The organism is Aequitasia blattaphilus, assembly GCF_024721305.1.
GTDB lineage: Bacteria > Bacillota > Clostridia > Lachnospirales > Lachnospiraceae > Aequitasia > Aequitasia blattaphila.
Genome location: NZ_JAMXOD010000002.1, coordinates 1 through 115,343, shown reverse-complemented (window position 1 = coordinate 115,343; position 115,343 = coordinate 1). Strand labels below are relative to the sequence as shown.

119 protein-coding genes, 1 pseudogene and 2 riboswitches (1 of these 122 running past the window's edge) are annotated in these 115,343 nt (G+C 38.4%); of the genes and pseudogenes, 111 read left to right on the top strand and 9 right to left on the bottom strand.

Annotation, left to right across the window (positions count from 1 at the left end; all coding sequences use genetic code 11):
• Both ilvC and NHH15_RS01985 read left to right on the top strand, forming a co-directional pair.
• A protein-coding gene (gene ilvC, locus NHH15_RS01990) for a ketol-acid reductoisomerase (RefSeq protein ID WP_262064965.1) crosses the window boundary here: on the top strand, positions 1–800 show its 3' portion. It extends 220 nt beyond the left edge of the window; 800 of the gene's 1,020 nt are visible here — the last part of the coding sequence; its start codon lies off the left edge, out of view; it ends in the stop codon at positions 798–800.
• Positions 801–888: 88 nt separating this feature from the next.
• Entirely contained in the window at positions 889–1,530 is a 642-nt protein-coding gene (locus NHH15_RS01985) for a phosphoribosyltransferase (protein ID WP_262064964.1), read from the top strand.
• 75 nt (positions 1,531–1,605) lie between these two features.
• Here the strand turns inward: NHH15_RS01985 and rpsT are convergent, their stop codons facing one another.
• Complete coding sequence (gene rpsT / locus NHH15_RS01980; protein WP_262064963.1) at positions 1,606–1,869, bottom strand: 30S ribosomal protein S20; 264 nt, start codon at positions 1,867–1,869, stop codon at positions 1,606–1,608.
• A gap of 178 nt (positions 1,870–2,047) precedes the next feature.
• On the opposite strand from rpsT, the gene NHH15_RS01975 reads away from it, so the two are divergent.
• The 11 genes from NHH15_RS01975 to rpsO all read left to right on the top strand — a co-directional run bounded on the left by NHH15_RS01975 (position 2,048) and on the right by rpsO (position 14,781).
• Positions 2,048–3,970: a DNA gyrase/topoisomerase IV subunit B gene (locus tag NHH15_RS01975; protein WP_262064962.1), complete on the top strand. Its 1,923-nt coding sequence runs from the start codon at positions 2,048–2,050 to the stop codon at positions 3,968–3,970.
• A gap of 13 nt (positions 3,971–3,983) precedes the next feature.
• On the top strand, positions 3,984–6,224 hold the full coding sequence (locus tag NHH15_RS01970) for a DNA gyrase/topoisomerase IV subunit A (protein ID WP_262064961.1): 2,241 nt from the start codon (positions 3,984–3,986) through the stop codon (positions 6,222–6,224).
• 134 nt (positions 6,225–6,358) lie between these two features.
• On the top strand, positions 6,359–6,826 hold the full coding sequence (gene rimP / locus NHH15_RS01965; protein WP_262064960.1) for a ribosome maturation factor RimP: 468 nt from the start codon (positions 6,359–6,361) through the stop codon (positions 6,824–6,826).
• A 21-nt stretch (positions 6,827–6,847) separates the two neighbouring features.
• The gene (nusA, locus tag NHH15_RS01960; RefSeq protein WP_262064959.1) at positions 6,848–7,990 is read left to right on the top strand and encodes a transcription termination factor NusA; all 1,143 of its coding nucleotides are present in this window, start codon (positions 6,848–6,850) and stop codon (positions 7,988–7,990) included.
• A 6-nt stretch (positions 7,991–7,996) separates the two neighbouring features.
• On the top strand, positions 7,997–8,272 hold the full coding sequence (gene rnpM, locus NHH15_RS01955; RefSeq protein WP_262064958.1) for an RNase P modulator RnpM: 276 nt from the start codon (positions 7,997–7,999) through the stop codon (positions 8,270–8,272).
• Entirely contained in the window at positions 8,262–8,573 is a 312-nt protein-coding gene (locus tag NHH15_RS01950) for a L7Ae/L30e/S12e/Gadd45 family ribosomal protein (RefSeq protein WP_262064957.1), read from the top strand. The genes rnpM and NHH15_RS01950 overlap by 11 nt, the downstream gene beginning before the upstream one ends.
• A gap of 16 nt (positions 8,574–8,589) precedes the next feature.
• Positions 8,590–11,259: a translation initiation factor IF-2 gene (gene infB, locus NHH15_RS01945; protein WP_262064956.1), complete on the top strand. Its 2,670-nt coding sequence runs from the start codon at positions 8,590–8,592 to the stop codon at positions 11,257–11,259.
• Positions 11,260–11,273: 14 nt separating this feature from the next.
• On the top strand, positions 11,274–11,654 hold the full coding sequence (rbfA, locus tag NHH15_RS01940; RefSeq protein WP_262064955.1) for a 30S ribosome-binding factor RbfA: 381 nt from the start codon (positions 11,274–11,276) through the stop codon (positions 11,652–11,654).
• The gene (locus tag NHH15_RS01935; RefSeq protein WP_262064954.1) at positions 11,647–12,597 is read left to right on the top strand and encodes a DHH family phosphoesterase; all 951 of its coding nucleotides are present in this window, start codon (positions 11,647–11,649) and stop codon (positions 12,595–12,597) included. The genes rbfA and NHH15_RS01935 overlap by 8 nt, the downstream gene beginning before the upstream one ends.
• 15 nt (positions 12,598–12,612) lie before the next feature.
• Positions 12,613–14,409: a tRNA pseudouridine(55) synthase TruB gene (truB, locus tag NHH15_RS01930; protein ID WP_262064953.1), complete on the top strand. Its 1,797-nt coding sequence runs from the start codon at positions 12,613–12,615 to the stop codon at positions 14,407–14,409.
• 105 nt (positions 14,410–14,514) lie between these two features.
• A complete protein-coding gene (gene rpsO / locus NHH15_RS01925) occupies positions 14,515–14,781 on the top strand; it encodes a 30S ribosomal protein S15 (protein ID WP_262064952.1) in 267 nt (88 codons plus the stop codon).
• A 103-nt stretch (positions 14,782–14,884) separates the two neighbouring features.
• Here rpsO and NHH15_RS01920 read toward each other — a convergent pair whose 3' ends face one another.
• Positions 14,885–15,394, bottom strand: a complete 510-nt coding sequence (locus NHH15_RS01920; RefSeq protein WP_262064951.1) for an ECF transporter S component — start codon at positions 15,392–15,394, stop codon at positions 14,885–14,887.
• Between the two features lie 237 nt (positions 15,395–15,631).
• On the opposite strand from NHH15_RS01920, the gene NHH15_RS01915 reads away from it, so the two are divergent.
• On the top strand, positions 15,632–17,734 hold the full coding sequence (locus NHH15_RS01915) for a polyribonucleotide nucleotidyltransferase (RefSeq protein ID WP_262064950.1): 2,103 nt from the start codon (positions 15,632–15,634) through the stop codon (positions 17,732–17,734).
• Between the two features lie 196 nt (positions 17,735–17,930).
• Here the strand turns inward: NHH15_RS01915 and NHH15_RS01910 are convergent, their stop codons facing one another.
• On the bottom strand, positions 17,931–19,109 hold the full coding sequence (locus NHH15_RS01910) for a metallophosphoesterase (RefSeq protein WP_262064949.1): 1,179 nt from the start codon (positions 19,107–19,109) through the stop codon (positions 17,931–17,933).
• Positions 19,110–19,209: 100 nt separating this feature from the next.
• Between NHH15_RS01910 and NHH15_RS01905 the strand changes: the two genes are divergently transcribed.
• The 28 genes from NHH15_RS01905 to NHH15_RS01770 all read left to right on the top strand — a co-directional run bounded on the left by NHH15_RS01905 (position 19,210) and on the right by NHH15_RS01770 (position 48,932).
• Positions 19,210–20,802 carry a peptide chain release factor 3 gene (locus NHH15_RS01905; RefSeq protein WP_262064948.1) on the top strand — a complete coding sequence of 531 codons (1,593 nt, stop codon included), beginning with the start codon at positions 19,210–19,212 and terminating at the stop codon, positions 20,800–20,802.
• 65 nt (positions 20,803–20,867) lie between these two features.
• Positions 20,868–21,254 (top strand): Asp23/Gls24 family envelope stress response protein, encoded by a 387-nt coding sequence (locus NHH15_RS01900; RefSeq protein ID WP_262064947.1) that lies wholly within the window; start codon positions 20,868–20,870, stop codon positions 21,252–21,254.
• Position 21,255: 1 nt separating this feature from the next.
• Entirely contained in the window at positions 21,256–21,651 is a 396-nt protein-coding gene (gene nusB / locus NHH15_RS01895) for a transcription antitermination factor NusB (RefSeq protein WP_262064946.1), read from the top strand.
• A gap of 14 nt (positions 21,652–21,665) precedes the next feature.
• The gene (gene xseA, locus NHH15_RS01890; RefSeq protein WP_262064945.1) at positions 21,666–22,889 is read left to right on the top strand and encodes an exodeoxyribonuclease VII large subunit; all 1,224 of its coding nucleotides are present in this window, start codon (positions 21,666–21,668) and stop codon (positions 22,887–22,889) included.
• The gene (xseB, locus tag NHH15_RS01885; protein WP_262064944.1) at positions 22,870–23,082 is read left to right on the top strand and encodes an exodeoxyribonuclease VII small subunit; all 213 of its coding nucleotides are present in this window, start codon (positions 22,870–22,872) and stop codon (positions 23,080–23,082) included. Before xseA ends, xseB begins: the two co-directional genes overlap by 20 nt.
• On the top strand, positions 23,069–23,965 hold the full coding sequence (locus tag NHH15_RS01880) for a polyprenyl synthetase family protein (RefSeq protein ID WP_262064943.1): 897 nt from the start codon (positions 23,069–23,071) through the stop codon (positions 23,963–23,965). The genes xseB and NHH15_RS01880 overlap by 14 nt, the downstream gene beginning before the upstream one ends.
• Before the next feature lie 12 nt (positions 23,966–23,977).
• On the top strand, positions 23,978–25,849 hold the full coding sequence (gene dxs / locus NHH15_RS01875; RefSeq protein WP_262064942.1) for a 1-deoxy-D-xylulose-5-phosphate synthase: 1,872 nt from the start codon (positions 23,978–23,980) through the stop codon (positions 25,847–25,849).
• Positions 25,850–25,851: 2 nt separating this feature from the next.
• Complete coding sequence (locus tag NHH15_RS01870; protein ID WP_262064941.1) at positions 25,852–26,661, top strand: TlyA family RNA methyltransferase; 810 nt, start codon at positions 25,852–25,854, stop codon at positions 26,659–26,661.
• A 15-nt stretch (positions 26,662–26,676) separates the two neighbouring features.
• A complete protein-coding gene (locus NHH15_RS01865; RefSeq protein WP_262064940.1) occupies positions 26,677–27,510 on the top strand; it encodes an NAD(+)/NADH kinase in 834 nt (277 codons plus the stop codon).
• A gap of 1 nt (position 27,511) precedes the next feature.
• A complete protein-coding gene (gene argR / locus NHH15_RS01860; RefSeq protein WP_262064939.1) occupies positions 27,512–27,961 on the top strand; it encodes an arginine repressor in 450 nt (149 codons plus the stop codon).
• A 9-nt stretch (positions 27,962–27,970) separates the two neighbouring features.
• Positions 27,971–29,659, top strand: a complete 1,689-nt coding sequence (recN, locus tag NHH15_RS01855; protein WP_262064938.1) for a DNA repair protein RecN — start codon at positions 27,971–27,973, stop codon at positions 29,657–29,659.
• Complete coding sequence (gene glgA / locus NHH15_RS01850; RefSeq protein ID WP_262064937.1) at positions 29,656–31,092, top strand: glycogen synthase GlgA; 1,437 nt, start codon at positions 29,656–29,658, stop codon at positions 31,090–31,092. The genes recN and glgA overlap by 4 nt, the downstream gene beginning before the upstream one ends.
• Positions 31,079–31,729 carry a Vitamin B12 dependent methionine synthase activation subunit gene (locus NHH15_RS01845; RefSeq protein ID WP_262064936.1) on the top strand — a complete coding sequence of 217 codons (651 nt, stop codon included), beginning with the start codon at positions 31,079–31,081 and terminating at the stop codon, positions 31,727–31,729. The genes glgA and NHH15_RS01845 overlap by 14 nt, the downstream gene beginning before the upstream one ends.
• Positions 31,689–34,076 (top strand): homocysteine S-methyltransferase family protein, encoded by a 2,388-nt coding sequence (locus tag NHH15_RS01840; protein WP_262064935.1) that lies wholly within the window; start codon positions 31,689–31,691, stop codon positions 34,074–34,076. Before NHH15_RS01845 ends, NHH15_RS01840 begins: the two co-directional genes overlap by 41 nt.
• A gap of 6 nt (positions 34,077–34,082) precedes the next feature.
• Complete coding sequence (locus NHH15_RS01835; protein WP_262064934.1) at positions 34,083–35,594, top strand: 4Fe-4S dicluster domain-containing protein; 1,512 nt, start codon at positions 34,083–34,085, stop codon at positions 35,592–35,594.
• 61 nt (positions 35,595–35,655) lie between these two features.
• Positions 35,656–38,295 (top strand): alanine--tRNA ligase, encoded by a 2,640-nt coding sequence (alaS, locus tag NHH15_RS01830; RefSeq protein WP_262064933.1) that lies wholly within the window; start codon positions 35,656–35,658, stop codon positions 38,293–38,295.
• Between the two features lie 73 nt (positions 38,296–38,368).
• A riboswitch (glycine riboswitch) is annotated at positions 38,369–38,473 on the top strand.
• Between the two features lie 3 nt (positions 38,474–38,476).
• Positions 38,477–38,537: riboswitch (glycine riboswitch) on the top strand.
• 81 nt (positions 38,538–38,618) lie between these two features.
• The gene (locus tag NHH15_RS01825; protein WP_262064932.1) at positions 38,619–39,968 is read left to right on the top strand and encodes an APC family permease; all 1,350 of its coding nucleotides are present in this window, start codon (positions 38,619–38,621) and stop codon (positions 39,966–39,968) included.
• Between the two features lie 62 nt (positions 39,969–40,030).
• Positions 40,031–41,251: an MFS transporter gene (locus NHH15_RS01820; protein WP_262064931.1), complete on the top strand. Its 1,221-nt coding sequence runs from the start codon at positions 40,031–40,033 to the stop codon at positions 41,249–41,251.
• A gap of 100 nt (positions 41,252–41,351) precedes the next feature.
• A complete protein-coding gene (gene rpsU, locus NHH15_RS01815; protein WP_006864570.1) occupies positions 41,352–41,528 on the top strand; it encodes a 30S ribosomal protein S21 in 177 nt (58 codons plus the stop codon).
• Between the two features lie 69 nt (positions 41,529–41,597).
• A complete protein-coding gene (locus NHH15_RS01810; RefSeq protein WP_262064930.1) occupies positions 41,598–42,302 on the top strand; it encodes an HAD family hydrolase in 705 nt (234 codons plus the stop codon).
• An 8-nt stretch (positions 42,303–42,310) separates the two neighbouring features.
• Positions 42,311–42,883, top strand: coding sequence for a Maf family protein (locus NHH15_RS01805; protein ID WP_262064929.1), 573 nt, complete (start codon positions 42,311–42,313; stop codon positions 42,881–42,883).
• A gap of 2 nt (positions 42,884–42,885) precedes the next feature.
• Positions 42,886–43,425 carry a prolyl-tRNA synthetase associated domain-containing protein gene (locus tag NHH15_RS01800; RefSeq protein WP_262064928.1) on the top strand — a complete coding sequence of 180 codons (540 nt, stop codon included), beginning with the start codon at positions 42,886–42,888 and terminating at the stop codon, positions 43,423–43,425.
• 12 nt (positions 43,426–43,437) lie between these two features.
• Positions 43,438–44,124, top strand: coding sequence for a pentapeptide repeat-containing protein (locus NHH15_RS01795; protein ID WP_262064927.1), 687 nt, complete (start codon positions 43,438–43,440; stop codon positions 44,122–44,124).
• A gap of 48 nt (positions 44,125–44,172) precedes the next feature.
• Positions 44,173–44,997: a metallophosphoesterase gene (locus tag NHH15_RS01790; protein ID WP_262064926.1), complete on the top strand. Its 825-nt coding sequence runs from the start codon at positions 44,173–44,175 to the stop codon at positions 44,995–44,997.
• A gap of 17 nt (positions 44,998–45,014) precedes the next feature.
• On the top strand, positions 45,015–45,767 hold the full coding sequence (locus NHH15_RS01785) for a segregation and condensation protein A (protein WP_262064925.1): 753 nt from the start codon (positions 45,015–45,017) through the stop codon (positions 45,765–45,767).
• 15 nt (positions 45,768–45,782) lie between these two features.
• The gene (scpB, locus tag NHH15_RS01780; RefSeq protein ID WP_262064924.1) at positions 45,783–46,352 is read left to right on the top strand and encodes an SMC-Scp complex subunit ScpB; all 570 of its coding nucleotides are present in this window, start codon (positions 45,783–45,785) and stop codon (positions 46,350–46,352) included.
• A 9-nt stretch (positions 46,353–46,361) separates the two neighbouring features.
• Entirely contained in the window at positions 46,362–46,823 is a 462-nt protein-coding gene (locus tag NHH15_RS01775; protein ID WP_262064923.1) for a YbaK/EbsC family protein, read from the top strand.
• A gap of 120 nt (positions 46,824–46,943) precedes the next feature.
• Entirely contained in the window at positions 46,944–48,932 is a 1,989-nt protein-coding gene (locus tag NHH15_RS01770; protein ID WP_262065097.1) for a 2-isopropylmalate synthase, read from the top strand.
• Between the two features lie 31 nt (positions 48,933–48,963).
• Here the strand turns inward: NHH15_RS01770 and NHH15_RS15570 are convergent, their stop codons facing one another.
• The gene (locus tag NHH15_RS15570; RefSeq protein ID WP_316044065.1) at positions 48,964–49,194 is read right to left on the bottom strand and encodes a hypothetical protein; all 231 of its coding nucleotides are present in this window, start codon (positions 49,192–49,194) and stop codon (positions 48,964–48,966) included.
• A gap of 101 nt (positions 49,195–49,295) precedes the next feature.
• Between NHH15_RS15570 and NHH15_RS01760 the strand changes: the two genes are divergently transcribed.
• A complete protein-coding gene (locus NHH15_RS01760) occupies positions 49,296–49,643 on the top strand; it encodes a hypothetical protein (RefSeq protein WP_262064922.1) in 348 nt (115 codons plus the stop codon).
• 83 nt (positions 49,644–49,726) lie between these two features.
• On the opposite strand, the gene NHH15_RS01755 is transcribed toward NHH15_RS01760, so the two are convergent.
• Together NHH15_RS01755 and NHH15_RS01750 are read right to left on the bottom strand one after the other, a co-directional pair.
• Positions 49,727–51,082 (bottom strand): peptide MFS transporter, encoded by a 1,356-nt coding sequence (locus NHH15_RS01755; protein WP_330639110.1) that lies wholly within the window; start codon positions 51,080–51,082, stop codon positions 49,727–49,729.
• A gap of 19 nt (positions 51,083–51,101) precedes the next feature.
• Complete coding sequence (locus tag NHH15_RS01750; protein WP_262064920.1) at positions 51,102–52,895, bottom strand: aminopeptidase P family protein; 1,794 nt, start codon at positions 52,893–52,895, stop codon at positions 51,102–51,104.
• Between the two features lie 370 nt (positions 52,896–53,265).
• On the opposite strand from NHH15_RS01750, the gene NHH15_RS01745 reads away from it, so the two are divergent.
• From NHH15_RS01745 to NHH15_RS01655, 19 genes and pseudogenes are all read left to right on the top strand, one after another.
• Positions 53,266–54,702 (top strand): acyl-CoA carboxylase subunit beta, encoded by a 1,437-nt coding sequence (locus NHH15_RS01745; RefSeq protein WP_262064919.1) that lies wholly within the window; start codon positions 53,266–53,268, stop codon positions 54,700–54,702.
• 14 nt (positions 54,703–54,716) lie between these two features.
• Positions 54,717–55,493: an OadG family transporter subunit gene (locus NHH15_RS01740; RefSeq protein WP_262064918.1), complete on the top strand. Its 777-nt coding sequence runs from the start codon at positions 54,717–54,719 to the stop codon at positions 55,491–55,493.
• Complete coding sequence (locus NHH15_RS01735) at positions 55,493–55,867, top strand: biotin/lipoyl-containing protein (RefSeq protein ID WP_262064917.1); 375 nt, start codon at positions 55,493–55,495, stop codon at positions 55,865–55,867. Before NHH15_RS01740 ends, NHH15_RS01735 begins: the two co-directional genes overlap by 1 nt.
• A gap of 34 nt (positions 55,868–55,901) precedes the next feature.
• Complete coding sequence (locus NHH15_RS01730; protein WP_262064916.1) at positions 55,902–57,050, top strand: sodium ion-translocating decarboxylase subunit beta; 1,149 nt, start codon at positions 55,902–55,904, stop codon at positions 57,048–57,050.
• A gap of 24 nt (positions 57,051–57,074) precedes the next feature.
• The gene (locus tag NHH15_RS01725) at positions 57,075–58,490 is read left to right on the top strand and encodes an oxaloacetate decarboxylase subunit alpha (protein ID WP_262064915.1); all 1,416 of its coding nucleotides are present in this window, start codon (positions 57,075–57,077) and stop codon (positions 58,488–58,490) included.
• 128 nt (positions 58,491–58,618) lie between these two features.
• Positions 58,619–59,539, top strand: coding sequence for a MurR/RpiR family transcriptional regulator (locus NHH15_RS01720; protein ID WP_262064914.1), 921 nt, complete (start codon positions 58,619–58,621; stop codon positions 59,537–59,539).
• Position 59,540: 1 nt separating this feature from the next.
• Positions 59,541–60,788 (top strand): BaiN/RdsA family NAD(P)/FAD-dependent oxidoreductase, encoded by a 1,248-nt coding sequence (locus NHH15_RS01715; protein ID WP_262064913.1) that lies wholly within the window; start codon positions 59,541–59,543, stop codon positions 60,786–60,788.
• Between the two features lies 1 nt (position 60,789).
• Entirely contained in the window at positions 60,790–61,446 is a 657-nt protein-coding gene (cmk, locus tag NHH15_RS01710) for a (d)CMP kinase (protein ID WP_262064912.1), read from the top strand.
• Between the two features lie 12 nt (positions 61,447–61,458).
• Positions 61,459–62,317: pseudogene (gene ispH / locus NHH15_RS01705) on the top strand (4-hydroxy-3-methylbut-2-enyl diphosphate reductase).
• Positions 62,298–63,494, top strand: coding sequence for a 30S ribosomal protein S1 (gene rpsA / locus NHH15_RS01700; protein ID WP_262064910.1), 1,197 nt, complete (start codon positions 62,298–62,300; stop codon positions 63,492–63,494). The pseudogene ispH and the gene rpsA overlap by 20 nt, the downstream one beginning before the upstream one ends.
• Before the next feature lie 80 nt (positions 63,495–63,574).
• Positions 63,575–64,501, top strand: a complete 927-nt coding sequence (locus NHH15_RS01695) for a tRNA dihydrouridine synthase (protein ID WP_262064909.1) — start codon at positions 63,575–63,577, stop codon at positions 64,499–64,501.
• Positions 64,502–64,612: 111 nt separating this feature from the next.
• Positions 64,613–65,932, top strand: a complete 1,320-nt coding sequence (gene rsxC / locus NHH15_RS01690) for an electron transport complex subunit RsxC (RefSeq protein WP_262064908.1) — start codon at positions 64,613–64,615, stop codon at positions 65,930–65,932.
• Positions 65,933–65,974: 42 nt separating this feature from the next.
• Positions 65,975–66,901: an RnfABCDGE type electron transport complex subunit D gene (locus NHH15_RS01685; RefSeq protein ID WP_262065096.1), complete on the top strand. Its 927-nt coding sequence runs from the start codon at positions 65,975–65,977 to the stop codon at positions 66,899–66,901.
• 2 nt (positions 66,902–66,903) lie between these two features.
• Positions 66,904–67,479 carry an RnfABCDGE type electron transport complex subunit G gene (locus NHH15_RS01680; RefSeq protein WP_262064907.1) on the top strand — a complete coding sequence of 192 codons (576 nt, stop codon included), beginning with the start codon at positions 66,904–66,906 and terminating at the stop codon, positions 67,477–67,479.
• Positions 67,480–67,493: 14 nt separating this feature from the next.
• On the top strand, positions 67,494–68,243 hold the full coding sequence (rsxE, locus tag NHH15_RS01675; protein WP_262064906.1) for an electron transport complex subunit RsxE: 750 nt from the start codon (positions 67,494–67,496) through the stop codon (positions 68,241–68,243).
• 13 nt (positions 68,244–68,256) lie between these two features.
• The gene (rsxA, locus tag NHH15_RS01670; protein WP_262064905.1) at positions 68,257–68,832 is read left to right on the top strand and encodes an electron transport complex subunit RsxA; all 576 of its coding nucleotides are present in this window, start codon (positions 68,257–68,259) and stop codon (positions 68,830–68,832) included.
• 12 nt (positions 68,833–68,844) lie between these two features.
• The gene (locus NHH15_RS01665) at positions 68,845–69,645 is read left to right on the top strand and encodes an RnfABCDGE type electron transport complex subunit B (protein WP_262064904.1); all 801 of its coding nucleotides are present in this window, start codon (positions 68,845–68,847) and stop codon (positions 69,643–69,645) included.
• An 8-nt stretch (positions 69,646–69,653) separates the two neighbouring features.
• Positions 69,654–70,106 carry a DUF2752 domain-containing protein gene (locus NHH15_RS01660; RefSeq protein ID WP_262064903.1) on the top strand — a complete coding sequence of 151 codons (453 nt, stop codon included), beginning with the start codon at positions 69,654–69,656 and terminating at the stop codon, positions 70,104–70,106.
• A 28-nt stretch (positions 70,107–70,134) separates the two neighbouring features.
• The gene (locus NHH15_RS01655) at positions 70,135–70,563 is read left to right on the top strand and encodes a hypothetical protein (protein WP_262064902.1); all 429 of its coding nucleotides are present in this window, start codon (positions 70,135–70,137) and stop codon (positions 70,561–70,563) included.
• Positions 70,564–70,584: 21 nt separating this feature from the next.
• On the opposite strand, the gene NHH15_RS01650 is transcribed toward NHH15_RS01655, so the two are convergent.
• Positions 70,585–71,553, bottom strand: a complete 969-nt coding sequence (locus NHH15_RS01650) for an FAD:protein FMN transferase (RefSeq protein ID WP_262064901.1) — start codon at positions 71,551–71,553, stop codon at positions 70,585–70,587.
• Positions 71,554–71,651: 98 nt separating this feature from the next.
• Between NHH15_RS01650 and NHH15_RS01645 the strand changes: the two genes are divergently transcribed.
• The 31 genes from NHH15_RS01645 to hisIE all read left to right on the top strand — a co-directional run bounded on the left by NHH15_RS01645 (position 71,652) and on the right by hisIE (position 100,745).
• A complete protein-coding gene (locus NHH15_RS01645; RefSeq protein WP_262064900.1) occupies positions 71,652–72,032 on the top strand; it encodes a NusG domain II-containing protein in 381 nt (126 codons plus the stop codon).
• Positions 72,016–72,522, top strand: a complete 507-nt coding sequence (locus NHH15_RS01640; RefSeq protein ID WP_262064899.1) for a Gx transporter family protein — start codon at positions 72,016–72,018, stop codon at positions 72,520–72,522. Before NHH15_RS01645 ends, NHH15_RS01640 begins: the two co-directional genes overlap by 17 nt.
• A gap of 11 nt (positions 72,523–72,533) precedes the next feature.
• Positions 72,534–73,136 carry a Holliday junction branch migration protein RuvA gene (ruvA, locus tag NHH15_RS01635; RefSeq protein ID WP_262064898.1) on the top strand — a complete coding sequence of 201 codons (603 nt, stop codon included), beginning with the start codon at positions 72,534–72,536 and terminating at the stop codon, positions 73,134–73,136.
• A gap of 13 nt (positions 73,137–73,149) precedes the next feature.
• Positions 73,150–74,154, top strand: coding sequence for a Holliday junction branch migration DNA helicase RuvB (gene ruvB, locus NHH15_RS01630; RefSeq protein ID WP_262064897.1), 1,005 nt, complete (start codon positions 73,150–73,152; stop codon positions 74,152–74,154).
• A 65-nt stretch (positions 74,155–74,219) separates the two neighbouring features.
• A complete protein-coding gene (locus NHH15_RS01625) occupies positions 74,220–74,624 on the top strand; it encodes a cell division protein ZapA (protein WP_262064896.1) in 405 nt (134 codons plus the stop codon).
• Positions 74,625–74,677: 53 nt separating this feature from the next.
• On the top strand, positions 74,678–76,765 hold the full coding sequence (locus NHH15_RS01620; protein ID WP_262064895.1) for a peptidase U32 family protein: 2,088 nt from the start codon (positions 74,678–74,680) through the stop codon (positions 76,763–76,765).
• Positions 76,762–78,138 (top strand): FtsW/RodA/SpoVE family cell cycle protein, encoded by a 1,377-nt coding sequence (locus NHH15_RS01615; RefSeq protein ID WP_262064894.1) that lies wholly within the window; start codon positions 76,762–76,764, stop codon positions 78,136–78,138. Before NHH15_RS01620 ends, NHH15_RS01615 begins: the two co-directional genes overlap by 4 nt.
• Positions 78,139–78,265: 127 nt before the next feature.
• A complete protein-coding gene (locus NHH15_RS01610) occupies positions 78,266–79,597 on the top strand; it encodes a peptidoglycan D,D-transpeptidase FtsI family protein (protein WP_262065095.1) in 1,332 nt (443 codons plus the stop codon).
• Positions 79,598–79,615: 18 nt separating this feature from the next.
• Positions 79,616–79,942, top strand: a complete 327-nt coding sequence (locus tag NHH15_RS01605; RefSeq protein ID WP_262064893.1) for a hypothetical protein — start codon at positions 79,616–79,618, stop codon at positions 79,940–79,942.
• A complete protein-coding gene (locus tag NHH15_RS01600; RefSeq protein ID WP_262064892.1) occupies positions 79,939–80,829 on the top strand; it encodes a DUF2953 domain-containing protein in 891 nt (296 codons plus the stop codon). The genes NHH15_RS01605 and NHH15_RS01600 overlap by 4 nt, the downstream gene beginning before the upstream one ends.
• Positions 80,830–80,840: 11 nt before the next feature.
• Positions 80,841–81,233, top strand: coding sequence for a GerW family sporulation protein (locus tag NHH15_RS01595; RefSeq protein ID WP_262064891.1), 393 nt, complete (start codon positions 80,841–80,843; stop codon positions 81,231–81,233).
• A 95-nt stretch (positions 81,234–81,328) separates the two neighbouring features.
• A complete protein-coding gene (rpmB, locus tag NHH15_RS01590) occupies positions 81,329–81,517 on the top strand; it encodes a 50S ribosomal protein L28 (RefSeq protein WP_262064890.1) in 189 nt (62 codons plus the stop codon).
• Between the two features lie 116 nt (positions 81,518–81,633).
• Entirely contained in the window at positions 81,634–81,993 is a 360-nt protein-coding gene (locus NHH15_RS01585) for an Asp23/Gls24 family envelope stress response protein (protein WP_262064889.1), read from the top strand.
• Between the two features lie 18 nt (positions 81,994–82,011).
• Entirely contained in the window at positions 82,012–83,658 is a 1,647-nt protein-coding gene (locus tag NHH15_RS01580; protein WP_262064888.1) for a DAK2 domain-containing protein, read from the top strand.
• Between the two features lie 7 nt (positions 83,659–83,665).
• Entirely contained in the window at positions 83,666–85,666 is a 2,001-nt protein-coding gene (gene recG / locus NHH15_RS01575) for an ATP-dependent DNA helicase RecG (RefSeq protein ID WP_262065094.1), read from the top strand.
• A complete protein-coding gene (gene rsmD, locus NHH15_RS01570; protein WP_262064887.1) occupies positions 85,666–86,229 on the top strand; it encodes a 16S rRNA (guanine(966)-N(2))-methyltransferase RsmD in 564 nt (187 codons plus the stop codon). The genes recG and rsmD overlap by 1 nt, the downstream gene beginning before the upstream one ends.
• A complete protein-coding gene (coaD, locus tag NHH15_RS01565; RefSeq protein WP_262064886.1) occupies positions 86,226–86,699 on the top strand; it encodes a pantetheine-phosphate adenylyltransferase in 474 nt (157 codons plus the stop codon). The genes rsmD and coaD overlap by 4 nt, the downstream gene beginning before the upstream one ends.
• A 19-nt stretch (positions 86,700–86,718) precedes the next feature.
• Entirely contained in the window at positions 86,719–87,324 is a 606-nt protein-coding gene (locus tag NHH15_RS01560) for an ATPase (protein WP_262064885.1), read from the top strand.
• A 116-nt stretch (positions 87,325–87,440) separates the two neighbouring features.
• The gene (locus NHH15_RS01555; protein ID WP_262064884.1) at positions 87,441–88,892 is read left to right on the top strand and encodes an aminoacyl-histidine dipeptidase; all 1,452 of its coding nucleotides are present in this window, start codon (positions 87,441–87,443) and stop codon (positions 88,890–88,892) included.
• Complete coding sequence (locus tag NHH15_RS01550; RefSeq protein ID WP_262065093.1) at positions 88,888–90,240, top strand: RsmF rRNA methyltransferase first C-terminal domain-containing protein; 1,353 nt, start codon at positions 88,888–88,890, stop codon at positions 90,238–90,240. Before NHH15_RS01555 ends, NHH15_RS01550 begins: the two co-directional genes overlap by 5 nt.
• Entirely contained in the window at positions 90,233–90,904 is a 672-nt protein-coding gene (locus NHH15_RS01545) for an HAD family hydrolase (RefSeq protein WP_262064883.1), read from the top strand. The genes NHH15_RS01550 and NHH15_RS01545 overlap by 8 nt, the downstream gene beginning before the upstream one ends.
• Positions 90,901–92,784, top strand: coding sequence for a YgiQ family radical SAM protein (locus tag NHH15_RS01540; protein WP_262065092.1), 1,884 nt, complete (start codon positions 90,901–90,903; stop codon positions 92,782–92,784). Before NHH15_RS01545 ends, NHH15_RS01540 begins: the two co-directional genes overlap by 4 nt.
• Positions 92,785–92,793: 9 nt before the next feature.
• Positions 92,794–93,552: an SDR family NAD(P)-dependent oxidoreductase gene (locus tag NHH15_RS01535; protein ID WP_262064882.1), complete on the top strand. Its 759-nt coding sequence runs from the start codon at positions 92,794–92,796 to the stop codon at positions 93,550–93,552.
• A 14-nt stretch (positions 93,553–93,566) separates the two neighbouring features.
• Positions 93,567–94,142, top strand: a complete 576-nt coding sequence (locus NHH15_RS01530; RefSeq protein WP_262064881.1) for a hypothetical protein — start codon at positions 93,567–93,569, stop codon at positions 94,140–94,142.
• A gap of 9 nt (positions 94,143–94,151) precedes the next feature.
• Positions 94,152–95,156, top strand: a complete 1,005-nt coding sequence (locus NHH15_RS01525; RefSeq protein WP_262064880.1) for an RluA family pseudouridine synthase — start codon at positions 94,152–94,154, stop codon at positions 95,154–95,156.
• A complete protein-coding gene (locus NHH15_RS01520; RefSeq protein ID WP_262064879.1) occupies positions 95,114–95,647 on the top strand; it encodes a Holliday junction resolvase RecU in 534 nt (177 codons plus the stop codon). Before NHH15_RS01525 ends, NHH15_RS01520 begins: the two co-directional genes overlap by 43 nt.
• A gap of 77 nt (positions 95,648–95,724) precedes the next feature.
• Complete coding sequence (gene hisZ, locus NHH15_RS01515; RefSeq protein WP_262064878.1) at positions 95,725–96,960, top strand: ATP phosphoribosyltransferase regulatory subunit; 1,236 nt, start codon at positions 95,725–95,727, stop codon at positions 96,958–96,960.
• On the top strand, positions 96,917–97,552 hold the full coding sequence (hisG, locus tag NHH15_RS01510) for an ATP phosphoribosyltransferase (RefSeq protein WP_262064877.1): 636 nt from the start codon (positions 96,917–96,919) through the stop codon (positions 97,550–97,552). The genes hisZ and hisG overlap by 44 nt, the downstream gene beginning before the upstream one ends.
• A gap of 11 nt (positions 97,553–97,563) precedes the next feature.
• Complete coding sequence (hisD, locus tag NHH15_RS01505) at positions 97,564–98,865, top strand: histidinol dehydrogenase (RefSeq protein ID WP_262064876.1); 1,302 nt, start codon at positions 97,564–97,566, stop codon at positions 98,863–98,865.
• Positions 98,862–99,449 (top strand): imidazoleglycerol-phosphate dehydratase HisB, encoded by a 588-nt coding sequence (gene hisB, locus NHH15_RS01500; RefSeq protein WP_262064875.1) that lies wholly within the window; start codon positions 98,862–98,864, stop codon positions 99,447–99,449. The genes hisD and hisB overlap by 4 nt, the downstream gene beginning before the upstream one ends.
• A gap of 12 nt (positions 99,450–99,461) precedes the next feature.
• The gene (gene hisIE / locus NHH15_RS01495) at positions 99,462–100,745 is read left to right on the top strand and encodes a bifunctional phosphoribosyl-AMP cyclohydrolase/phosphoribosyl-ATP diphosphatase HisIE (RefSeq protein ID WP_262064874.1); all 1,284 of its coding nucleotides are present in this window, start codon (positions 99,462–99,464) and stop codon (positions 100,743–100,745) included.
• A 26-nt stretch (positions 100,746–100,771) separates the two neighbouring features.
• Here hisIE and NHH15_RS01490 read toward each other — a convergent pair whose 3' ends face one another.
• A complete protein-coding gene (locus NHH15_RS01490; protein ID WP_262064873.1) occupies positions 100,772–101,512 on the bottom strand; it encodes a LytR/AlgR family response regulator transcription factor in 741 nt (246 codons plus the stop codon).
• Positions 101,513–101,695: 183 nt separating this feature from the next.
• On the opposite strand from NHH15_RS01490, the gene NHH15_RS01485 reads away from it, so the two are divergent.
• The 18 genes from NHH15_RS01485 to rsfS all read left to right on the top strand — a co-directional run bounded on the left by NHH15_RS01485 (position 101,696) and on the right by rsfS (position 114,620).
• Positions 101,696–102,331: an ATP-binding cassette domain-containing protein gene (locus NHH15_RS01485; RefSeq protein WP_262064872.1), complete on the top strand. Its 636-nt coding sequence runs from the start codon at positions 101,696–101,698 to the stop codon at positions 102,329–102,331.
• 1 nt (position 102,332) lies between these two features.
• Positions 102,333–103,043, top strand: a complete 711-nt coding sequence (locus tag NHH15_RS01480) for a hypothetical protein (RefSeq protein ID WP_262064871.1) — start codon at positions 102,333–102,335, stop codon at positions 103,041–103,043.
• Positions 103,044–103,140: 97 nt separating this feature from the next.
• Positions 103,141–105,006, top strand: coding sequence for a TIGR03960 family B12-binding radical SAM protein (locus NHH15_RS01475; protein ID WP_262064870.1), 1,866 nt, complete (start codon positions 103,141–103,143; stop codon positions 105,004–105,006).
• Positions 104,990–105,673, top strand: coding sequence for a TIGR03936 family radical SAM-associated protein (locus NHH15_RS01470; protein ID WP_262064869.1), 684 nt, complete (start codon positions 104,990–104,992; stop codon positions 105,671–105,673). The genes NHH15_RS01475 and NHH15_RS01470 overlap by 17 nt, the downstream gene beginning before the upstream one ends.
• A complete protein-coding gene (locus tag NHH15_RS01465; protein ID WP_334303577.1) occupies positions 105,660–106,553 on the top strand; it encodes an SPL family radical SAM protein in 894 nt (297 codons plus the stop codon). Before NHH15_RS01470 ends, NHH15_RS01465 begins: the two co-directional genes overlap by 14 nt.
• A gap of 11 nt (positions 106,554–106,564) precedes the next feature.
• Positions 106,565–107,053, top strand: coding sequence for a Cys-tRNA(Pro) deacylase (ybaK, locus tag NHH15_RS01460; RefSeq protein WP_262064867.1), 489 nt, complete (start codon positions 106,565–106,567; stop codon positions 107,051–107,053).
• Positions 107,046–107,645 carry an HAD family hydrolase gene (locus tag NHH15_RS01455; RefSeq protein ID WP_262064866.1) on the top strand — a complete coding sequence of 200 codons (600 nt, stop codon included), beginning with the start codon at positions 107,046–107,048 and terminating at the stop codon, positions 107,643–107,645. Before ybaK ends, NHH15_RS01455 begins: the two co-directional genes overlap by 8 nt.
• Before the next feature lie 49 nt (positions 107,646–107,694).
• Positions 107,695–109,014 (top strand): aspartate kinase, encoded by a 1,320-nt coding sequence (locus tag NHH15_RS01450; protein ID WP_262064865.1) that lies wholly within the window; start codon positions 107,695–107,697, stop codon positions 109,012–109,014.
• A gap of 9 nt (positions 109,015–109,023) precedes the next feature.
• A complete protein-coding gene (locus NHH15_RS01445) occupies positions 109,024–109,440 on the top strand; it encodes a CBS domain-containing protein (protein WP_262064864.1) in 417 nt (138 codons plus the stop codon).
• 13 nt (positions 109,441–109,453) lie between these two features.
• Positions 109,454–110,350 carry a DMT family transporter gene (locus NHH15_RS01440; protein ID WP_262064863.1) on the top strand — a complete coding sequence of 299 codons (897 nt, stop codon included), beginning with the start codon at positions 109,454–109,456 and terminating at the stop codon, positions 110,348–110,350.
• 103 nt (positions 110,351–110,453) lie between these two features.
• A complete protein-coding gene (gene rplU, locus NHH15_RS01435; RefSeq protein WP_262064862.1) occupies positions 110,454–110,762 on the top strand; it encodes a 50S ribosomal protein L21 in 309 nt (102 codons plus the stop codon).
• Positions 110,763–110,778: 16 nt separating this feature from the next.
• Complete coding sequence (locus NHH15_RS01430) at positions 110,779–111,108, top strand: ribosomal-processing cysteine protease Prp (RefSeq protein ID WP_262064861.1); 330 nt, start codon at positions 110,779–110,781, stop codon at positions 111,106–111,108.
• A 4-nt stretch (positions 111,109–111,112) separates the two neighbouring features.
• Complete coding sequence (rpmA, locus tag NHH15_RS01425) at positions 111,113–111,397, top strand: 50S ribosomal protein L27 (protein ID WP_262064860.1); 285 nt, start codon at positions 111,113–111,115, stop codon at positions 111,395–111,397.
• A 70-nt stretch (positions 111,398–111,467) separates the two neighbouring features.
• Positions 111,468–112,751, top strand: a complete 1,284-nt coding sequence (gene obgE, locus NHH15_RS01420) for a GTPase ObgE (RefSeq protein ID WP_262064859.1) — start codon at positions 111,468–111,470, stop codon at positions 112,749–112,751.
• 10 nt (positions 112,752–112,761) lie between these two features.
• A complete protein-coding gene (gene yhbY, locus NHH15_RS01415) occupies positions 112,762–113,055 on the top strand; it encodes a ribosome assembly RNA-binding protein YhbY (protein ID WP_262064858.1) in 294 nt (97 codons plus the stop codon).
• 19 nt (positions 113,056–113,074) lie between these two features.
• Positions 113,075–113,680, top strand: a complete 606-nt coding sequence (gene nadD / locus NHH15_RS01410; protein ID WP_262064857.1) for a nicotinate-nucleotide adenylyltransferase — start codon at positions 113,075–113,077, stop codon at positions 113,678–113,680.
• A complete protein-coding gene (gene yqeK, locus NHH15_RS01405) occupies positions 113,677–114,270 on the top strand; it encodes a bis(5'-nucleosyl)-tetraphosphatase (symmetrical) YqeK (protein ID WP_262064856.1) in 594 nt (197 codons plus the stop codon). Before nadD ends, yqeK begins: the two co-directional genes overlap by 4 nt.
• A complete protein-coding gene (gene rsfS / locus NHH15_RS01400) occupies positions 114,267–114,620 on the top strand; it encodes a ribosome silencing factor (RefSeq protein ID WP_262064855.1) in 354 nt (117 codons plus the stop codon). Before yqeK ends, rsfS begins: the two co-directional genes overlap by 4 nt.
• Positions 114,621–114,687: 67 nt before the next feature.
• Here the strand turns inward: rsfS and lexA are convergent, their stop codons facing one another.
• The gene (lexA, locus tag NHH15_RS01395) at positions 114,688–115,305 is read right to left on the bottom strand and encodes a transcriptional repressor LexA (RefSeq protein ID WP_262064854.1); all 618 of its coding nucleotides are present in this window, start codon (positions 115,303–115,305) and stop codon (positions 114,688–114,690) included.
• Between the last annotated feature and the right edge of the window lie 38 nt (positions 115,306–115,343).

Sequence of the window (115,343 nt, the reverse complement as noted above, 5' to 3'; positions counted from 1 at the left end):
AAGCTGATGTTATCATGATTCTTATCAATGATGAGAAGCAATCTGCAATGTACAAAAAAGATATTGAGCCAAACTTAGAGGAAGGAAACATGTTAATGTTTGCTCATGGATTTGCAATTCACTTCGGTCAAATTGTACCACCAACAAATGTGGATGTATGTATGATTGCACCAAAAGCACCTGGACATACTGTAAGAAGCGAATATGTTGCAGGAAAAGGAACACCTTGTCTTGTGGCTGTAGAGCAAGATTATACAGGAAAAGCTTTGGATAAGGCATTGGCGTATGCCCAAGGAATTGGTGGAGCAAGAGCAGGAGTTTTGGAAACAACCTTTAGAACCGAAACGGAAACCGACCTTTTTGGAGAACAAGCAGTATTGTGTGGTGGTGTAAGTGCTTTGATGCAAGCTGGATATGAGACTTTAGTAGAAGCTGGATACGATCCAAGAAATGCATACTTTGAGTGTATTCATGAAATGAAGTTGATTGTAGATTTGATTTATGAATCAGGATTCGAAGGAATGCGCTATTCCGTATCGAATACAGCAGAGTACGGAGATTATATTACAGGACCTAAAATTATCACTGAAGATACCAAGAAAGCAATGAAGAAAGTTCTTACTGATATTCAAGATGGAACATTTGCAAAAGATTTCTTGTTGGATATGTCTAAAGCAGGTGGACAAGCACACTTTAGAGCAATGAGAAAGCTTGCAGTGGAGCATCCATCTGAAAAAGTTGGACAGGAAATCCGTAAGTTGTATAGCTGGAGTGATAAAGATAAACTTATCAATAACTAGTGCATATAGAACAAGATCATTTTTGTGGTCTTGTTCTTTTTATTGTGATAAAATAAAAGAAAACAGATAGTGGAAAGGAGTTGTCTTTATGGAAATAAGATTAGAAGATTTGTATTCACCTAAAAACTCGAAATCCAAGATCAAGATTATGAGAGGACATTTTTCAAGTACCCATGCTCACGTAAACACGTATATTGACATTTCCACGGTGACAAATCGCAGTAAAAATGCAAAAGAAACGGCAGACTTGTTGGCAGAATCCTATCGATACAGTACAAAGGTTGACACTATTGTATGCTTGGATGGAACGAGAGTGATTGGAGCCTTTCTGGCTGAGAATTTGTCAAAGGAAGGAATGAGTTCCATTAATGGGGGAGAGAATATTGCTGTTGTTACGCCGGAAACGGTTGCCAGAGGTCAGCAGGTGTTTCGGGATAACACAAAGAGAATGATTGCAGAAAAAGATGTTTTGATTTTATCTGGTACGGTCATCACAGGAGAAACAATGCTTCGCACGATTAATACGGTTCTTTATTATGGCGGAAGGGTATCGGGATTGGCGGCTGTATTTAGCGGTATTTCAAAAGTTGCAGGTATGGATATGGTTTCAGTGTTTGCTTTGAAGGATGTACCGGATTACCAGGCCTATAGTATGCATGACTGCCCCATGTGTAAAGCGGGAAGAAAGCTGGACGGAATTGTAAATAGTTATGGATACTCATTGTTATAAGTTTTTGTGCACAAAAAAAGCTATCGATGATGGATGCAGCCGTTATCCATCGAAGATAGCTTTTGGTTTTTATAATTAGTTTATAGCCGCTACGGCTTTAGATAAACGAGAAATCTTTCTGGAACATGTGTTTTTGTGATAAACACCTTTGCTCTTAGCTTTTGAAATCTCAACGATTGCATTCTTTAAAGCGGCACTTGCTGCTTCTTTATTATTTTCAATAACAGCAACGTCAACTTTTTTCACTGCTGTTTTAACCTTTGACTTGATTGCTTTGTTTCTTGCAGCCTTTGTCTGGTTTACTAAAATTCTTTTCTTCGCTGATTTGATATTAGCCAATTCCTACACCTCCACATTATTATTAAAATGTTTACCGAATCAGACACGGGCGCTCCGTTAAACATACTAACTAATTGTATATTGTATAGAGGACAATGTCAATATCTATCTTCAATTTTCTTTGAATTTGTGATAGAATACTAGCAGTATGATTTCAAAAAGGAAGGAACGATAATATATGGCGAAAGCAAGCAATTATGGTGCTGAGAGTATTTCTGTCTTAGAAGGACTGGAAGCGGTGCGAAAAAGACCGGGGATGTATATTGGAAGTGTCTCTACAAAAGGACTGAACCACTTAATCTATGAGATTGTGGATAATGCAGTAGACGAGCATCTTGCAGGATTTTGTAGTGAAATACATGTCACCCTTGAAAAAGATGGATCGGCAACCATTTCCGACAACGGAAGAGGGGTACCCGTAGGAATGCATGCAAAAGGGGTTTCGGCGGAAAGAATCGTATATACCATCCTCCATGCAGGAGGAAAATTTGATGATAATGCATATAAAACCAGTGGTGGGCTTCATGGCGTAGGTTCCTCTGTAGTAAATGCCTTGTCAACATATATGGATGTACAGGTAAAAAGAGATGGATACATTCACCATGACCGATATGAAAGAGGAAATCCGGTTATTCAGTTGGAGAATGGGTTACTTCCAACAATTGGAAAAACAAAGGAAACTGGCACCAGAGTAAATTTTCTGCCAGATGATACCATATTCGAAAAAACAAAATTCAAAGGGGAAGAAGTAAAAAGCAGGCTCCATGAAACAGCTTACCTAAACCCTACCCTTACCATTATCTATCAGGATTTGCGTGGAGAGGAGAAGGAAGAGATAACTTTTCATGAACCAGATGGAATATTAGGATTTATAAAGGATTTGAATTCGAAAAAAGAAACGATTCATGATCCAGTTTATTATAAAGGAAATGCAGAAGGAATAGAAGTGGAGGTTGCTTTCCAATACGTGAATGAGTTTCATGAAAATGTTTTGGGATTTTGCAATAACATTTACAATGCAGAGGGGGGAACCCATCTGACTGGATTTAAGACTACTTTCACAACGGTAATGAATCAATACGCCAGAGAAATAGGAGTTTTGAAAGATAAAGACCCAAACTTTACAGGAGCAGATATTCGAAATGGTATGACAGCCATCATATCCATTAAGCATCCGGATCCCAGATTTGAAGGACAAACGAAGACGAAGCTGGATAATCCTGATGCAGCCAAAGCAACCAGTAAAGTTACCAATGATGAAATTACAAGATATTTTGACCGGAATCTGGAGACACTGAAAAAGGTGCTTTCATGTGCAGAAAAGGCAGCAAAAATACGTAAAACGGAAGAAAAGGCGAAAACAAATCTTTTGACCAAACAAAGATTCTCCTTTGACAGCAATGGAAAACTTGCGAACTGTGAAAGCAGAGATCCGAAAAAATGTGAAATTTTCATTGTGGAAGGGGATTCGGCAGGAGGCTCTGCAAAAACAGCAAGAAACCGAAATTATCAGGCGATTTTACCTATCCGCGGTAAGATTTTAAATGTGGAAAAAGCCAGTATTGATAAGGTGCTTGCCAATGCAGAAATCAAGTCTATGATAAATGCTTTTGGATGTGGTTTTTCGGAAGGGTATGGGAATGACTTTGACATATCAAAACTTCGCTATGACAAAATCGTGATTATGGCGGATGCAGATGTAGATGGTGCTCATATATCAACCTTGCTTTTAACGCTGTTTTATCGGTTTATGCCAGAGTTGATTTTTGAAGGCCATGTATATGTAGCGATGCCTCCGCTTTATAAGGTTATGCCAAGCAAAGGTGAGGAAGAGTATCTTTATGATGATAAGGCTCTGGAGAAATACCGGAAAACACATACAGGCAGTTTTACTTTGCAAAGATATAAAGGGTTGGGAGAAATGGATGCAAACCAACTATGGGATACAACATTAAATCCAGATACCAGAAAGCTGAAACTGGTGGAAATAGAAGATGCAAGAATGGCATCTGGGGTAACGGAGATGTTGATGGGAAGTGAAGTTCCGCCCAGGAGAAGTTTTATCTACGAAAATGCGAAAGAAGCAGAATTAGATGTTTAAGGGAGTAAGATAAATGGATGAATCAAACATCATTCGAACGGAATATTCGGATGTTATGAAAAAATCATATATTGACTATGCAATGAGTGTTATTGTGGCAAGAGCTCTGCCGGATGTAAGAGATGGCTTAAAGCCGGTACAAAGAAGAACCCTTTATGATATGTATGAGCTTGGAATTAAATATGACAAGCCTTATCGAAAATGTGCTCGTATCGTTGGAGATACAATGGGTAAATACCATCCTCATGGAGATAGTTCGATTTACGAATCTTTAGTGGTTATGGCTCAGGATTTTAAAAAACGTATTCCTTTAGTTGACGGACATGGGAATTTTGGCTCAATCGAAGGAGATGGAGCGGCAGCTATGCGTTACACAGAAGCGCGGCTGGAAAAGATAACCCAGGAAGGTTTTTTAAAGGATTTAGATAAGGACATTGTGGACTTTATTCCCAACTTCGATGAAACAGAACGAGAACCGGAAGTTTTGCCAACAAAATTCCCGAATCTGTTGGTTAATGGTGCAGAAGGGATTGCAGTAGGTATGGCAACCAGTATTCCGCCTCATAACCTGGGAGAAGTTATAGACGGTGTTGTTGCTTATATGAAAAATGAGGAAATCAGCACCAGAGGACTTATGAAATATGTCAAAGGTCCCGATTTTCCAACAGGCGGAGTGGTTGTCAATAAAGATGAGCTTTTACAAATATATGAAACGGGACAGGGGAAGATAAAAGTCCGCGGGAAGGTTGAGATTGAAGAGGCAAAAGGTGGAAAGAAAAAGCTTGTGATTTCTGAGATTCCCTATACGATGATTGGAGCAGGAATCGGAAAGTTTTTAAATGATGTCTCCAATTTAATTGAAAAAAAGCAAACCAATGATATTGTAGATATTTCAAATCAATCTTCTAAAGAAGGAATCCGAATTGTTTTTGAGTTGAAAAAAGGTGCGGATGCAGAAAACCTAAAGAATTTGCTCTATAAAAAGACAAGATTAGAAGATACTTTTGGGGTAAATATGCTGGCGGTGGTAGATAAGAGGCCAGAAATTCTTGGTATTAAAAAGATTATTGAACATCATGTGGACTTTCAGTTTGATGTGGCCACGAGAAAATATAATACCTTGTTAAAAAAAGAGCAGGACAGGAAAGAGATTCAGGAAGGTCTGATCAAAGCAACCGATGTAATTGATTTGATTATTGAAATTTTACGGGGAAGTAAATCTGTAAAAGATGCAAAGGCATGTTTGGTATCCGGGATTACAGAGAATATTACTTTTAAATCAAGTATATCAAAGAAAATGGCAGCACTCTTACAGTTTACGGAAAGACAGGCTCAGGCAATCCTGGAGATGCGTTTGTACAAATTGATTGGACTGGAAATTGAAGCTCTTCAAAAAGAACATGAGGAAACTTTAAAGAATATACGTCATTATGAAGATGTCTTAAATAATTACGACTCAATGTCTGGGGTCATCATGGAAGAGCTGCTAGAGTTGAAGAAAGAATTTTCGACAAGACGGAGAACTGTGGTGGAAAATGCGGAAGAGGCAGTGTTTGAAGAGGCGAAAATTGAAGAGCAGGAAGTCATCTTTTTGATGGATAAATTTGGTTATGCAAAGGTGATTGATGTTTCGACTTACGAACGGAACAAAGACACGGCAGACAAAGAGAATAAATACATTTCTTACTGTATGAATACCGGGAAAATCTGTGTTTTTACAAATGAAGGCAGGATGCATCAAATCAAAGTCCTGGATCTTCCTTTTGGAAAATTTAGAGACAAAGGAATTCCCATAGATAATGTGAGTAACTACGATAGTGCCAGTGAGCGTATTGTTTACTTGTGTGATGAACGGCAATTGCTTTTAGGTAAGTTTTTGTTTGTTACGAAAGCAGGTATGGTAAAACAAGTAGAAGGAAGCGAGTTTATAGCAGGAAAACGAACGATTACAGCTACAAAACTGCAAAGTGGTGATGAATTAATATTTACCAAGGTGGTAACACAAAATTTAAATCTGGTACTTCAAACGAAGAATGGATACTTTTTACGGTTTTTAGTAGCACAGGTTTCAGAAAAGAAAAAAGGTGCTGTTGGAATCAGAGGAATCCGTCTGCAGGACAAAGATGAGGTGACGAAGGCTTACCTTTTTGAAGAAGGAATTGATACAAAAGGAAGGTATAAAGGAAAAGTCGTAAGTTTAAACCGTCTCAAACTATCAAATCGTGATACCATTGGGGTAAAACAACGGCAATAACCCTTGCTTTTTAAAGGGGAAAGTGTTATAGTATTTACAGTTACATAGGAACCCGCAAGAAGAGTGAACGAGAAGTTCACTCTTCTTTTGTGGGAAAGTACTATTAAAGGTTATATACGAAAGAAAGGAAGAACATGTCAAAAAGAGAAGTAATTGAATCAAAGACGGAAGCAATACTACTTCCTATTGTAGAAGGACACCAATTTGAACTGGTGGATGTGGAATATGTAAAAGAAGGTGGAACCTTTTATCTAAGAGCCTATATTGATAAAGAAGGCGGTATTACAGTTGAAGACTGTGAGTTGGTAAGCAGAGCCTTTTCGGAAATTTTAGATCAAGAGGATTATGTTGAAGATGCCTATATATTAGAGGTGAGTTCTCCAGGGCTTGGCCGTCCTTTAAAAAAGGAGAAAGATTATAAGAGAAGTATTGGAAAAGAAATTGAAATCCATACCTATAAAATGATTGATAAGCAGAAAGAGTTTTTTGGGATTTTAGAGTCTTATGATGATACAAGTGTAACCATAATAATGGATGATAATAAAAAAGAAGTATTTCAAAAGAGTGAAATTGCCCTGATCCGGTTGGCATTTCATTTTTAAAACGAAGGAGGAAGTAAACAGATGAATACTGAGTTATTAGAAGCGTTAACGATTTTGGAGAAAGAAAAAGATATCAGCAAAGAAACATTATTAGATGCGATAGAAAACTCCTTGATTAATGCCTGCAAAAATCATTTTGGAAAAGCAGATAATATTAAAGTTGTGATGAACAGAGATACCTATAATTATAAGGTTTTTGCAGAAAAAAAAGTTGTAGAAAAAGTGGAAGACGATTTAGAAGAAATTTCGATTGTAGATGCGGCTAAAATTGATGGGAAATTAGGTATTGGTGATATTGCCCAAATCCCTATTGAATCAAAATCCTTTGGACGTATTGCGACACAGAATGCAAAAAACCTGATTCTGCAAAAAATCCGGGAAGAAGAACGAAAAGTAGTTTACGACCAATACTTTGAAAAAGAAAAAGACATTGTAACAGGTATTGTACAAAGACAAGTTGGGAAAAATTACAGCATTGACTTAGGAAAAGCAGATGCACTGTTAACAGAAACAGAGCAGGTTAAGAGTGAGATATTTAAGCCGACAGAAAGAATAAAGCTTTATGTCGTAGAAGTGAAAAACACAACAAAAGGGCCGAAAATCTTAGTATCAAGAACACATCCAGAACTTGTTAAGAGATTATTTGAATCAGAAGTGACGGAAGTAAAAGATGGAACGGTTGAAATTAAGAGTATTGCCAGAGAAGCTGGAAGCAGAACGAAAATCGCAGTTTGGTCCAATGACCCGGATGTGGATCCTGTAGGAGCCTGTGTGGGAATGAATGGTGCCAGAGTCAATGCGATTGTAGAAGAACTTCGGGGAGAAAAAATCGATATTATTAATTGGAGTGACAATCCTGCGATTTTAATTGAAAATGCATTGAGTCCTGCAAAGGTTATTTCGGTAATGGCGGATCCGGATGAAAAAACGGCAAGTATTATTGTGCCTGATTACCAGTTGTCACTTGCGATTGGTAAAGAGGGTCAAAACGCAAGATTGGCTGCGAGATTAACTGGATTTAAGATTGATATTAAGAATGAAACACAGGCAATTGCTTCAGGTGAGCTTCCAGAAAATTACATGGAACTTGGTGAAGGTGTTTACGAAGAAGAAATGTATGAAGAGGGAGAAGACGTAGCATTTGAAGGTTTTGAAGAGGTATAAAAAGCAATGGCAGTAAAAAAGAAAATTCCCTTGCGGAAATGTGTAGGATGCGGGGAAATGAAAAGTAAAAAAGAAATGATCCGTGTCGTAAAAAATGATCAGGGTGAATTTTTCTTAGATAGTACCGGAAAGAAGAATGGCAGGGGTGCATACATTTGCCCTCAAAAGTCTTGTCTGGAAATGGCCATGAAAAACAAGGGGCTGGAACGCTCGTTTAAACAAAGTATTCCGGTAGAAATATATGAAGTATTAGAAAAGGAGTTGGAAGATATTGAAATCTGATCAGGTTTTATCCTTAATCGGATTGGCAACGAAAGCGGGAAGAGTTGCAAGCGGAGAGTTTTCGACGGAAAAAGAAGTGAAATCCGGAAGAGGAAAGCTTGTGATTGTCGCAATGGATGCTTCGGAAAATACAAAGAAGAAATTTTCCAATATGTGTGAATTTTATAAAGTTCCAATTTTCTTTTTAGCAGATAAAGTAAGCCTGGGACATTGCATGGGAAAAGAATTTCGCGCTTCCTTGGTAGTTTTAGATGAAGGATTTGCAAAAAGTATACAAAAGAAATTGGACGCTAACAATTAAATAAGGAGAATCGTATATGTCAAAAAAGAAAATTTATGAAATCGCTAAGGAACTAGATGTTCAGAGCAAAGAGGTTCTAGAGTACTTAGAAAAGAAAAATATAGAAGTCAAAAGTCATATGAGCAGTGTAGAAGAAGATGTGGAGAAAATGGTTCGCTCAAACTTCTCAAAAGAGAAGAAAACAGCAGAATCTGTTGAAGCTACAGACTCAGCAGAGCCAGCAAAGAAGAAGAACATTGTACATGTGTTCCGCCCACAAAATACCCAGAGTGGTGGAAGCAGAAGCAATAACCAAAGAACGGGACAAGGACAACAACAGCGTCCGCAAGGCCAAGGGAATCAGAGACAGAGACCCCAGGGTCAGAACTCCAATTACCAGGGAAACAGACCACAAGGCCAAAACTCCAATTACCAGGGAAACAGACCACAAGGCCAGAACTCCAATTACCAGGGAAACAGACCCCAGGGTCAGAACTCCAATTACCAGGGAAACAGACCCCAAGGTCAGAACTCCAATTACCAGGGAAACAGACCACAAGGCCAGAACTCCAATTATCAGGGAAACAGACCACAAGGCGGTGGACAAAGACCCCAAAACTCCAATTATCAGGGAAACAGACCACAAGGCGGTGGACAAAGACCCCAGAATTCCAATTATCAGGGAAACAGACCCCAAGGCGGCGGACAAAGACCGTATAATCAGGGGAACCAAGGCGGGGATAATAGAGGGAAATTCCAAAAGCCAAATGAAGGTACACCTGTAACAAGCACGGAGACTAAGAAGCCACAAAGAAATAAGGTAAAGAGTAAAGAGGATTACAAGAAGAAGGAAATGGAACGTCAAAATCAGGCTGGAAAAGGGAAAAAGGGTAAGGTTGAAAATGCTCCACAGCTTCAAAAGCCAAAGGCAAAAGAGCAAAAACCGGAAGAGACAATTAAGTCTATTACAATCCCAGAAGTTCTTACCATTAAAGAGCTTGCAGATAAAATGAAAATAGTACCTTCTGTTATTGTTAAAAAACTATTCCTGCAGGGTAAGGTTGTTACAGTAAATCAAGAAATAAGCTTTGAGACAGCAGAAGAAATTGCACTTGAATTCGAAGTTCTTTGCGAAAAAGAAGAAGTGATTGATGTAATTGAAGAACTGTTAAAAGAAGAAGACGAAGATGAGACAAAATTAGTAAAACGACCTCCTGTTGTATGTGTTATGGGACATGTTGACCATGGTAAAACTTCTCTTTTAGATGCCATTCGACACACCAATGTAATTGATCGTGAAGCAGGCGGTATTACACAGCATATCGGTGCTTACGTAGTGAAAGTAAATGGTGAGAAAATCACATTCCTGGATACACCTGGACATGAAGCTTTTACAGCTATGCGTATGCGTGGAGCTTCTTCTACAGATATTGCTATTTTGGTGGTTGCAGCAGATGATGGTGTAATGCCACAGACTGTTGAAGCGATTAATCATGCAAAGGCGGCTGAAATTGAAATCGTAGTTGCGGTCAATAAGATTGATAAGCCAGGGGCAAATATAGACAGAGTAAAACAAGAACTGGCCGAATATGAATTGATTCCAGAAGATTGGGGTGGCAGTACGATTTTCGTACCAGTATCTGCAAAATCAGGAGAAGGAATTGAAGAGCTGATGGAAATGCTGTTATTAACTTCCGAGGTGCTGGAGTTAAAGGCGAATCCAGATCGAAATGCCAGAGGTCTTGTTATAGAAGCTGAGCTTGATAAAGGAAAAGGCTCTGTTGCTACTGTTTTGGTTCAAAAAGGAACCTTGCATGTAGGAGATAACATTGCTGCAGGATCCGCTTATGGTAAGGTAAGAGCCATGATGGATGACCGTGGAAGAAGAGTAAAAGAAGCAGGTCCTTCTGTACCAGTAGAAATCCTGGGATTAAACGATGTACCAAATGCTGGAGAAGTTTTTGTAAGTACAGACAATGATAAGGAAGCAAGACATTTTGCAGAGACTTTCATATCACAAGGAAAAGAAAGATTGTTAGATGATACAAAGACAAAGGTATCTCTGGATGACTTGTTTGAACAGATAAAAGAAGGAAACTTAAAAGAGCTTGGAATCGTAGTAAAGGCAGATGTACAAGGATCAGTAGAGGCTATTAAACAAAGTCTGTTGAAGCTTTCAAACGATGAAGTTGTTGTTAAAATTATTCATGGCGGTGTTGGTGCGATTAACGAGTCCGATGTTATTTTAGCATCTGCTTCTAATGCAATTATTATTGGATTTAATGTGCGTCCAGATGCGTCTGCAAAGGAAACAGCAGATCGAGAAGGCGTAGATGTACGTTTGTATCGGGTAATCTATAATGCGATTGAAGATGTGGAAGCTGCTATGAAGGGAATGCTTGATCCAGTATTTGAGGAGAAAGTGTTAGGACATGCAGAAGTACGTCAAACCTTTAAAGCATCTGGCATTGGAACCATAGCAGGAAGTTACGTACAGGACGGTACATTTGAACGTGGCTGCCAGGTTCGTATTACGAGAGATGGCGTAGTTGTATTTGAAGGAAATTTGGCGTCATTAAAGCGTTTCAAAGATGATGTAAAAGAAGTAAGAGCAGGATATGAATGTGGTCTTGTATTTGAGAATTACAATGACATTAAAGAAGGAGATCTGGTTGAATCCTTTAAGATGGTTGAAATTCCGAGATAAGGAGCAAAAAAAACATGAGAAAGCGAAGCATAAAGAATACAAGAGTAAATGCGGAAGTACAGCACGAACTGACGAATATTATACAAAGAGGTATTAAAGACCCGAGAGTGTCTCAGTGGACTTCGGTGGTAGCGGCAGTAGTTGCACCAGATTTAAAGACAGCGAAAGCCTACGTGAGTGTATTAGGAGATGCAAAGGTGAAAGAAGATACAATCATTGGTTTAAAGAGTGCAGAAGGTTACATTCGAAGAGAGTTAGCTAAAAGCTTAAATATGAGAAATACACCGGAAATCACTTTTATTTTAGACGAGTCCATTGAATATGGAGTGGAAATGTCAAAGAAAATCGATGAGGTAAACAAAGACCTGCATTATGAGGATGAAAACGATGCTTAAAAAGGTAATGGAAGGTGTACATACCGTAGCGGTTAGTGGACATCTCAGACCAGATGGGGATTGCGTTGGATCGACTACGGCGATGTACTTATATTTGAAAAAATGTTACAAAAATGTTCAAGTTGATTTATATTTGGATGAAGTGCCGGATGTCTTTCGAGAAATAAAAGGTGTGGGTGACATTCTTCACAAGAAGAAAGATGTTGCCTACGACCTGTTTATTGCCCTGGATTGTGGTGACAAAGAACGGTTAGGGTTTGCAGAGGAAATATTTGACCGGGCAAGGAAGACTTTTTCTATTGACCATCATGTGAGCAATCGAAATTATGGAGATGAAAACTACGTACTGCCAGATGCAAGTTCTACTTGCGAGCTTTGTTATAATCTTTTTGACAAAGAAGAAATAGACAGGGATATAGCAAGGTCTATTTATCTCGGCCTTGTACATGATACAGGGGTGTTCCAGTATTCAAATGTGTCAAGATCCACATTTGAAGCAGCTGCATTCCTTATTACAAAGGATATTGACGCCCCTGCATTGATTGATGAGACGTATTATAAAAAGACATACAGCCAGAACCAAATTATGGCCAGAACACTATTGGAAAGCTTTCTTTTGCTGGATGGAAAAGTTATTGTGGGAAGCGTTTCAAAAGAAGTGCTGAAGTTTTACAATGTTACGACCAAGGATTTGGATGGAATTGTAAATCAGTTAAGAAATACCAAAGGCGTTGAGGTGGCACTTTTTATGTACGAGCTTGAAGATGGTATATATAAAGCGAGTCTTCGCTCGAATAAAGAGGTGGATGTGAATGCAATTGCTGGTTTGTACGGTGGTGGTGGACATATTCGTGCAGCTGGATTTAGCATGCCGGGAACTGCTCATGACATTGCAAATAATGTGGCGCGAGAAGTAGAAATGCAATTAAACAGAATAAGGTAAGGATGGATTGAAGAAATGCTGCATGGTATCTTAAATGTGTATAAGGAAAAAGGATATACTTCACACGATGTAGTTGCAATTCTTCGTCGTATGACAGGAGAGAAAAAGATTGGACATACCGGAACACTTGACCCAGATGCAGAGGGTGTGTTACCGGTATGTTTTGGTAAGGCTACAAAGGTGAGCGATTTGCTAACAAACAAAAGAAAAGCTTATCAGGCGACCCTTCTATTAGGAGTGACAACGGACACTCAAGATGTCACGGGAAAGGTAGTAGCCCAGCGCGAAACCACCCACGTAAATGCTGATAAAATCAGAGAGGTAATTGAAAAATATATAGGGGAGTACGAACAAGTACCACCTATGTACTCGGCCTTAAAAGTACAAGGAAAAAAGCTTTACGAGTTGGCGAGAGAAGGAAAAGAAATCGAGCGAAAAAGCAGGAAGGTTCATATATATAATCTTAAGATATTGGAGATTAATGTACCACGGGTTCGCTTTGAGGTGGAATGCTCAAAAGGAACCTACATTCGTACTTTGTGTCAGGATATCGGCGAGGATTTAGAATGTGGCGGTACCATGGAGAAATTGATTCGAACCCAGGTGGGTGAATTTCGAAGTGAGGAGTCGGTCACATTAAAAGAGGTTGAAGACGCAATCCAAAGAAACGAGATAGCGAAAATGATTTGGCCTATTGATAGAGTTTTTGAAGAATATCCAAGGATTCAAATCACTAATGAAAAGATAGAAGAACTTGCATACAACGGAGGCCGGGTTGGGGAAAAGTGGATTGCTCAAGGTGAGAATCTGGAAGAAGGGACAAGGGTTCGACTTTATAATAAAAGAGATGGATTTGTAGGGATATACAAAAAGAAGGCCAAAGAATTTGAACTCGTAAAATTGTTTTATACACCATCTAGGGAAGAACAACGTAGTGCCATTACCATTGGGAAATTTGACGGGCTCCATTTGGGACACCAGATGCTGGTCAATGAGATGGTTAAGCGAGGGAAACAGGAAAACTTAAGAAGTGTTGTATGTGTTATGGATTTTGAACCTCTGTGGAAGGAAAAAGATATAACACCTAAGCTTCTGATGACCAAAGATGAACGAGAAAGGCGATTAAAAGGGAAGGTGGATGAAGTTCTGAACTTACCCTTTGATAAGGAGTTTAGAGAGCTGACACCGGAAGAGTTTGTTCGGGAGATTATCTTTAAAAAGTTAAAAGCGAAGTATGTAGTTGTTGGTGAGGATTTTCATTTTGGATTCCAAAAGGCAGGGAATGTAGAAGTCTTAAAGAGTTTAGAGAATAAATATGGATATAAGACTGTCGTTGTGGTGAAGAAAAAATATAAAAACCATATCATCAGCAGCACTTATATAAAAGAGCTTATCACAGAAGGAAGAGTCTCTACTGCGAATAAATTATTGGGCTATTCCTATGGCTTTTCGGGTGAAGTTATGCGTGGTAACCGTATTGGAAGAACGCTGGGATTTCCGACGATTAATGTTTACCCTCATAAGTATAAGCTTTTACCGCCCTTTGGCGTTTATTTTAACAAGGTGAAGCTTGATGGGAAGTGGTATCCGGGAATTGGAAATCTAGGAGTAAAGCCTACGGTAATGGCAGACTCAGATGTATTGATTGAAAGTTTTTTGTTCTCTTATGAAGGGAATGCCTATGGGAAGCAAGTTGAAATTGAGCTGAAAAAGTTTCAAAGAGAAGAAATAAAATTTGAAAGCCTGGAGAAAATGAAGGAACGTGTTGATTTTGACATTCGAGAGGGAAAAGAATACTTTACGAATCGATAAACACGTGCTATACTGTATCAGTAATTCAGCCGGTATTCGGTAGTTGGAGACTCCGACCGCTGCTTAATATCAGGCGATTTCATAAAAAAAGAGGAGGTAATTGTAATGATTACAAAAGAGATGAAAGAAGACATTATTAAAACCTATGGAAAGACAGAAGGTGACACAGGTTCTCCGGAAGTACAGATTGCGATTCTTACTGCAAGAATTAATGATTTAACAGATCATTTCAAAACCAATCCAAAAGATCATCATTCAAGAAGAGGACTTCTTAAGATGGTTGGTCAAAGAAGAGGACTTTTAGCTTACTTAAAGAAGAAAGATATTACAAGATATCGTACTTTGATTGAACAATTAGGCTTAAGAAAATAATGGTCAGAAAAAGGAGTTGTTGAAAATATAATTCCTGAAGAAGGGGTCAACACCGCTCAATTGAGTGATGTTGACCCCTTTTAAATATGTTGGAAATTCAAAATTAAATTTTTCGAAGGAAGGGTACTTTTTTTAAGACGGGAGCCAATACAGAGGCTAAAAAGAGACCCATTGCTCCCTGCATAATGTTGGGGATAATACTGGAAAGGGCAGCACCTGTACCAAATAAGAATATTTCAAATAGGAAATAGCCAAATACGACCAAAAAAGTATTTATCAATCCTGCAATCAGTAGTGAAGGAATTGTTTTAAGATGAGTTTGATATTTACTGCAAATAAGTCCGATGAAATAAGCGGATAAGCCTTTTATTAAAAATGTGGCAGGAACAAAGACGAAGTATCCTCCCAGCAAGTCTGAAAGCATTGATCCAATACCGGCAGCTAATCCGCCGTAGATGGGCCCAAGAAATATTCCGCATAAGATCACAATGGCATCTCCGGGATGGACGTATCCGCCTGTGCCAGGGGTGGGAATGCGAATGACAGATGTTGCCACGAAAACAAGTGCAGCAAATACAGCAGAATAAGAAATTTTCTTTAGTTTTGTGTTCATAATAATCTAGTCTCCTTTTAGTGATATTGTTTTAAATCTCAGTATACACCTATCAGAGAGAAAGAGGAAGGGGAAAATAGGATTTACTTTGAAGGGTGCATATGCTATAATGTGAAAGATTATGAGCATGTTCAAAAAAGTTGCCGAGACCACTGAAAAGTACATTTGGATCAAAGTGGGTTTTTCAGTAGTTTCGGATGAGGAAATTGAATATGCATAAAAAGAAGGAGAAAATTTATGTTTAAAAAATTTGAAATGGAACTTGCAGGAAGAACTCTGCGAGTGGATGTTGACCGTGTGGGAAAACAGGCAAACGGTGCGGTTTTAATGCATTACGGAGATACGACAGTGCTTTCAACAGCAACAGCTTCAGAAAAGCCAAGAGAAGGAATTGATTTCTTTCCGTTAAGTGTTGAATACAATGAGAGACTATACTCAGTTGGAAAAATACCGGGAGGATTTAATAAGAGAGAAGGGAAGGCATCTGAAAACGCAGTCTTGACTTGCCGTGTTATTGACCGCCCTATGCGTCCTTTGTTTCCAAAAGACTATCGTAATGATGTGACTCTTGAAAACCTTGTTATGTCTGTTGATCAGGACTGTTCTCCAGAGTTAACTGCAATGCTTGGAGCAGCGATTGCAACAAGTATTTCGGATATTCCTTTTGATGGTCCTACATCAACCACACAAGTAGGGCTTGTGAACAATCAGTTTGTGTTCAATCCTACCGCTGCAGAAAAGGAAGCCTCTGATCTTTCCCTTACTGTTGCATCAACAAAAGAAAAGGTAATTATGATTGAAGCAGGAGCGAATGAAGTTCCGGAAGACCAGATGATTGAGGCGATTTATGCGGCTCATGATTTGAATCAAAAAGTAATCGCTTTTATCGAAGAAATTGTTGCAGAGTGCGGCAAAGAAAAGCATACATATGAAAGCTGTTCTATTCCAGAAGAATTATTCGCTGCAATGAAGGAAATTGTGACTCCGGCTGAGATGGAAGAAGCAGTATTTACAGATGAAAAGCAAGTAAGAGAAGATAATATTCGTGGAATTACAGATAAATTGGAAGAAGCTTTTGCAGACAATGAGGAATGGCTGGATGTTTTGTCAGAAGCAATTTACCAATACCAAAAGAAGACGGTTCGAAAAATGATTCGTGAAGATCATAAGAGACCAGATGGAAGAAGAATTGATGAAATCAGACCTCTGGCAGGAGAGATTGATTTGATTCCACGAGTACATGGTTCTGCAATGTTTACAAGAGGTCAGACACAGATTTGTACCATTACGACATTAGCTCCTTTAGCAGAGGCACAACGTCTTGATGGATTGGATCAAGCAGAGACTTCAAAGAGATATATGCACCACTACAACTTCCCATCATACTCAGTAGGTGAAACAAGACCCTCAAGAGGTCCCGGAAGAAGAGAGATTGGACATGGCGCATTGGCAGAGAAGGCTTTGCTTCCAGTACTTCCTTCCGAAGCAGAGTTTCCCTATGCAATTCGTACTGTATCAGAGACCTTTGAATCAAACGGATCTACATCACAAGCAAGTGTTTGTGCATCATCGATGTCTTTAATGGCTGCAGGTGTACCGATTAAATCAGCAGTTGCAGGGATTTCTGCAGGACTTGTAACAGGAGATACGGATGATGATTATCTCGTGTTAACGGATATTCAGGGACTGGAAGATTTCTTTGGAGACATGGACTTTAAAGTAGCTGGTACTCATAAAGGAATCACTGCAATTCAAATGGATATTAAGATTCACGGTTTAACAAGAGCGATTGTGGAAGAAGCAATCCGCACAACGAAAAAAGCGAGAACTTTTATCTTAGATGAAGTAATGAATAAGACAATTGCTGAACCAAGAGAAGAAGTAGGCGAATTTGCACCAAAAATCATTCAAATGCAGATTGATCCACAAAAAATTGGTGAGGTTGTTGGTCAAAGAGGAAAGACAATTAACGAAATCATCGAGCGTACAGGTGCGAAAATTGATATCACAGATGAGGGAATGGTTTACATCAGTGGTATTAAGAAAAGCGACATGGAAGAAGCAAAGAAGATGATTACTCTTATTGTAACAGACTTTGAGGCAGGACAAGTGTTAGAAGGTAAAGTTATCAGCATAAAAGATTTTGGTGCCTTCCTGGAATTTGCCCCAGGCAAAGAAGGAATGGTACATATTTCAAAAATCTCGAAAGAAAGAATCAAACACGTAGAAGATGTGTTAACACTTGGAGAGGTTGTGAAAGTAGTTTGCCTTGGAAAAGATAAGATGGGCAGAATTTCCTTTAGTATCAAAGATGTAGCTACAGAAGAAACACCAGAGTAAAAATAGAAGCAAGAGAACACTCGGTTGGCCACTAAGGCGTTGCAGGCGTCCACCCAAGTGTTCTCTTGCTTTTTATTTACATTAACGCCGATAATGGACAAGATATAAACACACCAAAAGAGACTCCGATGAGCGCCTGCAACGCCTCGAGTGCTCAGCGGAGTCTCTTTTGGTGTTTGTCTATATACTTATCACGCTACTGAAACCGCACAGTGACATAGGCGATCTCGGGATTGGCTCCAACGCGCATGTTGGGTCCAAACACCCCGATTCCAGAAGTCGTAATGTTCGTCATATCTCCTTTTTTCAGAAGTCCATATGCATTTTCCCACATCAATTTGATGGTAAGATTTCCGGGAAACATTTGCCCGTCGTGAGTATGACCAGCAAGGTCTAGGTCTACCCCTGCTTTTGAAAGTTCGGACAGTTGAGCGGGTTCGTGATCCATTAGAATAACGGGTTTTGAGAGATCCATGTCCTTTGTAATCTCAGAAGGAGTTTTCCGCACTGTAATTCCCCGATTGGGACGTTCTTTATCTGGCCGTCCGTAAAGGTAAAAGTCGTTCTCGATTAGAACGCCCTCATCCTTTAATAGAAGAATATTGGACTTTTCTAAAAGTTCATCCATTCGCGGATCGCTCATCTTTTTACCTTCTTGTTTAAAAGTAAATCCGGCAAGAATCTTTTCCTCGATATCATGATTGCCATAACAAGCATAGGAGCCGTATGTGCTTTTGAGCCCCTTTAATGTTTCGATAATTTTTTCGGGGTCTTCAATTGCATCGTATTCATTGTCAAAGATGTCTCCGGCAATTACTACGAGATCAACATCGGCTTCATTTATCTTGCGAACCATTTGTTCCATCATAAAATTTCCGGTGTTATAACCGAGATGGAAATCGGCCACTAAGGCGATTTTGAGGGTTTTAATATGTTCTGTTTTCTTTTCGATGGAAACATCATAGGAAACTTCTCGTATGTGTTTGGCATTCAGTACACCGTATGTGGATATGGCCAGAATGAAAATGACACAAATGGTTCCGGTAGTTACGAACAGCTTTTTTGAAGCCAGCTTTTCCTTGTCTATGGGAATTACATATTTTAGTAGAATGCGAATCAAATCAACAATTAAAATAGTAAGTATAATATAAAGAGCCATTCCAAACCATATGTTTGTGATAACCTTAAGCCATCTTACAGGGAAGAAAAACGAGGTTAAAATGCTAAGAGCAAAGAAACTGTAAATAAGAATAACCAGTGTTTTCATCCAGTTCTTTTTGAAGTGATGTGAACAAGCACCCATCCATTTTAAAAGCCATCTTATTATATATACATTGAAGAGTATATAGATGGGGGCAAGAAAGATCGCGACCATTGAGGCACCTCCAGCTTTTTTTCTTTTGCATTGTAACATAAGTGTGCTATACTGTCTATTGTTGTGTAGATTCAAAGTAGGAGATAAAATAGGTCAGATTATGAACAAAGAAGTGAAAAATGAAATCAAGAAAAGAAGAACTTTTGCAATTATATCCCATCCCGATGCTGGAAAGACAACATTAACAGAGAAATTCCTTCTCTATGGAGGTGTTATCAATCAGGCAGGAAGCGTAAAAGGAAAGGCAACCTCAAAGCATGCTGTATCAGATTGGATGGAAATTGAAAAAGAAAGAGGGATTTCGGTCACCTCTTCAGTATTGCAATTTAATTATGATGATTTTTGTATCAATATATTAGATACTCCAGGGCATCAAGACTTCTCAGAGGATACGTATCGTACGCTGATGGCGGCAGATTCGGCAGTGATGGTAATTGATGCATCAAAGGGAGTGGAAGCACAGACAAGAAAGCTTTTTAAAGTCTGCACCATGAGGAACATTCCGATTTTTACATTTATCAATAAGATGGATCGAGAGGCAATGGATACCTTTGAATTGTTAGATGATATTGAGAATGAGTTGGGAATTGCAACGTGTCCAGTGAATTGGCCGATTGGCTCTGGCAAGGGCTTTAGAGGGGTTTACGATCGAAATGAGAAAGAGGTGGAACTCTTTTTTGACACGAAAAAAGGAACAACCCAAGGGGAAATGAAGAAACTTAAGATTTCGGATCCGGAAATCAATAGCTATATAGGAGAAGATCAGTTACAAAACTTGGAAGATGATATTGAGCTGCAGGATGGTGCAGGTGCGGGATTTGACCAGGAAATGGTAAGCAATGGAAAGCTGTCGCCGGTATTTTTCGGGTCTGCTCTTACGAACTTTGGTGTGGAAACCTTTTTGAAACATTTTCTTAAGATGACTCAAGCGCCACTGCCAAGAATGTCCGATGCCGGTGAGATAGATCCGATGGAGGAAGAGGAATTTTCGGCCTTTGTTTTTAAGATTCAAGCAAATATGAACAAGGCTCATCGAGACAGAATTGCGTTTATGAGAATCTGTTCCGGACAATTTAAGGCTGGAATGGATGCAACCCACATCCAAGGTGGAAAGAAGGTACGTCTTTCTCAACCACAGCAGATGATGGCAAGTGAAAGAAAGATGGTTGAAGAAGCCTACGGTGGCGATATTATCGGTATATTTGATCCAGGGATTTTCGCGATTGGAGACACCTTAACTACGAAGGCTCAAGGATTTGCCTATGAAGGAATCCCGACTTTTGCACCAGAGCATTTTGCAAGGGTTCGCCAAGTGGATACGATGAAAAGAAAGCAATTCGTAAAAGGAATTACTCAAATTGCACAAGAAGGTGGGATTCAGATTTTCCAGGAAGCTAATGGTGGTATGGAAGAAATTATTGTAGGAGTGGTGGGAACGCTCCAGTTTGATGTTCTTCGGTATCGTCTGGAAAATGAATACAAGGTTGAAATTCGATTGGAAAATTTACCCTATTCCTTTATTCGCTGGATTGATAATGAAGAGATTGATCTGGCCAGCCTTTCAGGAACAAGCGATATGAAGAAAGTGACAGACCTAAAAGGACGTCCTTTGGTTTTATTTGTTAATGAATGGAGCATACGGCTGACAACGGAGAGAAATGAAGGGCTAAAATTATCGGAATTCGCCAGATAGTTTTACATATAGAAGGATATTTGGTATAATATTCTCAGCAAATTTATTTGTCAGGAGGAAAAATCATGGAGAAAGATTCAAAGAATACATATACATTACAAACAGAAGATCCTAGTATAGAAGTAAAGGTAGCGGATGAGGTTGTTGCCGTTATTGCAGGAATTGCAGCAATGGAAGTGGAAGGTGTAGCTTCAATGGCTGGTAATGCTACGAAAGACTTGATTCAGAAGCTGGGAAGAAAGTCTTTATCAAAGGGTATTAAGATTGAATTTTTGGAAGACAATGTAATGACCGTTTTTGTTTCAATCAATATTAAATATGGATATAATATTATGGATATTACTAAGGGAGTTCAAGAAAAAGTAAAAACTGCCATTGAAAACATGACCGGTCTTAAGGTAGCAGATGTAAACCTGAGAGTAGCCGGTGTAAGTGTACCGGAGGAAGCATAAAGTGTCGAGAAAAGAGCAAAGAGAGCATATTTTTAGACTGGTGTTTGGATTGGAATTCAATGAAGTGAGTGAGATGCCTGAGCAGATTAAACTGTACTTTGAACAGTTGCCGGCAGTTCCAGAAGAGGATCAGAGTTTTATTCGTGATAAGGCGTGCAATATTGGCGCAAAGCGAGAAGAAATCGATCGACTGTTAAATGAAAAGACTACAGGATGGAAGACGAGTCGTATGAATAAGGTAGATTTAACGATTCTGCGTCTTGCTATTTATGAGATTAATTGGGACGAGGAAGTTCCATGTAAAGTAGCCATTAACGAAGCGATAGAACTGGCAAAGAAGTACAGTGGTGAGGGTGGACCTGCCTTTGTAAACGGAGTTTTGGCTAAATTCGCGTAGGAAGAGGACGGGTTATGGCTAAAAGCGTATATACTGTAAAACAAGTAAATACATACATTAAAAATATGTTTAACCAAGATTTTTTACTTCCACGTTTGTACGTAAAGGGAGAGGTATCAAATTGTAAGTATCATACTTCGGGACATATTTATTTTTCGTTAAAAGACGAGTCTGGAACGATTGCCTGCGTTATGTTTGCAGGCTCACGGAGCGGACTCGCTTTTCGTATGCAAGAAGGTCAGCAGGTAATTGTTTTTGGAGGAATTAATGTATATGAACGAGGCGGCAATTATCAACTCTATGCAAAAGAGATTCGTTTGGATGGGGAAGGTGTTCTGTATGAAAAATTCATGGCTCTTAAAACAAATCTGGAAGAAATGGGAATGTTTGCCCAGGAATATAAGAAGGACATCCCATCGTTTCCGGAAAAAATCGGGATTGTAACAGCTCAGACTGGAGCGGCAATCAAGGATATCATGCAGATAGCAAAAAGAAGAAACCCTTCTATTCAGCTCATTCTTTATCCAGCCCAGGTTCAGGGGGATGGAGCAAAGGAAAGCATCGTAAGAGGGATAAAGGCTTTGGACGCCTATGGTGTTGATGTTATGATTGTAGGACGTGGCGGTGGCTCGATTGAGGATTTGTGGGCCTTTAATGAGGAAGAGGTGGCCCGGGCAATATTCGAAGCAGAAACACCGGTTATTTCAGCAGTGGGACATGAAACGGATACCACAATTGCAGATTTTGTCGCAGATTTAAGAGCGCCTACACCATCTGCAGGGGCAGAACTTGCAATTCCAGATAGGAGCCTTTTAAAGGAAGGGCTGCGAAAGCGCCAGGAAGGTATGAAAAAAAATCTCTTCCAGAAGATAAAGATGGCAAGGATAGAAGTAGAAAATACAAAAAAGAGACTACTATATTTACACCCTCAAAATATGTTGCAGACGAAGCAACGCTATTTGTTAGAGTTAGAAGAGAAATTACAGAATCAAATCCAAGGAAAGCTTAGAGAAGAAAAACACCACTTGGCTATTTTAGTTGAAAAAATGAAAGGGCTATCTCCTCTTATTAAGCTAAATCAAGGCTTCTCTTATGTAGAGGATCGAAACAAAAAGACGATTCGAAGTATTTTGGATGTTGAAAAAAATGATGAAGTAAAAATCTATGTTACAGATGGGGCGATCACTGCAAATATAAGTGGGACAATGGAGGTGGATTATGGCAGCAAAAAAGAATAATCTGGATGATTTATTTCAATCCTTAGAAGAGATTACGGAAGAGATGGAAAGTGAAGAGATTTCCTTAGAAGATTCCTTTACCCTCTACAAAAAAGGTATGGATATTCTGAAAAAGTGCAATGAAAAAATAGAAGGAATTGAAAAGAAAATACAAATATTAGATGATGAGGGAGAAACCCATGAATTTGAATGACTTCAACATTAAAGTTGAGAAAAAGACGAAGGATATCGAAGAGATATTAAAGTCTTATTTGCCGGAAGCAAAAGGAAAGCAAAAGCTTATTATGGAGGCAATGGATTATGCCCTGATGGCTGGAGGAAAACGTCTCCGCCCAATGATTCTAAAAGAAGTTTATCGGATGTTTGGAGGAACTGGGAAAGAAGTAGAGGCTTTCATGGCTGCGCTTGAAATGATACACACATACTCTTTGGTTCATGATGATTTGCCGGCAATGGACAATGATGAATATAGAAGAGGAAGAAAAACAACCCATATTGTGTATGGCGAGGATATGGGAATATTAGCAGGAGATGCCCTTTTGAACTACGCATTTGAGACAGCTTTTCAGGCCTTTGATATTGCGCCTGAAAATCCTAATATAGGTGTGGCTTTGCAAATCTTAGGAAAAAAAGCAGGTGTTTTTGGAATGATTGGCGGTCAGGTTGTGGATGTAAAGGAGACCGGGAATAAGATAGACGAAGAGACCTTAGGGTTTATTTTCAAGCTTAAAACAGCAGCACTTCTGGAAGCAGCAATGATGATTGGAGCAGCTTTAGCAGGGCAAGATAAAGACACGATACAACGGATGGAAAGAGTTGCAGAAAATGTAGGGATTGCTTTTCAGATTCAAGATGATATTTTGGATGTGACGGGAACGAAAGAGCTTCTTGGAAAAGAAACAATGAGTGATGCAAAAAATGAAAAAACCACTTATGTCACCCTCCATGGAGTGGAGTGTTCAAAGGAAATGGTTGAAAAGCGTACAAAGGATGCTCTTGATGAATTGGCATCTTTTGAGGAAACCAACGAATTCTTAGTTGAATTGGTTAAATCTCTCATATATCGAGAAAAATAAAGAGGAATAATTATGCTATTAGAGCAGATTGAAAAAGAGAATGATATAAAAAAAATTAGTGAAACAGATTATGATTTGCTGGCTCAGGAAATCCGGAATTTCTTGATTGATAAACTGAGTAAAACAGGAGGCCATCTGGCATCAAATCTTGGTGTAGTGGAACTGACAATGGCTATGCATCTGACTTTTGATCTTCCGAAAGATAAAATCATATGGGATGTAGGACACCAATCTTATACCCATAAAATTTTAACAGGGAGAAAAACTGGTTTTAATGATTTGAGAAGATACGGTGGAATGAGTGGTTTCCCAAAACCCAAAGAGAGTAAAAGTGATGCCTTTGGAACGGGACATAGTTCGACCTCTATTTCAGCAGGTCTTGGTTATGCAAGAGCAAGAGACTTGTTAAAGGAAGACTATCAAGTTGTATCCGTTATCGGGGATGGGTCTTTGACCGGAGGAATGGCTTATGAAGCTATGAATAATGCTTCTCAAATCAAGAGTAATTTCATTACGGTATTAAACGATAATACAATGTCAATCTCAAAAAATGTTGGGGGAATTTCTCAACATTTGTCTACCCTTCGTAGTGCGAATTTATATCACGGCATTAAAAAAGGAGTGGAGGTTACCCTGGAACATACCCCCGTTATTGGAGAACCAATGATACGCCAAATAAAGAAAGCAAAAAATTCTTTGAAACATTTGGTGGTTCCCAAAATGCTTTTCGAAGATATGGGACTTACGTATTTGGGGCCAGTATCGGGACATGACATTAAAAAGCTTTGTCATATTCTACAGGAAGCAAAGAAAATTCAAGGGCCAGTATTGCTCCACGTATTAACTGAAAAAGGCAAAGGATATGAGCCGGCTATGAAAGAACCATGGAAATTTCATGGAATTGGACCTTTTTGCATAGAAACCGGTGAAGCGGTCTGTAAAGGCGAGAAAAAACCAGGCTATGGAGATGTCTTTGGACAGGTACTTTGTGATATTGCAGCGAAGGATGAGAAAGTGGTTGCGATTACGGCAGCAATGGAGGATGGAACAGGCTTACGGCAGTTTCATAAGCTTTTTCCAGAACGATTTTTTGATGTTGGAATTGCGGAGGAACATGGAGTGACCTTTGCAGCAGGACTTGCAGCGGCAGGTATGAGGCCGGTTTTTGCAGTTTATTCCTCTTTTCTGCAAAGAGGATATGATCAAATGATTCATGATGTAGCACTGCAAAATCTCCCGGTTATTTTTGCAGTAGACAGAGGTGGATTAGTAGGAAGTGATGGTGAGACACATCAAGGGATTTTTGACTTATCTTATTTAAGCTCAATACCGAACATGACAGTGCTCTCACCTAAGCATAAATGGGAATTAGCTGATATGCTCCGTTTTGCTTTTCGTTTGGATGGACCTGTTGCAATACGATATCCAAGGGGTGAGGCATATGAAGGATACCAGGAATTTAGAATGCCGATCGAACTGGGCAAAAGTGAATGGATTTATAAAGAAAAGCATATTGGAATTCTGTCCGTTGGACATATGTTTGAAGAGGCAGTTAAAATTCGGGATATTCTTGTAAAGAAAGGATATTCTGTCAGTTTGGTGAATGCACGATTTGTGAAGCCGATTGATCAGGATATGATTAGAGAAATCAGTGAAGACCATGAATATTTGTTTACTCTTGAAGAAAATGTTCAGATTGGTGGGTTTGGTAGTCAAGTTCTTTGTTTTGCGGAAAAGGAAAGGCTTCCAATCAGGGTAATCAATATGGCGTTGCCGGATCAGTATGTTGAGCATGGAAGCGTGGATGTATTGAAAAGAGAGCTGAATTTTGATGAAAATTCGTTGGCAAATAAAATTATAGATGAGATAGACCATAAGGAGTAAGAATGAAGGAGCGTTTAGATGTGCTGCTGGTTTCCAGACAGCTGGCACCCTCAAGAGAAAAAGCAAAAGCAATTATTATGTCTGGAAATGTATACGTGGATGGACAAAAGGAAGACAAGGCTGGATCAACCTTTTCAACAGAGGCACTAATTGAAGTAAGGGACTATTCTATTCCTTATGTAAGTCGTGGGGGCTTTAAGCTTGAAAAAGCAATGTCAGAGTTTGATTTAGCATTGCAGGATCTTGTATGTTGTGACGTAGGTGCCTCTACTGGAGGGTTTACAGATTGTATGCTCCAAAACGGTGCGAGAAAAGTCTTTTCCATTGATGTAGGAAGAGGACAGTTGGATTGGAAGCTTAGGCAAGATGAGCGTGTCATCAGCATGGAGAAAACCAATATACGTTATGTGACCAAAGAGGATTTGAAAGAACCGATTGATTTTGTATCGATTGATGTATCCTTTATATCATTGACAAAAGTCTTAAAACCTGTGTTTGATTTTTTAAAGAAGGATGGTCAAGTGGTTGCACTAATCAAACCACAATTCGAAGCAGGAAGAGAGAAGGTCGGGAAAAAAGGAGTGGTTCGAGAAGCCTCTACCCATAGAGAGGTTATACAAAAAGTGGTTAATTATGCATCGGAAATAGGATTTCATGCATTAGCACTTTCTTTTTCACCAATTAAGGGGCCGGAAGGAAACATTGAATATTTGGCACTGATGAAAAAAGCAGGTGATTGTGGTATGATAGGGGAGAGCATAAATATAAATGAAGTGGTAGAAAATGCATTTTCCTCTTTAGCAAAAAAATAAAAGAAGAGGTTTGGTATGGAAAAAATACTAATCGTAACAAATGAAACGAAAGATTTGGATTATTCTGTAACGAAAAAAGTGAGTCAGATTTTAGCGGACAAGGGCAGAGCTTGTATCTTGCATGATAAAGGAAGTGATTTGAACACCTTATCAAAGTACACGAAGAAAGATATAGATTTGGCCTTGGTTATTGGCGGAGATGGAAGCTTGATTCGATTGGCTAGAGCACTTATGAATACGAATATTCCAATTCTGGGAATCAATATGGGGACGCTGGGATACTTAACAGAAGTTGAACTGAGCAATATTGAAGATGCCATGGAACAGATTTGCAGTGAAAATTTTGAAATCGAAGACCGAATGATGTTAGAAGGTGCATTGGAAGATGGTACGAAATCTGTTGCATTAAACGATATCGTAGTCAATAGAAATGGCGGTCTTAGAGTACTTCATTTTGACATTTACGTAAATGGCAAGCTTTTAAACTCTTATCAGGCAGATGGTATGATTATTTCCACGCCAACGGGATCTACGGCTTACAACCTTTCAGCCGGCGGCCCGATTGTGGAGCCTACGGCTTCCTTGATTGTTGTTACGCCGATTTGTTCCCATGCGTTAAATAAAAGCAGCATTGTACTTTCACCAGAGGATGTGATTGAGATTCAAATAGGGGAAGGAAAAAACCATGCGATAGAAGAGGCAATTGTAACCTTTGACGGGGCAGATACCACTGTGATAAAAACGGGAGACCGGGTTCGGATCTATAAAGCGGATGCGAAGACAAAAATTGTGAAGCTGAATAAGGTGAGTTTCTTAGATACCTTACGCAGAAAGATGAAAGGAAACTGATATGAAAGGGAATCGAAGACAGAAAATCATTGAAATTATCAATAAGTATCCAATTGAGACCCAAGAAGAGCTTACGGAATTTTTAAAACGAGAAGGAATTAGTACAACTCAGGCAACCATATCAAGAGATATCCGGGATTTGAAGCTTACGAAGGTTCCAACAAAAGATGGAAGACAAAAGTATGGCGTTCTTGAAGGCGACAAACCGGAAATGAGTGAAAAATACATTCGTGTTCTGAAAGAAGGTTTTCTTTCGATTGACCGTGCAGAGAATATTTTAGTAATAAAAACTGTGGCTGGTATGGCGATGGCAGTTGCAGCGGCAATTGATGCTATGGATTGGGAACAGGTTGTAGGCTCAATTGCAGGAGATGACACAATTATGTGTGCAATAAGAACCGCAGATGATACTTTTGACGTAATAGAAAAGATTGATAAAATTGTTTCATAGGAGGGTTACATGCTGCATAGTATGTATGTGAAAAATCTGGCTTTAATCGAAGAAATCGAGGTAGAATTCGGAAAAGGGCTTAATATTTTAACCGGTGAAACGGGAGCTGGAAAGTCTATTATTTTAGAGTCTGTAAGTTTGGCTCTTGGTGGAAGGTATACGAAGGATATTTTAAGGGAAGGTACACCTTTTGGACTGGTAGAGCTCACCTTTTTTCTGGAAAATGAAGAATTAAAGAAACAGCTGGAAAAATTAGATGTGTTTTCGGAAGAAAACACATTGGTTTTAAGCAGAAGACTTATGGATGGAAGAAGCATCAGCAAAATCAATGGGGAAACAGTCTCTATGTCTTTGTTGAAAGAAGTTTCTTCTCTTTTGATTGATGTATTCGGACAGCATGAACATCAGTCTCTGCTGCAGAAAAAAAATCATCAGCAGCTTGTAGATTTATATGCAGGTGAGAAACTGTTAGCAGTAAAGGAAGAAGTAAGAGAAGCTTATAAAAGCTATATGAGTCTGGAAAAAGAGAAGAAGGAAGAAGAAAGCAAAACCAGAAATATTGCAAAGGAATTGGATTTTCTGCGCTTTGAGACCAATGAAATTACAGAGGCAAGGCTAAAAGAAAATGAAGATAAAGAGCTAGAGGAAATCTACACTAGGATGAATCATGGAAGGACGATTAAAGAGAGTGTACAAAGGGCATACTCTTTTACCGGTGGATATGAAGGTGGTGCAGATGGAGCAATAGCAAGAGGAATTAAGGCTCTGGCAGAGGGTTTGCGTTATGATGATAAACTGGAAGAGTATCATAAGCAGCTTTTGGAGATTGATTCATTGCTGAGTGATTTTAACCGGGATATTTCAGAATATGAGGCTTCCCTTGATTTTGAAGACGCTCAAGTACAAGAGATAGAGGCGCGGCTTAATCTTGTGAACCGGTTGAAAGGCAAGTATGGGGAGAGTGTCGAGGCAATTCATAGATACTTAAAAGAGAAGGAAGAAGAGATTGAAAAGCTTGAAAATTACGAAGCCTATCTCATAGAGTTGGATCAAAAAATTGAAAAAGCATATGCACATTTAAGGGATAAAGCAAGTAAGCTATCGAAACTTCGAAAAGAGAGTGGCAAGGGATTAGGAGAGAAAATAGCGGAAGAGATTAAAGATTTAAACTTTGAGGCAACTAAATTTTTCATTGATATCAAGGAAAAAGAGTCTATTACAGAAGAGGGTATGGATGATGTGGAATTTATGATTGCATTGAATGAGGGAAATTCACTAAAGCCTCTTGTGAATGTAGCTTCTGGTGGAGAATTATCAAGGATTATGCTTGCGATTAAAACGGTGATGGCTAAAAAAGAGAAGGTAGAAACGCTGATATTTGACGAAATAGATGTGGGAATTAGTGGACGAACGGCACAGAAAGTTTCAGAGAAGATGGCGATTATCAGTCAGGAAAATCAAGTCATTGCCATTACACATTTACCACAAATTGCAGCCATGTCAGATGTACATTTTTTGATTGAAAAGAAAACATCTGGAGGTGATACAACGACCAGAATCCGAAAAATTGATGAAAATGAAAAGATTGCAGAAATTGGACGTATTTTAGGTGGGGTAAAAATCACAGACACAGTCAAAGAAAATGCAAAAGAGATGATGAATCTTGCAAAAGAAACCAAGGAGGAGATGAGGGTATGATGAATATACTATTTGCGGCATCCGAGGCCGTACCTTTTATAAAGACAGGGGGGCTGGCTGATGTAGTTGGTTCTTTGCCAAAAGAATTTGACAAGAAAGAATATAATATTCGTGTAGTGCTTCCGAACTATACCAGCATACCTCGTGAGTGGAGGGATCAGTTTCGTTTCTTGAGCCATTTCTATATGGATTTAAACTGGAGACAACAGTACGTAGGCATTTTTGAATATAAGCATGAAGGAATCACTTATTATTTTCTGGATAATGAGTATTATTTTGGAGGAATGATGCCCTATGGCCGCGCTTATGAGGATATAGAAAAATTCGCCTTTTTTTCGAAGGCTGTCTTGAGCTCAATTCCGGTGATTGGTTTTCGACCGGATATTATACATTGTCACGACTGGCAAACCGGTTTGATTCCTGTGTTTTTAGACAATTTCCGCTATGGTGATGAGTTTTTCCGCGGTATTAAAACGATTATGACGATTCATAATCTAAGGTTCCAGGGGATTTGGGACACAAAACGAGTAAGAGATATTACCGGTCTTCCTCAATATTACTTTTCACCGGATAAATTAGAGGCTTATGAAGATGCGAATTATTTGAAAGGCGGAATTGTGTATTCCGATTGGATTACGACAGTAAGTCATTCTTATGCCGAAGAAATTCAGACACCATTTTATGGCGAGAGACTGGATGGATTAATTCGTGCCAGATCAAATAATCTTACGGGAATCGTAAATGGGATTGACTATGACGAATACAATCCTGAAACAGATAAGATGATTTTTAAAAATTACAGTGTGTCAAATTTCAGACGGGAAAAGGGAAAGAATAAGTTGGCTCTTCAAAAGGAGTTAGGGCTGAAAGAAGACGCGAAGGTAATGATGATTGGTATTGTATCAAGACTGACAGATCAAAAGGGATTTGACTTGATTGATTGCATTATGGATGAATTATGCCAGGACGAGGTGCAGATTGTAGCACTGGGTACTGGAGAAGACAAATATGAAAATATGCTTCGGCATTTTGCATGGAAGTATCCGGACAAAGTATCTGCTAATATTTATTATTCGGAGGAAATGTCCCATAAGATTTATGCATCTGCTGATGCTTTTCTGATGCCATCCCTATTTGAGCCTTGTGGACTCAGTCAATTAATGAGTCTTCGTTATGGAACGGTTCCCATTGTACGACAGACAGGCGGACTGATTGACACAGTGGAAGCTTATAATGAATATGAGAAGGTGGGAACAGGATTTGGCTTTATGAATTATAATGCCCATGAAATGCTAAGCATTGTTCGCTATGCACAGAGTATTTATTTTGACAAGAAAAGGCAGTGGAATAAGATAGTGGAGAGAGGAATGGAAGAGGATTTTTCCTGGAAAAATTCGGCGCTGCAATATCAGGAGCTATATGAGGAATTATAAGGTTATTTTAAAGGAAACAATTCGCTATATGGGATATGGGGGAAAGGGAGTGCCAAAGGATATTGAGAAGTTGGCAGAAGAATCAGTTCAACGAGTGGAGGAAGTCTCTCGTTTCCGCATATCTGCAAAAAGGTTTCCTTTTTATCTGTTAGAGGATGGCAAAATGATGCTTGGGGATATAGCTGTTTGCAGTGATAATTTACAGAAAAACCTGGAAAATGCTCGTGAGGTATATCTTTTTGCAGCGACTTTGGGGATTGAAGTGGATCGGTTAATGAAGCGTTTTTCCATTTCAGATATGGCAAAAGTAGTGGGAATACAAAGTGGTGCTGCTGCACTTTTAGAATATGAGCTTGACGTTTACTTTAATATGCTTAAAATAGAACATGAAAAGGAAGGACTCTATCTTCATCAAAGATTTAGTCCTGGATATGGTGATTTTAGTATTTCCCATCAAAAAGAAATATTAGATAGGGTAGATGCTGGCAAGCGCCTTGCCCTAACGAGTACAGAGCAGGGAATGCTTAATCCCTTGAAGTCTGTGACGGGAGTTGTAGGTCTTGGACCTTTTCAAAAAAAGAATAAGGGTGGAAAATGTGGAGAGTGTAAAAAAAGAGATTGTACATTTCGTAAATAAAAAACGTTTGTTTTTAGATGGTGGCATGGGAACTCTGTTACAGGACCGGGGTCTGAAAGGTGGAGAGTTTCCGGAAATATGGAATATAGAGAAGCCAGAGGAAATCATTCAAATACATAAACAATATGTGGAAGCGGGAAGTGATATTATATTGACCAACACTTTTGGTGCAAATGGTCTTAAGTTCCAGAATGGAGAATATCAGGTTTCCGCTATTGTAAAGGCTGCAATCAAAAATGCAAAGGCGGCACAAAGTCCCTATATAGGCTTGGATGTTGGACCAACAGGCAAGCTTCTTAAACCTCTTGGCGATTTATCCTTCGAGGATGCTTATCGGGCATTTCAGGAGGTTATGGTAATTGGAGAAGAAGAAGGTGTCGATTTAATCCACATCGAAACTATGAGTGATTTGTATGAAACAAAGGCAGCCGTGTTGGCAGCAAAAGAAAATACAAAATTACCGGTTTTTGTTACTATGATTTTTGATGAAAATGGAAAGCTGTTAACAGGAGGAGATGTTCCAGGAGCTGTTGCCATGCTGGAAGGGCTGAGAGTAGATGCATTAGGAATTAACTGTGCAATGGGACCGGCTCATATGATTCCAATCCTGGAAGAGTTATTAAAATATTCATCGAAGCCCGTGATTGTAAAACCGAATGCAGGATTGCCAAGACAAAAGGATGGAGAAGTCTATTACGATGTTGGACCGGAGGAATTCGGGGACTACATGGAAAAAATATCTCGTATGGGAGCTGGAATTGTAGGTGGCTGCTGTGGAACCACTCCCAAGCATATTAAAAAAATGGTAGAATCTTGTAAGACAGTGCCCTTTGAGGCGGTTAAGAACAAAGATTATACCATTGTATCTTCATACGGAAAAGCCCTCATTTTAACGGATGATCCGGTGATTATTGGAGAAAGAATCAATCCTACGGGAAAGAAAAAATTAAAAGAAGCCCTGGTTGCAAAGGACTATGATTATATCTTAAAGGAGGCGCTGGCTCAAGAAGAGGCAGGGGCTCATATATTGGATGTAAATGTGGGATTGCCAGAGATTGATGAAGAGGAAACAATGATTCATCTGGTGAGAGAAATTCAAAGCATAACGAGTCTGCCTCTTCAAATAGATACGGTAGATTTGCAGGCTATGGAAAGCGGCTTAAGGGCCTATAATGGAAAAGGGATGGTAAACTCAGTTAATGGAAAACAAGCTTCTATGGATGAAGTATTTCCATTGGTTGCAAAGTATGGCGGCGTTGTGCTGGGACTTACCTTGGATGAGAACGGAATTCCAGACACTTCAGAAGGCAGGGTGGAAATAGCAGGACGAATAATTGAAGAAGCAAAAAAATACGGGATTGACAAAAAAGATATTATTATTGATGTTCTTGCCATGACCATCAGTTCAGAACCAAAGGGAGCCTGCATTGTATTAGAGGGAATCCGGGAAGTGAAGAAACGGTTTGGAGTAAAAACGGCTCTGGGGGTTTCGAATATCTCTTTTGGACTTCCCAATCGAGGAAAAATCAATTCGAACTTTTATGCTTGTGCGTTAGAAGCAGGGTTAAATGCCGGAATTATTAATCCGGGAACGAAAGAGATGATGGATACTTATTTTTCCTATCGTGCACTTGCTGGCTATGATAAGAATTGTCTGGATTATATCGGGTATACTGGGAAGGAAATGGAGCCGAAAGAGAAAGCAGGAAGGGATATATTTTCTCTAAAAGCAGCAATCGAAAAGGGGTTGAAGGATGAAGCGTCACAGTTGACACGGAAGCTTTTAAAGGATAAAAAGCCCTTAGATATTGTAAATGAAGACTTAATGCCAGCGTTGGATGTGGTTGGGAAAGGATTTGAAGAAGGATCTATTTTTCTGCCCCAGCTACTAATGAGTGCAGATGCTGCGAAGCAAGCTTTTGGTCTTTTGCAGGATGAGATTAAAAAGACTGGAGAAGAAAAGGAAGCGAAGGACAAAGTTATTGTAGCAACGGTAAAAGGTGATATACATGATATTGGGAAAAATATTGTGAAAGTTTTACTGGAAAACTATGGGTTTGATGTGATTGATCTGGGGAAAGATGTATTGCCAAGCCGTATTGTTGAGGAAGCAGTCAGACAAGAGGTTAAATTAGTGGGGCTCAGTGCTTTGATGACCACAACGGTTGTAAGCATGGAGGAAACAATTAAACAATTAAAGGAAGCGAAACCAGATTGCAAGGTAATGGTAGGAGGAGCAGTATTAAATCAAGAGTACGCAGATCAAATGTGTGCTGATTTCTACGGGAAAGATGCAATGCAATCAGTTCGATACGCAAAACAACTATTTAAAAACTTGGAGGATTGAGACATTATGGAAAGAGGATTAGACACGAGAGTAAAACAAATCAGAAAACTTGTATTTGAAGAGGTTGCAAGATTAGGAGATACCAGTACAGCAGATAGTTTAGTAGAAGACATGGAAGCAATACCCTATAAATTGATAACAGAAGACAATACTACGTATAGGGAAAGCATTTACCGCTCCAGAGCCATTGTAAGAGAGCGTTTGCGACTGGCTATGGGAATGTCTCTTCGCCCGGAGGATAAACCCGTTCATTTGACCCAGGGTGTGGAAGAAAGTAATATTTCCGAAAAATATTATGAACCACCTCTTATGCAAGTTATTCCATCGGCTTGTGAAAGCTGTGAAGAAAATAAATTTGAGGTAAGCAATCAATGTAAAGGATGTTTGGCTCATCCTTGTGTGGAAGTCTGTCCCAAAGATGCAGTTTCAATGGTGAATGGAAAATCCTTTATTGACCAAGACAAGTGTATTAAATGTGGGAAGTGTAAAGCGGTTTGTCCTTATGATGCTATTGCGAAAAAAGAGAGACCGTGTAAAAAAGCTTGTGGAGTCGATGCAATTGTTAATGATAGTTTGAAAAGAGCGTATATCGATAATGATAAATGTGTATCCTGTGGTATGTGCATGGTGAATTGCCCCTTTGGTGCTATTTCTGATAAATCTCAGATTTTTCAGCTTATGAGAGCGCTAAAAAGTGACGACAATATTGTTGCAGAGATTGCGCCGGCTTTTGAAGGCCAATTTGGAGATGATGTAAATGCAAGAAATTTAATAGGCGGGCTTAAAAAGCTTGGCTTTACTGCTGTTCATGAAGTGGCTTTAGGAGCAGATATTGGAGCAATTGCGGAAGCCCACCATTACGTAGAAAAAGTAGCAACAGGAGAGTTGCCATTTTTGCTTACCTCTTGTTGTCCTTCTTGGGCAATGCTGGCAAAGAAATATTTTCCAACATTAATCGAAGAGGTTTCAGAAGAGTTAACACCGATGGTTGCAACTGCAAGATCTATTAAAAAAGAGCAGCCTGATGCCAGAGTAGTTTTTATTGGACCATGTGCTGCGAAAAAACTGGAAGCCTCAAGAAAAAGCGTTCGAAGCGATGTGGACTTTGTTATTACCTTTGAAGAGTTAAGCGCGATGTTTGCCGCGAAGAATATCAATTTGCTGGAAGAAACCAGTGAAGCATCCTTACATGACGCAACGGGAGCTGGAAGAGGCTATGCTGTTGCAGGAGGAGTGGCGCAAGCAATTGAAGAATGTGTAAACACTTATTATGAAGGCGTAGAAGTTAAAATCGAGCATGCAGAAGGTTTGGCAGAATGTAAAAAGACACTTGCCCTTGCAAAGGCGGGCAGATTAAATGGCTGCTTAATTGAGGGAATGGGGTGTCCAGGGGGATGTGTTGCCGGAGCTGGTACCAATATACAGATTCCGAAGGCGAAGAAGAAGATTCAGAAACTTGTAGCAGCTTCTTCTGTAAATATCCCGGCAAAAGAATTAGAAGAGATTGAATTGTCATAGCAATCCATAGTATTATGGTATAATGACAAAGGTTATATTGAAAATAAGGGAGAAAATGTGAATGAAAAAGCGTGGTGTAAATGAATTAAGACAACTGTTTTTGGATTATTTTGAGACCAAAGGACATCTTAAGATGAAAAGCTTTTCTTTGGTTCCTCATAATGACAAAAGCTTGTTGTTAATTAACTCCGGTATGGCTCCTTTAAAGCCGTATTTTACAGGACAGGAAATTCCGCCAAGTAAAAGAGTGGCGACCTGTCAAAAGTGTATTCGTACAGGAGATATTGAAAACGTAGGGAAAACAGCGAGACACGGTACTTTTTTTGAAATGCTGGGAAATTTTTCCTTTGGAGATTATTTCAAAAAAGAGTCCTTGGAGTGGACTTGGGAATTTTTGACAGAGGTTGTTGGATTGGATGCAGACCGTTTGTATCCTTCTGTATATTTAGAAGATGATGAAGCGTGGGAAATTTGGAACAAAGATATTGGTATTGCCCCAGAACGGATTTTTCGCTTTGGAAAAGAAGACAATTTCTGGGAACATGGTGCAGGACCATGCGGACCGTGCTCAGAGGTCTATTATGACAGGGGCGAAAAGTTTGGTTGTGGAAAAGAAGACTGTACAGTAGGCTGTGACTGTGACCGCTATATGGAAATCTGGAACAATGTATTTACCCAGTTTAATAACGATGGAAACAACAACTATACGGAGCTGGAACAAAAGAACATTGATACGGGAATGGGTCTGGAACGTTTGGCTTGTGTTGTCCAGGAAGTTGATTCGATGTTTGATGTAGATACGATAAAAGCATTGCGAGAAGCTGTGTGTCAGCTTGCAAAGAAAGAATATGGTGTAGATGATGACACGGATGTATCGATTCGCGTAGTTACAGATCATATTCGCTCAGTTTCTTTTATGATTTCAGATGGCATCATGCCTTCCAATGAAGGAAGAGGGTATGTTCTGAGAAGGCTTTTACGAAGAGCGTGCAGACATGGAAGGCTCCTTGGAATTGAAGGAGAATTTTTGGTGGGTCTGGCAAGAGATGTCATAGATGGATCAAAGGATGGATATCCTGAGCTGGATGAAAAGAGAGAATTTATTTTTAAGGTAGTAGCAAAAGAGGAAGAGCAGTTTAATAAAACAATTGATAAAGGTCTGGTTATTCTTTCTGAGATGGAAAAGCAAATGGAGGAGAGAAAAGAAAAGATTTTGTCTGGTGAAGATGCTTTTCGTCTTTACGATACTTATGGGTTTCCAATTGATCTAACCATAGAGATTCTGGAAGAGAAAAATCTAGGCGTAGATGAAGCAGGCTTTAAAGTGGCCATGGAAAAGCAGAAAGAATTAGCAAGGGGCAGTTGGAAAACAACGAATTATATGGGAGCTGATGCTACTGTATATGAGGAGATTGATCCCGCAGTTACGAGTGAATTTGTTGGATATGATCATGAGGAATTTGAATCGAAAATCACTGTGTTAACAACAGCAACAGAGATAGTGGAAGGAGTTGCCGAAGGAGATAGAGGAACGATTTTCGTGGATCAGACACCATTTTATGCAACCAGCGGTGGACAAGAAGCTGACCGGGGAATCATTGCAGTGGGAGACTCTATTTTCGTAGTGGAAGATGTGGTAAAACTATTAGGTGGTAAAATCGGACATATTGGATACGTAAAGCAGGGAATGTTTAAAACCGGGGATCAGGTTCTTCTGACAATTGACAGAGAAAGACGAAACTGTACGGCGAGAAATCACAGTGCGACTCATCTGCTTCACAAAGCACTTAAAATGGTTTTAGGAAACCATGTGGAACAAGCAGGTTCCTTTGTGGACAGTGAAAGACTTCGTTTTGACTTCACTCATTTTTCAGCTCTTACGGCCGAAGAAATTAAAAAGGTTGAGAAAATTGTGAACAAAGAGATTATGGCAGACCTGCCAGTGACAGTGCGCAATATGCCCATTGAGGAAGCGAGAAAAACAGGTGCTGCTGCACTTTTTGGAGAAAAGTATGGAGATGTCGTACGGGTTGTGACAATGGGGGATTTCTCGATTGAACTATGTGGAGGTACTCACGTAAAAAATACAGGTTCTCTAATGGCTTTTAAGATTATTAGTGAAACCTCAGTGGCGGCAGGTGTACGTCGAATTGAAGCATTGACATCAGCAGGACTTTTTGATTATTTTGATGCACTAGAAGCGAGACTAAATGGGATTGCAGCAAGTGCGAAGACAACTCCGGATAAATTGGGTGATAAGGTATCTGCTCTTATGAAGGAGAATAAAGGACTGCACAGTGAAATTGAAAGCTTAAAGAGCCAAATGGCGAAGGAAGCAATGGGAGATGTGTCAAATCAGATAGAAGACATTAATGGAGTGAAGATAATCACCACACAAGTGGAACAAGTGGATATGAATGGACTTCGTGATTTGGGAGATCAGTTGAAGAATAAGATTGGTGAAGGTGTAATTGTAATCGCTTCAAAAGCAGATGGAAGAGTCAATCTTCTGGCAATGGCAACAGAGGAAGCAATGAAAAAAGGAGCCCATGCCGGAAATCTCATCAAGGAAATAGCCGGTCTTGTAGGCGGCGGCGGTGGTGGACGTCCTAATATGGCACAAGCCGGAGGTAAAAATCCAGAAGGAATAGATGGGGCATTAGAAAAAGCAAAAGAGGTTTTGAGTAGTCAGACAGCTTAGGAGTTGTTATTAAAATAACTATGATTGACAATGTTTTCTTCTCTTTGTATACTGAACTTAAGAATAGAGACAGGTGATACAGTTGGAAAATTTCATTTTTGATGAAAACCGAAGGAGCAATTGATTCGTCCGCCAGATGGATTTAGAAACTCTCAGGTACCCCTACCAACTGAGGATGGAACTCTGGAAAGACCTTTTAATAGGTCACCGAAGAAGTAACGCTTTCAGGTAGCATGACAGAGGATATGGCACAATTATTTTTGTGCCGTATCCTCTGTTTTTTGTATGGAAAAAGCTGCTTGATAAAGAAGAGGAGGACAATGATGGAAAAGAAAAAAGAGTTAAAAAAGAATCTGGGAGTAGCAACAGCCACAGCAACAGTGGTAGGCAGTGTAATAGGTTCTGGTGTATTCTTTAAACCTCAGGCGATTTATACCGCCACAGGAGGAGCACCAGGACTTGGGATGATTGCTTGGATTATTACAGGATTAGCAAGTATTGCGGCAGCATTGACCTTTGCAGAAGTTGCAATCATGATTCCGAAGACAGGAGGAATTGTTGCATATCTAGAGAAGATTTACAGTCCTAAAGTTGGATTTCTGGCTGGCTGGGTGCAGACACTTTTATTTTATCCTGCGATGATTGCAGCATTGGCAGTTGCTTTTGCGCAGCAGGCGGCACTCTTTATAGGAGAAGGATATATTGTACCGGTTGCTATTTTGGTAATTATTACAATAATGTTGTTGAATAACCTTGGCTCAAAAGTTGGAGGAAGTGTACAAGTTATTTTTACAGTTTGTAAGTTGATACCACTGATTTTGTTAATGGTGTTCGGATTTGTAAGAGGCGGTGGAAATCATGGGATTTTTACTCCTATGATTGGAGACGGGTTAAATCCAACCATTGTATTAGGCCAGCTTATGGTTGCGATTTTGTTCGCTTTTGAGGGATGGACGAATGTAGGAGCAATTGCCGGAGAAATGAAAAAACCAGGGCGGGATTTACCCATTGCAATTGTAGGTGGGGTATCGGTAATCATGGCTGTTTATTTTGTAATCAATATCGCCTACCTTTTTGTTTTGCCATCAAATGAATTAGCGACCTTATCTGCACCGGCTTCTGCAGTGGCAATTAAAATATTTGGTGACATAGGAGGGAAAATCATTTCAGTCGGTATTATGGTTTCAGTATTTGGCTCCTGTAATGGCTTTGTATTGTCTGGATCGAGAGTGGCATATTCACTGGCAAGTGAAGGGAATTTTCCATTTGCAGCGTCTTTGGCAAAGTTAAATAAAGCACAGGTGCCTACGAATTCAATCCTTCTGGTCGGTGGAATTGGTGCACTTTATGCAGTGTCTGGTCAATTTAATCTGTTGACAGATTTAGCAATTATAGCAAGCTGGACCTTTTACACGCTTACATTTATCGGTGTTATGAAACTAAGGAAGGATGATCCTCATGGAGTGCGTACCTATAAGGTGCCATTGTATCCTTTGGTGCCAATTGTAGCAATTGTGAGTGGGATATTTGTCATTATCAATCAGCTCTTTTTAAGTGGTTTGCAATCCACGTTGTTATCCTTGGGAAGTATTGGAGTAATTGTGATAGGGATACCGGTTTATGCTAGTCTGCATAAGAAACGGAAGGAACTAAAAATAGAGGCAGTATCTTAATGACTTTTTTGAATTTTTCGGCTATACTGTATTAAGAAATGACTTAAAAGGAAGTAATGAACATGAGTAGCTGGAAAAAAAGATTTGTTTTATTGGGGATTGGACAAGGTGTTTCAATGCTCACAAGTTCGATTCTGCAGATATCAATTGTTTGGTATTTAACCAAACAAACAGGGTCTGCAACGATTGTAACCTTTTCAACCTTAGCCGGTTTTTTACCAAGGGCAGTTCTCGGTATGTTTACGGGAACCTTTATTGATAAATTTAACAGAAAGGCTGTGCTGATTCTTTCGGACTTTGGAATCGCTTTGGCAGCAATTGCCCTTTCGATTGTTGCGAAATTTGGCGTTTTGCCTATATGGTTTATATTTTTGATTCTTGGGATTCGAAGTGCAGGTGCGGCTTTTCATACGCCATCCTTAAATGCAATTGTTCCATCCATTGTTCCAAAGACGGAGTTGGCTAGATGTGCCGGTATTTTACAGGGTTTTGAATCGGTTTCGCTGATTTTGAGTCCTGCAATTGGCTCTGTACTTTATGGAATATGGAGTTTAAGCTCAATTGTATTACTGGATGTAGTTGGAGCACTTGCAGCAATTACAATCGTCTTTTTCCTGAAGATTCCAAGGAACATTGAAAAGGAAGATCAAGGAGGCGTGAATATATTAAAGGATACAAAAGAAGGGATACAGGTTTTACGGAAAGAAAAAGGCATGATGACAGTATTAATTATTGGCTCTTTATATGCTCTTATATACTTTCCCATCGGTTCCCTATATCCGTTAATTACAATGACGTATTTTAATGGTTCTGTTACAGAGTCTGGAATTGTAGAAATTATCTTTTCAGGCGGAACGCTTTTAGGCTCTCTTTTGCTGGGAATATGGGGAAACCGTGTTCATAAGATATTAGCAATTGCAGCTTCAATAGGAGTTTATGGAGTGGGTGCCTTTTTAAGTGGTATGCTCAGTCCCAATGGGCTCTATCTGTTTATGGTGTTTTCTGGAATGATGGGACTTACCATTCCGTTTTTTTATGGATTGCGAACGGCAATTTTTCAAAGCAGAATTCCGGATGAATTCCTGGGAAGGGTGTTATCCTTGGTATACAGTGCAGGAATGCTGGCTGGTCCTATTGGTTTGATTTTTGGAGGACGATTGGCAGAAACAGTGGGAGTAAATAACCTATTTCGTCTTTGCGGCATTTTAGCAATTAGTTTAGCAATGGTGATGGTATTGATGCCATCTGTGAGAAAAAGCATTGATTTACCAAAAAAGGATTGACGTTACCGTAGAATGTGATATAATTCTAGTAGTGCAAGAAAATACCCAAACAGTCGTATGATGCACAATACCAGACTGGAGGGAGGTTAGGTGTGAGACTATGTCAAATGTAATAGTGAAAGAAAACGAAACGTTAGACAGTGCTTTACGCAGATTTAAAAGAAACTGCGCGAAGGCTGGCATTCAGCAGGAGATTCGTAAAAGAGAACATTACGAAAAGCCAAGCGTTAGACGTAAGAAGAAGTCAGAAGCGGCTAGAAAACGTAAATTTAATTAATATGTGCAAAATATAAGTAGGGTGTGTATTCATGCACCCTACTTATTTTTCATGATAGGAGGGGAAAAGATGAAGACAGTACTGTTTGATTTAGATGGAACGATTCTTCCGATTGATCAAGAAGAGTTTATACAAAAATATTTCCAGAAAATCACTTCAAGAATTGCGAAGGAAAAGCAAATGGATCCAGAGCATTTGACAAAGGTCATCTGGTCCGGAACAAAAGGGATGGTTAAAAACGATGGTACGAAAATGAATCGGGATTGTTTTTATGAAATATTTGAAGAACTAACGGGTGAAAAAACGGAAGACTTTGAACCAGCCTTTGATGATTTTTATGAAAGAGAATTTGATGAATTGAAGGAAATTATGAAGGAGAGTTATAATTCCAAAAAAATGATTGCAAGGCTGAAGGAAAAAGGTCATAAGATTATTTTAGCTACAGCTCCTGTATTTCCACGAGTTGCAGTCAACACAAGATTATCATGGGTGGGATTATCCGTGAATGATTTTGATTATGTAACCAGTTACGAAAATTCTTCTTATTGTAAACCGAGCAAAAAATACTATCAGGAGATATTGGAGCGGAATCATGCAGAGGTGGAAGACTGTGTTATGATTGGAAATAATGTGCGGGAAGATATGGTGGCAAAAGAGCTTGGAATGGAAGTCTTTTTGTTAACGGATTTTCTTGAGAATCCAGAAGATCAAGACATTTCTCAGTATCGAAATGGAAATGCTGAGGATTTACTTGCTTTTGTGGAGAGTTTATAGGAGAGGTTATGAGATATGTATTGGCTTCGGCATCTCCCAGAAGGAAGGAATTATTATCCCTTTTAGGAATTGAATTTGAGGTTATTCCTGCCCAAAAAGAAGAAAAAATTGAGCGGGTAAAATTAGAGGAAATTGTACAATCATTAGCCAATCAAAAGGCAAATGAAGTTGCGGAGGAACTAAGCGGTGACTTTTGTGTGATAGGGGCAGATACCTTAGTGTCTTATAAAGGAGAGGTTCTTGGTAAGCCGGCTGATGATGAGGAGGCTTTTGGTATGATTTCTATGCTTTCGGACCGTACCCATCAAGTTTATACAGGTGTATGCGTTCAATATCAAAAAGACGGAAAAAGGGATGAAATCAGTTTTTTTGAGAAAACGGATGTAACCCTTTATCCCATTGACCGCTTTGAAATCAGAGATTATATTAAAACAAAAGATTCTTTTGATAAAGCAGGGGGCTATGGAATACAAGGGTCTTTTGGAAAGCATGTAAAATCTATAAATGGTGAGTACAATAATGTGGTTGGTTTTCCAGTAGGAAGATTTTATAATGAAATGTTTAAAAAAGGATGGATTTAAAAATGTATATTAGTGAGATTCAAAACAAGGCGCCTCAAAAAGAGGGGAGAACATCATTAGAACTTAAAATGTATGAAACATTAGAGAAGCTTGGAATTCCATATGAGCATGTGGATAATGATCCTGCTCATACTATGGAAGAGTGTTCGCAGATTGATGCTGTAATTGGAACGGAGATTCGAAAGAGTGTTTTCTTATGCAATCAAAAGAAAACTTCATTTTTTCTTTTGGTGATGCCGGCAAACAAACCATTCGATACAGCAGCTTTTAGTAAAAAGTTAGGTGTTTCTCATATGTCTTTTGCGCCAGAAGAAAAGATGAAAGAACATCTTGGAACGACACCAGGGTCTGCTTCTGTTGCAGGTGTTTTATGTGACTTAGATGACTATGTGCAGGTGATTATTGATAAGGAAGTAGCAGATGAGGAATGGTTTGGCTGTAATCCAGGAATCAATACAAGTCATCTTAAGTTTAAAACAGTAGATTTACTAAAGAAGTTTTTACCTCACACTCATCATCGCGCAAGAGTAGTGGATTTATAAAAAGGTGATTGCATGAGAAATATTAGTCGGGAGGAATTGCTGGCCTTGCTGCAGAAAGACCAGAGTTTGGAAGGACTGGGAATTGAAGATATGGATTTGACAGGAACGGATTTCTCCGGTAAGAACCTTAGAGTATCTGTTTTTCGTAATGTCAATCTTTCTCATGCAAAGTTTTGTAGTTCCTGTTTAGATAATGCGTTGTTTTTAGACGCGAATCTAGTCGACGTAGATTTTTCTGGAGCAAGTATGCATGGAACTGCCCTTCGGAGCAATGATTTAACAGGGGCAAATTTAAGAGGAGCAGATTTGTTCTCGGCAGTATTAGAAGGAGCCATATTGGATAATGTGAAACATGATCAGACTACAAAGTGGTTTGATATGTATTGTCCCAAAGAGGGAGCCTTTCTGGGGTATAAAAAATGTGTAAACGATCGTATTGTCCAACTTTTGATTCCAGCAGATGCAAAGAGATCTTCTGCGACCTTGCCTTCTTGCCGCTGTAATAAAGCGAAGGTGCTGACAATTAAAAGCGCTGATTCTTCAAAGTCTTTTACAGAAGCTTGGTCTTTGGTGGATGAATCCTTTGTTTATCGTGTGGGTGAATGGATTGAAGTGAAGGATTTTAACGACGATCGTTTTATGGACTCGACAAGAGGAATTCATTTTTGGATGACAAGAGAAGAGGCGATTGCTTACTAAAGGAGTTAAATGATTATTTGTATAATATGTATCATAGGAATTTTGAGTTTGTTTTTTGAAATGCGCCATGAGCTGCGAACGTTTCAAACCACAAACTATCGAATCTATTCACAGAAATTGAAAGGTCTGAACAAGAATAAAAAAATTATTTTTTTAAGTGACTTACATAATCAAAAGTATGACAGAGATAATCAGACATTGTTGAAAAAAATCAGAGATGAAAAACCAGATTTGATTTTGGTGGGTGGAGACATGTTAGTAGGTCAAGTTGGATATTCTGTTGAGCCGGCTTTCTCTTTTGTGTCCCAGCTTCCAGATATTGCACCTACGTATCATGGATATGGCAATCATGAACAACGCTTAAAGGAAAAACCGAAAGTTTTTAAAATTGATTATGAAGGTTATCAGAAAGGTTTGGAACAATGTGGTGTGGTTTTCCTAAACAATGAAACGGTAGATATAATGTTGGGGGATACGCCGGTTTATATAACAGGTCTTACGATCCCACTGGTAAACTATCAGCATTTTAAAACACCAAAACTATCTTCACAGGAGATTAGAAAGCGAATTGGAAAGAAAGAAGATGGATATCATATCCTTCTTGCTCATAATCCGGCCTACATGAAGGAATATTTAAATTGGGGGGCGGACTTGATTTTGTCAGGACATTTTCATGGAGGGCTGATTCGTATTCCGGGATTCCGGGGATTGATTATTCCAGGAATTGGTTCTTATAAAAAATATTCTGGTGGCATTTACAAGGAAAAAGATAAAAGAATTATTGTTAGTAAGGGACTTGGAAATCATACTTTTAAAATACGTCTGTTTAATAAGGCGGAAATCATTTCCATTAGCCTTCTTCATAAAAATTAAAAAGGGTGAAATAGAACATGAGTGGTATACCAGTAAAACTGCAGGTTTTTGAAGGACCTTTGGATTTGTTGCTTCATTTAATTGATAAGAATAAAATAGATATCTATGATATCCCGATTGTAGAAATTACCAATCAATATATGGAATATATCGGGGCAATGGAAAAGGAAGACTTAAATGTCATGAGTGAATTTCTCTTAATGGCAGCTACTTTGCTGGATATTAAGTGTAAGATGCTTTTGCCCAAAGAGGTAAATGAAGATGGCGAAGAGGAAGATCCAAGAGAAGAGTTGGTACAAAAGCTTTTGGAATACAAAGTTTATAAGCTCATGTCCTATGAACTAAAGGATCGTGAAGGAGAAGGAGATCTTCTCTGGTTTCGCAAAGAGAATATGCCAAAAGAAGTAAAAGACTACGTTCAACCGGTGGACTTAGATGAGTTGATAGGGGATTTGACACTCAGTAAATTGAATGCTATCTTTAAAGATGTTATGAAGAAAAGGGTAGATAAAATTGACCCTGTACGTAGCTCTTTTGGAAAAATCGAGAAAGAAGAAGTAAGCATGTCGGAAAAAGTCCAATATGTGCGCAGCTATGCCAAAAGAGAAAGTTCTTTTAAATTTCGGGAACTATTAGAAAAGCAAAGTTCTAAGACCCAGGTTGTAGTTACTTTTTTAGCAATTTTGGAGCTGATTAAAGAAGGAGTAATTGAAATTGTTCAAGAAGAGCCTTTTGAGGATATCTTAATTACAACGAAGAGAACAGCATAGAAAAGAGGGTGTGAGGTGGAGATTAATATGTTAGAGGCAGCAATCGAATCAATTCTTTTTTCCGTAGGAGATTCAGTGGAATTGGATCGTATCGCATACAGTATTGGACACGATAATGATACAACACGGAAAATTTTACATAATATGATGGATAAATACGAGGAAGAAGGCAGAGGACTTCGGATTATAGAATTAGAGGACTCTTATCAGATGTGTACAAAGAAAGAAATGAATGAATATCTGATAAAGCTTGTGAGTAAGCCTAAAAAATATGAATTGACAGAGGTTGTTTTAGAGACGCTATCTATCATTGCCTATAAGCAGCCAGTTACAAAGCTGGAAATCGAAAAAATAAGAGGTGTTAAATCGGACCATGCAGTAAATAGGCTGGTGGAATATGGGTTGGTAGCAGAAAAAGGACGTTTGGATGCACCGGGAAGACCGCTTCTATTTGGTACGACGGAAGAATTTCTTCGGAAATTTGGAATCCATTCCCTGGATGATCTACCTATTATTAAGCAGGATGAAGTGGAAACTTTAAAAAATCAAGCCGAAGAAGAGGTGCAATTAAAACTGGAATTGTAGGTGATTGAGATGTCGATTGATAAAGTAAGAGAATATTTTAAAAAATTCAGTATGGAAAATCAGATTATTGAAAAGGAGGAATCCTGTGAGACTGTTGAAAAAGCAGCTCTTGCTGTGGGATGCGAGCCAGGAAGAATCGCAAAAACTTTGTCCTTTGATCTTGGAGAAGATGTGATTTTGGTCTTATTTGCAGGAGACATGAAGGTGGATAATAAGAAATTCAAGGAAGTGTTTGGTATTAAACCAAGAATGTTGAAGGCAGAAGTGGTAGAAGAGAAAATAGGTCATAGAGTAGGAGGCGTGTGTCCTTTTGGGATTAAAGAGGGGGTGGACGTCTACCTGGATATATCCTTGAAACGCTATGAAACTGTTTTTCCGGCTGCCGGAAGTGGAAATAGTATGATTGAACTATCATTAGAAGAGTTAGAAAAATATAGTAATGCCTCCGGATGGGTAGATACTGGGAAATAGAGATTAAAATAAATCAATGAAAGTGATTAAATTTATCACTTTCTTTTTTTTTACCCTTATGTTAGGATAATAAATGTCAATTTGATTGAACAATTTTAATTTGGGAGATGAGAAGATATGATGAAAAACCACACAAAATATCAAAAAATGTATTTTATGCCTTCTGCTGTCAGCTATGATTGGGTAAAGAAGGATCACATAGAAAAGCCACCAATATGGTGCAGTGTTGATTTAAGAGATGGAAATCAGGCGCTGATAGAGCCTATGAGTTTAGAAGAGAAGTTGGAGTTTTTTCAACTCTTGGTAGATTTAGGCTTTAAAGAAATAGAAGTTGGGTTTCCGGCTGCTTCTGAGACAGAATATCAATTTATGCGTACATTAATCGAAAAAAATATGATTCCAAAGGACGTTACGGTACAAGTGCTGACCCAGGCAAGAGAACATATTATTCGAAAGACTTTTGAAGCAGTAAAGGGAGCGCCACATGCGGTTATACATCTTTACAACTCTACATCGGTAGCCCAAAGAGAGCAAGTATTTAAGAAGGATAAGAAACAAATCAAAAATATTGCGATTAAAGGTGCAAAGCTATTAAGAGATTTGGCAAATGAAACGGAAGGGAATTTTACCTTTGAGTATAGCCCTGAAAGCTTTTCGGGAACAGAGGTTGAATATGCGGTAGAGGTGTGTAATGCCGTTTTAGATGTTTGGAAGCCAACCCAAGAGAATAAAGCAATTATTAACATCCCAACAACAGTTGAAAATGCAATGCCTCATGCTTTTGCGTGTCAACTGGAGTATGTACACAAAAATCTGAAATATAGAGAAAATGTCGTGCTATCCTTGCATCCTCATAATGACAGAGGAACAGGGGTTGCAACGGCAGAACTTGGAGTACTAGCCGGTGCTGATCGTGTCGAGGGAACTCTTTTCGGAAACGGTGAGAGAACAGGAAATGTAGATATTATTACAGTAGCACTGAATATGTATTCTCAAGGGGTGAATCCTGGTTTGGATTTCTCGGATATGGCAAGAATCCGGGAAGCGTATGAGCGCTTAACAAGAATGACTGTTTATGAGCGCCAGCCGTATTCAGGGGACCTTGTTTTTACTGCCTTTAGTGGGTCTCATCAGGATGCAATTGCAAAAGGTATTGCATATAGAGAAGAGCGGAATGAAGAGAAATGGACGGTTCCTTATCTGCCAATTGATCCGGAAGACGTGGGACGAAAATACGATTCTGATGTAATACGAATTAATAGCCAGTCTGGTAAAGGCGGCGTAAGTTATATTTTGAAGCAGTCTTATGGAATGAGTATTCCAGAGAAAATGCGGGAAGAAGTAGGCTATCTGACGAAAGATGTATCCGATAAAGCACATAAGGAATTAACGCCAGAGTGGGTTTATCAGATTTTCTCGGATAATTATATCAATACGAAACCGATTTTCCATATTGATGAGTACCATTTTAGAAAAGCAGAAGGAATCTATGCAGATGTAACGATTCAACACAAAGGTGAAACCAGTACAATTACAGCAATTGGAAATGGTCGTTTAGATGCAGTGAGCAATGCCATTAAACAGTATTTTGGTATTAGCTATGAATTAACGTATTATGAAGAACATTCACTAACTAAAGGGTCTTCGTCGAAAGCGGTAGCCTACGTTGGAATCCAATGCAATGGAAAAGATTTGTGGGGCGTAGGAATTGATGCGGATATTATTACTGCATCGGTAGAGGCACTGATTGTTGCAGTCAATAAGATTGACGCAATCAGTCAGAAAGATGGCCAAAAGGATAAAAGAATGATTGAAATACAAAACTATATTCAATCAAATTATATTGATGTAACACTGGAGGATTTATCCGAGCAATTCTTTTTATCGAAACCTTATCTTTCTAAATACATTAAAGAAAAAGCTGGAATGACATTTGGGGATTTGGTAAAAAAGATACGAATGAAAAAAGCAAAGGCTTTATTAAAGAGTAGTAGTATGACGGTAGAAAATATATCTCTAACGGTAGGATATCAAAACGTAGAGCACTTTAATCGTCTTTTTAAAAGAGAATATGATATGACGCCATTACAATATCGTAACCAATACTAAAAAGGGAGCTTAGGCTCCCTTTTTTGACGAATTATTTTTTGTGATCAGGAGAGATTTTTTCCTCGTGGAGGATTCTCGATTGATTATTTAACGGTTTTACCGTAGTGTAATCCGGAACCTGTTCAGTGTTTCTAATCCAATCAGCTAATACCATATTGATATATTGACTAAAGCTGCGATTATCCTCTTCGGCCAGTTCTTCGATTTTTGTGATAATGTCTTCATCAAGGGTAATGCTCTTCTTTCTTTTAAGCGGTTTCATCGGTAAAAGCTCCTTTTTGTTTTCAATATACCATTGAATCTCATAAAATCTTGTTAAGTAGGATTAAGTAGTATAAAATAAGATAAAAAGGAGAGGATTAAATGTCAAACTATAGTGAGATAGTACAAACGCTGGAGGGGGAGGGGATTTTGCGTGAAAAGCTTACGTTGGAGGAGTTAGACAGGAGAATGAAAGAATGTTTTGCGTATTATAAAATGCCTTATGCATCAAAAAGAGACTTTGTATGTAAAGAACCTGCCTTGGTGCTCTATAATCCGGAACAGCCGAAGGATTCAGAGGTGTTGCTTGTGATGAAAGAGGATGAAGGGGAATGGATGGTACAGGTATATCTGGCAAGGAAGGAAGCGGGAGATATTAAAGATGGGGTATATGAGGCGGATATCCTTGGATGTGTAGGTGAGGGATTGAGAAGACTGGAAGAGCAATAGAATAAGGCGGTAAAAATGAAAATGCTGAGGTAAATGATTCATAGAACCATCTACCTCAGCATTTTTAATAAAGTATACTAAGACTATTCGCCTTGTTCTAAGCGGTCAAGTGATTTACTTGCAACCCATAGAATTACACCAAGGACGATTACAATAATACCTAAGATACCATACCCCTTCATGAATTTAGCAGGTACGTCTGTCTTGAGTAATGCATAAATTCTTGGGTATAACATCTGAGAGAAGAATACAGCGATTGGCCATAATCCAAGTAACAATCCCATTAACTTAGATGGTGCAAGTTTTGAGATAAATGAGTTTCCAAGTGGTGAGAAAATCATTTCACCAATTGACATCAATAAACTTACAAAAACGATCCAAATGATACTTGTTTGTCCGGTACCAGCAAGTTTCGCAGCAAATACCATTACTAAGTAGGAAACACCTACAAGGCCAATACCAAGAGCAGTTTTCTTAAACATACTCATGTCACCTTGTGGTCTTTTTGCCATTTTAGTCCAAAGTTTACCAAGAACTGGACCAAGTACGATACAGGTCAATGCATTCATTGAATCAAAGTAAGAAGTTGGTACATGGAAGCTGCCAATCATCCAGTTTGCACGATTCAGGAAGTCTGCACCATCACCCCATCCAAAGTAGAAGTATGCAGGGTAGTAAGCCAGGTACCAAACGCACCAGAACACAACGGAGAACAAAGTAACTAAAACAATTGCAAGGATTCTCTTCTTATCTGTGCTTGTAAGAGGCTGGCTTTCAGCTTTCTCTTTTGAAGCATTGTCTTTAAACTGACGTTGATCAACTTTGAAAGGTTTTTTTCCAAGTTCGCCTAAAGAGCGGCTTCCCAGTGTAAACCAAGCGGTATCAATAAACATTAAAATTGCACAAATCAAGAAAACACCGTTGTAACCAATCATAGGAATCAAAAGTACTAAAAAGGTAGTACCGATGAATGAGCCTATGTTAACGAATGAGTATTGAATTGAGAACGCTTCATTTAACTCATCCTCATTACTGAACTGAAGTCCATTTACTCCAGATAAGTTTCCTTTGAATAGACCTGTACCAACAGACACAAGAATAATCATTGCCCATACAAGACCTAATGAGTTTGCTTTCCAGGTACAAAGGTAACCAAGTCCCATTAAAATCATACCGATGGTGATGCTTAAGCGAGGGTTCAGCCAGTAGTCAGCTAAATATCCTCCAACGATAGGTGTGATATAGGTCATAGCTACGAAAATTGCAGACATAGATGTTGCTTTTACGTCGTCATAGCCAAGGCCTCCCTTACCTACAGTAACGGCAATCCAAATTGCCAGCATGTACTTTACAGTGTAAAATGCACAACGTTCGAATGTGAAACCTAGTGAGCATACGTAAAAACCAAAGGGTTTACGCTTTTTAACTGTTGTTTCCATAATAATTGTTCCTCCTCATTTAAATTTCTCTAGTGTATTTTTTGAGCCAGTCTTTTTCCTCATCATTTAGATAAGGCGAAATAGTATCAAAAACCTTCTTGTGATAACTATTGAGGTAAGCTCTTTCCTCTGTTGTCATAGCATTTGGATCAATACCGTCCAAATCAATTGGAACGTAGGTGATTGTCTCGAAATGCATAAATTGTCCGAATTCATTGGCAGTGCCCTTGCGAACAACCAACTCATTCTCGGTACGAACACCATGTGAATTTTCAATATAAATTCCAGGTTCGTCGGTGATTACCATTCCCTCTTCAATAACATGGGTTTCATTTTTTGATGGAACAACTTGCCATCTAAAGCCGGCAGGACCTTCGTGAATACTTAAAAGATAGCCGACACCATGTCCGGTACCGTGTTTATAATCTAAGTCAAGATCCCACAGAGGCTGTCTTGCTAAAATATCCAGGTTGTATCCGCGGCAGCCATATAAAAACCGGGCCTTGGAAAGGTTAATCATACTTCTGGCTACTGTAGTGAAGTGTAATTTCTCTTCGTCAGTGATAGAACCTAAAATAAATGTTCTTGTAATATCAGTAGATCCTTCGTAATAATTCCCACCGGTATCGGTAAGGAACATTCCTTTTGGGAATAATTCCACATCGGTTTCCGGTGTGGCAGAATAGTGTACAATTGCTGCATGGTCTTTGTAGGCACAAATCGGTTCGAAGCTCTGCCATAGATAACCTTCACCTTCTTGACGGAAGGAATCAAGCTTTTCGCTGGCTGTAATCTCAGTGATTTTTTCTTTTCCGATTGTTGTTTTAAGCCAATGCATAAACCTTGTTACGGCAACTCCATCCTTTATATGGGCATTGATAATGTTTTCAATTTCCACAGGATTTTTCATGGATTTAAACAAGGTACTTGGATTGGGCAGTTCAACTTTTTTTACGCCTTCGGGAATATTGTTATAAATAGCGTAGTTGATTTTGGCCGGGTTAATAAGTATTGTATCGCCTTTGTCAAAATTTTTAACCACTTCATAGATGTCATTATAGGGACGAAGTGTAAAATTGTTATCTGCTAACAATGCTTTAGCTTGATTATCTAGTTTGCTTTCATCAATAAAGAGTTCTGCCTTGTTTGGGTAGATAATTCCATAAGAAAGAACCATAGGAGAGTACTCGATATCATTTCCCCTTAGATTGATGAGCCAACATATGTCGTCTAATGTTGTAAGTATGTGTGCGTTTGCCTTGGAATCTTCCATAGCTTTTCGCACTCTAGACAGCTTACTTGCTACGCTTTCACCGGAATACTTTTCATCCAGGATAAACGCAGATTCTTTTGACAGTTCAGGTCGTTTGGTCCATAATTCGTTGATTAGGTCGTGTTCGTATGAAATTTTAATTTCACGAGGAGACAGTAAATCAGCATAGGCCTGGCCTTCCTGCATAGCGACAACTCGTCCGTCAAACCCCAGGACACTGTTGTCGGGTAGTACGTTATTCAAAAACTCTTCCAAAGTGGGTACACCGGGTTCCCCCATTTTAAACAGCTTGATGCCGCTTCCGGCTAATTGCTCATTCGCCTGGATAAAATATCTGGCATCAGTCCATAATCCGGCTTGATCCATTGTAATGACAGCATCACCAGCCGAACCAGAAAATCCAGTAATAAATTCTCTGGACTTAAAATGTTCCCCGACGTATTCGCTTTGATGATTGTCAGCAGAAGGAACAAGGTATACATCGATGCCGTTTTCCTTCATCAAACCACGCAGAGCTTGAATACGTTCTTTAACAGTCATTTGAAAACCTCCTTTTATTATAAGATATTAATAAAACCTTAATATTCCCTCACGTGTATTCTATCACAAGAGTACCGTGTGTACAATAGGTTTAATTGGTAAAAATAGACAAAATAAATATGCTAAATGTTAAGATTAATCAAGAAGTACTGTGAGAATTTACCAAATTACAACGTCAAAACTTTACAAGCGCAAAGTTTTATAAAGTCAGCGAAGTAGAGTGAGAAAATATATAGATGAAATAAATAAAATATGCCTTGCGAGACCCCGTGATTTCTAATATAATAGAATAGGCGGAAATTGTGATTATCTGACGGATATACACCGTCTTTTAATAGTAAGAAATAAGAGAAAATGGAGGTCTAAACTTATGAGCAACATGGCAGATGGCAAGGCAATGGGTCGAATTAATGCCCTATTGGACGAAGGCAGCTTTGTTGAAATTGGTGGCGAAATTAAAGCCCGTGGAACAGATTTCAACTTAAAGCAAACAGACACGCCTGGAGATGGAGTGATTACAGGGTACGGAGTAATTGATGGAAATCTGGTATATGTTTACAGCCAGGATGCATCCGTATTAGGTGGCGCAATCGGTGAAATGCACGGCAAAAAAATTGCAAATATCTATGATATGGCAATGAAAATGGGAGCGCCTGTAATTGGACTTATAGACAGTGCCGGTTTGAGATTGCAAGAAGGCACCGATAGTCTGGAAGCGTTTGGAGGTCTCTATTTTAAACAAACGATGGCATCTGGAGTAATTCCGCAAATTACAGCGGTATTTGGCGGATGCGGTGGAGGATTGTCGATCCTCACGTCTTTATCAGATTTTGTGTTTATGGAAGAAAAATCTGGAAAATTATTCTTAAATTCTCCCAATGCAATTGAAAAAAATGATAAATCGAAGGTAGACACATCCTCGGCTGTATTCCAAAGTGAAGAATCAGGTCTCGTGGATTTTGTGGGAAATACGGATGAAATTCTTGGGAATATCCGGCTGTTGGTTACAATGCTGCCAATGAATAATGAAGAAGAAGCAGGTTTTGCTGAAGTGACAGATGACTTGAACCGTCTTGTGGAATCGGTAGAAGGTGCAAAAGAGGATACCGGAATAGTCCTCTCTATGATTTCGGATAATGGTGTTTTATTTGAAAGTAAGAGAAGCTATGGAAAGGATATGGTAACAGGATTTATTAAATTAAATGGCATGACCATTGGTGCAGTAGCCAATCGATGGAAAGTGTATGATGAAAATGCAGAAGTTACAGCTGAGTTTGATGGATCTTTAAGTATCAGAGGAACAAAGAAAGCTGCACAGTTTGTGAAATTCTGTGATGCCTTTAGCATTCCGGTTTTGACATTGACAAATGTAAATGGATTTAGTGCAACAATGTGTGGGGAGAAATCTCTGGCAAAATCAACTGGAGCATTAGCGTATGCGTTTGCCAATGCAACGGTTCCAAAAGTGAATGTAATTATTGGAGAAGCATTCGGAAGTGCTTATACGGTAATGAATAGTAAGGCGTTAGGTGCAGACGTTGTATATGCATGGCCAAGTGTAAAAATCGGCATGATGAACAGTGACTTGGCAGCGAAAATTATGTATGCAGATGAGGAACTTTCTGTGATTAAAGAGAAGGCAAAAGAGTATGATGCCTTACAAAACAGTGTGGTATCAGCAGCTGGCAGAGGTTATGTAGATACCATTATAGAGCCAGAAAGCACAAGGAAATATTTGATTGGAGCTTTTGAAATGCTGTATACGAAAAAAGAAGATCGTCCGATGAAAAAACACGGAACGGTTTAGTGAGGTGTGATGACATGAAGAAAAAGATTAGCTTAGTAATTTGCATGCTCCTTTTTGCTTTATGCTTTACCGGGTGTTCCAATCAAAAAGAGACAATGGAATATGATAAAGAAAATTTGACCCAAATAGCGGATGCGCTGTTGGAGCAAGTTTTCCCCGGAATAACAGAAGAAGGCTTGGAGCAGATTGGAAAACTGGAAGATTTTTCTTTTCAATATCAATTACTGCAAACGGGGCTGCCTCTTACACCGGCAACCTATATGGAAGCTGGAAGCGGATGGCTGGCGGCACAAGAGGAGTGCGGAGCATATGTCTCTCATGGCGATTATACCTTTGAGGACAAGAAGGACAGTGTAGTGGTTTCTACAGAAGCTCAGTTTGAGGATCGAGGTGCAACCATAGCCTTTACATTTGATAAGAAGAGCTACCTGGAAACAATGACAGTAAGTGCAGATTATACAACCGGTGAAGTAATGACAAAAGCAGGGCTGAATACTTTGCTGGGTATGGGAACAGTATTTACTGTATTGATTTTTATTTCACTTATTATCTCTCTTTTAAAGTATGTGCCTTTATTATTTGAACGGAAGAAAAAAACAACGGCAGTTCCGAAAGAAGAGAATGTGGTAGAAGATGTAGCAGCCCCTGAGGCTCAGGAAGTTGTAGCAGATGATTCTGAACTTATTGCTGTAATAGCAGCGGCGATTTCAGCGGCAGAAGGTATTAGTCAGGATGGATTTGTTGTACGAAGTATTAAAAGAAGACCAGGAAATAAATGGAGGAAAAACTAATGAAAAACTATACAATTACTGTAAATGGAAATACATATGATGTATCGGTGGAAGAAAAAGGAAGTACAGGAAGTGCACCAGTAGCAGCGGCGCCTGTAGCAGCAGCGCCTAAGAGCGCTCCAGCGGCAGCACCAGCACCAGCGAAAGCCAGCGGTGGCGGAAGTATTGAAGTGAAAGCGGGAGCAGCTGGTAAAGTATTTAAAGTAGAAGCGAGTGTGGGACAAGCCGTTAAAAAAGGTGACGCAGTTGTAATTATCGAAGCGATGAAGATGGAAATCCCAGTTGTTGCTCCAGAAGATGGAACGGTTGCTAGTATCGATGCAAATGTAGGTGATCCTGTGGAAGCAGGAGCGGTTTTGGCTACTTTGAACTAGCAAACAATTAATCGAAACGACTGGAGGTTAAAAAATGGAGTATATTACATCAACATTGGGAAACCTCGTAAAACAAACAGCTTTTCTAAATCTTACATTTGGAAATCTGGTTATGATTGCTGTTGCGTGTGTTTTCTTATATCTGGCAATAAACCGTGGATTTGAGCCTCTTTTATTGGTTCCGATTGCATTCGGTATGTTGTTGGTAAATATTTTTCCGGATATTATGATATCTTTTGAAGATTCTGAAAATGGCATTGCGGGTCTTCTTTATGTTTTTTATTTGCTTGATGAGTGGGCAATTTTGCCTTCACTTATTTTCCTGGGTGTAGGAGCGATGACGGATTTTGGTCCTTTAATTGCGAATCCCAAAAGTTTCTTACTGGGTGCGGCAGCTCAGTTTGGTATATTTATGGCGTACCTGGGAGCGATGCTGCTTGGATTTTCTGACAAAGCTGCAGCGGCAATTTCCATTATCGGAGGTGCAGATGGACCGACCTCTATATTTCTTGCAGGAAAATTGCAGCAAACAGATATAATGGGACCAATTGCGGTAGCGGCATATTCTTATATGTCATTGGTACCAATTATTCAACCGCCAATTATGAAGCTTTTAACGACGAAAAAAGAACGAGAAATAAAAATGGAGCAATTACGACCAGTATCGAAGCTGGAAAAAGTTCTGTTTCCTATTATCGTAACTATTGTGGTATGTATGATTTTGCCAACGACAGCTCCTCTTGTAGGTATGCTGATGCTTGGTAACTTATTTAGAGAGTCTGGAGTGGTTCGTCAGTTGACAGAAACAGCATCGAACGCTCTTATGTATATCGTGGTTATTCTGTTGGGAACGTCGGTAGGAGCAACCACAAGTGCGGAAGCTTTCTTGAACATGGCAACAATTAAGATTGTTATTTTGGGATTAGTGGCCTTTGCTTTTGGTACGTCGGCCGGTGTTCTGTTTGGAAAACTTATGTGCGTTGCGACGGGAGGAAAGGTAAATCCTCTGATTGGCTCGGCAGGTGTGTCAGCGGTTCCGATGGCTGCGCGAGTTTCACAGAAGGTTGGTGCAGAAGCGGATCCTACAAACTTCCTGTTGATGCATGCCATGGGACCGAATGTGGCCGGAGTTATTGGTACGGCAGTTGCGGCAGGAACCTTTATGGCGATATTTGGTGTTTAATAAAAATAGTAGGAGGAAAATAAATTGGCAGAAATTGTAAAAAGACCGGTTAAGATTACGGAAACGATATTGCGTGATGCACATCAGTCCTTGATTGCAACACGTATGACTACGGAAGAAATGCTTCCAATTGTAGAAAAAATGGATCAAGTAGGTTATCATGCTGTTGAGTGTTGGGGAGGAGCTACCTTTGATGCTTCCTTGAGATTCTTGAAGGAGGATCCATGGGAAAGACTTCGTAAATTTAGAGATGGCTTTAAAAATACTAAACTACAGATGCTGTTCAGAGGTCAGAATATTTTGGGATATCGTCCTTATGCAGATGATGTTGTGGAGTATTTTGTACAAAAATCAGTATCCAATGGTATTGATATTATTCGTATCTTTGATTGTATGAATGATATGAGAAATCTCAATACTGCTGTAAAGGCTGCGATTAAAGAAAAGGCAGATGCTCAGGTTGCAATGAGTTATACTCTTGGAGAAGCTTATACTTTGGACTACTGGGTTGATTTGGCAAAAAGAATCGAAGATATGGGTGCTACATCGATTTGTGTGAAGGATATGGCAGGCTTGCTTCTTCCTTATGAGGCGACAACTCTTGTGTCTGCTTTAAAGGAAAATGTAAAGCTTCCAATTGAAATGCATACACATTACACCTCGGGAGTAGGCTCAATGAGTTACTTAAAGGCGATTGAAGCAGGAGCAGATATTATTGATACAGCAATGTCTCCTTTTGCTCTTGGAACGAGTCAGCCTGCAACGGAAGTTATGGTGGAGACTTTTAGGGGAACGCCATATGACACTGGACTGGATCAAAGCCTTTTGGCAGAGATTGCAGATTATTTCCGTCCATTGAGAGATGAAGCTCTTGACAGCGGATTGCTAAATCCGAAGAATTTAGGAGTAAATATTAAGACATTAATCTATCAGGTACCAGGAGGAATGCTTTCAAACCTTACCTCTCAGCTTAAAGAACAAGGTGCTGAAGATAAGTATTATGAGGTATTGGAAGAAGTGCCAAGAGTACGTGAAGATTTGGGGCAATGCCCGTTGGTAACACCTTCTTCTCAAATAGTTGGTACCCAGGCGGTATTTAACGTGTTGACTGGAGAACGCTACAAAATGGCAACCAAGGAAACAAAGGATGTTTTGAGCGGAAGATATGGAGCTACCATTCGTCCTTTCAATGAGGAAGTGCAAAAGAAAGTATTGGGTGAAAATCCTGACATTATTACGGTTCGTCCAGCAGACTTGATTCCAGATGAGCTGGATACACTTAGAAAAGAGATGGAGAAATGGAGCCAACAAGAAGAAGATGTTCTTACTTATGCTTTATTCCCACAGGTTGCAGTGGATTTCTTTAAATATAGAGAAGCGCAACAGACGAAAGTAGATCAGAGTGAAGCAGATACTGAAAATGGAAATTATCCAGTGTAAACAGTAGTCTATATGACAAGAAGGGGTTCCGTAAAAGGGACCCCTTTTATTCTTAGGGGGAACCGGCTATTGCATAAATAAAACCAGATGTGATATGATGGTTTATCGGTGCATGAAAGGGAAAGAATATGAATCAGTCAAAGGGTAAAATTGAATTACTTGATATATTAGAAAAAGAATATAAAACCTTTAGTAAAGGACAGAAAAAACTGGCAACCTTTATTATAGAAAATTATGACAGGGCAGCTTTTTTGACGGCCGCAAAATTGGGAGAAGAGGTTGGCGTGAGTGAATCTACTGTTGTGCGATTCGCCACTGCAGTTGGTTATGAAGGATATCCTCAATTTCAAAAAGACTTAGGAGAGTTAGTGCGGACTAAGCTGAATTCAATTCAAAGAATGGAAGTGACCTATGGCAGGATTCCTCAAGGAGAGATACTTGCCTCGGTTTTGCATGGAGACATTGATAAAATCAAACAGACTTTAGAAAATATTGAAGAAGAGACTTTTGAAGTTGCTGTGAACACTATTTTAAAGGCGCGGAAAATTTATATTATTGGTATAAGAAGTTGTGCACCTTTGGCTAGCTTTTTGAATTTTTATCTGAATTTAATTTTCGAAAATGTTATTTTGGTTAATACGAATAGCGCCAGTGAGATATTTGAGCAGATGATCCGAATTAATGAAGAAGACGTGGTAATAGGTATTAGTTTTCCGAGATATTCTATGCGTACGATGAAAGCCTTAGAATTTGCCAGCAATAGAGAGGCAAAGGTTGTGACGATAACAGACAGCAATCATTCCCCTATCACTATGTACTCGTCCTGCAACTTGATAGCCAAAAGTGATATGGTGTCAATTGTAGATTCTTTGGTTGCGCCTCTCAGTATTGTTAATGCATTGGTTGTAGCACTTTGCATGAAGAAACAAGATGAAGTAATTGAAACCTTAAAGACATTAGAAGATATTTGGGATGAGTATCAAGTATACAACAAGGAAGAACTAAACCGGGTAAATTTAGATTCTCTCGATAGAAAGAAAGAAGATTGATGTGAAAAATAAAGATGTGATTATTGTAGGTGGTGGAGCAGCAGGTATGATTGCGGCCATCATACTGGGAAGAGAAAAAAAACGAGTAGCTCTTTATGAGAAAAATGAGAAGCTGGGAAAAAAGCTTTTTATTACAGGAAAAGGCAGATGCAATCTGACAAATGCTTGTGAAGTAGAGGGATTGTTTGAGAGTGTTGTGACGAATCCGAAGTTTTTGTATAGTAGTTTTTATGGATTTGACAACGCAATGACAATGGGATTTTTTGAAGAATTGGGATTGGCTCTTAAAACGGAAAGAGGCAATCGTGTATTTCCTCTTTCTGATAAGTCTTCTGATGTAATCAAGGTTCTTGAAAGAGAAATGCGTGCTCAAGGTGTGGAAATAAATTTAAACAGTGAAGTGAAAAAAATCCACACAAAAGAGGAGAAGTTTGCCTGTGTTGAATTAAAGAATAAGGAAAAGGTATATGGGAAGCAAGTGTTGATTGCAACAGGAGGCCTAAGCTATCCAATCACAGGTTCCACGGGAGACGGCTATCGTTTTGCAACGGATTTTGGGATGAAGGTCACGGACTTGCGGCCGGGACTTGTTCCAATTGAGACAAAAGAGGAATGGGTAAAAGAGTTACAAGGTCTTTCCCTTCGAAATGTTGGAGTCCGAATGGAAAATGATAAGAAAAAGCTTTTGTATGAAGAGTTTGGCGAGATGATTTTCACTCATTATGGAGTAAGTGGACCGACGATTTTAAGCGGGAGCAGTGTGGTTGCAAAGGAATTACAAAAGCAGAATATTAAATTAATCATTGATTTAAAAGCAGCTCTTGATGAGCGGACGTTGGACGAACGGTTGTTAAGAGAGTTTAAAGAAAATATAAATAAGCAATTCAAGAATGTTGTTTCGTCAATGTTTCCCTCAAAAATCTTGCCGGTTATTTTAAAGTATGGACCGATTTTACCGGAGAAAAAAATCAATGAAATAACGAGAGAAGAACGACGGGAATTTATCGATTATATAAAAAATTTTACCATAACCTTAACAGGACTTCGGCCAATTAAAGAGGGGATTATCACACAAGGTGGTGTTTCAGTAAAAGAGGTTAATCCGGGAACGATGGAATCGAAGAAAATAGAGGGAGTATATTTTGCAGGAGAGGTGTTGGATGTGGATGCTCTTACGGGAGGATTTAATCTGCAAATTGCCTGGTCAACAGGGTGTTTGGCAGCACGTTCAATTATAGAAAGGAAGTAGAATGGGATATCAGATAGCAATTGATGGGCCTGCGGGAGCGGGAAAAAGTACGATTGCAAAGGAAGTTGCAAGACGAAAAGGATATATATACGTGGATACAGGAGCGCTTTATAGAGGAATTGCTTATTTTCTTTTAGAAAGAGGTATTAAGGCAGATGAGCAGGAAAAAATTATTGAGGTGCTTCCAGATATACAGATAGAGATTCGTTACGAAAAAAGAAAACAAGAAGTTTATTTGAATGGAAATAGAATCACCCATAAAATCCGTACCGAAGAAGTTGGAAATATGGCATCAAAAGTAAGCAGCCTCAAGGCAGTTCGAGACAAGCTTTTGCAAATGCAAAGAGATTTAGGAAATTCCTTTGATGTGGTAATGGACGGCAGAGATATAGGGACGAATGTGCTAAAAGATGCCAATGTAAAGATTTTTTTAACAGCCAGCTCAAGAACACGAGCCATGCGAAGAATGAACCAATTGAAAAGAAGAGGTCTAAACCCAAGTATTGACGAGATTGAACGAGATATCATTATAAGAGATAAGCAGGACTCTACAAGAGAAATCGCACCTTTAAAACAAGCAGAAGATGCAATTCGAATCGATAGTTCTAATTTAAGTATTAGGGAAGTTGTGAACAGGATTTTAAAAGAATGTAAATAGAGGTTTGGAAATATGAAAATTATTTTAGCAAAAACAGCCGGTTTTTGTTTTGGAGTAAAAAGGGCAGTTGACACAGTTTACCAAGAGATTCAAAAAGAATCAGGGGAACGGATCTATACGTATGGACCAATTATCCACAATGAAATCGTTGCAAGGGATTTAAAAGAAAAAGGTGTGGAAATCATTGAGGATGAAGAGGAATTAAGAAAATTGGAAAAGGGTGTTGTGATTTTACGTTCTCACGGTGTTGAAAAAAAGGTTTACGAGATTTTGGAAGAAAAGAACCTTCGTTATGTAGATGCTACCTGCCCGTTTGTGAAGCGTATTCATTCCATTGTTGAGAAAGAAACAGAAAACGAGAAGCTGGTAATTATCATTGGAAACCCTTCTCACCCTGAGGTAAAGGGAATAAAAGGCTGGGGAAAAGAAAATGTATTTATTGTTGAAAACGAGCAAGATGCAAAAAATATTTCTTTAAGTGATAAAAAACAAAGTATCTGCATTGTTTCACAAACAACATTTAATCACAATAAATTCAAAGAATTAGTTGAAATAATTTCAAAAAAAGGTTATGATATAAGTGTTTGCAACACGATTTGCTCAGCGACGAAGGAAAGACAGGAAGAAGCAAGGGATATTGCAGCAAAAGTGGAGGCTATGATTGTAATTGGCGATAAGCATAGTTCAAATACCCAAAAGCTATTTGAGATATGCGGAGAAGTTTGTAAGACTACGTTCTATATACAAACACTTGACGATTTGGACACGAGTCAATTAAGGTACGTGGAATCAATAGGCATTACAGCAGGGGCATCCACGCCCAACAAAATAATTGAGGAGGTTCAAAAAGAATGTCAGATTTAACTTTTGAACAAATGTTAGAGGAATCGTTTAAAACTATTAGGAATGGAGAGGTTGTAGATGGCGTTGTCATCGATGTGAAACCAGATGAAATCATTTTAAATATAGGCTACAAAGCGGATGGTATCTTGACTCGCAATGAGTATACAAACGAACCAGGTATTGACCTGACTACAGTTGCTAAGGTTGGCGACAGTATGACAACAAAAGTGCTTAAAGTAAATGATGGAGATGGTCAGGTATTATTGACTTATAAGAGACTTGCAGCAGAAAAAGGAAATGAGCGCCTAAAAGAAGCTTATGAAAATCACGAAGTATTAAAAGCATCAGTTGCCCAGATTTTAGGTGGTGGACTTCGTGTTACAATCGAGGAAGCAAATGTGTTTATTCCAGCCAGTCTTGTATCGGATACGTATGAAAAAGACTTAAGCAAGTATCAAGGACAGGAAATCGAGTTTGTAATTAGTGAATTTAATCCAAGAAGAAATCGTGTGATTGGTGATAGAAGACAACTTCTTGTAGCGAAACGTTCTGAGATGCAAAAAGAACTGCTTGAAAAGCTTCAAGTTGGAGATGTGATTGAAGGAACCGTTAAAAACGTTACAGATTTTGGTGCTTTCGTTGACTTAGGCGGTGTAGATGGATTGCTTCATATTTCCGAGATGTCTTGGGGACGTGTTGAGAATCCAAAGAAAGTCTTTAAGGTAGGAGAAGTATTAAAGGTATTAATCAAAGATATTAATGATACGAAGGTTGCCTTAAGCTTGAAATTCCCAGATTCTAATCCATGGGCAAATGCAGAAGACGATTTTGCAGTTGGCAAAGTGGTTGAAGGCAAGGTTGCCAGAATGACAGATTTTGGTGCTTTCGTAGAGCTTGCTCCTGGAATCGATGCTTTACTTCATGTTTCACAGATTTCAAAAGAGCATGTGGAAAAACCATCTGATGTATTAAAAATCAATCAGGTTATAGAAGCTAAAATTGTAGACTTGAACATTGATGACAAGAAGATTAGCTTAAGCATGAAAGCGATTGAAGGAGATGCAGCAGACAGCGTTGAAAGTGGCGATGTAGGAAATCAAGCAGCTTCAGATGTGGCAAATGACGAAGTAGAAGGAGACGCGGATACTTGTGTGTCTACTCCAGAAGGTGTTGTGGGTCCAGATTCTGAATGCCAGGATGCATAATTAGAGCTATTTATTTATAAAATAAGGGCGAGGTCTCAGTGACCCCGCTCTTTTTAAACGTGAAAAAGGAGGCTGGACTTTTGGTATATTACATGGCGCCCTTAGAAGGGGTGACAACTTATGGATTTCGAAAACATTATCATGACAATTTTATTCCCTTTGATAAATACTTCACTCCATTTCTGGTACCCCATCAAAAGAGAGGATTTAATGAAAGAGAAAAAAAGGAAATCAGTTCAGAATACAATGGCAATCTCTGTCTGGTTCCTCAGATTTTATCCAATGAGAGTGAGGGCTTTTTGGAGACTGTAAGGAAGTTGAGAGAGGCAGGATACCGGGAGATTAATCTGAATCTGGGATGTCCCTCTAAGACGGTAGTTGGAAAGGGGAGAGGCTCTGGATTCCTTGCATATCCGGATAAATTGGATCGGTTTCTGGATGAGATATTTAAGGATCCATCAGTAGAGATTTCCATAAAGTCAAGACTTGGAGTGAATGAGGCTGAAGAATTTTTGGAGCTTATTCCATTGTTTAATAAGTATCCAATCAAAGAATTTATTCTCCATCCGAGAACCCAAAAAGATTTTTATGGAAATACGGTAAACCTTAAAATGTTTGAAATGGCATATCAGGAAATCAAAGCACCTCTTATTTACAATGGAGATATTAATACTGCAGAAGATGCTCATTTCATAGAAGAGAAGTTTCCAAATTTAAAAGGAATTATGATTGGGAGAGGAATAGTAGGAAATCCTTGTCTGCTGGAGTTGATAAAGGGAGAGGAGGCAATTTCTTACCAACGTATTTATTCTTTCTTACAGAAGCTTTTGGAGGAATACAGTAAGGTGGGTATTTCAGAGAAACAGGTTCTGCACAAAATGAAGGAAATATTTATATATTTGGAAAGGCTTTTCCCGGATGGCAGAAAAAGTATTAAAAAGATAAAGAAAGCAGAGAAATTTGATCGATATCAAGAAGGGCTGACAGAGATTTTTAAAGTATGTTAAAGAATTAGCAAAATGTTCTGGATTAGGTACATTCTATGGGTGAAATAATTGTAGAAAAAATCAGGTTTATAAGTTATAGTTAATAGAGATAAAACGAGGAGGTTGAGAAAGATGGCGTTGTTAACTTTTAAAGGAGGAATACATCCTGCTGAAGGAAAAGAATTAGCAAAAGACAAGCCTATCAAAGAACTAAAGCCTGTTGGAGACTTGGTTTTTCCGGTTTCACAGCACATTGGGGCTCCGGCCATACCAATAGTTGCAAAGGGCGATCGTGTTTTGAAAGGGCAAATGATTGCAGAAGCCGGAGGGTTTGTATCTTCGCCGGTTTATTCTTCGGTTTCAGGAACGGTATCTGGTATCGAGAAAAGGCTAAACTCTACTGGAGGAAGGGTGGATGCTATTATCATTCAAAATGATAATGAGTATGAAGAAGTAACCAGGGAAAAAGCCAACAATATTGATGAATTGTCCAAAGAAGAAATTCTGAAATCAATATCAACTGCAGGAATTGTAGGTATGGGTGGTGCTGGGTTCCCTACCCATGTGAAGCTATCACCAAAAGAACCAGATAAAATTGATTATGTAATAGCAAACTGCGCGGAGTGTGAGCCATATATTACGGCAGACTACAGAAGAATGCTTGAATATACAAATGAGCTTGTAGAGGGACTTGAGATTATTCTACGTCTTTTTGACAATGCAAAAGGAATTTTAGCGGTTGAGAACAATAAGCCAGATTGCATTGAGAAATTAGAAGAACTGACAAAGGATAATGATCGTATTGAGGTTGTAAAGTTACAGACAAAATACCCCCAAGGTGGTGAGCGTCAACTTATTTATGCTACAACAAAAAGAGCAATTAATTCCAGTATGCTGCCAGCAGATGCAGGGTGTGTAGTAGATAATGTTGAAACGATTATCAATGTTTATTACGCTGTAAAAGAAGGAAAGCCATGCACAGAACGTGTGGTTACAGTTAGTGGAGAAGGCATTAATGAGCCTGCTAACTTTATGGCGCTTTTAGGTACAAGCCAGGCAGAGCTTGTAGAAGCGGCAGGCGGATTGAAAGATGATGTGAAGAAGCTTATTTCAGGTGGTCCGATGATGGGATTTTCTATGTTTAGCTTAGACGTTCCAATTACCAAGACTTCCTCCGCTATTATTGCGTTTAATGAGGATGAGGTTGCTGCTCATGCAGAAACACCATGTATCAATTGTGGACGTTGTGTAGAAGTCTGTCCCAGTCGCCTTGTTCCTTCTCGACTAGCAGATTACGGTGAAAGACATGATGAAGAAACTTTCCTGAAATTTGATGGTTTAGAATGCATTGAATGTGGAAGCTGTAGTTTTGTTTGTCCTGCCAAGAGACCGTTAAAACAGTCTATTGGATCGATGAGAAAAACAGCTTTAGCAAACAAAAAGAAAAAATAGAAAGGAAGAGGTGACAAACTCGTGAGTGAATCAAAATTTAATATGTCTGCGTCTCCTCATTTTCGTGATAAAATAACTTCTTCAAATATCATGTTGATGGTGACGATTGCCCTATTGCCAGCCAGTGCATTTGGGGTCTACAATTTCGGTATACAAGCACTTCTAATGCTGATTGTAACAACAGTTACAGCAGTAGTAGTAGAAGCAATTTATGAGAAAGCAATGAAAAAACCTGTCACAGTAAAGGATTTTTCTGCTGTTGTAACAGGACTTCTGTTAGGACTTAATATGCCTCCTACAGCACCACTATGGATGGGAGCGTTAGGAAGTATCTTTGCAATTATTATTGTGAAACAGTTATTTGGTGGGTTGGGTCAGAACTTTATGAATCCGGCTTTAGGAGCGAGATGCTTTTTAGTTATTTCTTTTACGGGACCAATGACTCGCTTTGTTTATGATGGAGTAACAGGACCAACACCCCTTGGCCAGTTAAAAGCAGGGGAGGTTGTTGATACCATGGAAATGTTAAAAGGAACGATACCAGGAACGATTGGTGAGACTTCAGTAATTGCCATTATTATTGGAGCGGTTTTCTTGATTTTAATGGGCGTGATTGACCTTAGAATCCCAGGTACCTATATAGTTACTGTTGCAGTATTTGTAGGAATCTTTGGACATTTTGCGAATCCGGATATTGCATTCTTTGATCCGACTTATATCACAGCGCATTTGTGTGGTGGCGGACTCATGCTTGGAGCATGGTTTATGGCAACGGACTATGTGACATCTCCTATCACAAAGAAGGGTCAGTATCTATATGGAATTTTAATGGGAGTTCTTACCGGTCTGTTCCGACTGTTTGGTGGATCAGCAGAGGGAGTTTCCTATGCGATTATCATTAGTAATTTAGTTGTTCCGTTGATTGAGAGGGTTACTCTTCCCAAACCATTCGGTAAAGGAGGGGAATAGAGATGAAAATGTGGAAAAATGCAATAATACTAACGTTGATAACGGTAATCGCAGGAGCGGCATTAGGTTTGGTTTATGAGGTTACAAAGGAACCGATAGCGAATGCTCAGGATAAAGCAAAACGAGATGCCTGGGTTGCGGTTTTTCCGGATGCAAAAGTAGATGAATTTCAGGAAGAAAAAGTAGATGAGAAAGCAGCAGACAGTGCAATCTCTGACACAGGTGCAAATGCCATCGTAGATGAGGTGTGTACGGTGGGAGATAAAGGATATGTGGTAACCGTAACAGATAAAAACGGATATGGCGGAGATATTAAAATCACAGTAGGCCTGACGAAGGAAGGTGAGGTAAGTGGTATATCCTTCTTATCAATTAGTGAAACAGCCGGTCTTGGTATGAAAGCGAAAGAGCCAAAGTTCTACGAACAATTTGTAGGAAAGACAACGGCCAAATTTGCAGTTAAAAAAGATGGCGGAGACGGCGAACCTATCGAAGCTTTAAGCGGAGCAACCATAACATCACGAGCAGTTACAGAGGCGGTTAACGTAGCAATCGCATACTGTGGCAATGCATTTTAGGAGGTGGGAATAAGATGAAAAAAGGTACAGAAGTATTATTTAATGGTCTTATTAAAGAAAACCCAACTTTCGTATTGATGCTTGGTATGTGTCCGACTTTAGCGGTAACAACTTCAGCAACGAACGGAATTGGAATGGGTTTGTCAACAACAATTGTTTTGATTCTATCAAATGTTTTGATTTCGATGCTTCGTAAAATCATCCCGGATTCTCTTCGAATCCCGGCGTTTATTGTAATCGTTGCATCTTTTGTAACAATCGTTGAGTTTTTAATGGAAGGTTTTACACCAAGTCTATATGAATCATTAGGAATTTATATACCACTAATTGTTGTAAACTGTATTATTTTAGGACGTGCAGAGAGTTTTGCTTCAAAAAATGGAGTATTCCTGTCAGCTCTTGACGGAGTAGGAATGGGACTTGGATTTACATTAGGACTAACAGCAATTGGTCTTGTCCGTGAGATTATCGGCTCTGGCCAAGTGTTTGGAGTACAGTTGATTCCAGTAGCGGATGAACTGGCTGGAAAGTCAGGATATGTGCCAGTTACAATTTTTATACTTGCACCTGGAGCGTTTTTGGTTTTGGCCTTTTTGGTTGCATTGCAAAATAAGATTAAAATAAATGCAGCAAAGAAAAAAGGTGAAGAAGTACCTGATACAGCAAATTGTGGTGATGGCTGCTCAACTTGTGGCGGCTGTGGTGGAACTGCTCAAATCTTTCCAGTAGGAGAAGATGTGAGCAAGGATAAAAAAGAAGAATAGGAGGGGAGTATAGATGAAAGAATTATTATTGATTGCAATTGGCTCGGCACTAGTTAATAATGTTGTACTTAGCCAGTTTTTGGGTATTTGCCCCTTCCTTGGAGTGTCAAGAAAGGTCGAAACAGCAAGTGGTATGGGAGGCGCAGTAATCTTTGTTATTACGATTGCATCTTTTTTCACCAGTTTGATTTATAAGTTTATATTATTACCTCTTGATTTCACATACTTGCAGACGATTGTATTTATTCTTGTTATTGCAGCGTTAGTACAGTTTGTAGAAATGTTTTTGAAAAAGGCTATGCCTGGGTTATACAGCGCTCTTGGTGTGTATTTGCCTCTTATTACAACGAACTGTGCAGTACTTGGTGTGGCACTTACAAATGTACAAAAGGAGTATTCAATCCTTCCAAGTGTAATTAATGGGTTTGGAACTTCTATAGGATTTGCCCTTGCGATTATTTTAATGGCAGGAATACGAGAAAAAACAGAATACAATGATGTACCGGAATCCTTTCAGGGAATGCCAACTGTGTTGTTAACCGCAGCGTTAATGGCAATCGCATTTTTTGGATTCGCGGGCTTAATTTAGGAGGGAGTATCTATGAGTATATCAGGAATTCTCATTGCAACTGCAATTGTAGGTGCAACCGGCTTGTTCATAGGTGTATTCCTTGGACTTGCAGGTAAGAAGTTTGCAGTTGAGGTGGATGAAAAGGAAGAATTAGTGTTAGAAGCTCTTCCGGGAAACAACTGTGGTGCCTGTGGATATCCGGGATGTTCCGGTTTAGCGGCAGCAATAGCAAAAGGCGAGGCAGAAGTAGGAGCGTGTCCGGTAGGAGGTGCTCCGGTTGCGGCAGCAATCAGTGAAATTATGGGTATTGAAGCAGGAGCCCTAATCAGAAAGGTTGCCTATGTAAAATGTGCCGGTGATTGTGAAAGTGCAAAACAGAATTATGATTATTACGGTGTTGAAGACTGCGTTATTATGAATATGATGCAGGATGGCGGACCTAAAAAATGTAATTATGGCTGCCTTGGCGGTGGTACATGTATGAGAGCCTGTCCATTTGGTGCGATTTACATGGAAAATGGTATTGCAAAGGTAGATAAGGCTTTGTGCCGCTCTTGTGAGAAGTGCGTACAGTCATGTCCGAAACATATTATCGAAATGGTGCCTGAAACAGAACAATACTGGGTAATGTGTGCATCTATGGATAAAGGAAAAGATGTGATGGCAGCTTGTAGTGTGGGATGTATCGGGTGTAAAATGTGTGAAAAGGCATGTGAGTTTGATGCGGTTAAAGTCGTGGATAATATTGCACATATTGATGCCGATAAGTGTACAAACTGTGGTGCATGTGCAGAGAAATGTCCAAAGAAGATTATTTTTAAGGTGAGCTAAATAGATTGATGAAAACAGCAGTAGAAAAAGTAATACAAAGAATATGGACAGATATAAGGAATAACAAATGGGCGATTATGATTGTAATCGCCTATTTTGTAATTATGTCCACGGTTTTTCACCAAGGATGCCCTCAAGTACTTTTGACGGGATACCCTTGTGCAGCGTGTGGCCTTACAAGAGCAGGGACTGCACTTTTGAAACTGGATTTCAGACGTGCTTTGGAAATGAACCTGTTTATTTATCCGATTGCAGCAATGATACTGGTTTACGTTTTTAATCGTTATATACGTGGGAAGGCAAAACAGAAATGGCTGGTATATGGAATAATCCTGTTGTTTATTCTTATGACAGGATACTATTTTTACCGAATGTATCGTTACTTTCCAAATCAATCTCCTATGACGTTTTATGAAGACAATATTTTGCATTTTAAGCTCTTTTATGCTAGACTAAAGTGATAAATAAAAACAAAGGAGGAGAATATTCATGGATGAAAATAACAATCCAAATGTGGGGGGCACACCTGAGACGAACAATACACCGGAGGGACAGTCTTATCAAAATCCAAACGATAATATAACGCCTCAGCAAGATCCATATCAACAATACCAGCAATATCAACAAGGAAATCAACAACAGTATAATAACAATTATCAGTATGATCCAAATGCAGGTATGGATACAACTCCAATGGAATTAAAGGATTGGATTATTACCTTGATTCTATTGATGATTCCTTGTGTAAACATTGTATTTATGATTATGTGGGCAGTTGGAAAAACAGGAAATATAAACCGTAAGAATTATGCAAAAGCATACATCATTATCTTCTTGGTTCAAATTGTATTAGCAATATTATTTTCTGCAATTTTCGGTGCAGCATTTTCAACGATATTAAGCGGAAGTTATTACTAAAAAGACAGAGACTATTGATAGTTAATCAATAGTCTCTAATTTTTTTATTTGATTGTCATCGGTAATAAATATAGCGGTTACGTCTTTGAGCTGTGTGATGAGCTCTTTGCTTTGATCTACCCCTAGGACAAAGCAAGCAGTACTAAGTGCATCGGCTTGGGCAGATGATTCGCAGAGAATTGTTGCACTGTAGAGGGGGGATTGTGAAGGCATACCAGTTTTTGGATCTAAAAGATGATGGTATAGAGTTTGGTTGAATTCGAAATATCGTTCATATACTCCAGAAGTAACCAAAGAAGCATCTCTAATTTCCATAGAAGTTATTGGAGTGCCGGTTTCATCAAAGGGCTTCTGAATTCCGATGTGGAAAGGGGAATGGTCGGATTTTTCACCAAAAACCACAATATTTCCGCCCAGGTTAATTAAAGCGGTTTGTATACCTTGTTCCTTCAAAAAAGTTTTTAATTGATCTCCAATATAACCTTTAGCAATGCCGCCTAAATCAATTTTGGCAAGAGGATCTTCTAATGTAACGGTATCTTTGTCGATCTTGATTTTTGTATAATCCACATGAGAAAGTGCCTCGTCAATGTCTTTTTGGTCAGGAAGGGTGGGATGAGATTTTTTAAAATCCCATAAATCCACGAGAGGACCAATTGTAATATCGAAAGCACCGCCTGTAAGCTGAGAATATTCGATTGATTTTTCAAGTATTTCAATGGTTTCCGGAGATACCTTGGTTGGATTTCCTTGAGCGGAGTTGATTTTACTGATCTCGCTTTCTGGGTTTGTACGTGACAGTAAATTGTCATATTTGCGGCAAAACTCCATTATGTCTTGCTCTAAAGTTTTCTTTGGTGTGTCATAGACCGTAACGGATATAACCGTATCAAAGAACATGCCATTGTAGGTAACGGTATCTTGTTTTGTTTGACAGCCACCAAGGAGAAAAAGTAAAAGAATTGTTAGGATTAAGAATAATTTTTTCATAATAGTAGTATAGCATAAGAGGCATAAACTGCAACATCGAACATTTGTTGCCTTTGAATTACAGATATGATAAACTAGGTTCTGGAAGGAATCGGATTATGGATGAAAAGCATAGGAAATTTAATCGGTATGACGTATACGTTATTTTTTTGAGTTTATTGATCTGTGGTGTTTTTTTTATGGTCATAATGAATATTCAAAAGAAAGAAGCGGATAAAGTAGTTATTAAAGTAGATGGAGAAGTGCAGGGAGTATATAACTTAGAGGAAGAACAAAAAATCGAGATTAATGGTGGGAAAAATATTCTTCAAATAAAAGATAAAAAGGCGAAAATGATTTCTGGTGATTGTCCGGATCAAATTTGTGTTCAGCACAAGGAAATCGGGAAGAATCGAGAAAGTATTATTTGTCTTCCCAATAAGATTGTTGTTGAAATACAAGGGAAGGATGAAGGTGAATTAGATGCCATCACAAGGTAAAAGTAAAAAGATAGCATTATTTGGAATGCTCCTTGCCCTTTCTTTGATTTTAAGCTATGTAGAGACCTTAATTCCTGTGTCATTTGGAATTCCGGGAATTAAATTGGGACTTGCCAATTTGATTGTTGTAATTGGTTTGTATCAAATTTCGGTGAAAGAGCTTTATCTTTTAAGTATTTCAAGAGTGTTGCTTTCTGGCTTTATATTTGGAAATATGGCAAGCATTCTCTATAGTCTTGCCGGAGGAATTCTTAGTATCACCGTTATGATGGTGCTTAAGAAAATTGATAAGAATAGTGTTTTGGGCATCAGTATGGCAGGTGGTGTGTTTCACAACCTGGCTCAGCTTATTGTGGCTATGATTTTAGTGGAGACGTATCAAGTTGTTTATTATATACCGGTTCTGATTGTGGCAGGATTATTAACAGGGTTGTTAATTGGAATAATTGGGCGAGAGGTTTGTGTTAGAATTCGAAAAGTGTATAGATAAGAGGGAGCTTTATGATTGCATATGTTAAGGGAAGAGTAGAAGGAATCTATGATACAGGAGTTGTGGTTGATGTAAGAGGGATTGGATATTTTGTGTTTATGTCACCGGCGGCTATGAGTGTTTTACCGAAAGGTGAAGAGGTAAAAATTCATACGTATATGAATGTAAAAGAAGATGCCATGCAGCTTTTTGGTTTTTTGACCAGGGAAGATTTGGATATTTTCAAACTTATTATAGGGGTAAATGGTATTGGGCCAAAAGGTGGACAGCAGATTCTGTCTGTTTTGACGCCGGAAGAGCTGCGGTTTGCCGTTCTTTCAAAAGACGCAAAGGCGATTGCAAAGGCTCCGGGAATTGGCAAAAAAACAGCAGAAAAACTTATTCTGGAGTTGAGTGATAAAATTCATGTGGAAGACACACTTGAAATAAGGAACAAAGAGGGTGCTTATGGTGGTGCCGTTATTGATCCAAGATTAGAGGAAAGCATTCTTGCGATGGCTGCACTTGGCTATGATAATGGGGAAGCAATCAAAGCAGTGAAGAAGATCAAGATTACAGATGATATGACAGTGGAAGCTATATTAAAACAAGCGCTTAAGAATATTATGATGTAGGGAGAGTCAATAGATGAAACGGATTATAACAACAGATAACCTGGAGGAAGATATAAAAATCGAGAGTCATCTCAGGCCTCAGACTCTGAAGGAATACATCGGACAGGAAAAGGCAAAAGAGACCTTAAAGGTGTATATTACAGCAGCGAAACAAAGGGAAGAGCCTTTGGATCATCTTTTGTTTTATGGCCCTCCGGGACTGGGAAAGACAACCCTTGCCGGAATTATAGCAAATGAAATGGGAGTGAATATTAAAATCACATCCGGGCCTGCAATTGAAAAGCCGGGAGAAATGGCTGCGATTTTAAATAATCTTCAGGAGAATGATATTCTTTTCGTAGATGAGATTCATCGTTTGAACAGGCAAGTTGAGGAGGTGCTCTATCCGGCAATGGAAGATTACGCCATTGATATTATGATTGGAAAAGGGGCAACGGCCAGAAGCATTCGCTTAGATTTGCCTAAGTTTACGCTAGTGGGGGCAACCACAAGAGTAGGTATGCTGACGGCTCCTTTAAGAGATCGTTTTGGTGTGGTTCATCGAATGGAATACTATACAGTAGAGGAATTAGAAGATATTGTAATCCGTTCGGCAAAGGTGCTGGATGTGACAATTGATGCAACAGGAGCCCATGCATTGGCAAGAAGGTCTCGAGGAACCCCGCGATTGGTGAATCGCCTTTTGAAGAGGGTACGTGATTTTGCTCAGGTTAAATATGATGGTCATATTGATGAAGAAGTGGCGAATTACGCATTAGATTTGCTGGAAGTTGACAAGGAAGGGCTGGATCAAATCGACAGGGAGCTGCTGGAAGTTTTAATCTTTAAATTTCAAGGAGGCCCAGTGGGACTGGAAACTTTAGCAGCTGCTTTAAGTGAGGACTCCACAACGATTGAAGATGTTTATGAGCCATACTTATTAAAAAATGGCTTTATATCCAGAACCCCCAGGGGAAGGGTTGTACTGGAAAAAGCATATGTTCATTTAGGTATTCCGCACAAAAATGATGAAAAATAGTGGTTTTTTACTAAAAACTAGTTTATAATGAGTTTGAAGTATTATTATAGTTCGAGGAGGCTTTTATGGCATCATCAAAAAATTTCACAGAAGTATTAATTGGAGGAAAAGTATTTACTTTAAGCGGCTTTGAAAGTGAAGAGTATTTACAAAAGGTCTCTAGTTATTTGAATCACAAAATTGAAGAGTGTAGTAATAGCGAAGGATACCGTAAACAAAATGCGGAAACGAGAAGTATTTTGCTTGCGATTAATATTGCAGATGATTACTTTAAAGCGCGCAAGCAAGGAGGAACCCTTGAAAGCGATATTGAGGCAAAAGATAAAGAAATGTATGATTTAAAACATGAATTAATCTCTGTTCAAATCAAATTAGAAAATGCCGAAAAAGCACTGGATAAGCTAAAGGAAGAAAACAAAGAATTACAAATGAAAGCTGTGAAACTGGAAACCCAGTTAAAAGGTAAATAGAATGTGCATCTGCACATTCTATTTTATTCATAGAGAAAAAAAAGGGAATAGGTATGGAAAAAGTAGAGCTTTTAGCCCCGGCAGGAGGCATGGATAATTTAATAGCTGCGATTGATGCAGGAGCAGATGCCATTTATATTGGCGGCACTTCTTTTGGTGCGAGAAAACAGGCGAACAACCCGGAGTTAGAAGAGCTTTTGTGGGGAATTGATTACGTGCATCTCTTTGGAAAGAAAATATATCTTACCGTTAATACCTTAATCAAGGAGAAGGAGCGGCGAGAGGTAATTGATTTTTTACGGCCTTACTATGAAAGAGGTATTGACGGTGTCATTGTGCAGGATATTGGAATTCTAAAAGAAATTTCTTGTTACTATCCGGATTTACCTCTTCATGCAAGTACCCAGATGAGCATTGTAGACAGTCCGGGCGTAAGGCTTTTGGAAGAGCTGGGTGTGGAAAGAGTTGTACCTGCAAGAGAACTTAGCTTACAGGAGATTCGGGAAATACGCAAAAGAAGTAATATTGAGCTGGAATGCTTTATTCACGGGGCAATGTGCTATTCCTATTCAGGACAATGCCTGTTTAGTAGTATTTTAGGAGGAAGAAGCGGGAACAGAGGCTTATGTGCACAGCCATGCCGATTGCCTTTCTCTGTAAATGGTGGGAAACAGCAGGACATTATGAGTCTAAAAGATTTAAATACGTTGGCTCTTTTGCCAGAATTGATTGAAGCCGGAATTTCTTCTTTTAAGATAGAAGGAAGAATGAAAAGTCCTCAGTATGTATCAAGTGTTGTTTCGATTTACCGCAAATATATAGACCGATATTATTGTGGAAAGGATGATTTCCAAGTTGAAAGGGAAGATGCAGAAAAGCTGAATTTGGCTTTTCAAAGAAGAGGGTATACAACGGGATATTATAAAACCTACAATGGGAAAAATATGCTTTCGCTAAGCGCGCCAGTTAGAAAGGAAGAGCGTCTTATTGAAATCAATAAGAAAAAACTATCAATAGAGGGAAGTATCTTTCTAAAAAAGAGTGAACCTCTTGCCCTTGTACTACGTTACGGCGAGTACGAAGTGAAGGTTCATGGAGAAGTGGTACAAGAAGCAAAAAATATGCCTCTTTCAAAGGAAAAAATAAAAGAGCAAATCAGTAAAACCGGAAATAGCGATTTTAACTTTGGACGTTTGGATGTTGAGATAGAAGGTGATGTATTTATACCAATAAAAGCATTGAATACATTACGAAGAGAGGGGCTGGAGCTGCTTCGTGAAAAAATCCTGTCTGTATTCCGGCGAAAATCGGTTTTTAGAGAAGAGGCACTTCAGGATGAAAAAGAAAAAATTCAGAAAAAAGAAAGATTATCTGCATCAATTCTTAATTTGGAACAGTTAAAATCCTGTATGGAGGAAACTTGTTTTGACCGTATTTATGTTGATTCTGAGTTGATTTTTCAGAACGAGTTAAAAGATATTTTAAAAGAGAACGAGCATCAAGAAATATATCTTATGCTTCCCAGTATCTTTCGTAAAAGTACGAGAGATTTACTGAATAAGGAATATGGATTTATAGAAGAAACATTTGATGGGATTCTGGTAGAAAATTTTGAGGAAATTCAGTGGTTAAAGGAGCATGAATATCAGAAAGACATTGTAGGAGATAACCGGTTATACGTGATGAATAAAAGCAGTAAAAAAACGCTGTATGATTTAGGGCTCAAAGATTTAACAGTGCCTTTTGAACTCAACAACAAAGAGTTGAAGCAACTTGGAATTTCAGACATGGACTTTATTATATATGGAAGAATTCCTCTTATGGTTACAGCAAATTGTATTGAGAAAAACACAAAGGAATGCAGGAAAACAGAAACGGTAAACACCTTGCGGGATCGCTATCAGAAAAAATTTCCTGTTAAAAATTTCTGTAAATACTGTTATAATGTTGTTTATAACAGTGCACCTCTTGTATTATGGCAGGAGGAGAGAGAGCTTGAGAAGCTGTCTCTGAAGAGCAGGCGGTTTCTGTTTACAATAGAATCAAAAGAGGATATTAGACAACTAATATCACTTTATCACAGAAGAGAAAAACCTGAATTTGATTATACAAAGGGACATTTTAAAAGGGGAGTCGAATGACACACTTAATTATTGAAATATCAAAGTATATTATCATTTTATTAATTATAATGTATACCTATTCCTGTTTTGCAGTATATGGCTATCAGGATCCGGAACGAAAAACAGCAATGCTGCGTTCGCAAAACGTACTGATGTTTTTAATGCATCTCATTGCCTTTATTGTTTTGTACTTAAATAAGCTGGAGATGAAAATTGTATTATTTTGGGCAATGCAAGTGGGGCTGTTTTTGGCAACGATTTTACTCTATAGTATATTTTATCCCAAGGTGTCCAGGCTGGTTATAAATAATATGTGTATGTTGTTGTGTATTGGTTTGATTATGCTGACTCGTTTGGATTATGACAAAGCATTCAAGCAATTTGTAATTGCAGCGGCAGCCATTGGTATCAGCCTTTTTGTGCCGGTTATTATTCGTAAAATAAAGATACTATCTGAATTGCGTGTTTTTTATGGTGCAGTAGGAATAATATCCCTTGGCTTAGTGGCTCTTTTGGGACGTATTTCTTATGGCGCAAAGCTGGGTTTTACAATTGCAGGGATTAGTATCCAGCCATCAGAGGTTGTGAAAGTCATCTTTGTTTTTTTTGTGGCCTCAAGTTTTAAAAAGTCATTGGAATTCAAAAATATAGTGATTACGACAGCGGTGGCAGCGTTACACGTTTTGATTTTAGTTGCATCCACAGATCTTGGAGCGGCTCTGATTATTTTTGTAGTTTATATCACGATGCTCTATGTTGCAACAAAGAAACCTTTATATTTACTTGCGGGAACGGGAGCTGGAGCTTTGGCGGCGGTGATAGCCTATAATCTTTTTGGGCACATTAAGGTTCGTGTAAATGCTTGGAGAGATCCTTTTGCAAGTTATGATACGGGAGGGTATCAAGTGGCACAATCCTTATTTGCTCTTGGAACAGGAAGCTGGCTGGGGGTTGGGTTAACACGGGGGCAGCCTGAAACGATTCCTGTAGCAGCAGAAGATTTTATTTTTTCAGCCATTGCAGAAGAGTTGGGACTTGTTTTTGCCCTTTGTCTTATTTTGATTTGTGTGAGTGTATACATTATGTTTTTAAATATTGCAATGGAACTTCGGGGAATGTTTTACCGCCTCATTGCATTAGGACTTGGAACTTGCTATATTTTCCAGGTATTTCTAACAATTGGAGGCGTGACCAAATTTATTCCTTCAACAGGAGTAACCTTACCCTTGGTAAGTTACGGAGGAAGTTCGTTACTTAGTACCTTAATTATGTTTGGTATTATTCAAGGTCTATATATATTAAGAGAAGATGAGGAAGAAACCATTGAAAAACAGAAAAAGTTACGAAGAAAAGAAAGCAATCCGGCGTCTGGAAGAAGAGCTAGGCATTGAAGACTTACCTCGTAAGACACGTAGAGAATCGAAAAAAGAACAAAAACGATTGCGTAAGCAAAAACGGGATCGAAACCGGGAATTTGGATTTGTAACCTATTCCTTTGTTGCCCTTTTTTTGTGCCTTATGGGCTATATTGTATATTTCAACTTGTTTCGAGCAGAAGATATATTAAGCAGTGCTTACAATGAAAGACAGGATATGTATGCCAAGGATGTTGTACGAGGCGCAATCCTTGATCGAGACCAAAATGTTTTGGCAGAAACCATTGTAAACGAAGATGGAAGTGAAACAAGAAGTTATCCCTTTTCTGATTTATATGCCCATGTAGTAGGATATTCCAGTCATGGAAAAAGTGGGTTAGAGGCAAAAACCAATATAGAATTATTGACCTCAAATGAAAGTTTTTTGACTAAAATAAAAAGGGATTTCCAGGATGAAAAGAACTTGGGAGACTCAGTAGTAACAACTCTGGATAGTAATTTACAGCAAACAGCCTTTGATGCCTTGGGAGACCGAAGAGGTGCAGTGGTAGTGATTGAGCCCAGTACCGGAAAGATATTGGCTATGGTATCAAAACCAAGTTTCGACCCAAATCAGGTGGATGCTCTATGGCAAGAGTTAAATACCAGAGACGATAGTGTTCTGCTAAACAGAGCCAACCAAGGGCAGTATGCACCGGGTTCAACCTTTAAATTAGTAACAGCCTTGGAATATATGCGGGAAAATCCGGATTATCCCAATTACTATTATGAATGTTCCGGTGCAATAGATCACTATGATTTGAGTATTGCCTGCTATGGGCACACGGCACATGGCACAGTGGATTTAGGAGATTCTATTGCATATTCCTGTAATACATCTTTTTGTAACATTGGCTTGGGACTGGATATAGGCGCTTATGAGAACACGGCAGAAGAAGTTTTATTTGGAAAAACTCTTCCAGGTGAGCTTAAGTCGGCAAAAAGCAGTTTTGGTTTGACGAAAGATGCATCGGATGGGGATAAAATGATGACGGCAATGGGGCAGGGGAAAATACAGACGAGTCCATACCATATGGCGTTAATTGCTGCAGCAATTGCAAATGGTGGTGAATTAATGACCCCCTATTTGACCGATTACATTTTAAATTCTTCTGGCAGCGAAATTGAAAAGAATATGCCAAAAAGCTATGGAGCATTGATGAGTGTGGACGAAGCGGCAGTCTTAAAAGAATATATGACACGAGTGATTAACTATGGAACTGCGACTTCATTAGGATATCGTTCCTATAGTGTGGCAGGGAAGACTGGGACGGCTGAGTATAGTACAGATAGTGAAAAAAACCATTCTTGGTTTATTGGATTTACCAATGTAGATAATCCGGATATTGCCATTAGTGTATTGATTGAATCCGCAGAAGGGACTGGAGCTGCAACGGATGTTGCCGGGGCTGTTTTCGATGCATATTACAACTGAGAAGCGAGAAGGTGTGAAATGAAATTTTTCAAAAAACTGTATTTGGATCCAGACTTGAAAAAAGTTGATAAAGTATTAGAGAAGCTGCATAAAGAGGATTATTCTCCAAAAGTATCTCTTTTATTCATTCGTAAAAAGCAAGACGAATTCGTGATTGAGGTGATGGATTCCAAATATTTGAGAAGAGATTTTGTGGAAACAGGGAATTTGAAAGTTTTTGGAGTTGCGTGTGATAAGGATGGAGCCTTCCTGCTTTTGAAAGATTTAGCAAAAGCAGCATATCATAAGGAGGGAAAAGTTGATTTGATAAGTTTCCTTTTGGAAGAGGAAGGAGATCAACAATGAGTATCTTAGGAATTTTCCTTACAATATTAAAAATTATTGGAATTATACTTTTAAGCATAATTGGCTGTATCTTACTTCTTATGTTGGTGATTCTTTTTGTTGCAATAAAATATGATGGTGAAATAGAGACGAAAGGAAACTTGGAAAGCACACAGGTGAATCTTAGAATTAGTTGGTTTTTTAAGTTGGTTCGTTTGAACTATTCCTTAAAAAATGGTAAGAGTGAGCTGGTAACGAAAATTTTATTTAAAACTTTAGGAGGCGAAAAGGAGAATTCAAGTGAAGAGAGAGAAGTTTTTAAAGAAGAAGAATTTAAAGAGCCTGAAAAGGCTGAAGAAAAATTTGAAGAAGAGCCTAAAGAACCGAAAAAAGAGAATCAACAGATTACAGAACCTGAGGAGAAGCCTAAAGAGAGGTCTCCGGAAACTTCGCCTCCAAAAAAGAAGAGGAAGAAGGGTTATACATTCCAGAAGATTTATGATAAAATAGAATCATTCGGTGCTAAGCTTGAGGGTTTGGAAGAGAAAAAGGATAAAATTTTTAATTTTATTCAAGACAAAAATCACAGAGCAGCTCTGGGTCAGGTAAAAGAAAAAGGCATCATTTTATTGAAACGCTTAAAACCAAAGTATTTGAAAGGGAATGTATGTCTTGGATTTGAGGATCCATATCATACAGGGCGTGTAGCTGCAATATATAGTGTTTTTAGTCCGTGGCTATATGAAAGGATTACTTTATATCCGAATTTTGAAGACCGGGTATTGGAAGGGGATTTGCGCATCAAGGGTAACGTCAGGGTTATTGCTCTTGTATGTTTTCTGCTCCCCCTTGTGTTGAAGCGAGAAGTACGTACTACATATAAGGATATTCGAAAATTCAAACTATAATGGAGGTTGAAATGGCTGAAAATAATATTAAGGGAACAGTGGATGCATTACTAAAGGGAATGGACGGTTTGATTTCTTCAAAAACAGTTGTGGGAGATGCAATTTATGTAGGAGATACCATTTTACTACCTCTTGTTGACGTATCTTTTGCCATTGGAGCTGGATCATTTTTGGGAGATAAAAAGGACAAAGGAACAGGTGGAGTTGGTGGGAAAGTAACTCCTTGTGCAATACTTGTGATTCAAAATGGACATACCCGCCTGGTTAATATTAAAAATCAGGATACCATGACAAAAATATTGGATATGGTTCCAGAACTTCTTGATAAAGTGGGAAACAAGAAGGAAAAAAAGATGACAGAAGATGAAGTTATGGATATGTTAAATAATGAAGACGTGATTTAGAAATTTTTACTTGCAATTCGTATACATTTCTGATAATATATATTTGTTGTGAGTTCGTATATTAAGAACTTATAGAATCGTTAGGAGGTGCAGTCATGGCAAAATGTGCTATTTGTGAAAAGGGTGCTCACTTTGGGAACAATGTAAGCCACTCTCATAGAAAAACACCAAAGATGTGGAAATCAAACGTTAAGTCAGTTCGAGTAAGAGTAGCGGCTGGAGCGACAAAGAAAATGAATGTTTGTACTTCTTGCTTGAAATCAGGCAGAGTCGAAAGAGCATAATTGTGAACTCAGGTTTCAAGTGAAATCTGAGTTTTTTTCGTTATGTATACCTATGTGTTGAATAATAGAGTTTTAAATAGTATAATATAGTATCAATGAAAGTTGGAGGTAATGGTATGAAGGGAAAACTGACTACAGATTTCGGACTTGTTACTGTAGACGCAGAAGTAATTGCTACCTATGCTGGAACAGTTGCTGTGGAATGCTTCGGTATAGTTGGAATGGCTGCCGTTAATGTGAAAGATGGTCTTGTACATTTATTAAAAAAAGATAATTTAAAAAAAGGGATTTCCGTTACAATTGGTGAGGACAACCATATTGCATTGGATTTTCATATTGTAGTTTCTTATGGAGTTAATATTCCTACTGTGACAGATAATTTAATTGATACAGTAAGATATAAAGTGGAAGAATTTACAGGTATGCCAATCGATCGAATTCGAATATATATTGACGGTGTAAGAGTCATCGACTAACAAGGAGGAACGTTTAAAGTGGCAACGAAAACAATTAATTCAGAATTACTTGCTAAGATGTTTTTGGCAGGTGCTCAAAATATAGAAGTGCAAAAGGCTTATATAAATGAGTTGAATGTATTTCCAGTGCCGGATGGAGACACTGGAACAAATATGTCTTTAACCATTATGTCTGCTGCAAAGGAGGTCAAGGGATTAAAGAATCCAACGATGCAAGAGCTTTCCAAAGCAATTTCTTCTGGTTCATTAAGAGGAGCAAGAGGAAACTCAGGAGTAATTCTTTCACAGCTTCTAAGAGGATTTACAAAAGTAATCCGGGAGGAAGAGGAAGTCGATGCAATTACATTGGCGGCAGCTTGTATTAAGGCAAAGGAAACAGCTTATAAGGCAGTTATGAAGCCGAAAGAAGGGACGATTCTTACAGTTGCAAGCGGAATTGCAGATAAAGCAATTGAATTGTCTGAGGACACAGAGGATTTAGAAGTGATTATTCCTGGAATTATCGCTTATGCAGAGGAAGTTTTAGCATCTACCCCAGACTTACTTCCTGTTTTGAAGGAAGCAGGAGTTGTGGATTCAGGAGGACAAGGTCTTTTGGAAATCTTAAAGGGAGGATATGATGCCTTTCTAGGTAAGGAAATCGATTATTCTTCGATTGAGGTACAAAGTGCGTCACCAGTTATTGTGGATTCAGAAGCAGGGGCAAACATCGAGTTTGGGTATTGTACTGAATTTATTGTGAATTTGGAAAAGGATTTCCGCGAAAAGGATGAAGATGAATTCAAAGAATATTTGTCCTCAATTGGAGATTCTATTGTTTGCGTATCAGATGATGATGTGGTAAAAATCCATGTACATACGAATGATCCGGGATTGGCGATTCAAAAGGGTCTTTCCTATGGTTCTTTGTCTCGTATGAAAATTGATAATATGAGAGAAGAACATCAGGAGAAGCTTCTTCAAGAGATGAAAAAACAGCAAGCTCAGGAAGAAGAACAACCATGGAAAGAGGTTGGATTTATTTCGGTATCGATTGGAGAAGGAATCAATAAGATTTTTAAGGAACTAGGGGTAGACTTTATTATTGAGGGCGGTCAGACGATGAACCCCAGTACGGAAGATATGCTTCATGCCATCGAAGAAGTGAAGGCAAAAAGCATTTTTATTCTTCCAAACAACAAAAATATTATTCTTGCAGCAAACCAAGCAAAGGATTTAACAAAAGACAAAGAGATTATTGTGATTCCGACGAAATCAATTCCTCAAGGTATTTCTGCGATGATTAGCTATTCTCCGGAAATGGATCGGGAACAAAATCAGACTGCAATGCAGGAAGAAATAAACCATGTTAAAACAGGATCGGTTACTTATGCGGTACGAGATACCCACATTGATGATAAGGATATTAATGAGGGTGATATCATGGGGATTGGCGATACAAAAATACTAGCCGTGGGACAGGATATACGTACCACCTCTGAAGAGATGTTAGAAAATCTAATTGATGAAGATTCTGAGTTGATTAGTATTTATTATGGAGCAGAAGTGGCGGCGAAAGACGCAGAAGAGTTTGCAAAAGGGCTAGAAGAAAAATATGGAGATTTAGATATAGACTTACAGTACGGAGGGCAACCGATTTACTATTATGTAATGTCTGTAGAGTAAGAGAATGATGATTGAATCAACGAAAGTCACAGAACTAAAGGGCATCGGTGATAAAAGCGGAAAATTGATGGCAAGTCTTGGAATTGAAACTGTCCGGGACTTGCTCTTTCATTATCCAAGAGCATATGAACGGTTTGAAGATCCAGTTGCGATTGGTGATTTAGAGGAAGGGAAAATCCAAACAATTAAAGCCTATATCACCGGTAAAGTCCAAAGTACACGAGGAAAAAGTGTGCAAATCACTACAACATTTTTTGAAGATGAGACAGGCAGACTAAAGGCTGTTTGGTTTCGTATGCCTTATATGAAGAATTGTTTGAAAAGAGGAGAAGAAATAATTCTTAGAGGCTATGTTGCAATGCGAGGAAATCAGCTGGTGATGGAACAGGGCAAGATATATACTCCCCAGGAATATGAGAAGCTGCAAGGTTATCTACTTCCTGTTTATCACACAACAAAAGGTCTTTCCAATAATCTGATATCGAAAGGGATTCGTCAGGTGATTGACGGAATGACTTTGAGAGAGGATTCCCTTCCGGGAGAAATTCGGAAAAAATACTCTTTGTGTGAAATAAATTATGCCCTTCGGGGGATACATTTTCCGTTGAATGTAGAAGAATACTATCAAGCAAGAAAACGCTTGGTTTTTAATGAATTTTTAGATTTTATTCTCTCTTTAAAAGAACTAAAGATTGAAGGGGAAAAATGGGAAAACGAATATCCTGTTTGTGATTTTACGGAGAGCGAAGAGTTAAAGAAAAATCTTCCTTTTTCCTTAACAAATGCCCAGGAAAAGGTATGGAATGAAATAAAAGCAGATTTGGCATCTCAAAAGCCTATGTCCCGGCTTGTGCAAGGTGATGTGGGAAGTGGGAAGACAATACTTGCAGTGCTGGGGCTTATAAGTGTTGCGGCACAAGGGTTTCAAGGAGCGATGATGGCACCCACAGAAGTTCTTGCAAGACAACACTATGGGTCGATTGTTAAATTGCTAGAGGAATATCATCTTCCCTATCAGGTGGTGCTCTTAACGGGATCCTTAACAGAGGCAAAAAAGAGAGAGGCCTATGAGCGGATTGAAAAGAGGGAGGCTTCAATTATTATTGGAACCCATGCCTTGATACAGGAAAAGGTGATTTATGATTCTCTTGCTCTTGTGATTACAGATGAACAGCATCGTTTTGGTGTCAAGCAAAGAGAAAGTTTTGCAAATAAAGGGAAGGTACCTCATATATTAGTCATGAGTGCAACCCCGATTCCAAGAACCTTAGCGATTATTTTATATGGTGACTTGGATATTTCAGTAGTGGATGAGCTGCCAAAAAACCGTCTGCCTATAAAAAACTGTGTGGTAGGAGTAAACTATCGAAAAACAGCCTATCGTTTTATGATGGAAGAGGTAAAAAAAGGCAGACAATGCTATGTGATTTGTCCAATGGTAGAAGAAAGTGAAGGAATGGAAGCGGAAAATGTTCTCGATTATGCAAAAACTTTGAAAGATGCGATGGGATCAGACTTTTCAATTGATTTTCTTCATGGTAAGATGAAGCAGAAAGAAAAAGATGAGAAGATGGAAGGGTTTGTAGAGAATAAAACCAATATATTAGTTTCTACCACGGTGATTGAGGTTGGAATCGATGTTCCAAATGCGACGGTTATATTGATTGAAAATGCAGAAAGATTTGGTCTTGCCCAACTTCATCAGTTAAGAGGACGGGTAGGTCGAGGAGAACACCAGTCTTATTGCATATTTATGACACCATCGAAATCCTCAGCAACAAAGGAAAGGCTTGAAATATTAAATAATACAAACGATGGATTTAAGATTGCCAGCGAAGACTTAAGACTTCGTGGACCGGGAGATTTGTTCGGAATTCGACAGAGCGGGCTTCTAAATTTCAAATTAGGTGATGTCTTCCAGGACAGTGACCTTTTGAAAATGGCAAAAGAGGTTAGCGAGACGTTAGAGTTAAAAAGCAATATTACAATAGACAGGGGGCTTTTATAATGCGTGTAATTGCAGGGAGTTGCAGAAGTTTAAGGCTGAAAACTGTAGAGGGAAAAGATACGAGACCAACTACGGACCGCATTAAGGAAACATTGTTTAACATGATTTCAAATACGATTCCAGATGGGGTATTTCTGGACCTTTTTGCAGGGAGTGGAGGTATTGGAATAGAGGCTTTAAGCAGAGGAGCCAAGGAATGCGTTTTTGTGGAGAAAAATGGAATGGCAATTCGTGTCATTAATGAGAATCTAGAGCATACAGGTCTGAAAGAGCTTTCGACAGTATACCAAAGCGATGCGCTAAGTGCATTAAAGAGAATGGAAAATTCCAAGAAGTTTGATGTGATTTTTGTGGATCCACCTTATGATGGAGGGTTTTATGATGAAATTTTGTTTTATTTGTCAAAAAGTAAGTTGATTGATGAAGAGAGTCTTATTATAATGGAATCACGGAAAGAAGAGGAATTCTCCAATTTGGAGGAGCTCGGATTTCAGCTTATTAAGGAGAAAATATATAAAGGAAATAAACATATATTTATTGAACGCAGAGGAGAAAAGGAATGAAAAAATCAATTTATCCAGGAAGTTTTGATCCCGTTACTTTTGGACATTTAGACATTATAAAACGTGGGAGTAAAATGACGGATGAGTTAATCGTAGGTGTCTTGAACAATAAAGGAAAAATTCCGTTGTTTTCCGTAGAAGAACGTGTTAAAATGTTAGGTGAAATAACGAAAGAATTACCGAATGTAATTGTGTTGCCTTTTGAAGGTTTACTGGTGGATTTTGCGAAAGAAGTGAAAGCAGATAGTATAATAAGGGGTCTTCGGGCAATTACAGATTTTGAATATGAACTTTCGATGGCGCAGATTAATCATAAACTATACGGAGATTTGGAGAGTGTGTTTTTAACTGCAGCGTTAGAGTACGCGTATTTAAGCTCCTCGCTAGTGAAAGAGGTGGCGGCATTCGGCGGGGATGTTTCTCAGTTTGTGCCTCAATATGTGGCGGACAAATTAAGGGAAAAAAGATGAAAAGGAGAGTGTAAAAACAATGAGCAGTCGTATTGAGCAAATTATTGAAGAAATTGAAGAGTATATTGACAATTGTAAATTTCAGCCATTATCATCTACCAAAATCATTGTGAATAAAGATGAAATAGATGAGCTGTTGAGAGAACTTCGGATGAAGACTCCAGATGAGATAAAACGTTATCAAAAAATTATTGCGAATAAAGACGCGATTCTGGCAGATGCCCAGGCAAAGGCAGAAAGCATGATTGAGGAAGCGCAAATCCATACGAATGAGCTGGTAAGTGAGCATGAGATTATGCAACAGGCTTATTCACAGGCAAATGAGGTGGTAACAGCAGCTTCTGAGCAGGCACAGCAGATTCTGGATAATGCGACAAATGATGCAAATGATATTCGTATTGGAGCAGTACAGTATACGGATGATTTACTTGCAAATGCAGAAAATTTAATTGGACATACACTTGAGAATTACAATACAAAGTATGATGGTTTAGTAAATTCTCTTCAAGAATGTTTTGATATGGTACGAAACAACCGTTCTGAGCTGATGGTTCCAGAACAATCATCACGTTCTTTGGATGAAGAATATGGAAATAATGATTCTGATGATGATGAGATGTTATAATTTATAAAGTGAAGCTTCTTTTAAAGCCTTTAGAATTGCTTTGAAAGAAGCTTTTTTAATAGCAGCAAATATGCTAAAATATAGAGAAAAGAATCGATAGAAAGGACGGTGCTAATATGGCGGTTTTAGCAGGACTACAGCCAGAAAATGTATTTGAATTTTTTGAAGAAATCAGCAGCATCCCAAGACCTAGTTTTCATTGTGAAAAAATCAGCGAATACTGTGTGGAGTTCGGAAAGAAAAAAGGTCTTTTCGTATCTCAGGATGAGATGGGAAATGTAATTATTAAAAAACCAGGAACAAAGGGATATGAAAATGCACAACCGGTTATTTTGCAAGGTCACTTAGATATGGTTGCTGAAAAGGTTGGCCACTCAACCCATGATTTCATGGAAGACGGGTTGGATTTATATATTGAAGATGGCTTCATTAAGGCAAAAGACACCACCTTGGGTGCGGATAATGGAATCGCCGTAGCAATGGTATTGGCACTTTTGGATGGGGATTCCTATAAGCATCCTCCTATTGAAGCAGTCTTTACAGTGGATGAAGAGACTGGCATGGGAGGGGCGCATGCATTAGATTTTAGTCAATTGAGTGGAAAGCGCTTAATCAATTTGGATTCTGAGGAAGAAGGGATTCTAACAGCGGGTTGTTCCGGTGGTTTTCGATTTCAATTTGACATTCCCATGGAAAAGGAGACAGTCTCAGGTTCATTAGTTGATATTTCCATTCATGGTCTTAAAGGAGGTCATTCCGGGCAGGAGATCAATCTGCAAAGAGGGAATGCTCATAAAATGATGGGACGCTTCCTTTCCTTTCTTTTAAGGAAAACCGAGTTTTATCTGCTCTCTTTAGAGGGAGGGTCAAAAGATAATGTTATCTCTATGATATCAGCAGTAAAAATCTTGGTTGCAGAAGGACAAGAGCATGTCGTGGAAGAAACGGTAGAATATTTTCGAAACGTATGGGAGAAGGAGTTTGGAAAAGATGAACCGGACTTGGCAGTGGATTTGCTGATAGAGAGGAAGAGATGTGAAAGTGTATTTACAAAGGAGAGTACAAAAAGAGGTATTAACTTCGTTGAAATAATACCGAATGGAGTATTTGAATTTAGTAGATCTTTAAAAGATTTGGTGGAAACATCAAGTAATCTTGGATTTATTCATACAGGTGAGAAAGGAATTTCAGGAGCTTGTATGGTACGAAGTTCAATCGATAGTAAAATGGAACAATTAAAGGATGTACTTTATACCTCTCTTGAACTGTGCCAGGGAAATGCAGAGTTAAGTGGGGAGTATCCTGGATGGAAATATAAAGAAGAGTCGCCTCTTCGAAATGTTATGACAGCTGTTTATAGAAAATTATTTCATAAGGAGCCAGAAGTCATGGCAGTTCACGCAGGTTTAGAATGTGGTCTTTTTCTTGGGAAGAATCCAGATTTGGATTGTATTTCCTGCGGACCAGAGATGTTTGATGTCCATTCTGTGCGGGAACGATTAAGTATTGCGTCAACAAAGAATACCTGGGAGTATTTGTTAGCTGTTTTGGAGGAATTAAATGATTAACCTGCCACAGAAGTTTGAAGACAAAATGAAGGAACTTTTAAAGGAGGAATATCCTTCCTACCAAAAGAGCTTTGAGGAAGAGCGTCTTTATGGTCTTCGAGTAAATACAAAAAGAATATCAGTAGAAGAATTTTTGAAAATATGTCCTTTTTCTTTAGAACCAATCCCCTGGATTGAAAATGGTTTTTACTATGACGGAAAAAAAGAATTTCCAGCCAAGCATCCGTTTTACCATTGTGGACTTTACTATTTACAGGAACCAAGTGCTATGACCCCTGCTAATCGGCTTCCGATTGATGAAGGAGATTGCGTCTTAGACCTTTGTGCTGCTCCGGGAGGGAAAGCGACAGAACTTGGTGCTAAATTAAATGGATCAGGAATTTTAGTGACAAATGATATCAGCAATTCAAGAGCAAAAGGACTTCTTAAAAACATTGAAATATTTGGAATCGAAAATGTCCTGGTTCTTAATGAAGAACCAGGACGTCTTGTGGAAAAGTTCCCAGGATATTTTGACAAAATTCTGGTGGATGCTCCCTGCTCCGGAGAAGGAATGTTTCGAAAAGACAGCAAAATGGTTAAAGCATGGGAAGAACATGGGCCAGAGTACTTTTCGGAGATTCAAAAAGTAATTATGAGAGATGCCTATGAGATGTTAAAGCCAGGGGGGATGATTCTTTATTCTACTTGTACCTTTGATCTCAGTGAAAACGAAGAAATAATTAGTGGTTTACTGGAAGAATATGGGGATCTTGAATTAGAAAGTATTTCGCCTGGGTATGAGGGCTTTGAGAGTGGATTGGATAAGGAAGGGAAAACGATTCGGATTTTTCCTCACAAGATGAAAGGGGAAGGCCATTTTTTGGCTTTGCTCCATAAAAAAGGTTTAAAAACGGAAATGAACAATCGACAAAAGGAGAAGGGAATAAAGTTCGCTGACGAATTTTTAGAGTTCATTCAAATGTTGAATATTTCTTTGCCTCTTGAACAGATTGTAAACCGAAAAGATAAACTCTATCTGCTGCCAGCGGAAATTCCAGATTTGAAAGGATTGCGTTTTTTGCGTTCAGGGCTTTTTCTGGGAGAATGTAAAAAGAAGCGGTTTGAACCTAGCCAAGCTTTTGCAATGACATTGAAAGAAGAGGATTTTAAAAATACATTAAATTTGTCCGTTTCAGATGAGAGAGTTATGCGTTACCTTAGAGGAGAAACAATTGAGGTAAAAGAAAAACGAAAAAAGGGATACTGCTTGATACTTGTGGAAGGTTTTCCTCTTGGCTGGGGGAAATACAGTGACCATAAAATAAAAAACAAGTACCTGCCAGGATGGAGAGCTACCTATGCTTAAGGATATAGAAGGAATTATCTTTGATTTAGATGGAACCCTAATTGATTCTATGTGGATTTGGCCCAGTGTGGATGAAGAGTATTTAGGCGCACGAAACCTAAGGATGCCAGAAGGGTTTCAGGATCAGATGGAAGGGATGAGCTATCGGGATGTTGCAAAACTTTTCCGCACTACTTTTCCAAGTATTGAGTCTTCTACGGAAGAGATTATGGAAGAGTGGATTAGAATGGCTTACCATAAGTATGTGAATGAAGTACCTCTAAAGAGTGGGGTGAAGAAATTCTTACAAGAAATGAGAAGACGGGAAATTCCAATGGGAATTGCTACCAGCAATACGTTGGATTTGGTTTTGGATACCTTAAAAAGCCTGGAAATAGATTTCTATTTTTCATCCATTCATTCTGCGAATGAAGTAAAAAGTGGAAAACCAGAACCAGATATTTATCTGCTGGTAAGTCAGGAGCTGGGGATTTCACCTAAGAAATGTTTGGTTTTTGAAGATGTGCCAATGGGAATTTTAGCAGGGAAAAATGCTGGCATGAAGGTATGCGGAGTGGAGGATTCTTTTTCTGCAAACCAAGTTCAAAAGAAAAAGGCTTTGGCAGATTTTTATATTAATCATTATGACGAAATAGAGATGGGAACATTCGAGGTGTGTAAATAATGCGAGATTTTTTACCTCTAACAAAAGAGGATATGAATAAAAGAGGCTGGAGTGAAGTGGATTTTGTCTATGTTTCAGGTGATGGATACGTAGACCACCCAAGCTTTGGAACTGCAATTATTACGAGGCTGTTAGAGTCTATGGGCTTCCGGGTTGGTTTGATTTGTCAACCGGACTGGAAGAACCAGAAAAGTATTGAAACCTTTGGGGAACCAAGGCTTGGTTTTTTTGTATCAGCCGGTAATATGGATTCTATGGTAAATCATTACAGTGTATCAAAAAAGAAACGCAAAACAGATGCATATACTCCGGGAGGAGTCATGGGGAAAAGACCAGATTATGCATGTGTTGTGTATAGTAATCTCATTCGTCAAACCTATAAAAAGACCCCGATTATTCTCGGAGGAATTGAAGCCAGCTTAAGAAGAATGTGTCATTATGATTATTGGTCCGATAAGCTAAAGAGATCTATTTTATTGGATTCAGGGGCGGACTTAATATCCTATGGTATGGGAGAAAAATCGATTCGTGAAATCGCAGAAGCATTGGAGAGTGGAATTTCGATTTCCGATATTACATTTGTAGATGGAACGGTGTATAAAACCAAAAAGAAAGAGGATATTTATGATTTCATTGAGCTTCCTCAATTTGAGGCAATGAAGGAAGAAAAACTCTTGTATGCGAAAAGTTTTTATATACAATATCAAAATACGGATCCCTTTTCCGGGAAAAGGCTGGTAGAACCTTATAAGGATTGGTATGTGGTTCAGAATCCACCGTCAAAACCTCTTTCGGAAGGAGAAATGGATCAAACCTATGGATATCCATACATGAGAACTTATCATCCGTCCTATGAAAAGGATGGGGGAATACCGGCAATTCGTGAAGTGAAGTTTAGCTTAATCAGTAATCGAGGCTGTTTTGGAGGTTGTAGTTTTTGTGCTTTGACCTTTCATCAGGGAAGAATTATTCAGACAAGAAGCCATGAATCGTTGATTCGTGAGGCGGAAAAATTTGTTTGGGAGGATGATTTTAAAGGCTACATACATGATGTAGGTGGACCAACAGCAAATTTTCGAGATGTAGCATGTAAGGCTCAATTAAAAAGAGGAGCCTGCAAAAACAAGCAGTGCCTCTTTCCGGAGCCCTGTAAGAATCTTGAGGCTTCCCATAAGGACTATTTAAGTCTGCTTCGCAGACTGCGGGAAATTCCCAAGGTGAAAAAAGTATTCATCCGCTCAGGAATTCGTTTTGATTACGTTATGGCGGATTCAGATGATACTTTTTTCTATGAATTGTGTGAACATCACGTAAGCGGACAGCTAAAAGTTGCACCAGAGCATGTCTCTAAAAACGTTCTTTTAAAGATGGGCAAACCTGAAAATGCAGTATATCAAGAGTTTGTTAAAAAATATTATAAGATTAATAAGGAAATCAACAAAGAACAGTATTTGGTTCCTTATCTAATGTCTTCCCATCCAGGTTCAACATTAAAGGATGCGATAACATTAGCTGAATATTTAAGAGATCTTGGATATATGCCAGAGCAGGTACAGGATTTTTATCCAACTCCTTCGACACTTTCAACGGTTATGTATTATACAGGTGTGGATCCAAGGGATATGAAAAAGGTTTATGTACCGAAGAATCCTCATGAAAAAGCGATGCAGCGTGGGTTGATACAGTATCGAAATCCTAAAAATTATGGATTGGTTATGGAGGCGCTTTTAAAAGCAGGACGTAAAGATTTAATAGGATTTGATAAAAAGGCATTGATTCGGCCAAGACAGCAAGACAAGAAAGACAAGAAAGCGGTTCACGTGGAAAAAAGAAAAGAAAAGAAGAAAACAATACGTAACACACATAAAAAGAAAAAATAGGAGGCTTTTATGAACATAGCTATTGTAACAGGTGCTTCTTCGGGGCTGGGCAGAGAATTTGTCAGACAAATCGAAAGTGTTTATAAAAACATTGATGAAATATGGGTTATTGCGAGAAGAAAAGAGCGTTTGGAAAAGCTAAAGATGAGGTCTCGTGTAACGATTCATGTTTTGGATGGAGATTTAACTCAGGAAAACATATATGAAAGGCTGGCCTATGAACTCCGCACAAAAGGGGCAAGGGTTCGTATGCTTGTAAATGCTTCGGGTTTTGGAAAGTACGGTCTGATTTCATCACTGGAAACAAAGGATATGTTAGGAATGATTGATGTAAACTGTAAAAGCCTGACGAAGATGACGCTGGTCTGTCTGCCTTATATGAGCCGTGGAAGTCGCATTATTCAAGTTGCATCAGCAGCGGCATTTACACCCCAACCTAAATTTACAATTTATGCAGCAACGAAAGCCTATGTGCTTCGGTTTTCCTTAGGGCTTCGGGAGGAGCTGAAAAAGAAAGGAATTTGGGTAACAACTTTATGTCCGGGTCCTGTTAAAACAGAGTTTTTCCAAGTTGCAGGTCCTGCACAAAAGTTGACAAAGGAAGAATTTATGTCGGAGGCAGAAGAGGTAGTGCGAAGGGGGTTGATTGCTTCGATTGAAAAGAAACCTCTTTGTGTGTTTGGTCCATTTATGAAAGCCTTTTATGTGGCATCTTCAATTTTTCCGGATACATTAACAGCAAAAGCATTGCAATTATTTAATAATTAGAAAAGGATAACGAAATGAAGGATAAAAAGGGACAACCAGGATATATTCAAGACAAAAAGAGAAAATACCTGATTTATACAATTGCTGAGTTTTCCGTTGTGATTATCTTGTTGGTTATGGGAATAGTTGCAACCAAAACAAGATTAAATTTGCTGACTGTTGCGGCAGTAGTAGGATGCTTGCCTGCTTCAAAAATGTTAGTAGCATTGATTGTGATGATGCCTCACAAATCAGTTGCCAAAGAGATTGTGCAAGATGTGGCGAACAAAGGAGATTTACTTCTTTCGGTATATGATCTGATTTTGACCAGCAAGGATGATATTATGCCTGTGGATATAATTGTGATATCAGATCATACAATATGTGGTTATACGAGTTCACAAAAGGTAAAAGAAGATGTTGTGGCACAGCATATAAAACAACTTTTAGCAGAACAGAAAATTGAAAAAGTGACGGTTAAGATTTTCAAAGATTATAAAGCATTTTTATCAAGAGTAGAAGGCTTGAATGCTATGAGGAGTGTAGACAAGAAAAAATGCACCAAAGAAGAGCAGCGAATGAAGGGAATTATACTAACGAGTGCTATGTAAAGGTAAAGTATGAGAAAATTAATCATTACAAAAAACGAAGCAAATCAAAGATTGGATAAATATCTTTCGAAATATTTAAAAGAATCAACCAAGAGCTTTTTATACAAAATGATGCGGAAAAAGAATATTCTTTTAAATGATAAAAAAGCACAAGGCAATGAAAAATTACAGGTTGGAGATGAAATAAGTCTCTATATGAGAGATGAAACAATTGAGAAATTTAAAGGAGAACGTATCCCCCAAGTAACGATTGGCAATTCTCAGTTCAAGAATTGGATACTCTTTGAAGATGATAATATTTTAGTTTTGAATAAACCTTATGGAGTCTTATCCCAGAAAAGCAAGCCGGAGGATGTTTCTGTTGTAGAGATGTTTATCGCATATCTATTGGAAGAAGGAAAGCTCACAGAGACTGAATTGGAGAGTTTTACACCGGGAATATGCAATCGTTTGGATCGAAATACCAGTGGAATCATTGTTGCAGGTAAAAGCTTGCAGGGATTGCAGAAAATGAATGAGCTTTTCAAATCCCGGGAAATAAAGAAGTACTATTTATGCTTGGTAAAAGGTGTTGTAAGGGAAAGAGGAGAGCTAAGAGGGAGTCTTACAAAAGATGAAAGAAGCAATAAAGTAAAAGTATCCACTCATGGGAAGGAAGCTATAGAAACCCATTATGAACCAATCGGTGTCAGTAAAGAAGTAAGCCTTTTGCGTGTTCATTTAATTACTGGGAAAACCCATCAAATACGAGCTCATTTGGCATCAATAGGCCACCCCATAATAGGTGATTTTAAATATGGAAATGAAAAAGTGAATCAGATGTATAAAGAAAAATACCATTTAAAGCATCAGCTTCTTCATGCATTTATGTTGGAGTTCCCCAGTATGGAGGGGGAATTTCAAAATTTAAATAAGCGCCAAATGAAGGCGCCTATACCGCAAATATTCAAGAAAGTAACTGAGGAAATACAATGGCAACATGGAATTCAAGAGGACTTAGAGGTTCGGGATTAGAAGAATTTATTAATCGTACCAATGAAATTTATTTGGAGAAAAAGTTGGCGCTGATTCAAAAAATACCGACGCCGATTACTCCGGTTAAAATAGATAAAGAGCATAGACATATTACATTAGCTTATTTTGATCAACAAAGTACGGTAGATTATATTGGAGCAGTTCAGGGAATCCCTGTATGCTTTGATGCAAAGGAATGCAATGCAAGAACCTTTCCGCTGCAAAATATACATGCACACCAAATTGAATTTATGGATGGCCTTGAGGAACAAGGCGGAGTTTCCTTTATACTCATATATTATACACAAATGGAAAAGGTCTATTATATGCCCTTTCGGGAAATCTTAAAGTTTTGGAAAAGAAGAGAAGAGGGGGGAAGGAAAAGTATTGCTTTTGATGAATTAGGTGAGGGGTGGTTTATGGAAATAACCAGAGGATGCTTTGTTCCATACTTGGATGGAATTGCCAAGGATTTAGAATCTAGACCATAACTTGACAAAGAGAGAGAAACTTCGTATAATTCTAAAAGTAGTTTATCGTAGTAGCACACTAAAGTGCGGAGGAGAATATGAAACAATTATTACATACGCCAGAGGGTGTAAGAGATATTTATAATGGAGAATGTGGGAAAAAGCTGACTTTAGAACAAAAGCTACATCAAGTTTTTTGCCTTTACGGGTACCAAGATATACAGACACCAACTTTTGAGTTTTTTGATGTTTTTCGAGAAGAAATTGGAACGATTTCCTCAAAAGAGTTATACCGATTTTTTGACAACGAAGGAAATATACTGGCTCTTAGACCGGATATTACCCCGTCTATTGCAAGAGTGTGTGCAACCTTATTTGAAGAAGAAGAGATGCCCCTTCGACTTTGCTATACAGGTAATATTTTTATCAACCATTCCAGTTATCAAGGCCGTTTAAAGGAAAACACACAAATGGGTGCCGAGTTAGTAGGTGATACAACTCCGGAAGCAGATGCTGAAATGATTGCTCTGGTCATTGAATCTATGAAATCAGTTGGACTAAAAGAGTTTCAACTTAGTGTAGGACATGGAGAGTTTTTGAAGGGATTAATTGAAAGTGCTGTTCTTTCTGAGAAAGAAGAACAGAAGGTACAAAAGTTAATCAATAATCGTAATTTCTTTGGTTTGTTTGATTTTCTGGAAAAAGTAGGAGTTTCCAGAGAGGTGACCCAGGCTTTTCAGAGTCTCAATGAATTGGTCGGAGGAGTTGAGATACTTTCTGAGGCTTATAAAATCTCATCTGATGATAAGTGTGTTCAGGCAGTCAAAAGATTAGAGCGAATCTATGATTTGTTGAAGATTTATGGTCTGGAAAAATATATTACTTTTGATTTGGGCTTGAGTGGTGGAGCGTATGAATATTATACAGGAGTGATTTTCCGCTGTTACACATATGGAAGTGGAGATGCGATTGTAAAGGGTGGACGCTATGATCATTTGATTGAAAAGTTTGGAAAAGAAGCACCATCGATTGGTTTTGCGATTGTAGTAGATGAAGTGATTGAGGCTTTAGATCGACAGAAAATAGAAGTTTCTTCTTCGCCAGGAAATACTTTGATTGTATATAATGAAGGATTGGAAGAAAAGGCAATTACCAAGGCGAAGGATTTAAGGCTAAAGGGTGAAAATGTACAAATCCTTATGAAGAGTGGAAATAAAGAAATAGATGATTACAAAGACTATGGAAAAAAATACAACGCAAAATCATTAATTTTGATTACAGGAGATGAAAATGAGATATTTGACCTTTGCTCTGGGAAAGGGCCGGCTTGCTAAAGAAGCTTTAAAACTATTTGAAAAAACCGGGATTACTTGTGAAGAAATGAAAGACAAGGATTCCAGAAAACTAATTTTTGTTAATGAAGAATTGAAGATGCGTTTCTTTTTAGCCAAAGGTCCAGATGTACCTACTTATGTAGAGTATGGAGCAGCGGATATTGGTATCGTGGGAAGAGATACAATCTTGGAAGAAGGAAGACAAGTGCATGAGGTGTTGGATCTTGGCTTTGGGAAGTGTAAGATGTGTATCTGTGGCAGAGAAGAAGATCGTGTTTACTTAAATAATCGTGAAGTGATTCGGGTCGCTACGAAATATCCAAACATAGCAAAGCATCATTTTTACGAGAAAAAGAATCAAACGGTAGAGATTATTAAACTGAATGGCTCCATAGAGCTTGCACCAATCGTGGGATTGTCTGAAGTGATTGTAGATATTGTGGAGACGGGATCAACTCTTCGAGAGAATGGATTGGGTGTCTTGGAAGAAATCTGTGATTTATCAGCGCGTATGATTGTGAATCCGGTGAGCATGCGTATGGAAAATGACCGTATCAAAGAATTGATTGGAAAAGTCAGAGAACAACTGTAGAGGAATGGAAAATGCGAATTGAAAAAATTACAAATGAAAATTTAAATACGATTCTTGAGAATCTATTAAAGAGAAGTCCTAATAACTATGGGGACTACGAGGATGTGGTAAAGGGTATATTGGAAGAGGTCAAAAAGAGAGGTGATGAGGCTCTTTTTGAATATACGAAGAAATTTGATGGAGCATTTATTACAGAAGAAAATATTCTTGTTTCAGAGGAGGAAATTGAACAAGCATATCGTAACATTGATGATGATTTATTATGGGTGATTCGCAAGTCCCTAAAGAACATTAAGTCTTTTCATGAAAAACAAAAGCAAAGAAGTTGGATTGATACACATGACAATGGAGTGATGCTTGGGCAAAAGGTTACGCCTTTAAACCGGGTAGGAGTCTATGTTCCAGGTGGAAAAGCAGTGTATCCTTCTTCGGTACTGATGAATATTGTGCCGGCAAAGGTGGCAGGTGTAGATGAAATTATTATGGTTACACCTCCAGAAAAGGATAATTCCATTAATTCAACAACATTAGTTGCGGCAAGGGAAGCTGGAGTCAGTAAAATCTATAAGGTAGGAGGCGCGCAAGGAATAGCGGCTCTTGCTTATGGAACAAAGAGTGTTCCAAAGGTAGATAAGATTACCGGTCCTGGCAATATTTATGTTGCATTAGCAAAAAGAGCAGTCTATGGTCATGTAAGCATTGACTCAATAGCAGGACCAAGTGAAATTTTGATTTTAGCAGATGAGAGTGCAAATCCTAAATTTGTTGCTGCCGATCTTTTGTCTCAGGCAGAGCATGACGAGCTGGCAAGTGCAATTTTAGTTACTTCTAGTATAGAGCTTGCAAAGCAAGTGTCTGATTGGGTTTCGGAATATACAAGTGCATTGCCCAGAAAAGAAATTATTGAAAAATCAATTGAAAACTATGGATATATACTGGTGACGGATAGTTTGGAAGAGAGTATTGGAGTGGCAAATGAGATTGCTTCTGAGCATTTAGAAATTATGACTAAGGAACCTTATGAGGTTATGACTAAGATTCGAAATGCAGGTGCGATTTTTATTGGAGAATACTCCAGTGAACCGTTAGGAGACTATTATGCAGGTCCGAATCATGTGTTGCCTACTAATGGGACGGCAAAGTTTTTTTCGCCTCTTTCAGTAGATGATTTTATTAAAAAATCCAGTCTAATCAGCTATTCAAAAGAGGCATTGTTTGAAGCGGCAGATGATATTATGAAGTTTGCTACTGCCGAGGAACTAAGTGCCCACGCTCATTCAATACGGGTACGTCTTGAGGAGGAAGGTAGATGAAAAATCAGGTTACGATTGTACGAAAGACGAAAGAAACGGATATTGTGCTAACTCTGACAATAAATGGGAGAGGACGGAACAATATTGATACAGGAATTGGTTTTTTTGACCATATGCTAGATGGCTTTGCACGACATGGTTTATTTGATTTGGATGTACAAGTAAAGGGTGATTTAGAGGTTGATTCGCACCATACTATAGAAGATACGGGAATTGTTTTGGGAGAAGCAATAAGAGAGGCAATAGAAGATAAGGCTGGTTTAAAACGCTACGGACATTTTACTTTGCCAATGGATGAGACGTTAGTTATTGCAGCTGTTGATTTATCGGGAAGACCTTATTTGAATTATAATGCAGAGTTTTCGGTAGAAAGAATTGGTACTCTTGAGACGGAGATGATACGTGAATTTTTCTATGCTGTTTCTTATGGAGGGATGATGAATCTGCATTTAAAAGTCTTGGATGGAACCAATAATCACCATATTGCTGAGGCTTTATTTAAAGGGTTTGGTAAAGCGTTGGATATGGCAACGCAGGAAGAACCAAGAATAAAAGAAGCATGGACAACAAAAGGAAGTCTGTGAGAAGGAGTAGTTATGAGTTTAAAACGAATTATACCCTGTATATTTCTTAAACATAAAAAAGCAGTAAATTGGTTTGATGATGACACGATCATTTCGGGAAATGTATTGGAATTAGTAAGGAGCTACAATGAAAAAGGAGCGGATGAATTACTTATTTTTGATCTCTCCCGGCATGAGGAAGATAAAGATGAGGTGCTTCATTTTATTAAGCGTATTAAAAAGGCAACTAGAATCCCCTTGCTTATTGCAGGCAATATAAATAATCTTGAGGATGTTAAAAAGGTTCTTTACGCAGGTGCAAGCAAGGTGGTAATCAATATCTCAAAACCTGATGCAGATCAGTTGATTGAAGCGGCGGCAGCTCGTTTTGGTAAAGAAAAAATCAGTGTATCCATCAATGATTTTGATGCGTTGTTTAAGCATCAGCATACAATTAATAAAAATGCCAGAGAGTTATTGATTATGCACCAGCTGGATATGGATTCTGTAAAAAATGTTTCTCAACTGAGCAGTGTTGTATTTAGCCAGTCTACCGATAAAGAAGAAATTCTTTCTCTTTTGGAAAAGACAAAGGTTAGAGGTGTAACGGGCCCCTTTGTTAGCCGCGAGGAAATGGATTTCTTTGCCTTAAAAGAAGAATGTGTTGAAAAAGGGATTCCTGTTTCTACATTTGAAAGTGAAATAGAGTTTTCTGAAATGAAGTTAAATGACCAAGGTCTTATTCCAGTCATTGTCCAGAATTATAAGACAGAAGAGGTTCTGATGATGGCGTATATGAATGAGGAGGCTTTTAATTATACTATTAAGACAGGAAAAATGACTTATTATAGCCGTAGCCGTAAGCAATTATGGATCAAAGGAGAAACCAGTGGCCATACACAGTATTTGAAATCCATTCAGGTGGATTGTGATAAGGATACGTTGTTAGCAAAGGTGGAACAGTTAGGAGCAGCGTGTCATACGGGAAATCCAACTTGTTTTTATACGCCGGTCGCGGGAGAGATAAATGATATGTCGAATCCATTGAATGTATTCAAGGATCTTTATGATACAATTGTGGATCGACGAGAAAATCCAAAGGAAGGGTCTTACACAAATTATCTTTTTGATAAGGGTATAGACAAGATATTAAAAAAGGTTGGAGAAGAGGCGGCAGAAATTATAATTGCTTCCAAAAATCCTAATACAGAGGAAATAAAGTATGAAATTGCAGATTTTCTCTATCATATGAATGTTTTAATGGTGGAAAAAGGAATTACGTGGGAAGAAATTCTAGAAGAATTAGACGATCGATAGAATCTACAGGGAGTTGTCCGTAAAGGTTACGGATAGCTCCTTTTTATTTTATGTGCTTCTGCATATAATTCTTGCAGCTCCCTTTTTCTCCGTCGTGCAATTTGAATTTTAATAGAGGGATTGGTATTTAAAATCAAGAAAGAGTCTACTAGATTCAGCGTACATTTCTGCAGGAGGTTAACAATATAAGATTTATGAACACGTACTAAATATCTACATGTGCTTTCATACTCTATCTCACCAATTCCTTTTCGAATCAAAACATGGTTTCCAGTATGCAAAAATATGTTGGAGTAGCTGCCCTCGGCTTCAATATAAAGTATATCTCGATAGGGAATATTTAAATAGCCTTTTTGAGGATCAAAAACTTTGATAAAAGATTTATTATTTAATTTGTAAATTGTTTTCTGGAAAATTCTGTGGAATTCTTTGTTAATAACAGGTTTATGCAAAAATCCATATACATTTTTTCCGAAGGAGTCATAGATTATTTCTTTGTGATGTGTTACGAAAATAATCATGATATTTAAGTCTCGCTGTTCAAGGGTTTCCTTGACATCTAAGCCTGAGAGCCCAGGCATTTCTTCATCAAGAAAGAGTAATGCAAAATCAATTTTTGATTTTACAAGATCGTTTCCTGTAGAAAAGAATGTATATTCGGCGTGTATGTTAAGGTCTCTACAACAATCATTACACAATTGAGCGATTTTTTTTTGCCAATATTCTTCATTGTCGCAGATTCCGATTTTGTATATTAGTTCTGTCATGCTTTCCTCCTCCTACCGTTAAAAACAAAAACTAACCAATCTAAACGAAAGAATTGATTTTTTAAAATAAATACAATATTATCAAAATAGTATACCTATATATTAATATAAACAAATAAAAAATGAAAGAGAAAATATTCCGGTTGGCGGTTAAAGATATTTTTTTGATTGGAGGGAGAATAAATGCTTGAATTTATTGGATATTCCTTGAAAATTGGAAACAAGGAATTGATTAAAAATCTAAATATAAAATTTCGAGATTCTGTGATTTCACATTTGGGCGGAAGTAATGGAGTGGGGAAGTCGTGCTTTGCCAAATCATGTATCAATATTTTAGATTATGAGGGTGAAATTAAAGCTTCATCGGAACCGGTTGTCATTGGCAGTTATAGTAATGTTCCAAGTGATTTACGTCTGAATAACTTATATGTTTTTTTGAAATCGAAATATGAGAACAAATATGTTGAGTGGTTGTTTTTCATGTTGGGTCTTGATACAATACCGAAATCTTTCAGAATAAAGAATATGAGTGACGGACAGAAACAAAAAATGAAATTACTGACATTTTTAGCATCAAAACCCAGAGTGATAATATTAGACGAGTTTACAAATGCAATTGACAAAAAAAGTACTCTGGATATATACGATTTTTTGATTAAATATGTTGAACAAGAAGGTGTCACCTGCGTTAATATTTCTCATAATTTGTCGGATATTGAGCATATGAGTGGGAGATATTATTATATGGAGGAAAAGACAATAAAGGAAGTGGATAGTAAAGAGGAGATAATAAAAACCTACATAAGAGGAGGGAGATAAAGTGGAACTGCAGAGACATATTAATAGTAGGAATTATATATTTTGTTTTTTGACAGTAATAGCATGTTTTGCTTTTGGATATATTTTACCAATTAGCCTTGATCATATTCAGTATTTAACATTATATGATTATTTTAAGAGTGTATATACCGTAATTACTCAGTTTGGTCCAATGATATTCTCTATTGTCGCTATTTGTGTACTCAATATTGATTATAAAGAAAAAAACATTCTATTTTATAGAAATATTGGATATAGCCCTCTGAGACATTTTCTACTACGATCCTTATACATATGGCTGTTTTTTTCGTTGTCATTATTAGCAATGAATGGTGTAGCATGCATGGTTTTTGGTGATTTTAGCCAGTTTATTACTATGTTTCTATATTACGAAAATGCGTTGATTTATGAGGTGCTTGTTGCTTCTATATTTGCGTATTTATTCAAAAATATACTTCTGGCATTTTGCTTAAACCTTGTTGTGTGGATTGGACAAATTATGATAGCGGCAGCTTCAGAACTGTTCTGGTTTTTCGCATACTATGATGCTTCATCTAAGTTATATTATGATTTAGAAAAGTTTTTAGATACTGGAAATACCTCAATGCTGCATGTACTTCCGAGTGTAGGTTATAATTTGTGTGTTTTTCTTATATTTATAATAATACTAATTTTATGTCGAAGAAGGTGGATAAAGAATGGAATATACTGATTTATGATATGAGTAGTTATAAAGTCTCTACTTGAAGTTCAACAGCAAAGTAGATATAATTAAAAGGTGCTGTTAAACCGCAATAGAGAGGTGAAAAATGAGAAAGCTTGCATTAAGTGACGAAATATTATTGAAAATCGAGAAACCTGCCAGGTATATTGGCAATGAGGTAAACTCGGTGAATAAAGATTTGGAAAAAGTGGATATCCGATTTGCCATGTGCTTTCCTGATGTTTACGAAATAGGTATGTCCCATTTGGGAATACAGATATTATATGATATGTTCAATAGAAGAGAGGATACCTGGTGTGAAAGGGTTTATTCACCTTGGGTAGATTTGGATAAAATTATGAGGGATGAGAACATCCCTCTATTTGCGTTAGAGTCTCAAGACCCGATTAAAGCTTTTGACTTCTTGGGAATTACGATTCAATACGAAATGTGTTATACGAACATTTTACAAGTTTTAGAGCTGAGTCAAATTCCAATCTACGCAAAGGATAGAAAGGAAGAGGACCCTCTTGTTATTGGAGGTGGACCTTGTACGTATAATCCGGAACCCTTGGCAGATTTCTTTGATTTCTTCTATATTGGAGAAGGGGAAACTGTTTATGATGAACTTTTGAATTTATACAAGGAACATAAAAAGAGAGGGGGTTCGCGACAGGACTACCTACTAAAAATAGCGCAAATAAAAGGGGTTTACGTCCCGTCCCTATATAGCGTTCGGTATAAGGACGACCAAACAATAGAAGTGTTCGAAAGAGTGGTTCAAGAAGCACCCACTAAAGTCGAGAAACAAATGGCAGTGGATGTTTCGAACCTCCCATATCCAACAGCTCCGGTAGTACCCTTTATTAAAGCCACTCAGGACCGTGTGGTTTTAGAGATTCAAAGAGGATGTATTCGCGGCTGTCGTTTTTGCCAGGCGGGAATGATTTATCGACCAACCAGAGAGAAGAGATTAGACACATTAAAGCATTACATTCAGGAAATGATGCGTAATACGGGTCATGAAGAAATATCCTTGAGTTCTTTGAGTTCAAGTGATTACACAGAACTGAAAGAATTGGTTACGTATTTAATTGATGAGTTTAAGGATCAGGGAATCAATATATCCCTTCCTTCTCTTCGAATTGATGCATTTGCGTTAGATGTTATGAGTAAGGTGCAGGATGTTCGTAAAAGCAGTTTGACTTTTGCACCAGAAGCTGGAAGTCAACGGCTTCGTAATGTCATTAATAAAGGTCTTACAAAAGAGGACATTATAGGTGGTGCCAGAAAAGCCTTTGATGGTGGATGGAATAAGGTGAAGCTTTACTTTATGCTGGGGCTGCCTACAGAAACGGAAGAGGATACAAAAGAGATTGCGGTTTTAGCGGATGAAGTGGCACGAGCGTATTATGAGATTCCAAAAGATCAACGAAATGGAAAGTGTCAAATTACAGCAAGTTCCTCTTTCTTTATTCCGAAGCCCTTCACTCCTTTTCAATGGGCAAATATGCTTTCGAGAGAGGACTACCTGCAAAAGGCTTATACCGTTAAGGATGAGTTTGGAAAGCAATTGAATAAGAAAAGTCTTCGCTACCAGTATCATGATGCAGGAACAACGATTATAGAAGGTGCTCTTGCCAGGGGGGACAGAAGACAGTCAAAGGTCATATATGAGGCCTATAAAATGGGATGTATGTATGATTCCTGGACGGAGTTTTTTGATGGTGAAAAATGGGAAAAAGCCTTTCAGACAGCAGGTCTGACCACGGAGTTTTATAATCTTCGTAAGAGAGAAAAGGATGAAACGCTGCCATGGGACTTTATTGATATTGGTGTGACGAAGGAATTTTTGTGGAAGGAATGGGAACGAGCATTAGCTGAAACGATAACTCCGAACTGCAAAATGAAATGTTCGGGCTGTGGAGCCGGGAAATATAAGGGAGGTGTCTGTCTTGAAAGCAAGAATTAAATTCCGTAAATATGGTGCAATGAGGTATATTGGACACTTAGACCTGATGCGTTTCTTTCAAAAGGCGATGAGACGAGGAAGGATTCCTGTTGCCTTGACACAAGGATATTCTCCTCATTTTATTATGTCCTTTGCACAACCATTATCAGTAGGTTTAACGAGTGATGGGGAGTATATGGATGTGGAGCTTACAAGGGAAATAAATCTTTCTGATGCCATTAGGGACTTGAATGAGGTTATGGTAGAAGGCGTTGAGATTGCAAATATGATTTATATAAATCCAGAAAAAAAATACAGTGGAATGACAATGGTAGCAGCTGCTGATTATCTGGTAAAACGAAAAGATGGTAGTCCAATAGCAACAGAGATTCTTTCAAGAGTCGATGACTTTATGGCAAAGGACGAAATATCCATACTAAAGAAAACAAAAAGAAGTGAGAAAATTGTGAATATCAGACCTTTTATTTTCCAAATGGAGGAGAGAGAAGGGGATATATATCTTTTCTTGGCGGCAGGAAGTGAGACGAACTTGAAGCCGGATTTGGTAATGAAAGCATTTGATCCGGAAAATCTATATGGATATCACAGATTAAATTTATATGGAAGGAATGAAAACGACCTCCTTCCCCTGGAGGCTTTTGTGTATGAAGAAAGTGGAGTATATTGAGGCGAAAACCATTGTGACCAGATCAAACGGCGGAAATTCTTGGTTTGGCATGGATTACAACATGAACATATACAAAGGGTGCAGTCATGGATGTATATACTGTGACAGTCGATCGGATTGTTATGGTGTAAATGATTTTGATGAAGTCCGGGTAAAAAAAGATGCATTGATTATTATTCGTGATGAGCTGCGAAGAAAAGTGAAAAAAGGAGTCATTGCAACAGGAGCTATGAGCGATCCTTATAATCCGTTGGAAAAGGAGCTGAAGCTGACTAGAAATGCTCTTGAGCTTATGAATGCCTTTGAGTTTGGAGTAGCAATCGCAACGAAAAGCGATTTGATTCTGAGAGACATTGAGGTTTTGAAAAGTATTACAGAGCATTCTCCTGTATTATGCAAAATTACGATTACAACAGCAGATGATGAGTTGTCAAAGAAAATTGAGCCGGGAGCGCCTCTTTCCTCAAGAAGATTTGAGGTGTTAAGAGAGTTGGGAAATGCAGGTATATTTTCGGGAATACTATTAATGCCGGTTTTACCTTTTTTGGAAGATTCGAGAGAAAATATATTAAATATCATTCATCAGGCAAAGGAAGCAGGGGCAAAATTTATATATCCGGCATTTGGAGTGACCTTGCGGGGAAATCAACGAGATTGGTTTTTTAAGTGCCTGGAGGAACAGTTTCCAAATGAAGGGTTACAAGAAAAATATATAAAGAGTTATCGGAATAACTACAAATGTGTCAGCGGTAAAGCAAGAGAGCTTTGGGGCGTATTTAGCAAAGAGTGTGAGAAGCAGGGAATCTTATATAAGATGAAGGACATTATACATGTATATAAATCTCCTTATAAGATTGAACAGCTGAATTTATTTAATTAGGCGGTGTGAAAATGGCGAAGAAAGAAGTAAAGACCAATGCAATGCGTATATTGGACAGAGAAAAAATCATCTATTCTCATCAAGGGTATGAGGCGGATGGATTTATCGATGGGGTACATGTTGCAGATAAATTAGGTTTGTCTCATGAATTGGTTTATAAAACATTGGTAACTCAGACAAAGGGAAGGGAATACTTTACCTTTGTGATTCCGATTGAAGAAGAACTGGATTTAAAAAAGGCGGCAAAGGCGGTAGGAGAAAAGGCGTTAGAAATGCTTCCCCTAAAAGATTTGACTAAAGTGACGGGGTATGTGCGTGGAGGTACAACTTCGATTGGAATGAAAAAGAATTTTCCTGTGATAATTCAGGAAGATGCGAAAAAATTGGAGCACATCTATGTAAGCGGAGGCAGAGTTGGAACTCAAATAAAACTTTCACCGATAGACTTGCAGAAGGTGACAAAAGGAGAATTTAAAGAGGTGGTAATAGATCATGATTAATTTAAAAGAAATTGATGCAGTGGTGTTTGATATTGGAAATGTGTTAATACATTTTGCATGGGAAGAGTATCTTGATTCTTTTGGGTTCTCACCATCTACCAGAGAGAGTGTGGCAAAAGCAGTGTTTTTAAATGAGGATTGGAGCTTAGGCGACAAAGGCTTTGAAACCGATGAGTGGTTAAGTGCTTTAATTGATAATGCTCCGGAGTTCGAAAAAGAAATCCGAGAGGTATTTATGGATTTTGGAAAGACGATTGTTCCTTATCCATATGTGGAAGAGTTTATTGATTTTTTTAAGAACAAAGGGATTCGAACTTATTATTTATCCAATTATTCAGATGAGATGTATCTCCAATCTAAGGAGCAATTGGCATTTTTAGAAAAGATGGAGGGGGGAGTTTTTTCGTGGAAAGAGAAGTGTATTAAGCCGAATCCAGAGATATACGATATTTTATTAGAACGATACGAATTAATTCCGGAAAAAACTTTATTTTTCGATGATTTAGAAGAAAATATTAAGGCGGCACAAGAAAAAGGGATAAAAGGTATGGTTTTTACACCAAATATCGCATTGCAGATACTTGGAAAATAATGTAATATAGATAAGAATTATTTAGTATAGATAGTGGAGGAGAAAGAAAATGAAAAAAGTTGTAAAGTTTGGTGGAAGTTCATTAGCCAGCGCAGAACAGTTTGAGAAGGTAGGCAAGATTATTAAAAAGGATGAAGCAAGACGCTACGTAATTCCTTCTGCACCGGGGAAACGAACACCTAATGATACAAAGGTAACCGATATGCTTTACAGCTGCTATGGTCAGGCGATTCTGGAAAATGATTTTGAAAAACAGTTCAAAGGAATTGAAGAACGATATAATGAGATTATTAAAGGTTTAGGTCTTAAGACGAATCTTTCAAAAGAGTTTGCCTTGATTAAGGAAAACTTTGCAAAAAAAGAAGGCAGAGATTATGCTGCTTCCCGAGGCGAGTATTTGAATGGAATTATTATGGCGGACTATCTAGGGTTCGATTTTATAGATGCGGCAGAAGTGATTATCTTTGATGAAAAAGGTGATTTTGATGCAAAAGAAACAAATGTCCGCTTAAGCGAACGCCTTTCAAAGTCTGAGCATGCTGTGATTCCAGGATTTTATGGGGCTCAAAAAAACGGGAAGGTACGTACATTTTCAAGAGGTGGTTCTGATGTAACAGGTTCTTTGGTAGCACGGGCGATTTATGCAGATATGTATGAAAACTGGACGGATGTATCAGGATTTCTAGTGGCAGATCCACGAATTGTACGAAAACCAAAGGCAATTGATGTGATTTCCTATAGAGAATTAAGAGAACTATCTTATATGGGAGCTTCCGTACTTCATGAAGAAGCTATTTTCCCTGTTCGAAAAGAAGGGATTCCAATTAATATACGAAATACGAATAGACCAGAAGATCCAGGTACTTTGATTGTGGAAAGTACTTGCAGAAAACCGAGATTTACAATAACAGGTATTGCAGGGAAGACTGATTTCGCTTCGATTACAATCGAAAAGGCTATGATGAACTCAGAGGTAGGGTTTTGCCGTAAGGTTCTAGAGGTGTTTGAGGAAAATGATATTTCGATTGAGCATATGCCTTCTGGTATTGATACTATGACAATATTTGTACATCAAGATGAGTTTGAAGAAAAGGAACAAAAAGTGATTGCGGGAATTCATAGAGCCGTTGAGCCGGATTTTGTTGAACTGGAATCAGACCTTGCTCTTATTGCAGTGGTAGGGAGAGGCATGAAGGCAACCAGAGGAACATCGGGACGTATTTTCTCAGCGTTAGCACATGCAAATGTGAATGTTCGAATGATTGATCAAGGATCCAGTGAATTGAATATCATTGTTGGAGTTCGAAATCATGATTTTGAGGATGCAATAAAAGCAATCTATGATATTTTTGTTACCATTCAAATCTAGGAGTAAAAAATGAATATAATGTTTTTTTTAAAGCCTAAAAGCGAATTGGCTTACATTTATGATTATCATACTTTACGACAAGCACTGGAGATTATGGAACACCATCGTTATTCCTCTGTACCAATTATCAGCAAAGATGGAGAATATATTGGAACCATAACAGAAGGAGATTTGTTGTGGTATTTAAAATCCTCAAATATTCTTTCGATTAAAGATGCAGAGGACATACCGATTTTAAGTTTAGACAGAAAAAGTAGTTACGACTCTGTAAATGGAAATTCTGATATGGAAAGCTTAATCATGAAAGCTTTAAACCAGAATTTTGTTCCAGTTACGGATGACATGAATAATTTCATTGGTATTATTACCCGTAAAGATATTATTTTGTATTATTATAACCGTATGGAAGAAGAGGATAAGGAGTAGGAGGTATTATTTTATGAAAAAAATGGCTCCCCTTCTGATTATTTGCGCTACTCTGTTATGGGCAACTATGGGTATTGTAACACGATATATTGTAAGTATTGGATTTACCACAAGAGAAGCGGTTGCTTTGCGTGTGTTTGCTTCTGCTGTGTTTTTTTTGGTGGTTTTACTCATCATTGATAAACGGAAGCTGAAAGTGGAAATCCAGGATTACAAATGGTTTCTGTTAACTGGGATTGGTAGTTTATTTATCAATAATCTAAGCTATGCAACAACAGTTCAGCGGGCCAATTTGTCGGTTGCGGTCGTTCTTTTGTATACCGCCCCCTTTTTTGTAATGATTATGTCAATTTTGTTTTTTAGAGAAAGGGTTACCTTAACAAAAATATTTGCACTTTTTCTTTCATTTATTGGCTGTACATTTGTTGTTGGACTAACGACTGGTGCTGTGGAAGAGGGAATTACAGTTACTGTATTGATAGGTTTATTGTCGGGTTTTTCTTATTCACTTTATACTGTGATTGGAAAAATTCTTCTTCGGAAGTATGATTCATTAACTGTGGCTTCCCATACTTTTTTTGTAGGGGGAGTTGTTTCGGTTCTTGCAGCACATCCTGTTCATATGGCGAAGCAGGTTGTGAATCATATGGAGTATATGCCCCTGGCTATTTTAGGAAGCATTGTTTCGATTGCTTGTCCTTACATCCTTTATTCGATTGCATTAAAATATGTGGAAAGCAGTAAAGCAAGTATTATTGCATCTGTAGAAGTGGTGGCGGCAAGTATTTATGGAGTCGTTCTATATGGAGAGAAAATTGGATTCTTAAATGTTTTAGGGATTGTAATGGTGATTACAGCTGTGACTATTTTGCAGATACCGGGAAAGACCGAAAAAAAGATTGAATCTTAACGAACCCTGTGATATAATATTCCAGTATGCCGCACAGCGAGGTTGAAAAGAACTCGGTTAAGAGTCACCAAAGCTGGCGAGTAATGTTTATAGGAGGTGCCATATGTACGCAATTATAGCAACAGGTGGTAAACAGTACAAAGTAGAAGAAGGCGATGTAATTAAAGTAGAGAAGCTTGGAGTAGAAGCAGGCGAAAAAGTTACATTTGACCAAGTACTTGCTGTAAGTAATGACGACCTGAAGGTTGGAAGCCCGGTTTTAGCAGGTGCATCAGTTGAAGCATCCGTTGTAGAAAACGGCAAAGGTAAGAAAGTTATTGTCTACAAGTATAAGAGAAAAACTGGATATCATAAGAAAAACGGTCACAGACAGCAGTACACAGCAGTTAAGATTGAAAAAATTAACGCTTAATTGAGGTGATATATCCATGTTACAAATTCAAATTTACAAGAATAAGAGAGAATTTCGTGGGTTTTCTACGAAAGGACATGCAGGAAGCGGCGAAGAAGGTTATGATATCGTTTGTGCAGCTGCATCGACACTCATCATTAATACGATGAATGCAATCGAACTTTTTACAAAGGATGAAATTGGTTATGTAGATAATCAGGATGAGGGAAAGATTGAGTTTGAATTCAAAAAGACCCCATCAAAGGATGCTACACTGCTGATGAAAACTTTGGTTCTTGGATTAGAAGAGATGGATAAAGATGAAGAGTATTCAAAATACATTGAATTAAAATTTAAGGAGGTGTAAACCGATGATGAAATTAAATCTTCAATTTTTTGCTCATAAAAAAGGAATGGGTTCAACAAAGAACGGTAGAGATTCTGAATCAAAAAGACTTGGTGCAAAAAGAGCAGACGGACAATTTGTAAAAGCAGGTAATATTTTATATAGACAACGCGGAACTAAAATTCACCCAGGTGTGAACGTAGGACGTGGTGGAGATGATACATTATTTGCACTAGCAGACGGTGTTGTACGCTATGAAAGAAAAGGAAGAGATAAGAAACAAGTTTCTATTCATCCTGTAGCACAGTAATCTTTAAGGGGTTTGTTGTAAAATGAATTTTGCGACAGACTCCTTTTTTTATCACGCAAGGAGAAATGATATGTTTGCAGATCGTGCAAAAATAATTATAAAATCTGGTAAAGGCGGAGATGGTCATGTGAGCTTTAGAAGAGAGCTTTATGTTCCAAACGGTGGTCCAGATGGCGGTGATGGCGGAAGAGGCGGAGATGTTGTCTTTGTAGTAGACGAAGGCCTTAACACGTTGACTGATTATCGACATAAAAGAAAATTTTCCGCTCAAGACGGTGAAAATGGTGGAAAGAAAAGATGCCATGGAAAAGATGGAGAAGATATTATCTTAAAGGTTCCCGAGGGCACAGTGATTAAGGAAGCAGAATCTGGAAAGGTTATTGCAGATATGTCACTGGAAAATAGAAGACAAGTGATTTTAACTGGTGGAAGAGGAGGTCTTGGAAACCAGCATTTTGCAACGGCGACTATGCAAATTCCAAAGTTTGCAAAGCCAGGACAGCCTTCAAGAGAATTAGAGGTGCAGTTGGAGTTAAAAGTAATTGCAGATGTAGGATTAATTGGATTTCCAAACGTTGGAAAATCAACATTTTTATCTCGGGTTACAAATGCAAAACCTAAAATTGCCAACTATCACTTTACCACAATACACCCTAACCTGGGAGTGGTGGATATCGATGGAAGCAAAGGTTTTGTGATTGCAGACATTCCAGGGTTGATTGAAGGAGCCTCGGAAGGTGTTGGTCTTGGACATGAGTTTTTAAGACATATTGAAAGAACAAAGATGATGATACATGTTGTGGATGCTTCTGGAAGTGAGGGAAGAGATCCAATTGAAGATATCTATAAGATTAATGAAGAGCTAAAGAATTATAATGAGGAAATCTCAAAAAGACCGCAAGTAATTGCAGCAAATAAAATTGATTTGCTCTATGATAATAAAGACGAAGTTATTGAAGCATTGAAAGCGGAATTTGAACCTGAGGGAATGAAGATTTTCCCTATATCAGGAGCTACTGGTGAAGGAATAAGAGAGTTGCTATACTATGTATATGATAGTATTCAGAAAATGGATACACCACCAGTTATCTTTGAACAGGAATATTTTCCGGAAGAAGAGCTTATCTATATAGATCTTCCTTACACAATTGAAATCGAAGACGGTGTCTATGTAGTGGAAGGACCAAAGATTGAAAAGATGCTTGGATATACGAATTTGGAGTCTGAAAAAGGTTTCCTGTTTTTCCAGAAGTTTCTAAAAGATAGTGGGATTTTAGAAGAGCTGGAAGAAAAAGGTATTGAAGAAGGTGATACGGTTCGTATGTATGGTCATGCATTTGACTATTATCAGTAAAGGAGAAGCGATGACAACGAAACAAAGAGCTTATTTAAAGGGACTAGCAATGAAAATAGATCCGATTTTTCAAATCGGAAAAAACAGTATTACGCCTGAGTTTATCAATGCTATCATGGAAGCAATTGACAAGAAAGAGCTGATTAAGATTAGTGTACTAAATAATTGTACGGATGATCCAAAAGAGCTTGCCAATATTGTGGGAGAGAGAACGAGATCCCAGGTAGTTCAGGTGATTGGTAAAAAGATTGTGCTTTATAAAGAAGGAAAAGATAAGAATAAGAAAATTGAATTACCCAAATAGCTACTAGGAGATTAGATATATGAAAATCGGGATTATGGGAGGAACATTTGATCCCATTCACAATGGACATGTAACATTAGCTGAGAATGCACTTTCTCATTTTTCTTTAGATAAGATATGGTTTCTTCCAAATGGCAATCCGCCTCATAAGGGAAATGAAAATATTCTCAGCCCTTTAGTAGATCGAATTACGATGGTAAGACTGGCAATTGAAAACAAAGGAGATTTTTCCTTTTGTGACTATGAAGCAACTAATGACAGGGTTTCTTATACTTATTCTACGATGGAGTACTTGCAAAAAGTATATCCTGAAAATGAGTTCTATTTTATCATTGGTGCGGATTCTCTTTGCAGTTTTGAAAGCTGGAAATATCCAGAACGAATTTTAAAAATCTGTCATATTTTAGTGGCTTATCGTGACGAGGTGGACACGAAAAAAGAATTATCTTATTATATGGAAAATCTGAAGGAAAAATACCAAGGGAACCTTTCTTATCTGCCAGCACCGAAAGTTGAAATATCATCAAGTATGATCCGAGAGCATATTCAACAGGGTGTAGATATAGGAGATATGGTTCCATTAAATGTATACAATTATATTAAAACAAAGGGACTATACAGATGATAAGCAGACAAGTAGAAGAGCTTCAGGAAGCGATGGAAGGAACTCTTGGTAAAGGACGTTTTCATCATACAGTAGGTGTGGCTTATACAGCAGCAGCACTTGCAATGGTTTATGAAGTGGATATAGAAAATGCTTTGATTGCAGGGATGCTTCATGATTGCGGGAAATTAATGTCCAGCCAAGAGATGGGTTCTTTTTGTGCGGAACATTCTATTGAGATGAATGAAATAGAAAAGAAAAACCCTGGACTATTACACGGGAAAATCGGAGCCTATATTGCAAAAGAAAAGTATGGTGTAAAGAATGAGGATGTTCTAAATGCTATTACCTATCATACAACAGGAAGACCGGCTATGTCGGCATTGGAGAAGATCGTATTTATTGCAGATTATATTGAGCCAAATCGAGAGGAGATTCCAGATTTGGCACAAATCCGTAAGCTTTCTTTCGAAAAAATAGATAAGTGTTTGCGTAAAATATTGAAAAATACGTTATCCTATTTGAATACGAAAAATCTTGCAATCGATCCAATGACACAAAAGACATATGAGTATTATAAAAAAAGAGTGAAGAAGGAGGAGATAGAATGATTGAAACAAAGGAAATTCTGCAAACAGCATATAAAGCACTGGATGAAAAACAAGGAGAAGACATTGTTGTATTAGACATTGCAGATATATCTGTGATTGCAGATTATTTTATTATTACAAACGGAAATAGTGATGCACAGATCAGTGCTTTAATTGATTCTGTTGATGAAGAGATGGGAAAGAAAAATATCTCAATTAAACAACAGGAAGGGAATGCAAAGGGCGACTGGGTTTTATTAGATTATGGAGATGTTATTATTCACATTTTTAATAAGGACAGTAGAATGTTTTATAATCTCGAACGTATCTGGAGTGATGCAAAGCGCCTGGATAATCAAAAAATAGGATAGTAAGCTAAAGGACCTCCCTGTGCTATGATATAGCTTGGCGAGGTCCTTGATTATGTTTAAAGTAAAATTAAAAGAAACGAAAAACTCCCTTTACATGGCCTAAAATTTGTAAATCTGATACGTAAATAGGGTCCATGTAGTCATTTTCAGGTTGTAACCGAAAAATACCTTCTTCTTTGTAAAAAGTCTTTACTGTGGCACCGTCTTCAATCAAAGCAACAACCATATCACCATTACTTGCAACATTGCCTTCCTCCACAAGAACCATATCACCATCTAGAATTCCGGCATTAATCATACTTTCACCTTGAACTTTTAAAATGAAATGCTGCTTATTGCTTCGAATAAATTCAACTGGAAGAGGGTAGTACTCTTCAATGTTTTGTTCGGCAAGAATAGGTTCACCGGCAGCGACTTGTCCCACGATGGGAATATTAGCCATTTCCCTGCGAAATAGATTGAAATTATCATCTAGGATTTCAATTGCTCTAGGCTTTGTAGGATCTCGCCGGATAAAGCCATTTCGTTCTAATGATTCAAGATGTGCATGTACACTGGAAGTGGACTTCAAGCTGACAGCCTTACAAATATCTCGAACGGAGGGTGGAAACCCTCTCTCCAAAATCTGTTCTTTAATATATTCAAGTATTTCTGTTTGCTTTTCAGTAATTTTCCCTTTACTCATCAAATCCACCTCTCAAACTTTTTCTTTATTCTATCACA

Coding starts and splice junctions, on each gene's coding strand:
- NHH15_RS01625 (WP_262064896.1), top strand. CDS start 74,220: ATGGCATCATCAAAAAATTTCACAGAAGTATTAATTGGAGGAAAAGTA.
- infB (WP_262064956.1), top strand. CDS start 8,590: ATGTCAAAAAAGAAAATTTATGAAATCGCTAAGGAACTAGATGTTCAG.
- ruvB (WP_262064897.1), top strand. CDS start 73,150: ATGAAACGGATTATAACAACAGATAACCTGGAGGAAGATATAAAAATC.
- NHH15_RS01805 (WP_262064929.1), top strand. CDS start 42,311: ATGAGATATGTATTGGCTTCGGCATCTCCCAGAAGGAAGGAATTATTA.
- rsxC (WP_262064908.1), top strand. CDS start 64,613: ATGGCGTTGTTAACTTTTAAAGGAGGAATACATCCTGCTGAAGGAAAA.
- recN (WP_262064938.1), top strand. CDS start 27,971: ATGCTGCATAGTATGTATGTGAAAAATCTGGCTTTAATCGAAGAAATC.
- NHH15_RS01610 (WP_262065095.1), top strand. CDS start 78,266: ATGGGCTATATTGTATATTTCAACTTGTTTCGAGCAGAAGATATATTA.
- NHH15_RS01810 (WP_262064930.1), top strand. CDS start 41,598: ATGAAGACAGTACTGTTTGATTTAGATGGAACGATTCTTCCGATTGAT.
- nadD (WP_262064857.1), top strand. CDS start 113,075: ATGAAAATCGGGATTATGGGAGGAACATTTGATCCCATTCACAATGGA.
- NHH15_RS01770 (WP_262065097.1), top strand. CDS start 46,944: ATGAAAAACCACACAAAATATCAAAAAATGTATTTTATGCCTTCTGCT.
- obgE (WP_262064859.1), top strand. CDS start 111,468: ATGTTTGCAGATCGTGCAAAAATAATTATAAAATCTGGTAAAGGCGGA.
- NHH15_RS01430 (WP_262064861.1), top strand. CDS start 110,779: ATGTTACAAATTCAAATTTACAAGAATAAGAGAGAATTTCGTGGGTTT.
- NHH15_RS01730 (WP_262064916.1), top strand. CDS start 55,902: ATGGAGTATATTACATCAACATTGGGAAACCTCGTAAAACAAACAGCT.
- NHH15_RS01445 (WP_262064864.1), top strand. CDS start 109,024: ATGAATATAATGTTTTTTTTAAAGCCTAAAAGCGAATTGGCTTACATT.
- NHH15_RS01845 (WP_262064936.1), top strand. CDS start 31,079: ATGAGGAATTATAAGGTTATTTTAAAGGAAACAATTCGCTATATGGGA.
- NHH15_RS01640 (WP_262064899.1), top strand. CDS start 72,016: ATGCCATCACAAGGTAAAAGTAAAAAGATAGCATTATTTGGAATGCTC.
- rpmA (WP_262064860.1), top strand. CDS start 111,113: ATGATGAAATTAAATCTTCAATTTTTTGCTCATAAAAAAGGAATGGGT.
- NHH15_RS01530 (WP_262064881.1), top strand. CDS start 93,567: ATGAAGGATAAAAAGGGACAACCAGGATATATTCAAGACAAAAAGAGA.
- NHH15_RS01620 (WP_262064895.1), top strand. CDS start 74,678: ATGGAAAAAGTAGAGCTTTTAGCCCCGGCAGGAGGCATGGATAATTTA.
- NHH15_RS01800 (WP_262064928.1), top strand. CDS start 42,886: ATGTATATTAGTGAGATTCAAAACAAGGCGCCTCAAAAAGAGGGGAGA.
- NHH15_RS01595 (WP_262064891.1), top strand. CDS start 80,841: ATGGCTGAAAATAATATTAAGGGAACAGTGGATGCATTACTAAAGGGA.
- NHH15_RS01485 (WP_262064872.1), top strand. CDS start 101,696: ATGCTTGAATTTATTGGATATTCCTTGAAAATTGGAAACAAGGAATTG.
- rimP (WP_262064960.1), top strand. CDS start 6,359: ATGTCAAAAAGAGAAGTAATTGAATCAAAGACGGAAGCAATACTACTT.
- NHH15_RS01795 (WP_262064927.1), top strand. CDS start 43,438: ATGAGAAATATTAGTCGGGAGGAATTGCTGGCCTTGCTGCAGAAAGAC.
- NHH15_RS01585 (WP_262064889.1), top strand. CDS start 81,634: ATGAAGGGAAAACTGACTACAGATTTCGGACTTGTTACTGTAGACGCA.
- NHH15_RS01985 (WP_262064964.1), top strand. CDS start 889: ATGGAAATAAGATTAGAAGATTTGTATTCACCTAAAAACTCGAAATCC.
- rbfA (WP_262064955.1), top strand. CDS start 11,274: ATGAGAAAGCGAAGCATAAAGAATACAAGAGTAAATGCGGAAGTACAG.
- rpsO (WP_262064952.1), top strand. CDS start 14,515: ATGATTACAAAAGAGATGAAAGAAGACATTATTAAAACCTATGGAAAG.
- NHH15_RS01490 (WP_262064873.1), bottom strand. CDS start 101,512: ATGACAGAACTAATATACAAAATCGGAATCTGCGACAATGAAGAATAT.
- NHH15_RS01900 (WP_262064947.1), top strand. CDS start 20,868: ATGGAGAAAGATTCAAAGAATACATATACATTACAAACAGAAGATCCT.
- NHH15_RS01970 (WP_262064961.1), top strand. CDS start 3,984: ATGGATGAATCAAACATCATTCGAACGGAATATTCGGATGTTATGAAA.
- NHH15_RS01880 (WP_262064943.1), top strand. CDS start 23,069: ATGAATTTGAATGACTTCAACATTAAAGTTGAGAAAAAGACGAAGGAT.
- NHH15_RS01755 (WP_330639110.1), bottom strand. CDS start 51,082: ATGGAAACAACAGTTAAAAAGCGTAAACCCTTTGGTTTTTACGTATGC.
- NHH15_RS01680 (WP_262064907.1), top strand. CDS start 66,904: ATGAAAATGTGGAAAAATGCAATAATACTAACGTTGATAACGGTAATC.
- NHH15_RS01555 (WP_262064884.1), top strand. CDS start 87,441: ATGGCGGTTTTAGCAGGACTACAGCCAGAAAATGTATTTGAATTTTTT.
- glgA (WP_262064937.1), top strand. CDS start 29,656: ATGATGAATATACTATTTGCGGCATCCGAGGCCGTACCTTTTATAAAG.
- yqeK (WP_262064856.1), top strand. CDS start 113,677: ATGATAAGCAGACAAGTAGAAGAGCTTCAGGAAGCGATGGAAGGAACT.
- rsfS (WP_262064855.1), top strand. CDS start 114,267: ATGATTGAAACAAAGGAAATTCTGCAAACAGCATATAAAGCACTGGAT.
- NHH15_RS01615 (WP_262064894.1), top strand. CDS start 76,762: ATGACACACTTAATTATTGAAATATCAAAGTATATTATCATTTTATTA.
- rplU (WP_262064862.1), top strand. CDS start 110,454: ATGTACGCAATTATAGCAACAGGTGGTAAACAGTACAAAGTAGAAGAA.
- NHH15_RS01645 (WP_262064900.1), top strand. CDS start 71,652: ATGGATGAAAAGCATAGGAAATTTAATCGGTATGACGTATACGTTATT.
- yhbY (WP_262064858.1), top strand. CDS start 112,762: ATGACAACGAAACAAAGAGCTTATTTAAAGGGACTAGCAATGAAAATA.
- rsmD (WP_262064887.1), top strand. CDS start 85,666: ATGCGTGTAATTGCAGGGAGTTGCAGAAGTTTAAGGCTGAAAACTGTA.
- rpsA (WP_262064910.1), top strand. CDS start 62,298: ATGTCAGATTTAACTTTTGAACAAATGTTAGAGGAATCGTTTAAAACT.
- NHH15_RS01650 (WP_262064901.1), bottom strand. CDS start 71,553: ATGAAAAAATTATTCTTAATCCTAACAATTCTTTTACTTTTTCTCCTT.
- NHH15_RS01545 (WP_262064883.1), top strand. CDS start 90,233: ATGCTTAAGGATATAGAAGGAATTATCTTTGATTTAGATGGAACCCTA.
- NHH15_RS01745 (WP_262064919.1), top strand. CDS start 53,266: ATGAGCAACATGGCAGATGGCAAGGCAATGGGTCGAATTAATGCCCTA.
- argR (WP_262064939.1), top strand. CDS start 27,512: ATGAAAGGGAATCGAAGACAGAAAATCATTGAAATTATCAATAAGTAT.
- NHH15_RS01685 (WP_262065096.1), top strand. CDS start 65,975: ATGTCTGCGTCTCCTCATTTTCGTGATAAAATAACTTCTTCAAATATC.
- NHH15_RS01560 (WP_262064885.1), top strand. CDS start 86,719: ATGAGCAGTCGTATTGAGCAAATTATTGAAGAAATTGAAGAGTATATT.
- NHH15_RS01905 (WP_262064948.1), top strand. CDS start 19,210: ATGAACAAAGAAGTGAAAAATGAAATCAAGAAAAGAAGAACTTTTGCA.
- dxs (WP_262064942.1), top strand. CDS start 23,978: ATGCTATTAGAGCAGATTGAAAAAGAGAATGATATAAAAAAAATTAGT.
- rpmB (WP_262064890.1), top strand. CDS start 81,329: ATGGCAAAATGTGCTATTTGTGAAAAGGGTGCTCACTTTGGGAACAAT.
- NHH15_RS01520 (WP_262064879.1), top strand. CDS start 95,114: ATGGCAACATGGAATTCAAGAGGACTTAGAGGTTCGGGATTAGAAGAA.
- ybaK (WP_262064867.1), top strand. CDS start 106,565: ATGGCGAAGAAAGAAGTAAAGACCAATGCAATGCGTATATTGGACAGA.
- NHH15_RS01440 (WP_262064863.1), top strand. CDS start 109,454: ATGAAAAAAATGGCTCCCCTTCTGATTATTTGCGCTACTCTGTTATGG.
- hisZ (WP_262064878.1), top strand. CDS start 95,725: ATGAAACAATTATTACATACGCCAGAGGGTGTAAGAGATATTTATAAT.
- rsxE (WP_262064906.1), top strand. CDS start 67,494: ATGAAAAAAGGTACAGAAGTATTATTTAATGGTCTTATTAAAGAAAAC.
- hisIE (WP_262064874.1), top strand. CDS start 99,462: ATGAGTTTAAAACGAATTATACCCTGTATATTTCTTAAACATAAAAAA.
- xseA (WP_262064945.1), top strand. CDS start 21,666: ATGGCTAAAAGCGTATATACTGTAAAACAAGTAAATACATACATTAAA.
- NHH15_RS01525 (WP_262064880.1), top strand. CDS start 94,152: ATGAGAAAATTAATCATTACAAAAAACGAAGCAAATCAAAGATTGGAT.
- coaD (WP_262064886.1), top strand. CDS start 86,226: ATGAAAAAATCAATTTATCCAGGAAGTTTTGATCCCGTTACTTTTGGA.
- truB (WP_262064953.1), top strand. CDS start 12,613: ATGCTGCATGGTATCTTAAATGTGTATAAGGAAAAAGGATATACTTCA.
- NHH15_RS01785 (WP_262064925.1), top strand. CDS start 45,015: ATGAGTGGTATACCAGTAAAACTGCAGGTTTTTGAAGGACCTTTGGAT.
- rsxA (WP_262064905.1), top strand. CDS start 68,257: ATGAAAGAATTATTATTGATTGCAATTGGCTCGGCACTAGTTAATAAT.
- NHH15_RS01450 (WP_262064865.1), top strand. CDS start 107,695: ATGAAAAAAGTTGTAAAGTTTGGTGGAAGTTCATTAGCCAGCGCAGAA.
- hisG (WP_262064877.1), top strand. CDS start 96,917: ATGAGATATTTGACCTTTGCTCTGGGAAAGGGCCGGCTTGCTAAAGAA.
- NHH15_RS01605 (WP_262064893.1), top strand. CDS start 79,616: ATGAAATTTTTCAAAAAACTGTATTTGGATCCAGACTTGAAAAAAGTT.
- alaS (WP_262064933.1), top strand. CDS start 35,656: ATGAAAAAGCGTGGTGTAAATGAATTAAGACAACTGTTTTTGGATTAT.
- NHH15_RS01820 (WP_262064931.1), top strand. CDS start 40,031: ATGAGTAGCTGGAAAAAAAGATTTGTTTTATTGGGGATTGGACAAGGT.
- NHH15_RS01750 (WP_262064920.1), bottom strand. CDS start 52,895: ATGACTGTTAAAGAACGTATTCAAGCTCTGCGTGGTTTGATGAAGGAA.
- hisB (WP_262064875.1), top strand. CDS start 98,862: ATGAAAAATCAGGTTACGATTGTACGAAAGACGAAAGAAACGGATATT.
- NHH15_RS01825 (WP_262064932.1), top strand. CDS start 38,619: ATGGAAAAGAAAAAAGAGTTAAAAAAGAATCTGGGAGTAGCAACAGCC.
- NHH15_RS01535 (WP_262064882.1), top strand. CDS start 92,794: ATGAACATAGCTATTGTAACAGGTGCTTCTTCGGGGCTGGGCAGAGAA.
- NHH15_RS01935 (WP_262064954.1), top strand. CDS start 11,647: ATGCTTAAAAAGGTAATGGAAGGTGTACATACCGTAGCGGTTAGTGGA.
- NHH15_RS01870 (WP_262064941.1), top strand. CDS start 25,852: ATGAAGGAGCGTTTAGATGTGCTGCTGGTTTCCAGACAGCTGGCACCC.
- NHH15_RS01835 (WP_262064934.1), top strand. CDS start 34,083: ATGGAAAGAGGATTAGACACGAGAGTAAAACAAATCAGAAAACTTGTA.
- lexA (WP_262064854.1), bottom strand. CDS start 115,305: ATGAGTAAAGGGAAAATTACTGAAAAGCAAACAGAAATACTTGAATAT.
- NHH15_RS01775 (WP_262064923.1), top strand. CDS start 46,362: ATGTCGATTGATAAAGTAAGAGAATATTTTAAAAAATTCAGTATGGAA.
- rpsU (WP_006864570.1), top strand. CDS start 41,352: ATGTCAAATGTAATAGTGAAAGAAAACGAAACGTTAGACAGTGCTTTA.
- NHH15_RS01920 (WP_262064951.1), bottom strand. CDS start 15,394: ATGAACACAAAACTAAAGAAAATTTCTTATTCTGCTGTATTTGCTGCA.
- NHH15_RS01760 (WP_262064922.1), top strand. CDS start 49,296: ATGTCAAACTATAGTGAGATAGTACAAACGCTGGAGGGGGAGGGGATT.
- NHH15_RS01735 (WP_262064917.1), top strand. CDS start 55,493: ATGAAAAACTATACAATTACTGTAAATGGAAATACATATGATGTATCG.
- ruvA (WP_262064898.1), top strand. CDS start 72,534: ATGATTGCATATGTTAAGGGAAGAGTAGAAGGAATCTATGATACAGGA.
- rnpM (WP_262064958.1), top strand. CDS start 7,997: ATGGCAGTAAAAAAGAAAATTCCCTTGCGGAAATGTGTAGGATGCGGG.
- NHH15_RS01975 (WP_262064962.1), top strand. CDS start 2,048: ATGGCGAAAGCAAGCAATTATGGTGCTGAGAGTATTTCTGTCTTAGAA.
- NHH15_RS01910 (WP_262064949.1), bottom strand. CDS start 19,109: ATGGTCGCGATCTTTCTTGCCCCCATCTATATACTCTTCAATGTATAT.
- hisD (WP_262064876.1), top strand. CDS start 97,564: ATGCGAATTGAAAAAATTACAAATGAAAATTTAAATACGATTCTTGAG.
- NHH15_RS01660 (WP_262064903.1), top strand. CDS start 69,654: ATGAAAACAGCAGTAGAAAAAGTAATACAAAGAATATGGACAGATATA.
- NHH15_RS01600 (WP_262064892.1), top strand. CDS start 79,939: ATGAGTATCTTAGGAATTTTCCTTACAATATTAAAAATTATTGGAATT.
- NHH15_RS01655 (WP_262064902.1), top strand. CDS start 70,135: ATGGATGAAAATAACAATCCAAATGTGGGGGGCACACCTGAGACGAAC.
- NHH15_RS01665 (WP_262064904.1), top strand. CDS start 68,845: ATGAGTATATCAGGAATTCTCATTGCAACTGCAATTGTAGGTGCAACC.
- NHH15_RS01865 (WP_262064940.1), top strand. CDS start 26,677: ATGGAAAAAATACTAATCGTAACAAATGAAACGAAAGATTTGGATTAT.
- NHH15_RS15570 (WP_316044065.1), bottom strand. CDS start 49,194: ATGAAACCGCTTAAAAGAAAGAAGAGCATTACCCTTGATGAAGACATT.
- NHH15_RS01455 (WP_262064866.1), top strand. CDS start 107,046: ATGATTAATTTAAAAGAAATTGATGCAGTGGTGTTTGATATTGGAAAT.
- cmk (WP_262064912.1), top strand. CDS start 60,790: ATGGGATATCAGATAGCAATTGATGGGCCTGCGGGAGCGGGAAAAAGT.
- xseB (WP_262064944.1), top strand. CDS start 22,870: ATGGCAGCAAAAAAGAATAATCTGGATGATTTATTTCAATCCTTAGAA.
- NHH15_RS01915 (WP_262064950.1), top strand. CDS start 15,632: ATGTTTAAAAAATTTGAAATGGAACTTGCAGGAAGAACTCTGCGAGTG.
- NHH15_RS01475 (WP_262064870.1), top strand. CDS start 103,141: ATGAGAAAGCTTGCATTAAGTGACGAAATATTATTGAAAATCGAGAAA.
- nusA (WP_262064959.1), top strand. CDS start 6,848: ATGAATACTGAGTTATTAGAAGCGTTAACGATTTTGGAGAAAGAAAAA.
- recG (WP_262065094.1), top strand. CDS start 83,666: ATGATTGAATCAACGAAAGTCACAGAACTAAAGGGCATCGGTGATAAA.
- NHH15_RS01720 (WP_262064914.1), top strand. CDS start 58,619: ATGAATCAGTCAAAGGGTAAAATTGAATTACTTGATATATTAGAAAAA.
- NHH15_RS01740 (WP_262064918.1), top strand. CDS start 54,717: ATGAAGAAAAAGATTAGCTTAGTAATTTGCATGCTCCTTTTTGCTTTA.